We start from the raw sequence: 115,343 nt of genomic DNA, 5'->3' as shown, positions 1-115,343 counted from the left end.
TATACAGCGTTCCTAACATACTGTAGACAATCAATGAGGCTATGCTGGTGACAGCAAAGAAACTGGTACTCGCCAGCTTACGTTGGTCAAAACGTCGCCAGTAGATGAGCATCCCTAATAGGGTGATCAGTGAATACCCTGCCAACACCGTGATTTGCCTATAGATAGCGATATCTACGATAACGATGCAACTGAGCAACAGTAACGAGAAAAACCAGGCAATACGCGTTTTTAACAGCAACATCCCCGCCATAAAGAGCAGCACAATGCCAATCATAAAGCGAGGAATATCCATAGTGTCGAGAAATCCCAGAGCCTGTTGCCAGGAGCTGAAATTTTCCACAAAATCATGAGAATGTTGCAACCCGTGCCACAGGATCGGGCTGAGTATCAAGTACCCAATATGCGCAACCATCAACGCCAGGATAAACGTTGGCGGTACGTATTTTTCTATTGTTCTCACGATTTTCATAACTTTCATCATTTCAACACCATGACTTGGCCGATGACATATTTATAGTGGACTGTGGCTTAACGTGATGCAGGGATCATTCGCCAAGTTGCGTCAGCCAGACGGTACGCCCACCACAGTCCGGATCTTCTGCTACCATTTTGATCACGTTAAACCCCTGTTCCTGCAATAACTGCCGATATTCTTCGGGGGCCAGGCTGGCATGATAAAGGGCCTCGCCTTCGAACGTGCCGATAGCTTCGCCATTGCTGGTGCCGCTGGTAAACATTAATGCAGCCTTGCTCTGGGCATGTCGCCGAAAAATGTTAAACATCTGGCTCTGATCTTCTCGCGTCAGATGGAAAAAACTGTCCCAGGCTATTAACCCATCAAATTTATCCGGTAGCGCCAAACGTCTCATATCGGCCACTGCCCAGCGCTGCTCCGGGAAGCGTCGCAGGCAACGGTCGATCATCGGCTGCGAACTGTCCACACCGGTCACCTGAAAACCCTGGCGGATAAAATAGTCGGCGATCGGCATGCCGTTGCCGCAGCCAATATCCAGGATCCGCCCGTTGTCGGGTAACAGGCTTTGGAACCGCTCCAACCAGGGTTGCTCAAACAGCGTGGTTGACCGCTTCTGCTCAAACGCCTCAGCATGCCGTTGATAAATCCCGATGATATTGTCGGCCATTGAGTGACTCATCAGCGTGACCTCATCAAGATGAATGTTCTTCTTCATCAACCAGACTTTTTGCCCGTTGCTTCATAAACACCACCTCTTTCGGGCTGGACAGGTTGACATTATGGGCGCGCAGGAGCTTCAAAATATTGAACAGCAGATCGCTCTTGGTGGAGCCAACCATGCGTGGGCTGGCAACGTAACCGGTTACGCTGAGGATAATCCCGTCTGGGCCAAGCTGGCTGAAGCGAACGTATGGGGCTGGCGTTTCCAGAATGGATTCGTGTTCATGGTAGGCACTCAGTAACACGTTGCGTACCTGCTCTGGGTCGATATCGGTGGGGAAAGTCAGCGCAACGGTGACCACCCCTTGGGCATTCCCCATGGTGGCGTTACGCACGTTCTGCGAGATTAGCTGAGAGTTAGGCACAATCATGGTCGAGCGATCGCTCAGCTGGATCTCGGTGGCGCGTACATTGATTCGCCGTACATCCCCTTCAACCCCGCCGATACCGATCATATCCCCAACTTTAACCGGGCGCTCCGTTAACAGGATCAGCCCAGAGATAAAGTTCTTCACGATTTCCTGCAGGCCAAAACCGATACCTACCGATAGCGCACTCACGATCCAGGCCAGGTTATTCCACTGGATACCCAACGTCGCCAGCGTGATCAGTATCAGCAGCACATAGCCGACGTTGCTGAACAAGGTAACAAGCGAGGCGCGGATACCGATATCACTGATGGTTTTTGGCAGCAGCTCATGGCTCAACCAACGTTGCGTGACCCGCAGCACATAGATACCGATCGCCAGGCAAACCACCGCATTGAGCAGGTTGCTTGGAACGATATTCAGCCGCTTCAGACCTTCACCGCTCAGGATGGCAACAATCTTTTGCAGTAAGGAGTTTGGCGTGGTGGTGCCAAAGGAGCCATTAATCAGGGCAACAATCATCAACAATATCAAAGAACATTTGGACAACGCCGTGAAGATGACGGTCAGTTGCTCAAGATGGCGATCTTTAAAGTGGAGCGATTTTTTCAGCGCCCGCCCGCTGGCAGTTTGGGGGGAAAAAATGACCGTACAGAAATCGGTAGCAAAGATCACCAGGAAATAGAACGCCATCAGTACCAGTGCCCCCCAAATCAACTGATAGGTCAGGAAGCGAGCGAAAGCCACATAGCCAATCAACAGTGATAACAGGATCACGGTTGCCGATACCACAATAACGATATGGATTATCCCGGCAATCACCGAGCGTTTTTCCAGATGCATCCCCTGCTGCTCTAGCTTATAGCGGATACGGCGTGCCCGAACCGGTATTGCCAACAAGATCAATGCCATCAATGCAGTAGCCAGACCATTACCTAGCACCGTGCTGCCAAGACTGGCACCAATCACGTTATTAACCAGTTCCACGGTGCCAAAAGCCATAGCCAATCCGGCCAATAACGGCGACAGGAAACGCATGCCGCTGGCAATGGCATCATCCATCTGCGCCAGACGCCATGATGGACGGCTCAGCGAAAGGTACGCCCTGCCTAATCCAGCGATCAGCGCGCAGAAAATCCCCAACTGCATAAATCCATCGGCGAAATCCTGGACTTGAGACGTCAGCGGCTGAACACGAGCAAACGCAGAAATAAGCAGATTTAGCGCCAGCGTGGTGGCAAACAACGTGATCAGCACCGTCATTAATGCCATAAAACTGCGGCGCAAGCGGCCATCGGGTAAATAGCGGATACACACCCAGGCAAAAAACTGCTCCACGAAATAGCGCCCTAGAGACCAGCAAGCCGCAGCCAGGATCAGTAACGCTATCGTCCCGTAGCGCCATTCCTCCTGCCAACTGGCATCCAGGGTTTGCTCCAGTTGCTGCTTAAAGTCGTTAAGACGAGCTAAATCCTCAACCTGTGAAGTCGACTCTGGTAACCAGAATTGCGAACTAAGAATACTGCCGGTATTCAACGCCAACTGGGATTTGAAGGCCACACGGCGCAGATCGGTAATTTGTTGCCCTAAGTCGAGCGCCCCCGTTCTGATGGCTTGTGAGCGTTTTACGGCATCGTCCAACTGTTTTTTGGCATTATTGAGCGTATTGCGTTGTTGCACCACACTGGCGGTTTCGGTCATTACCCCAGGTTCGGGCTGCGGGCCAAGCACGTCTAACTGTGCCTGTAACTTCACCTGCATGGGTTGCAGATCGGTGGTCAGCTTTTCTGCGTCCGTAGCTAAGACCTGCGTGGCTTCAAACAGCTTGTTCAACTGACCATCAGAGCTCGCCTTTGAGACCTGCTGTTTAATCGTATCCAGCTGTTTTTGATAATTTTTAAGCGAAGCCGCTATTTCCTGCGGGCTGAGTTCAACCGCAGCAGCACCCTGCTGTGCTGCATTGGCTAACGGCGCCAGCGGTAAGCCGAACAACAAAAAGGTGAACAGGAAAATCTGTAATGACTTGATCATAACGGTGAATGCTCAGCATGGGGTTGGCGATAATCGCAACAGGCGAAACGATGAATATCACTGCGCCTGATCAACAATAAGCGGTGAGTATAATAACAAGCTATTCAGTGAAAAAGCGCATTAATCCTAGAAGGTTAGTAGAAATTTTAGTTAACGCCTCACTAGCCCGTATTTAACCCTCCACAGTGCCCTCTTCATGACCGTTTACTGCTCAAAAAACAAATCGCCACCTGATTGATTTGTGAACAAAGAAATCATTAAATGATCGCATTACAATAATTTATTATTGTTTTACGATAATTTTAAGAGTAAAGTCACGGCGACTTCCACTCAGCAACTTGAGGTTTTTATGACATTAGATCGCCTTACCCGCTTCAGCCAACGTATGGCCACCGTCACATTGTGCTTGTTACTCGCCATGTTGTTGTTTAATGCGTCCTATTGGTTATTCCCAAGCGTCGCCGCCAACGATGGCTACGGATTTCATGTTTCCATCTCAAACGATTTAATCAGCGCCCTGGATGTTGATTTATACCGCTTCCCATGGTGGCAAATTGCTGGTGGCATTATCTTGTCGAGCGTACCGCTGCTGGCACTGGCACTAGGGTTGTATCATTTACGTAAGTTGTTCCAAACCTATGCTCAACGCGCCTATTTTTCAGGCACTGCGGCGCACCATTTGGGAAAAATGGGCCAATATGTCGCCATTTGGACGATTTTAGAGTTATTGTGCCAGCCTATTCTCAGTTATTGGATAACCATGCATGAGCCCGTTGGCCAACGAATGGTGACATTAGGTATCGATACAGGGAATATTGTTGCCCTGTTTCTCGCGGCCTGTATTGCCGTCATTGCACAAATCCTGAAACAGGCCAGCAAGTTGCACTTTGAAAATCAACAGTTCGTGTGAGGTTAGCCCATTATGTCGATCATCGTCCGGCTAGACGTGTTGTTAGCTACACGCAAAGTCAAATCCAAAGACCTGGCCGCCGCGGCTGGCATCACCGAACAAAACCTCTCGCTGTTAAAGCAAGGCAAGGTGAAAGGGATACGTTTTGCTACGCTGGATGCTATCTGCCGCTATCTTGATTGCCAGCCTGGGGACGTGCTGGAACATATTCAGGACCCAGAAATCTACGCAGAAGATGACTGATCGGCTCAGATAGATGACAAAGTAAACGGGCGTAGCATGCCGGTAGAGAGTTGTCAGCAGCCTCAAACGTAACAGGGAGGTTACCTTCCTGTTACGCCTTCTATTGCCAGCCAGTAGCAGAAACCGCAAATCCCCTTTATAATCCGTTCACCTATCAACCAAAAACTATGAAAAGGAGGTCCCCTATGCTGTCGTGTGAATGGTTCAAATTCTCACCTCACCTTGGTGATCGTCGCTGCTCAAGCATTACCGGTATCGTGCTCCGATAACCTAAGCTTGAGCGAAGTTTACTCACATCAAAGTTCTTCCCTCCGGCTTACCGGGTTATCGTCGGCCATTTTTTGACGATAGGCATTTGCATGCCTGTAACCTTGAGTAAGCATCATGACGACATTACTTTCTGCACAATCTGTTGGTATTGATACCGCTTTCGGCCCGCTGCTGGCTGAGGTTTCCTTTAGCCTCAAAAAAGGCGACCGCATCGGTTTAATTGGCCATAACGGCTGTGGCAAAAGCACCCTGCTTAAAATTCTCAGTGGCGATCTGCCTGCCAGCACGGGTACTGTCACCCCATCACACCAATGCCTGATGGCTCGGGTGGAACAACACCTGCCCGAAACCTTGTATCACTGTACCCTGTTGGAAGCAGTGCTCACTGGCCTGGCAGAGGGACAACATCAGCCTGAACGTTGGCAAGGTGAAGTGTTACTCGCCGAACTGGGATTCGACCGGGTGGCATGGGATCTGAAGGCTGGCACCCTGAGCGGTGGCCAGCATACCCGGTTGTTGTTAGCCCGAGCGCTGATCCGCCAACCTGATTTGCTGCTGCTGGATGAACCCAGCAACCATCTGGATCTGCCGACGCTGCTGTGGCTGGAGCAATTCCTCAATAGCTGGAACGGTAGCTTCGTGCTGGTTTCCCACGACGGTCGGTTACTGGACAGCGTAACCAACTGTACCTGGATCCTGCGTGACAAAACGCTTCAGTATTTCCGTTTGCCCTGTTCGCAGGCGCGCCTCGCCCTCCAAGAGCAGGACTTGGCCGATGAGCACCGCCATCAGGCTGAACAAAAGGAAATTGACCGCGTAGAGAAAAGTGCCAAACGCCTGGCTGTCTGGGGCCAGGTCTATGACAACGAAGATCTCTCGCGTAAAGCCAAGCAGATGGAAAAACAGGTGGTTCGATTAAAGGACCAGCAAACCACCTTGAGCTCAGGCAACCAGTGGCGGCTCCGGCTCAGTGGTGAAGCGCTGCCTGCCGATCGACTGCTGGCGTTGGAGCAATTAGCCATTCGCCCTGCTCCTAACGCGCCGGTGCTGTTCAGTCTGGATCATCTCCAGGTAAAAAGTGGCGATCGCATCGCGCTAGTAGGTCGTAACGGCTGTGGTAAGTCTTCATTGCTGCACTTCCTTTGGCAGCAGTACCAGCAAGCAAGCTGCCAAGGGGCGGTTTTTCACCCTCGCGTGCGTATTGGTTATTACGACCAGAGTCTGCAACAGCTCAACGATGAAGATTCGTTAAGCGATGCTCTGAGCCACTTCGCCCCCCTGACCGAAGACCAACGGAAAATGGCGCTGATCGGTGCCGGTTTCCCTTACCTGCGCCATCAACAGAAAGTGTCTACGCTGAGCGGTGGCGAGCGTTCGCGGTTACTGTTTGTTGCGCTTACTCTGGCCAACTACTCACTGTTGCTGCTCGATGAACCGACCAACCATCTGGATATGGAAGGTAAAGAAGAGCTGGCCGCAACGTTGCAACGGTTTGCGGGAGCCGTGCTGCTGGTCACCCACGATCGGACGCTGATGGAGCAAAGCTGTAATCGCTACTGGCTGATAAACGATCGTCAACTGACCGAATGGCACGATCTTTTACCCGTCTACACCATACTGAGTGGTGGCAGTCATTCTGAGCTGGCGGCATCCCCTGAACGTGAACAGGTCGCTGAACCTGCAATATCAAGCAATGAAGATCACCTACTGGCAATGCTGGTTGCTTTGGAGCACAAACTTGAGGAGGATTTAACACGTAAACTCAAGCATCAAAAACCACAGTTGCAGCAGCAATGGCGGCGCGAGATCGAGGAGATTAATAGCAAGCTTGGGTTGATTTAACCCAACTATGGGCGCGACTGGCGTATGAACCAAATTGAGTTTGGTCATCTGCTGGTCGCGCCATCCATGAGTCATTTATCCAGACTCATGGAATGTTAACAAATCACGATGGGGCTGATCATCAACGACATCTTGATGGCAAAATTAAGATAAATCGTTACGTTTCCCTTCCTTCTCGCTTTTAACTAGGAATAAACTCAGAAAGCGCATTGTTATCCAAGAATAAACCCATCCAAATATATTGAGATTATTCTTGATTTTGCTGCTATGCGTTATTTATTGCAATTAAGCTCGTGAGGAAATTATTTTTTATCGACAAATCCATATAGATTGTTAATCAATGTCAGTTTCCCCCCCCTCTGCGCCCATTGTGTAACACCACGACAAAATCAATGTAACACTATGATTTTAAATTAAATTAAACTTTATTCCTTGTTTTTTACCTGAATGTGAATTTATCCATCACCTAAGAGTATCTAATTAAAAAAACAGATCGATAAAATTTCGCATATAACAGCAAAGTTTAATTCCCGTATTTAAAACTTTATGTTACGCTCTATGCTATAACAGTACCAACCTAATAATGGATATCCACATACCCTTCACCTAGGAAGCCACACTTCATGGAGAACTGTACATTGACCAGTGTCAGAGAGTTTATATATAGAAAGCATGACGGAGATATTAAGACTTTCGCACAACTTCACAGAACCAGTGTTTACAAAGTTAATGAGTGGATCCGCCGGGATGCGCACATTATTAACGGAAAAATCTGTATCCCTACCCGACATTCCGCTTAATCCTGTACTTCATCACGGGGCAGAATACTCTTAGTAAAAATTGCAGTCCTGCCCCCCCCTACTGGCATAACTTAGTATCCCCCCCAGAACGTAGGTTTAGAACACTACTGAGTAGTGTTTCTGTCAGCCTGGTGAAGGCACATATCATCACCTAAAGACCCCCGCTCAACGGCAGCTTTTATCCCGTCGTGGCTTTTTGGGACTCAACAGATAATCCACTACTGCATCATCCACACAGCTGTCTATGCCCGTCAACGCCAGCGTATGGCCATCCCCTTCGCGGGTGATCAGCGGGCTTTTAAAACTCGAAGCCATTTCACGGCCGTTACGATATGGCGTAACCGGGTCATAGCGCTGGGAAATGAACAACAACGGCGGGAGAGCATTAGAAAGAACGGGAGCATGCGGTTCCAAATGGCCAGGATATGGCCAGAAATCACAGGTCTCGAGTGGATACTCATGCAACGGTAAGTAATTGGGAAATGAGGCTGCGGTATTGATTTGTTGGCGCTGCCGACGTAACAACTGCTGGTCGGCATCAGGCTTCGCCACATCTGCACAGGTGATCACCATTCGCGCATCATCAGCGTCTGGGGTATAGCTTTCGTCGATAAGATCGGTCACCGCATCATCGGCTTTGCCCTCATCAATTTTACGCAAGGCCGTGGCCAATTCGGGCCAACGTTCCCGCCAGGGCAACAGGTTACGCGTCAGCGTGATCACGTCATCGGCAGAGATTTCATAACCCGACGGAGTAACGAAAGGAGCATCGTGCAATTTGCGCAGCATCCTGTGGTACCGCTGGATCGCCCAGTTAGGTTCGCTGGTTAAAGGGCATGAGCCCTTCTTCTCACAGTCATCGGCAAAACGCAGGAAGCTTTGCTGAAAACCCCGTTCCTGATTGATGCGTTGGCTAAAGTCATCTTCTTTCAGGTTCACTACGCCATCGAGCACCAACGCGCGGGTTTTCTTAGGGAAACGCTCGGCATACAACTCCGCGACCTTGGTACCGTAAGAATACGCCACGGCGGTCAAAGCGGGTTCACCCAATGCCCGGCGAAGGGTATCAAGATCGTTAACGGCTTCGTGGGTGCCTATATGTTGCACCACATCGGCTCCTGTCTGCTTGATGCAGGCCGCCACCCTATCCCGTGCCTGTTGCTCTGCACCGGGAATATCGTTTTCATCGGGCGACGGTGTTTCCTCACTGGCTGTTGGTAGACAGGAAATTTTGGGTGTCGATTGCCCCACACCGCGAGGATCATAGCCAATGATGTCGTAAGATTTTTGCAACCGCCAGGCGGGACCCTGCTCGGCAATTTTTGGATTGAGCCCTGGTGAGCCAGGCCCATCCGCGATGATCACCACACTGCCTTTTTTTGGGCCTACCGCAGGTAACCTCGTGAGAGCCAGCCGAACGGTTTGTGCTGCATTCTGGTCACTCAGTGGCGCTTCGACATAGCCACATTGTAACCCGGCCGGAGGCGGCCCATCGCTGAACCAGTGCTGAAAGGCGGTGCTGTTGCAGGGTTGCCATTGAATGGTACCTGGCACAGTGCCGGATGGTTTGACCAAAGGCTTGGCAGAGGCTGGTAGTTGGACCGCAACGGCCAGCAAAAGGAGAACACGAAACGCAGACATGACGAGTCCTTTCAGCAAACGGTTACTCTGGATTTTAACGTCGATACATTAAACCGCCCGCCAACGGATCATGGAAGGGGTATCGAGGGAACCGTATACCAAACGGCAAGAAAGGTTGATTGAAAAAGAACGCATTTGAAGGAGGATAAAACCGGAACCGACGCGGGTAGCGGCGGCTCCGAGGTTTCCAGAAGGCCAGACCATTTTTACCGACAATAATGGCCTAGTGCTGCCCCCTCAAAACCCTTTAGGACATTTCTATCAGAAACGATAGCCTGCACCAACGGTCCAGGTACCGACTTTAAAATCACCCAGCTTTGAATACTCGTAATGAGCATCAAGAGCGATATTAGGGGTAACGTTAACTTGTAAGCCCGCACCGTAAGCGACGCTGGTCTTGCTTTCGTCTGTGTTAGAAGAGTACCCCAGCATTGAGACATTGGTCGTCGCCTTGCCGTGGCCAAAACCGATTAAACCATAGGCGCTGATATAGTCATTAAAGCGATAGGCTGGGCCAGCAGTCAGTGAGTAATATTTTAAATCACCATCGCCCACTTTGTTACTGCCATAATAGAAGTCATACGACTGCGTGGTATAGGTGAATGAAGTGATAAAGCCTAAATTGTTATCAATTTCATAGCGATACTTGAGGTTAAAACCCTTTGGGTTCTCATTCAGATTGTTGCCATCAATCTTGACGTGGCTCTGAGCGTAACCTAATGAAATGGTGCTTTCACCCGCAGCCTGAACGCCGAAAGACAGCGCCATTGCGCCAGCCAGAAGTACTGATAAATATGTTTTTTGCATGTTAATCTCTTAATCCATGAGTAAATAAAAATCGCTCTGCAATAAAATAATGTGCTAATTGAGCGAATTCGGAATTTAACCATGAAGTTTGTGGGATGTCTCGCTCAACTTCACATAAACATCAATTTCTTTGCAGAAAAATCCATAGCAATAAACGAATCAGCTTGTTTTTCAGGCAACCTGAACACTATTTATCTTGGTTGCAGGAAATTTCTTGCGGGACAGTTCAGTTTGCCCTCTTTCACCCCCTAACAAGACCATCCGCAGAACAACCCCGTGATCTGTAATGTTTAATTTTTAAACGCCCATCACAGCCATAGCATACCCAAGTAAGTTAATACCTAATAAAATCAATTAATTATCCAATTTATCACTCATTAAATGCACAACAAACAACCACAAAACACGACATTCCTGCTGATAAAAATCAACAAGTTACAAGTAATAGTGACTTCATTTTTATGCATATTACATCTCTCCGCATAGTCAAGATTTTCTACTAACCCCCTCGACAGCTACCCTTCTTCTATACTCAAAATTTAGTTAAAGGCTTTCACAAATGTTCGGACGATTTGCCCTGGTACAAACTCGAGTCGATTACTTGGACGTTTTGGCCTCAGAACTGGAAGTGGCCAGCGGTCAAGATAACGTTCCGATCGATCGGTATAACGTTGCTCCAGGAACCCGCGTTATTCTTCTCAATCAGCGGGACGGCAAAATCTATATGGCCCCAGTCAATTGGGGTTACGGCCCTGACTGGTGGCTTGAGATTTAGTTAGAATGTAATATAACTAATTGATTTAGTTTTGAAAAAGAATTTATTTTACAATTGATAGATACGAGTAACCATCAACAGCATTACCGCGAAGAACTGATACAGTTTTTGTAGCACTTCCATGCGCAATTACTTGCAACCTGACGGTCTGACCGTTGAATACTGGAATTGATACTGTGCCCGACAAAAAGATGTTAGAAATACCATCACCTCGTCTGGTTGCTAACAAATATTTTCTATCAGTTGTGACCACAAAAAGTTCACATGGCTGGCCAGATGTAACCCCACCTAAGTAGACTCCACCACTGATGGTCCTCACACCACCAATTCCAGCGGTAAAAATACCCACAGTAGCGTTGAACTCATTGCCGCTATCTGCATCAATTGTCGAGTTGTTAAACCTAACTGTGTAAAAATTATCCGTTCCTGTTACGTTAAGCTGGTCATCGCCGATTCGTGCAGAGATTGAAGAAAAACCATGATCTATAGATTCCCGAGACTTCCGAGGGCTAGTATTATACCAAATGGCAGTGTCTCCACGGTATTGCCCTGGGCGTATGAGGACAGAGCCAGCGCGTCCTGACTCAACCCCTGATATCGTGATAGAGGCGTCTATATCTCCTCTGCGCTGTATTTTTGGATAACCAGATGTATACGCGCTACCCGTGAATAGATTATTTTCATAAACAAGAGAAGACCCATCTGCATCCATGACAATTGCAGGCCCATTGTCATGGCAATCAGTGATAATAAGCCGACCACCACCCACCTTGGTTGCAGTGTCCATGGCCTCAAGGTAACCACCAGAGATGAGAAAGTTCCCTCCCGATATGATAGGAGCACCTAACCAATTTTCAATAGCGCAACCAATTAATGCATTACCCCCTCCCGAACGATGAATTATCGGACTACCGCTGTTTTGTTTTGTTTTATCGCTTCGAATCTCACACCCGAACAGTACATTATAATTCACGTATCCATCAGGGTCGGTATCCCGTCCAAAAACAATACCTGTCATTGTGCGATTAAAATTACATCCGAAAAACCTATTAGACCAAGTGTATGACAGAAGCATTGAAATGGAGCCATCAACGTGAGCACCCTCAGTATCACAGTTATAAGAATTGTTATACTGCGGATATGACTTGCTTGTATCACCACTTTTTCCGTCATAAATCCAGGCAATTTGATCTGGGGCATTAAACCGGAAAGTGATGTTCTCAAATATACTTCCGACACATCCCCGTTCCACTTTTAGTCCGAACGAAACGGTTTCATCCATATCAAACATTGCTCTATGCAAAGCCCTTATTCGTTTCTTTGCAGACACAATAACTTCGCCAAGTGGTACTGGCTCAACAAAAATAATTTCGTCATAGTCAATTAGCAATGAATTTACAATCATACCGTTTTGTTGACTGCTATTAGTAGGGAATACCCCCGCATTTCTATCAGCATATATGGTTCTACCACATGCAGGCCGAGGCTGTAAACTTGGTATTAATGTATACCCATCGGGCGCGGTTGCCTGAGTTCTGAACGTTAAGTTACTTACATCTATCCAAGCATTTGGCCCAAATCCGCCTATAGTATCCGGCGTTGACTCTTTTGGAACAGTTTTTGGGAAAGAACCACTCCAAACAAAATACTCATTTGTTTTCTCCAACTGTAGTGCCTGTTCGGGCGAAGCTAGGGTAAAACCTTTTTCGAACGAGTTTACAGGTATATATCCACCACGGATAATTGCGGTTTCCACGTCTACAGTTTGTAACGCACCTTTAATAATATTCATATAATCCTCAGTATCTCATTACTAAATAGTGAGGTTATAGTAGTTATTGTGGGTCAGATAACATATACATACCTTTTGTCCTGGCCACCACACAACAGATCATTAAAATAATAAGGCCGGGATTTCTCCCGGTCCTGAACTACTTCTTCACATCCTCCGTGCACTCCGTTCCTTCATCGGGCTATAGCCATCGCCGCTCTCCGGTTCCGTAGAACTCACTGGTAGCTCGTCTGCTGGCGCTGGTTCCGGTTCAAACTCCAGCTCTGATTCGTCGCGTGCGGGCATTTCAACTCGCAAGTCTATAAAGCGCCCCTCTGGAATGTCGCTCGGTTTTCTACTGCATGTTTTCTCCAGGCATAAAAAAACCCACCGAAGTGGGTTGTTGGTTAATGTTGTTTCTCGTTAGACGCGCCGCTTGGCTATGGGGTAGATCATTTTAACTACTTGTCGCCCACACACAACCTTAAACATTTCTCAACAATATCAGATTTCTCTAAACACCCATCTCAATTTAGCAGGATAGACTTCGCCTGTTTTAGCATTTACAAGTCTTGCTGCGATTAATTCAGCATTGAACGCCACAATATCCCCTTTGATATCATCTGGACTGTCCAGCGTGGGGGACCGGTCCCTCCCCCCAATAACGAAACTATTGCTTAATCCTGTTACTCTCGCTAAATATTCTATTTTGCATTCTTGCATGCTTAAGGTTGTGGGTAGATCACCGATCACCTCTATATCAGCATCAACGCCAAGCTCGCTATCAGGATTGATTCTATTGTTTCCGAAAACTAAGAGTGCCCCCTTATAACGCAGGCGCTCTACACGAGCAGTAACCCCAAATGCATTGGACCCCACATATTTATCATGGCTAGTGGTAACATTATCACCAACGGGGAATCCATGCCAACCAATAACATTCCTTACGGCACCTTCCCGGGTGCCTTGCATTACAAAATACCCTCTAAGGTTGTAACTTCCTTTTTTATAATTCTCTGTTCCTGCAAACCATCCTTTTTTACTCCATGTATTGTTATAAGGTGCATATGTGACAGAGTGAACAATATATCCTGACAACTCACCATTTTTGCTGCGTTTTGCAATCTCTTTTCTGAGTTGAACTCCGTTTATTGGCTTTCCTGAGAAATCACCTTGTGAAGATATCTCTAATATTTTGTAATTCTCTTTTTCCTCAACACGTTGTTCTGCCTGTTTTTCGCGCTGATACGAAGGATTGTGCGAAGCACACCCGATAAGCGATAGTGATAACAGAGATAAAAAAGTAATTTTTTTCACTTCCATGCCCAAAAAAAATAACAAGTGGTAGCATCCTATCACTACTTGTAACCACCAAGCATCTCAGCGCATCACGATCTTGAAAATTATCTCCGATTCAGCACCGTCCATATCTGCCCGCTTGGTTTAAACTCCCTTGCAATGCCCTTCCTAATCGATGCATCAACAACTTGCTGATAAGCTCTAGCAACTGCGTCATTTTTACGGGCTGCGTTTGCCCCCCTCCTTGTTGATTAATGGTCACAGGCGCATTGACGGTTAACTGTGGATTATCAGAGCTACGTAATCCATAAATTGGCGCAGAGTCGGTAACGGCGTTTCCGACTAACCCCCCAGTGGCATAGCCTGGCATCATGGCATACAGATTATCAACGCCAATACGCTGCGTGGCCACTTTGGGCACCACGAACTCGCCACGATGCACAACACCGGCTGGTTCGTATTTATCTACAGCATTCAAAGACAGCAGGCGCGCTTCTGGGCTTGAGTGGAAAACATCCCCGCCTTCATTTCATGAACTGCGCAGTTTGTCCGCAAGACTGCACAAAAAAGAAAATGGCGAGGAATTCTCTCAGCATTTACTTGGCCATAAATCCGCAGAAATGACGGCCAAGTACCATGATGAACGCAGCGATAAATGGGTGTTTGTGTAGGTTAATTATGACCTAATAGTGACTTATAGTGACCTGTCACTTTTAACATTATGATTTTAAATGTTTTATGCGACCTATCACAGTCATAGGTTAATAAACTTAATACTATCAACTACGATTACTCTAAGGCCGTAGGACGTTTTTGTTCCAGGCCTGGTTGATAACCCATTGAGGGATATCATTTTACGTAAACAGTTAAAGCCGTACGCCACAAGGCTAAGAAAGGTTGATTATGGCACGCACTACCCCCATCGAACGCTACCGCAATATCGGCATCTCGGCGCACATTGATGCCGGCAAAACCACGACGACCGAGCGGATTCTGTTTTACACCGGGGTCAGTCACAAGCTGGGCGAAGTCCACGACGGCGCCGCAACCATGGACTGGATGGCGCAGGAACAGGAGCGCGGGATCACCATTACTTCCGCGGCTACCACCTGCTTCTGGAACGGCATGGAGCATAATTATCCTCAGCACCGGATCAATATCATCGATACCCCCGGGCACGTCGATTTCACCATTGAGGTGGAACGTTCGATGCGCGTGCTGGACGGTGCCGTGATGGTGTATGACTCGGTCGGCGGCGTGCAACCGCAGTCTGAAACCGTGTGGCGTCAGGCTAATAAGTACAAGGTGCCGCGTCTGGCCTTCGTCAACAAAATGGACCGTACTGGCGCAGACTTTTTCCGCGTGCGTAGCATGATGATAGAACGCCTGAAAGCCAATCCGGTGCCGGTGGTGATCCCCATCGGTGCAGAAGACCATTTTGCTGGCGTAGTGGATTTGATCCGCATGCAGGCCATCTTCTGGGATGAAGCAACTCAGGGTATGACCTACCGCTTCGAGGCGATCCCAGCTGAAATGCTCGAGCAGGCCCAAGAGTGGCGCGACAAGATGATTGAAGCTGCAGCGGAAGGCTACGAAGCGCTGATGGACAAATACCTCAATCAGGTCGAATTAACCAATGAGGAGATCGTTCAGGGGCTGCGCGCCCGCACCGTTGCCGGTGAGATCCAGCCAATGCTGTGCGGTTCGGCATTCCGCAACAAAGGTATCCAGCGCATGCTGGACGCGGTGATCGAACTTATGCCCTCTCCGCTGGATGTACCGCCGATGGAAGGCCATGATGAACGCGATAACATTATCACCCGTAAGGCCGATGATAATGAAAAATTCTCCGCGCTGGCATTCAAGCTGATGACCGACCCGTTTGTTGGTCAGTTGACCTTCGTGCGCGTCTATTCCGGCATCGTGGCCAAAGGCGATAGCGTCTATAACCCGGTAAAAGGCAAAAAAGAGCGTATTGGCCGTATCGTGCAGATGCACGCCAACGATCGTAAAGAAGTCGATGAGTTGCACGCCGGGGATATTGCCGCCTGTGTGGGCCTGAAGGATGTGACCACCGGCGATACGCTATGCGATCCCAATGCCATTATCACGCTGGAACGCATGGTGTTTCCGGAGCCGGTTATCGCACAGGCCATCGAGCCAAAAACCAAGGCCGACCAGGAGAAAATGGGGGTTGCGCTGCAACGCCTGACTTCGGAAGATCCTTCGCTGCGCGTACGCACCGATGAAGACTCTGGCCAGACCATCATCTACGGCATGGGTGAATTGCACCTTGAGATCATAGTCGACCGGATGCGGCGCGAGTTTGGCGTTGAAACCAACACCGGCAAACCGCAGGTCTCTTACCGAGAAACCATTCGCCAGAAAGTGACCGACGTAGAAGGCAAATTTGTACGTCAGTCCGGTGGGAAAGGCCAATATGGCCACGTGGTGTTAACGGTGGAACCCAATGAACCCGGTAAGGGTTTTGAGTTCTTTGATGAGATCAAAGGCGGCGTGATCCCCGGTGAATATATTCCCGCAGTGAAAAAAGGCATTCTGGAGGCGCTGAATAATGGCGTGCTGGCGGGTTATCAGATGGTCGATGTCAAAGTGCATCTGACCTTCGGTTCCTACCACGACGTAGACTCCTCGGAGCAGGCTTTCCGTATGGCGGCTATCTTTGGGTTTAAAGAGGCCTGTCGCCTGGCCAGTCCGGTGATCCTGGAGCCGATCATGGCGGTAGAGGTGGAAACGCCTGAGGATTATGCCGGAAACGTGATGGGCGATTTGTCGTCACGACGCGGTATGGTGCAAGGGATGGAGGATATCCCCGGTGGCGGAGGCAAAGAGATCCATGCCAAGGTTCCGCTGTCTGAGATGTTCGGCTATTCCACCACCCTGCGCTCCATGTCGCAAGGCCGTGCCACCTACACCATGGAGTTCAGCCACTACGCAGAGGCTCCGCGCAATGTGGCCGAAGAGATTATCCACCACAGTAAACGTTAATCGATAACGGCTACGGGGAAACCCGTAGCCGCTTTTCTAGCTGGGGCCGCCCCTCATCTGGGATGAAGTCTGGCAACCCACCCACCACTTCTCTACAATGCCAAAGGCGGCGCGCCTCTCAGCTGCGTTGCTTTTAGCATCAATCGAGTAGGAGAAGTGATGGAATCTGAAAATAAGCATATCCGCGTGGTTTTCCCTATGTGGCAAGGGGGTAACAACCCCGCCTACCAGTTTGGTGCCGAACTGCTGGCATGGCTGGCACCGCACACCGACTCTCCTGTTATCCATATTCCTGTGACGCCGCCAGGCGAGCCGCTGGCGATAGAAGATGGCATAACCGGGCGCTCTCAAATCAAACAGCAGCTTGCTAGTGCCGAACAGCTCATTGCAGAACAGTCCCCAGACACCATTGCCGTATTGGGCGGCGACTGTCTTGTCGATCTGGTTCCCTTTGCCTGGCTGAGTGACAAATATCAGGAAGGGTTTGGCATACTCTGGATCGATACTCACCCTGATGTTATGACTCCGGCACAATTCCAACACTCCCATGCCCACGTGCTTGGTGCACTGATGGGAAACGGGGATGCGGATTTGACGTCAAAAGTCAGTACACCCGTTCCAGCATCAAAAATCATGATCACCGGTATTCACGGCACAACCCCTTATGAAACCGAGTTTTTGGCCAAACATTCGATTGCCACTTGCTCGCCTGAACAAGCGGCCAAAAGTACCGACAGCCTGAAAGCGTGGATCCAACGTGAGAACATAACGCATCTGGCCATTCATTTTGATCTGGACGCGCTGGATGAGAGGTCATTTAAATCTCTGCTGTTCCAGAACCCAGATGCGGATGAAAATGCCTTCGAAGGGATCGCTCGTGGAAAAATGACGCTGACGAACGTCGCCAAATGGATCGCCGACGCAGAGCAACTTACCGACATCGTCGGGCTGGGGATCACGGAGTTTTTCCCGTGGGATGCCATCAAACTCAAAGAGTTGTTCAGGAAATTGCCGCTGATCGGTAAATAAGCCGTGAGATGGGCCGCCAGGGGTCCACTATGGCGGCAACGGGCGCACTGCGCAGAGTTTGCTCAATCTCTGCCGCAGTCATCCCCATCAAATAAAAAATGTTTTATCCCCGTTCCTCTAACGCAACGACTACCGGTTCCAGCTTGATGCGCATAGCGTAAATCACCCCGATCATCAAACAGGCAATGCCACATAGCGTCATCAACGGCGGCCAGCTATGACGCAGCATAAAGGTATAGGCCAATCCAGCCAGGATCTCGAATACGATCAGCGGCCCAAGCAGCACCGTCGGTAAACGCTGGCTCGCCTCGTTCCAACACAACGTACCTAGCCAGGAACACAAGACGCCAATAGCAATCATCAACGGGATAAACACCTGCGGCCTTGGGCCAAACGGCAGCGCGAACTGCGGCTGTGTCAGCGCCAATTGTCCGCAAACCAGCACATAACCCACCAACGCCAAAGGTAAGGTCACAATCCCCTGCGCCGTGGCCCAGGTTGTGGGCCGTTTATCCGGGTTATCGCGTAGCCAACGCGCGTTACGCAGAGGGAACCAGGTCCAACACGCCACCGCTAATAGTGCCAACCCCAAGCCGCTGGTATAACGCCAGACATCAATAGGCTCGCTATTGCCTTGCAGTTCCGCAACGTTGACCAGCACCAGCCCCAGCGCAATCACCAGCAAGGCCGGAGTCAATTTTCGCCAGGAGAGACGGCCGTCGTGATGGCCGTAAAACAGATTGGCAGCGACCGATATCACCACCGGTAGCGTGCCGATAATCATGGTCGATACCGGCGCTCCGGTACGTTGGATCGCACTGGCCAGGCACAGGTAATACAGCAGATTGCCAATCGCGGTCAGTTTTAACGCCTCTAGCCAATCTTTAGCCAGCAGTTGACGCAGGCGGCGGCGATCCAGCCAGGCCAGCGGCAGCACGACAAGCCCAAAAGCCAGATAGCGCCCGGTGGATTGCAACGCGGCTGGATAGTCCGGCACCAATACCGGGCCAATAAATATCAGCCCCCACATCAACCCGGCAATCAGGGCAAACAACACACCGACAAACATAGTGACTCCATCATCAACAGCCATTCTCAAGTGGCTTAAGGATAGAGGGACGCGGGGGCAGAATATTGTACCAGGTTGCTGTTTTTAGAATGATGGCACGCTGCTAACTATGCATAGGGTCGAACATGCTCACCCCCTGGCCACGCTTGCCCGCCCATAATGTCTCCATTCTGAGCAGGCGATTGGAACAAAATCTCAGCTGAAGAAACGCTCAGAAGATTCAGTGATCTGATCGATTAAACGATGCTGGCGCAACGCATCTTCAAACGTAGTTGCTTCACTGGAGCCCCTCGCTTTGTCCCGGGCATAGGCCGCGTAGAGATAGGCCACATCCTGTGAACTGGCATCAAGATGAGAAACGGGTAAAAACGCATATTCTGCGGGGACAGCCAGAGGTTCAAATGTCTCAACGCCATTGCGCATTATCGCTATCGCGTTATCATCTTTATTCTCAAAACCACGCGCATTAGTAATACGCAGCACGCCTTCAGTGCCGGTGATATCAATCTGCAGGCCGGTACGATGTTTCTGGCCCCCCTCAAGCTGCACCGAGAACAGCCCACCGTTGGTAAGTGTCCCGATAACCATCACTTCATTCGGGCTGGTATAAGGCACTTTCTCACCGGTTTCCGCAATCGTGGTGACAGGAAACTGGTTTTCAGTAATTGCCGTCAGTTTTTGCGGGAAACCCACACCGTGGAACAACATATCGTGGAAATGGCCGCCGTATATCGACAGTATTTCGGTGAAGTTAGCCGCATCCAGCGCCCATTTTGCAAACTCCGGCATAACCTCACCAAAAGCATCGACACCCACGGACATGCGTACCGCACGGATTTTACCGACGCAGTTTTGTTTTATCAGGTCGTGCCAGAAACGCGAGCTGGGAGAAAAGCGCCGCTGAAGGCCGACAATATGTTTAACCCCCTTTTCACGTGCCAGCGCCAGAATCTCTTCTGATTCTGCTGTGGTGGTGGAAAGAGGCCATTCGCTGTAGACATCCTTTCCAGCCTCAATGACCGCTTTCGCCAGGCGGCCATGTTCAGGCGTCGGTGCCAACACCACAACCAGATCTACATCAGGATTAGCCAGCAGTTCTTCCGGGCTACCATAGGCCTGGCCGATGCCGAACTGAGCGGCATATTTCTCAACCTTTTCTTTATTACGCCCGGCCAGCGCCGTAATCTCAAAATCTTCCAGCGACTGAAGGGCCGGAATATGGCCATACCTTGCCCAACCGCCGGTACCAATAATACCTACGCGAATTTTGCTGCTCATGATGTTTCTCCTGTGTCTGTTTATCAGAACTCTGGGACGGTCTTAGTAAGCCGTCCGTTGGGTCGTGTTATGACGGTAATAATAAGCGGATATCCGCTTGCCATTGATGGGGCTGACTGGCATAACACAAGTGACATATTTGTCAGCAATGATCGGGCAGAAACAAATGATGGAAAAAATGACCGGGCTGGAGGTGTTCATGCACGTGGCACAGACGAGAAGCTTCGTCGCCACCGGGCGGGTAAAAGGTATTTCATCATCCGCGGTCAGCAAGAGCATATCGAGGCTGGAAGAGCGCCTGGGCGTACGCCTTTTCCAGAGAAGTACACGCTCGGTGCGTCTGACATCTGAGGGCGAGGTTTTCCTGGAACGGTGTCACCGAATTTTCAGCGAAATTCAGGCCGCAGAAGATGAGATTTCAGCCATGACCGGTCAACCTCGCGGAAGGCTCCGTGTTGGACTGCCGCTAGCCGGAGGGTTGATGCTGCCGATGATTGCGCAATTTATGGAGCGTCATCCGCAGATTGAGCTTGATCTCGATTTTTCCGACAGATTATCTGATGTCATTGAGGACGGGATGGACGTTGTGATACGAGGGGGAGAACTGAGCGATTCCAGGTTGATATCACGTCGTCTGGGGTCATTCAGACTCTGCATTGTGGGTTCTGCTGAGTACTTCGAGCGAAATGGAGCGCCATCCAGTCCGGATGAACTGTCCGGGCATGCCTGCTTTCACTATCGCTTCCCCAGTTCAGGGAAAGTTGCACAGTGGCCGTTTCAGCATGTAGGGGCAAGAAGTAGCGGAAAGGTCGCTCCCTTGACACTTGTCTGCAGCAGCCTCGACGTTCTGTTGTTTATGGTAAAAGAGGGGCGTGGTGTCGCCTGCTTGCCGGATTATTCGGTAAAAGATGAACTTGCCACCGGGGAACTGAAGACGGTGCTGGACAGCTTTATGGCTCCCGTAACGACCACTTTTCACATGCTCTGGCCCAGTACCCGCCAGATGACGCCAAAGGTACGCGTTTTTGTGGATTACATGGCGGATATTTTTGACAACTTCATGGTCCCCTCCAAGCGATAAGCCGCAGAACATAGTGTAAAAATACCGTTGGCAGCGTACTGGTATTCCGTTTGCCAAGTGTGCCCTTAACGCATCACCTGCTTTTGGTAGCGCGCAGGCGTGACACCGTAACGATTGACCAGGGCTTTGGTGAGATGTGCCTGATCGGTTAACCCCACAGCTACGGCCACCTGGGCCGCAGGCATTCCCCGCCCGAGCATCTGCTTGGCCTTCTCGAGCCGGATCGCCATCAGCATCTGATGTGGGGTGACATGGAATTGCGCTTTGAATTTACGTTGGAAATGATACGGGCTGAGCGAGACCAACGCTGCCAGATCGCTCAATGTGATCGGTGAAGCGAAGTTATCCCGCAGATACTCCTTCACTATCACCATATGATGAGCGGCTTCATTCTGCTGCGGCTGAGCAATACGCACGTGAGGACGGAAAACATCAACGACGGACAGCAGCAGGCTATCGAGCGCCAGCGTGTCCCGGGTTTGCCATAACGCCGCCAGCGTTTGCGAAAGCCGCTTGGCGGCCGCCGCATCATGGTGGATCACGTCGTGGAACCAGCAGCCCTTCTCACCGGAAATCCGCTCCAGCGCCGCAGGCTCCAGATAGATCATCCGATAGTTCCAACCGCCTGCCGTTTCCGCTTCACCGGTATGCAGCTCGTCCGGATTCATCAGCACCAAGGCACCCGGAGCGGCTAAATGTTGTGCCCCACGGTAGCGAAAACGCTCCGCACCGGCTTCCACAGTGCCGATGCCAAACGCATCATGGGAGTGTGGTTCAAATGCATAGCGATCGATATGGGCCTGATAAAGCTCCACGCCCGGCAACTGCGGCAAATGCCGGAACTGGGCGCGATCTTTCTCAAACGGAAACTGTTCTGGCACACCTTGCACTTCCCTGGCTCCTGTTATCTTTTAGGGCGGATTTAAACCGGTACGCGACGGCTGATTTCGACCACCTGATCGCTGGGTAGGTAATAATAATCGGTCACATGCATGCCATTACGCACCATCAGTGCAAAGAGACCACGCTGCCACGCTGGCATCGCGCCACGGCCTTCACGTTTGACAATGGTTTCATGCCCCAGATAGTAGGTTACGTCGTTGAGATTAAAGCCGCACTGCTGCGCTTCCAGATGACGTAACAACTGAGGAATGTTTGGCCGCTCCATAAAACCATAATGAGCGACGCCACGCCAGAAGTCGGGTGCCAGTTCGGTCATGGTTAACCGTTCTTCGTCGGCCACTCGCGGTACGTTTTGCACTTCGATACTCAATGCCAGCAAGTCGGTATGCAGCGAACCATTGCGTTTGACGTGCCATTTCATTACCGGCGGCGTGCCTCCCTGGGAGCGCGTCAGGAAGATCGCCGTGCCCGGTACCCGTGGGATAGCCTTTTGCTCAATCTCCGTCATAAAGGTGGTCACCGGCACCACTTTCTCGTCCAGGGTTTGCGAAGCAGACACCACGCCACGGTGCCAAATCAGCATCACGGCATACACCGCTGCGGCCAGTAACAGCGGCATATAGCCGCCCTCCAACACCTTACTCATGTTGGCAACCAGGAAACTGAGATCGACGACGAAGAAGCCACCTGCCACTATCAGGCTGGTCGCCAGGCTCCATTGCCAGACTTCGCGCATGGCGACAAACAACAACCCCGTAGTCATGATCATGGTCAGGGAAACGGCGATCCCGTAAGCCGCCGCCAGATTATCGGAGGATTTGAAAAACACCGCCAGGAACACCGTTACCGCCATCAATAACCAGTTGATCGCGCCAATGTAGATCTGCCCGTAGCTCTCTTCGGTGGTTTGTTTAACCCGTAAACGTGGTAACCACCCCAGTTGGATGGCCTGACGCGTCATGGAAAACGCACCGCTGATAATGGCCTGGCTGGCGATAATGGTGGCTAGCGTGGCCAAAATAACCAGCGGGATCTGCAGTACGGGTGGGCACAGGCGGAAGAAGATGTTTTGTGTCACATCTGCACCGGACAAGATCAAGGCCGCCTGCCCCGCATAGTTCAGTAGCAGGCTGGGGAAGACGATAGCAAACCAGGCCAGCCAGATAGGCTTTTTACCAAAGTGCCCCATATCGGCATACAGCGCTTCCGCACCGGTCACGCAGAGGAAGACCCCGCCGAGCACCAGAAAGCTGACCATCCCGTTGGAGAACAGAAACTCGACGCCATACATCGGATTGATCGCCATCAGCACCGCTGGGTGTTGGATAATGCCCCAAATGCCCAGCGCAGCAATCACCGCAAACCACAGCGCCATAATCGGCCCGAACACTTTACCGATGCGGGCCGTGCCCAGCGCCTGAATGGCAAACAGACTCACCAGGATCGCCACGGTTGCGGGCAGAATATAAGGCTTGGACTGTGGTAAGACGATGTTCAACCCTTCCAACGCTGAAAGCACCGAAATCGCCGGGGTAATGGCCCCATCGCCGTAGATGAGTGCTGCACCAAACAGCCCGGCAAATACCACCACCGGTCGAGTGCTCTTCTTACTGACCAGCAACGACATCAGCGCCAGGATGCCGCCTTCGCCGTTGTTATCGATACGCATGGCGAAGGTGGCGTATTTTACCGAGGTGACGATCACCAAGGTCCAGAAAATCAGCGACAGCAACCCGAGGATCACCGCTGGTGTTGGTGCATCCCCAGACAGGAACAGCACGGTTTTCAGGGTATACAGCGGGCTGGTACCAATATCGCCAAATACCACACCCAGAGCACCGCCTGCCATCAGCGTCAGGCTGCTCTTGTTACTACCTTCGGCGGACATTGCATCTTCCTTAACTGTTTGATCGGACAAGGTGAGTCTTACGTAACAAGGATAGTGCAAAACAACACAAACAGGTCTATTGCCCTGCCTTCCTTGGCGGGCAACAAATTAAGGCAATGCCTCCAGCGCAGTAAATAAAACCTGGGCAGCCGGAGTCAAACCGGTCATATGTATACAAGCATGCACCATCCCAGGCAAACGCTGGCAATTCACGTTAACGCCTGCTTCTTGCAGTCGCTGCGCATAGCGTTCACCTTCATCCCGCAGCGGATCGTATTCGCATACCAGGATCGTCGCTGGTGGTAAACCTGCCAACGTTGACGCATACCAAGGAGAAGCGTAAGGCTCCCGAGAGTCGGTATCCTGCCCAAGGTAGTTTGCCCAGCACCACCCCATGATCTCTTGTGTCAGGTAGTAACCTTCGCCATAAGCGGCAAAGCTGGGCATCGCCATCTCGCTATCCAATGCAGGGTAAAGCAGGTATTGATGTTCTACTGCAGGCCCTGACCGATCTCTTGCAATCAGAGCGGCCGCAGCCGCCAGGTTCCCCCCCGCACTATCCCCGCCAAGCGCAATTCGCAGAGGGTCAATGCCGATTTGCGCTGCTTGTTCCGAGGCCCAACATAGCACCTGATAAACGTCATGCAACGGCGTCGGGAAAGGGTATTCCGGTGCCAGGCGATAGTCGACAGACAGGATCACTCGCCCAGTGGCATTGGCCAACGCGCGGCAAGGCCCATCGTAAACGTCAAGCGAGCCCAGACACCATCCGCCGCCGTGAGCGAACACCATCGCCGGAAGCGGTATTTTCTCCAGTGCATTAAGGGGAATATAACCGCGCACGGTAATAGTTTGCCCACCGCCAACCAGGATATGGAACTCAATTATTTTCTGGACGGGCTGGAGTGCACCCTGCAAGCGCTGTAACCCAACTGCCGTCTGCGCACGTAGCTCCTCCAATGAAGATGGTGCGGGCGCATCGTCCTGTTGCTGCAAAAATAGCGCGATCTGCTTATCCAACGGCATGGGCTTTACCCTCCTGTAAAAAAGGCAGGATCAGGGCGATAAATTCCTCGTGGCACTCCTCGGTAATGAAATGCCCACAGCCAGGCACCACTTCCCCTTGGAGTTGATGAGCCTTGCCCTGCAAGGTAAGGAATGGCGCATCGCGGGTAGCATGCTCTGCGCCAATCGTCATTACTGACATCGTTAGGGGCATTTTAGCCCGTTGTTGGTTTTGTCGAATGGTCTCCGGTATGGCCCGATAATAATCAAAACCGGCCCGCAAGCTACCAGGCACCGAGTAAGCCGCGATATAGGTTTCTGCGGCAACTCGATCGCGGCGGTAAGACCAGCGGTTGAAAATGTACCCCAGATACTCAGCCTCTCGGCCGGTGGTCAAGGCTTCGGGCAGGTCGGTTAGCTGGTTAAACATAAAATGCCACAGGAAGATGTTGTCCTCGGCGGGAACAAAGATCGGCGGTGCCTCTGCCAAGCCGGGGATCACCGCTTCGGTCAGCACCAGTCTGCTAACCGCATGAGGGTAATCGCTTGCCAACGCATAACCCAACCACATGCCAATATCATGGCCGATCACCGCATAGCGCTGATGCCCCAGTTGCGCCATGACCTGATGGAGTTTTTCGGCAACGCTGCCGGTGTCATAACCGCCGAGGGGTTTGTCCGAGTCTCCAATACCAGGAGGATCTACAGCAATAGCCTGAAAGCCCGCATTAGCTAACGCCTGCATGACGTAACGCCAGGTGTACCAGGTTTGTGGCCAGCCAGGGATCAGCAGCACCGGTTGCCCACTTCCGGCGATGGCGCAGTGAATACGGTGGCCGTTGATTTTAATATAGACGTGTTCGGCCTCGAGCCCATTGGATAATGGCCCGTGAGTCAGCATAGTCATAAGGTGCTCCGGAGGTTAGCGAATGCCCAGCAAGGCGTTGATTTGTTGTTGGTTGACCGGCGCACCGGCAAAGTCATCGAACACTTTATCCGTGATCGGAATAATATGGTTGCGGATAAACGCAGCTCCTTCTTCCGCCCCGGTTTGCGGATGCTTCAGGCAGCATTCCCATTCGAGCGTGGCCCAACCGGCATAATCGTACTGCGTCAGCTTGGAGAAGATGCCTTTAAAGTCTACCTGCCCATCCCCTAATGAACGGAACCGCCCCGCCCGATCCGCCCAGGACTGATAGCCGCCATAAATCCCCTGCCGACCACTTGGATTGAACTCCGCGTCCTTAACGTGAAACATACGGATATGATCTTTATAGATATCAATAAATTCCAGATAGTTGAGCTGTTGCAACACGAAATGGCTGGGATCGAACAGCATTTGGCAGCGTGGATGAGCCGCAACGCGCTGATGGAACATTTCAAAGGTAATGCCATCATGCAGATCTTCGCTGGGGTGGATCTCATAGCACAGGTTGATGCCCTGCTCATCACAGGCGTCGAGCACGGGTAACCACCGTTTGGCCAGCTCATCGAAGGCCGTTTCAATCAGCCCTGCTGGCCGTTGCGGAAATGGAAACAGATAAGGCCAAGCCAACGAACCGGAGAAGGTGCCCATTTCAGTCAGGCCTAAGCGTGCAGAAGCTTTTGCCGCCAGCAGCAGGTTTTCTTTGGCCCAAAGCGTTCGCCCTTGCGGATCGCCACGCAGCCCCTCCGGTACAAAGCTATCGCATAGCGCATCGTAGGCTGGATGCACCGCCATCAGTTGCCCGAAAATATGCGTGGTCAATTCGCTGACCACCAGGCCGTGCTGCGCCAGCATGCCAGTGATGTCATCGCAATAACTTTGACTTTCCGCCGCCGTTTTCACATCAAACAAACGGCTATCCCACGCGGGGATCTGCAAAGCTTTAAAGCCGGTCTCTTTTGCCCAGGCGGCAATCGTTGGCAGGCTGTTGAACGGAGGAACTGCATCACTAAATTGGGCAAGGTGCAGGCTGGGGCCTTTGATCGTTTTCATCGTCTTTCCTATTGTTTGTCGATTGACAAACAATAGGCTTAAATCCAATTATCGGCAAGAGGATTTTGAAATTCGTTGGCGTTATCCGCCATTTAAGCGATCCTGTAGCCCGCAGCAATATCACCGGAGAAGATGACGATGGCAGGCAGACCCAGAGAGTTCGATCGTGAACAGGCCCTATTGCAAGCACGTGACTTATTTTGGCGACAGGGATTTGAAGGCACCTCAATGTCCGACCTGGTGGCCGAACTGGGCATTGCCTCGGCGCGGATCTACAAAGCCTTTGGTTCGAAAGAGCGACTGTTTCGTGAAGCAATAGCACACTACGAAGCCCACGAAGGCGGCTTTGCCGAGCGTGCGTTCGAAGAAAAAGCCAGTGTGCGTGAAGCCATCAAACAAATGCTGAACGACGCGGTTGCCCTCTACAGCCACGGTGATCTTCCCCAAGGATGCATGGTGGTTTCATCTGCGGTCAGCGTCAGTGAAGAAAATCAGGGTGTCAGGCACTGGTTGATGGAACACCGCCAACAGCGCACCCAAGGCATTATCGACAGATTACAGGCTGCGATTGAGGCTGGTGAACTGCCCGCCAACACCGATGCAGAGAGCCTTGGCGATTATTTTGCGGCGTTCCTGCATGGCTTGTCCGTTCAGGCTCGGGATGGCGTGAGCCGTGCCCGGCTGGAAAAAGCGGTGAATGTCGCCCTTACTATGCTCGATCGTTCTCCGGCGTAACGCCTTACCCACACTTTTATTGTGACAAGGTTAAAAAATATTCAACAAACCGGTTGAGTATTGACGTTGACGTTCTATATTTAACCATATGGTTAAATTATCTTCCTCACCGCTGGACGCCATTTTCCACGCACTGGCCGACCCGACAAGGCGCGCCATTCTGCGCACATTGGCCGAAGGCGAACACAGCATCGGTGAACTGGCTGCGCCGTTCGAGATGTCGTTTGCCGGAGCTTCCAAGCATATCAAAGCGCTGGAGCTTGCCGGGCTGGTGCAACGCACCGTGCAGGGAAGAAACCATATCTGCCGGCTCGCTCCCGAGCCAATGGTGCAGGCCATGCAGTGGCTGCAAACCTACGAACATTTCTGGAATGAGCGGCTGGACGCGCTAGAACAAGCGCTGTTGCAGGCCGACTCGCATCCTCCGACGGAGTGAACCCATGAACGACTACGGTATGATTATTGAAACCGGTACGCTGCGGATCCAGCGGCTGCTGCCCGGCCCGCTCAAACGCGTCTGGGCCTACCTGATCGAATCCGATAAACGTGCCAGCTGGCTGGCCGCCGGTGAGATGCCCATGCAGGTCGGGGCCAAGATCGAGCTATTGTTCTGCAATGCCGATTTGGCCGGTGAGGATGAAAAACCGCCGGCAAAATACAAATCCTGTGCCGGTAAAATCGCCCAGATGGGGCATATCACCTGCATTCTGCCACCGCGCCTGGTGAGCTTTACCTGGGCAGAAACAGGGGAAGCCCGCCCTTCTGAAGTCACTATTGAACTGACCGAGCAAGAGGATAAGGTGCTGTTGACTCTTACCCATCGCCGTCTGGCCAACCGCGATACCCTGCTCAGCGTTGCCAGCGGCTGGCATACTCATCTGGATCTTCTGGCCGATCGCCTGCTGGAGCGGACACCAAGCCCGTTCTGGGCCTCAATGAGCCGGTTGGAAGACGAGTACCGGGCCAAACTGTAAGCCAGCGGGATGAGGATTGCGGTTCTCATCCCCGTTACCGCTCAAAGCCGGAAGATGAGAATTTAAAACTCCGACCTGGTGACTGGCGTATAATGCGTTGCACCAATATGATGCCCTTGAAACATGGAGTTACGATGCGTCAACGTATTATTGTTTGCCCGTTAATTGAAAACGATAACGCCTATCTGCTATGCAAAATGGCGGCCCATAAAGGGGTGTTCCCCGGCCAGTGGGCGCTATCCGGCGGCGGGACCGAGCCAGGAGAAACCATCGAGGAGGCGTTGCGTCGTGAAGTAAGTGAAGAACTGGGTAGCGATCTGGTGCTGGACCGCATTCAACCCTGGACGTTTCGCGATGACGTGCGGGTAAAGACCTACGAAGACGGCAGCAAAGAACAAATCTATATGATTTACCTGATTTTTGATTGCCATGCCGCCAACCGCACCATCACGCTTAATGATGAGTTCGAAGAATATGCCTGGGTGCGGAAGGAAGAACTGGCCAGCTACGATCTGAACGAAGCGACCCGATTCACGTTGCGCCAGCGTGGGTTGTTGGAGTAGTGATGCCCCTCACCCTAACCCTCTCCCACAGGGAGAGGGAACCGATCGAGTTCGTTGATTGTCTTGAGTAAAACCGTGCCTTTCTTGTTTTTATTCCCTACTTCCCGAAGCAGCACAACCTCATCAAAAAAACCGGGCAGATCCCTCGCCTACGGGAGAGGATTGGGGTGAAGGGCAATCGAGGACGGATTAGCCTGCAATAGCCCCGGTTCTTCAAATCCCCCCTAACCCGATAAACAACCCGGCAATGGTGGCGCTCATCAGGTTGGACAGCGTCGCCGCCAACAGGGCCCGGAACCCTAACTGGGCAATTTCCGAGGCCCTTTCCGGCACCACCGCACTGAATGCCCCCACAACCACGGCAATCGAACCGAAATTGGCAAAACCGCACAGTGCGAACGAAATCACCGCGATGGTTTTCGGATCGAGTAACATCGCGCTTTCTTTCAGGTAAGGAGAGAAGCTGAGGTAGGCAACAAACTCGTTAATTGCCAGTTTCTGGCCAATCAGCCCCCCTGCCAGATCGGCATGTTCCCAGCTCACGCCCATGATGTAGGCTAACGGAGCAAACAGATAGCCCAGCAGGCTTTGCAGGCTGACGCTTTCAACGCCAAACAGGCCGCCAACGCCCCCGATAATGCCGTTGATCAACGCGATCAGCGCGACGAATGCCATCACTACCGTGGCAACCCCCACCGCAATTTTCAGCCCCAACATCGCACCGTTAGCCGCCGCTTCGATAATGCTGGCGGGCCGTTTATCGCTGAATGACATTTCGCTGAACTCAACGCGGGAAGGCTCCGTCGCCGGGCTGAGCAAACGGGCAAACAGGATCCCCCCTGGGATAGCCATCAGCGAGGCCGCCAGCAGATATTCGATGGGGACGCCCAAACCGGCATAACCGACCAACATCGAACCGGCAATCGAGGCCATACCGCTACAGATCACCGTGAACAGTTCATTGCGGCTCATGTTTTTAACAAACGGCTTCAATACCGCAGGCAGCTCATTTTGCCCCAGGAAAATGGTGGTGACGGCAGCAAAGGACTCCACCTTGCTGATATTCATAAGCCGCTGGAAGACATAGCCAAGGATATTGATCACCCATCTCATTACCCCTAGATAATATAAAATAGAAATCAACGAGGTGATAAAGATGATGGCGGGTAGCACGTGAAAAGCGAACACAAAACCTGCACCATCGAAAAGCTCATTCATTTTCGGCCCAACCAGGCCGCCAAAAATAAATGCGCTCCCCGCATCGCTGTACGAAATCACACGATTGACACCACTGGCAATGGCATTAATTAACCATTTGCCAGCGGGGACATACAGCATAATAGCACCAAGCAATACCTGGAGTAACAATGCCGCACCGACCGTGCGCAAACTTATTTTTCTTTTATTGACGGAAAACACAAAGCCGATTAATAACAGGATCGACATGCCTGCAAGACTGCGCAACAACTCCATAAGGCCCCCTTCTATTTTGTTTATTTCCTTCTTTACTCGGCAAACGGCAATAGCCTGCCGCCTGCCGAGGCAGAAGTGTTTTATCAAGGACAAACGTAGAGTGCTAATTTAAGCGTTAAGCGCAATTTAGCTGATAATGACCCGCGATCTTGGCTGCCAACTCGGCATTATTAAACACCAGCTGAATATTGGCCTGCAGGCTATCGCCGCCGGTCAATTCAGCGACTCTGGCTAGCAGGAATGGCGTACTCTCCTTGCCGGACACACCCTGCTGCACGGACTCCTGAACAGCCTGCTCAATGGCCTGGTTGATCTTCTCTTCAGACATGGCGTACTGCTCTGGGATTGGGTTGGCAATCACCATCCCGCCCTGCAAGCCAGCAGCCCACTTGGCGGCCATTGCCCGCGCGATTTCCTGTGGCGTATCCAGGCGCACGCTAACGGAATAAGGGCTGGTACGGCTGAAGAATGCGGGCAGACTATCGGTGCCATAACCCACCAGAGGCACGCCGTGGGTTTCCAGATATTCGGTGGTCAAACCAAGATCCAGAATCGATTTGGCGCCGGCGCAAATCACCGCCACATTGGTTTGTGCCAATTCCTGTAAATCGGCTGAAATATCAAACGTCTGCTGTGCTCCACGGTGTACACCGCCAATCCCACCGGTGGCGAATACGCTGATCCCGGCCAGTTCGGCAATGATCATGGTAGAAGCCACGGTAGTTGCGCCGTTTTTGCCACTGGCAATCACAAACGGCAAGTCGCGGCGACTCACTTTGGCGACCCGGTGCCCTTCGCGGCCCAGCGTTTCTATCTCATCATGGGATAGCCCCGCCTTCATCCGCCCATTGATCACCGCAATGGTCGCTGGTATCGCCCCGTTGGCACGGATCTTTTCCTCTACTTGTAAGGCGGTTTCAACGTTTTGCGGGTAAGGCATGCCGTGGGAAATAATCGTCGATTCCAACGCCACCACCGGCCGATTTTCGGCCAAGGCTAGCGCCACTTCAGGCGCGATATCCAGATATTGATGAGTGATTAGGCTATTTTGCATGATTGTAATTCCAAAAGTTTTTGAACGCTGCCTTGCGACAGGTTCGGGTTATTGGTGAACTCAGAGGCCAGGGTCATTGCCGAACAGCCCTGGGCAAAACGGATACTGTGATCGAGTGGGAAATCCTCCAGCCAGCAACTCACCAGCCCCGCCATCATGGCATCCCCGGCTCCAGTGACGTTGACGACCTGAGTCGTCAGCGGTGCCGACCAACCGTGCTGGCCGTCCACTTCGCTGAAATACACGCCGTGGCTACCCATACTCAGCGCTAAACGCTGCACGCCTTGCTGGTGGAACCATTGGGCGACTGCCGGTGCATCGCTCGCCTGGGATATTTTCATCCCACTGAGGATTTCTGCCTCAATCCGATTTGGCTTCAACGTATGGATATGCGAGAGCCAGTTTTTGATTTTTGGCGCTTTAAAAGCGGAAACCGTATCGACAAATACCGGTACATTACCGGCATTGCTAAATAACCAGGCCAACGCGTCTTCGGTCAGGTTGCAGTCCAGCACCAATACGCCACTGTGCTGAATTAAATCCTTGGAATGGGACAACAGCGCTGGGGTCAATTTTTCCAGGATGCGCATATCATTGATAGCGACCAGCATTTCACCATTGCCATCCAGCAACGAAACGTAGGTCGAGGTATTTTCACCATGCAGTCGGTGGCAATTATCCACGTTAACGCCCGCCAATTTCGCCTGTTCCAGCAGCGTAGTGCCGTAGAAATCGTCGCCAACCACGGAAACCAGGTGGCATTCGGCACCTAATAACGCAATATTTTGCGATATATTTCGGCCAACGCCTCCCGGGGTACACTTTATTTTCCCTGGGTTGGAGTCTTCATAAACCAGCTGCGTATTGGCATAACCACAAACATCCATATTGACCGAACCAACGGTGACCACATAGCGGTGTTCGGAGAGAATATAGCCTTTACCTTTAATATAGCCTTTATTCATCAAATTCATGATGTGGCCTGCCACACCAGAACGGCTAATACCTAGAATATCGGCGATTTCGTGTTGTTGAATCAACGGGTCCCGCCGAAGGAGTTGCAGTATCTGTTTTTCCCGGTTGGTCATAATTAACACTTGTTTGTTTTTGAACAGGTGTTTGTTTTAAATCGGAACCCGACAACAGTAAAGCGACAACTATCGGAGTTGAGATTATGATCGTAACTTGTCGCTACGCCGTTTTCAGCGGTTAATTTGTGACGTTAATCATATTAACCCAGGCTTAACACGTTTTTTCTTATGGCTTTTCGGCGGGGGCAAAATTTTGTGCTGAAGATAAACTCATTAAAACAATGGGATGGATTTTGCCGTTATTTAAACCAACACGTGTTGGTAACCCTGTTAATTAAAAGGATTAATCTCACTACGGTTAATTTCGGTTGCATAGAAAAACGATCGGCCTCACACAATTCTCTTTCAGGGCATCGATTATAACCATCCGAGAGCAGTCACCTGCCCTCGGAGAGCGTTAAACGGTAGTTACTTATCCTTCAGCCCGCGGTTGATCAGCATCGGTTCAATGCTCGGCTCTTGCCCACGCCATTTAACGTACAGCTTTTCCAGATCCTGACTGTTGCCCTGTGACAACACCTGCTCGCGGAAACGCTGGCCATTCTCTGCCGTTAATCCGCCGTTATCGCTGAACCATTGGAAGGCGTCATCTGCCAACATCTCCGTCCACAGATAGGCGTAATAACCGGCGGCATAGCCGTTGCCCCAGATATGCTGGAAATAGCTGGAGCGATAGCGTGGTGGCACATAGCTGAGGTCGATCTTGTCCTGGCGCAGCGATGCGGCCTCGAACTTGTCCACGTCCTGCTGCGGTTGATCGGCGCCCAGCATGTGCCAATGCATATCCAGCAGCGCGGCGGCCAACAGCTCGGTCATGGCGTAGCCCTTGTTGAACTTGTCGGCCTTGTTGATTTTATCGACCAACACCTGCGGCATCGCCTCACCCGTTTGGTAATGCTTGGCAAAGTGGGCAAATACCTGCGGATCGTTGACCCAGTGCTCGTTAAACTGCGACGGGAACTCGACAAAATCGCGGGCAGTGTTGGTGCCCGACAGGCTTGGGTATTGCTGATCGGCAAACATGCCGTGCAGCGCATGGCCAAACTCGTGGAACATGGTGATCACGTCGTCATAGGACAGCAACGCCGGTTGACCCGCTGCGGGTTTGGTGAAGTTGGAGACGTTGTAAATCACCGGCTTGGTACCGTAGAGTTTGGACTGCTCAACGAAGTTGCTCATCCAGGCGCCGCCGCCCTTGTTGTCACGCTTAAAGAAATCGGTGTAGAACAGCGCCAGAGACTGGCCGTCTTTATCAAATACTTCGTATACCCGCACGTCCGGATGATAAACCGGGATATCTTTGCGCTCTTTAAAGCTGATGCCGTACAGCAAATTGGCGGCGTAGAATACGCCGTTATGCAGCACGTTGTTCATCTCAAAGTAAGGCTTGATCTGTGATTCATCCAGATCGTACTTCTCTTTACGCACCTGTTCGGCATAGAACTGCCAATCCCAGGCGGCCAGCTTAAAACCGCCGTTTTGCCGATCGATCACTGCCTGAATGTCTTTGGCCTCACGCTCAGCCCGGGCCGTGGCGGCAGGCACGATATTACGCATAAACGCCAACGCCGCATCCGGAGTTTTCGCCATCTGATTTTGCAACTTCCAGGCGGCATAGTTCGGGAAGCCCAGCAGTTTGGCCTGCTCGGCACGCACTTTAGCTAACCGCGCCAGGGTTTGGCGGGTATCGTTGGCGTCATTTTTTTCTGCACGGTTGATCGAAGCTTCGAACAACTTTTGACGAGTATCGCGATCTTGCAGGTTTTGCAAATCAGGCTGTTGCGTGGTGTTTTGCAACACCAACAGCCATTGCTTATCCAGCTTACGTTCACTGGCCGCCTGCGCTGCTGCCGCCAACTCACCCTCTGAAAGCCCGGCCAGCAGGGTTTTATCCGTTATCGCCAACGCACCGTTTTTGCTGGCAGCCAGTAATTTATTGGTGAACTGAGTGCTCAACGTCGCCGCTTCCTGGTTTAACGCTTTCAGTTGGGTTTTATCCGCATCCGAAAGATTGGCCCCGGCCAGCACATAGTTCTTGTAGGTAACCTCTACCAGCCGCAGGGACTCGGCGTCCAAGTTGAGGCTATCACGCCGATCGTAAATCGCCTTGATGCGCGCAAACAGTTTGCTGTTCAGCATGATGGCATCGTCTAACGCCGCCAGCTTCGGTGAGGTTTCTTCATCCAGCTTTTGCAGTGCGTCGCTGGTGTTGGCGGAGGTCATCGCGCCGAACACGTTCATGGTGCGCGTCAGCAGGGCGCCACTTTTTTCCAGCGCCACGAAGGTGTTGTCGAACGTCGGCTCAGCCGGGTTATTGGCGATCTTCTCGACTTCTGCCAGTTTCTGCTGGATACCGGCGGCAATGGCCGGCGCATAATCGCTTTCGCTGATGACATCAAAACGCGGGGCCTGGAATGGTAACTGGCTGGCGGCAAAGAACGGGTTTTCTCCCTGCTTATCCTGTTTAACTTCTCCGGCCACTTTCGCCTCCTTTGTCTGGGTATTGGTTTCTCCCAGCGCGGGCGTGCTTAACGCAACGCCGATCGCCAGTACCAGGGTTGATAAACGCATCAAATCGAAACTCCTCCATGTCTTAATGTAGGGACGCTGCGTCCAATTGGATAGAAGCTGTAAATTCAGCAACATAGCCTAGCTTAGGCTCAGATGGTCGTTTGAGCAAAAATAACTGGAAATTTCTCAACAGGCTAGCGGCTGCATACTGCGGGGGGAGAACAAAGAAAAAACGCGGCCAGAAGGCCGCGTTACCATAAGCTGACTTATTTCGCTGTCATTAGAACTGATAAACCAGGCCGACAGCAACCACGTCGTCGGTATTAATACCGGCCGATTTGGTGAAGTCATTTTCATCCAACAGGTTGATTTTATAATCCACATAGGTGGACATGTTTTTGTTGAGGTAATAGGTCGCACCCAAGTCAACAAACTTGACCAGGTTTTCACTGCCGTAGGTATTGCCGTTGGCAGCTTGCCCCAGATTCTTGCCGTTGGTTTGGTTATAACCCACAAATGGACGCAGGCCGAAATCAAACAGGTAGTGTGCATAAGCCTCAAAACTTTGCGCTTTATTGGCGTAGCCATAAGCCTCGCTGTCTGAACTGCCGAAACGCGCTGCATTATAGGACTGGGTAAACATAACGGCCACATAGGTATTGCTGTCGTCATATTTCAGGCCGCCTGAATAACCTTCTGCATGGTCACCACGCCCCATGATGCCGCTATATGCGCCACCGCCATTTTGCTCGCTGGTACGTTTGGAATTAAAGAAGGCACCTGCTGCACTAATGCCGTAGCCAATATCATAGTTCACCGACATACCATAACCATCACCATTCTGACCCAGAACGTCGCGACCATTATTAGTTTCTTCCGCACTGCCGTTTTTACCCTGGTATTGCACAGCAAAATGCAGGCCATCAATCAAACCAAAGAAATCATTGTTACGATAGGTTGCCAGCCCGTTTGAGCGTTGGAACATGAACTGGTCGGCTCCATAGGTGGAACCGTCAAATTCTGGCTGCATGTCGGTATAAGCTGCCACGTCATACAGTACACCATTGTTACGGCCATAATCGAATGAGCCATAATCAACGGCCTTCAGTCCTGCAAAACCATAACGGGTGAAGGCATTGTTTTCGCTTTCCGGGGTGTTGACGTTGACCTGGTATTCCCACGTGCCATAGCCAGTGAGCTGATCGTTAATCTGCGTTTCACCACGCAGACCCATACGTATGTAGGACTGGTCGCCATCAACGCTATTGTTATCAGAGAAATAGTGCAGGCCATCAACTAAACCGTACAAATCCAGTTTATTACCGTCTTTGTTGTAGATTTCAGCGGCGCCTGCGTTGCCAACCATCAGCAAAGCAGGCACCATCAGAGAGAGTACTCGAAGTTTCATCGTGATTATCCTCTATTATTATGTCGTGCTATAGCCACTGCTGTTACGAGCATGATTAGCTCGTGGGTCTATTACCGTTTTAATGGCGGTAATGATATTAATTTATACCGCCATGACTTGAATGCAAGGTCGGCTGGGCGTTTTTTGACTATGAATGAGTGTCTAAGACTGGGCCAAAGTGGCGTAATGGATAAAAGAGGGTTATGTCAGGATGAAAAACATAATTGATGCAACAGGTTGGAATTTTGGCAATTCATTGCCCATGCATCAATTAATAAAACCAATCATTCACGTTGACTTTATATGACTTTATGCTACCCACTCAGTGAGTGTAATAAAACGATTTCAAAACATTGCCAATCATTTCTTTAATAAAGATATCAAATGAAATACGTGAGTTCCGTATCTGCCTTAACTACAAAACCAGTGTCATAAATCTGCTGTTTGGATCAGGCTGATATTCTGCAAACGGTTCGCAATCCACAAAGCCATGCTTGCGGTAAAGTTGATGACAGGCGGCAAATCCCGGCTGTGTCCCCGTTTCCAGGCGGAGACGCGAAATGCCCCGTGCGCGCGCGACTTGCAGGATGTGCAGCAAGAATTGATCCGCCACGCCACGACGTAAAAACGCCTCCGCCGTGCGCATTGATTTCAGCTCGCCATGATCTGCATCCAACATTTTCAACGCACCAATCCCGGCTAATTGATCCCCTTCCCACGCAGACCAAAATGTCACGGCCGGGTCACGAAGTTTTTGAACGTTCAACGCATGGCTGCTCTCTGGGGGAGATTGCTCCAGCATGCCAGAAATATGATAAGCCACTAATGTTTGCACGGCATGATGGGTTAGATCGTCAATTTTGATGGTGAACATACTCGGTTTCCAAAGGTTGATTTTAATTGTTTGCACTATTAAAGCGAACGACCGATTTTTCGTCCAATATCGATTTCTTATGGTGGTAGCAAACCGACAGGCAAGATGGCCAACGCAAGTGTTTACGCTCAGAGCAGGCAGAAAGTTAATTCGGTAAGGCACACCAGGGCCGCATTTTTTCACTTTCCGGCGGTGGTTCAGGCCATCACTTGATTTCTGTCAACAAGGCCTTACCGCCACTCTGTTGTTATTGGGAAACCGAAGCTTTAAATCAAAGGGACTTATGAACGCTATCGCTTGCAAGGCAGTACTGTTTGACCTGGACGGCACCCTGGTGGACTCAGGGGCCTGTATAGAGACATTGTGGGCCGAATGGGCAACCCGGCATCATCTGGATGTAGACTATGTCCTGGCAAATATTCACGGGCGCACCATCGAGGAAACGCTGCGGATCGTCTCCCCTTACTTTGACAATCCACAGTGCGTTGATGAAGTCAAAACGCTCGCCATTGAGGCTCTCAGCCAGGTTGGTGCCATTACCGGTGCCGTTGAGCTGGTGCGCCAGTTGCCGCCGCAATGCTGGGCAATTGTCACCTCCGGCGCCAAGAAAGTGTCGATGCAAAGCATGATCAGCGCAGGCATCCCACGGCCCCACATGATGATCACTTCGGAAGATATCGTGCACGGCAAACCCCATCCAGAACCCTATCTGATGGCGGCAGCCGGATTTGGCCTGCCGGTGCAGAAATGCGTGATTTTTGAAGATGCGATTTCTGGCGTGAACTCCGCCCTTGCCGCCGGTGGGCAAGTGATCGTCATCGGTGACGGCGTGCCGATTTCCTCCCCGCAAATCAAGGCCACCGTGGCCGACCTGAGTAGTTTTAAAGCCGAGTTTATCGACGGTATCATACATTTATCCTGGTAATTACCATACGCGGGCGGACACACGATACATCTAGATGGGCACACTTGCTGTGCCCGCTAATAATCACCCCATTAACTTCTTTTTAACCTCCCTATGATGCGTTATGCTCAAAAATCCGACGTGGTGATTTTTGAAACGGGATTTCTGTTATGCATGCGTATTTACCCAGCTCCAGTTGGGGGCGTCCATGAGTTGGTTCTCCCGCGCTAGCGCGCTCCCCCTGCTGGTTGCCGGGGCGTTCTTTATGGAGAACCTGGACGGCACGGTGATCGTTACCGCAATGCCGCAAATGGCGGCGGCTTTTGGCGTACAGCCGGTAGATATGAACATTGGGGTTTCGGCCTATATTCTTACCCTGACGGTGTTTATCCCCGCCAGCGGCTGGATCGCCAACCGCTTTGGTGCTCGCAATATTTTCACCGCCGCCATCGTTATTTTTACCCTGGCCTCGGTGCTATGCGCCCTCAGTACCACCTTGCCACAGTTTACCGCGGCTCGTATCCTGCAAGGCTTTGGTGGCGCGCTGATGGTGCCGGTTGGCCGCCTGGTGGTGCTGCGCAATACTGCCAAACCCGATTTGATCAACGCCATTGCCACTATCACCTGGCCGGGGTTAGCCGCCCCGGTCCTCGGGCCACCGGTTGGCGGTTTCATCACCACCTACGCTTCCTGGCACTGGATTTTTATCCTCAACGTGCCGCTTGGCCTGTTGGCCCTGTTCTTCGCCTGGCGTTTGATCCCTCATGAACCCGCGCAGAAAGGCGTTCCCTTTGATGGATTGGGTTTTGCACTCACCGGAGTCGCCTGCTTTGGGCTGATGTTTGGGCTGGATCTGATCAACAGCCCGCAACTTTCCTGGCTGGTGCCTCTGTTATGTCTGGCTGCTAGCCTGGCGCTGGGAAGCCTGGCGATACGTCACGCCAAACGCCACGCCTATCCCTTAATGGACCTCTGGGCGATGCGGATAAAAAGTTACGCCGTCACGATTAAAGGCGGCACGCTCTTTCGCATCGCCATCGGTGCCGTGCCGTTCCTGCTGCCCTTGCTGTTCCAAATCGGCTTTGGGCTGAATGCCTTCGATGCGGGGTTACTGGTGCTGGCGGTGTTTGCCGGTAATCTGGTGATGAAGCCATTCACCTCACCTATCCTCTACCGGTTCCGCTTTCGTACCACGCTGGTGGTCAACGGCTTACTCAATGCCGCCACCATTTTTGCCTGCGCGCTGCTAACCCCGCAGACCCCCATCTGGCTGATCTTGACGCTGCTGTTTGTCAGTGGTTTGACACGTTCAATGCAGTTCACCGCGCTGAATACGCTGGCGTTTTCCGAAGTGCCGCAACCCCGCATGAGCGGTGCCAACACGCTGTTCAATATGACCCAGCAGATGGGGAGTGGCCTTGGGATCGCCATCGGCGCACTGGCACTGAGGTTGGCGGAGATGCTGATGCCGCAGCAACAGGGCGTAGTGCCGCTGGCCGACTTCCAACTGGCCTTTATTGTGATTGGCGTGATCGCCCTGGTGGCGGTGCTAGATAGCTTTACGCTGGGCGCAGAGGCGGGCAATGAAATCCGCCAGAGGAAAAGCGCCTCTAAGTCTGAAAAATCTATGGCAACCAAAGTAAGGAGTTAAACGATGCAATACCGTCAACTTGGCCGGTCCGGCCTTAAAGTTTCGGCTCTAAGTTTAGGCACCATGACCTTTGGAGGACAAGGCAAGTTCGCCAAAACCGGCGCGACAGACGTTAACGAGGCGCGCAATCAAATCGCCATGTGTATTGATGCGGGGATCAACCTGTTCGATACCGCCGACGTCTATTCCGCAGGCCAATCGGAGGAAATCCTCGGTCAGGCATTGGACAGTAAACGCCACGAAGTGCTGGTCGCCAGCAAGGCCCGTTTCCCTATGGGCAGTGGCCCGAACGATGCCGGGTTATCACGTCACCACCTGATCCGCGCCTGCGAAGCCAGCCTGAAACGCCTGAATACCGACTATCTCGATCTCTATCAGCTACACGAGTGGGACGGCATCACCCCGGTGGAGGAAACGCTACGGGCGCTTGAGGATCTGGTGAGCAGCGGCAAGGTGCGCTACACCGGTTTGTCCAACTTCTCCGGTTGGCACCTGATGAAACACCTGGGCAGCGCGGAACGGTTGGGATTGGTGCGCCCGGTCAGCCAACAGATCCATTACAGCCTACAGGCGCGCGAAGCGGAATATGAACTGCTGCCTGTTGCTCAGGATCAGGGGCTTGGAGTGTTGGTCTGGAGCCCATTGGCCGGTGGCCTGCTCTCGGGAAAATACCGCCGTAATCAACCCACACCGGAAGGCACGCGCCATCTGGCCAACTGGGGTGAGCCGCCGGTGCGTGATCAAGACGCGCTGTTTGATATTGTTGAGGTGCTGGTGGATATCGCTCATTCCCGCGGTATCTCTGCGGCACAAATCGCGCTGGCCTGGCTGTTGGCTCGCCCAACGATCACTTCGGTGGTCATCGGTGCCCGCAACGCAGAGCAGCTCAAAGATAACCTGCACGCGGCCAACCTGATCCTCAACGAAGAAGAGCTGCAGCGCTTGGAAGAAGTGAGCCGTCCGCCGCTGATTTATCCCTACTGGCACCAAGCCTCAACCGCGCCGGATCGTCTCTCTGCGGCCGACCTTTTGCTCCTTGCCCCTCACCTGGTAAAAAAATAAGTCGCATCTGCCGCTAATCAACGTAATATCGATGATCCGCCCCGTTTTAACGGGAGCGGATTTTTGCCGTTTTAGGCCTGAAAAGCGAGGTAATAATAATGATGCACAGTGACCTTACTCAGTGCCGTGTGAATACCGATCGGTTGTTGATTGCCCCCTTTACCGCAGCAGACGCCGACGATGTTTACCAGGCGATCACCCCTACGCTAACGCGTTTTATGACCTTTGAACCAGAAGAGTCTCCCGAGGCATTTGCCAACGTCTGGGAAGGCTGGCTACCGTTGATCCGTGAAGGTGAAGAAGTCATCTTTGTGGCACGACTGCGTGACAGCAAGCAGTTCGTTGGCATGGGTGGAGTGCATAATCTGCACCAGCAAAAACCGGAGCTCGGGATCTGGGTGAAAGAGAGCCTGCACGGTAACGGCTATGGCCGCGAAATCGTCCATGCCATGGCGAAATGGGCCAGCGAGCGCTACCACCCGCCGTATTTCATTTACCCGGTCGCCGAGCAGAACACGCCAAGCCGCCGCATTGCCGAATCGCTGGGTGGCACCGTGCAAGGCCGCCGCGAGAATATCAAATACGACTGTGTGGTTTACCACGTGCCGGCCATCACCGGTTAAAATTGCAGGGTTAACGCAACCGCGTTAGAGTGGATGCAGGCTAAAAACAGTTAAGGAACAGCAGCATGATTATTTTTGTCACGGGCGCTACCTCCGGTTTTGGTGAAGCTATTGCCCGCAAGTTTATCGGTGAAGGCCATCAGGTGATTGCCACTGGCCGTCGTGTGGAGCGCCTGGAGGCTCTGCAGGCAGAATTAGGTGAGGCGCTGCATATCGTGCGTTTGGATGTCCGCAACCGTGCGGCGATCCAGCAAGCCATCGAAGAGTTACCCGCTGCACTGCGCAACGTCGACGTTCTGGTGAATAACGCTGGTCTGGCGCTGGGCCTGGAGCCTGCGCACAAGGCTAATGCGGACGATTGGGAAACCATGATCGACACCAACACCAAAGGGTTGGTCAACATGACCCGCGCGCTGCTGCCAGCCATGGTAGAACGTAACGTTGGCCATGTGATCAACATCGGCTCCACCGCCGCCAACTGGCCTTATGCCGGTGGTAACGTTTACGGCGCTACCAAGGCCTTCGTTAAACAGTTCAGCCTGGGTCTGCGCGCCGATCTGCACGGCACCCATATACGCGTTACCGATATTGAGCCAGGCATGGTTGGCGGCACCGAGTTCTCCAACGTGCGTTTCAAAGGAGATGACGGCAAGGTAGATAAAACCTATCAAGGGGTAGATGCCCTGACGCCGGATGATGTTGCCGAAGCGGTATTCTGGGTGGCAACGCTACCTGCCCGCGTCAATATCAATACCTTGGAAATGATGCCGGTCAGCCAGTCCTTTGCCGGGCTGAGCATTCATCGCGGTTAATAGTCCTACTCTGTGGCAGGGCACCAGCCCTGCCATTTTGGCTCACGCAGTACGCCAGCCAGAAACGATAATCAGCATCCCCAGCAGTGCCACTCCGGCCCCCAACCAATCCATGGTCGACAACTTCACGCCATCTACTACTCGCAGCCAAAGCAGCGCCGTTGCCACATAGACTCCACCATAAGCGGCATAGACTCGCCCACTGGCAGCAGGATGCAGCGTCAACAACCAGACAAACAGCATCAGGCTGAGGGCCGCAGGCAGCAACAGCCAGGCGCTGGCGTTTTTCTTTAGCCACAGATAAGGCAAGAAACAGCCAATGATTTCGGCCAATGCTGTGGCAAAAAACAATAAAGTGGTTTTTAACATTACCGCTCTTTCTCTCAGTAAATTAAACGAACAAGGCGATGCGCTGGTGCAATATTACAGCACGGTGATATATTTAACCCATGCTATAGCCAGTGTTGCTGGTGGATGCAACACTCACTGATAAGGATGAAACGATGAAATTACTTTCCCTTCCGCGCCTGATGTTACCGGTTGCCATGTTGTTGCTGGCCGGTGCCTGGCAAGCTCCTGCCTTCGCTGCCTCTTGCACCCAGGGCAGCACCTGCGTCACGGTTGACGGCAGCGGCGGCGCAGCCATGAGCAACGAACAGGCTCGTCAAAGCAAAGAGCAGTGGAACGAAACCAAATCGCTGCGCAGCAAGGTCAACACCCGTGTCGAGAAGGAGTTTGACAAGGTTGACCGTGCTATTGATGACGAAGATCGTTGTGATAACAGCTACAACGTCAATGCCTATTGGGAATCGTCAACCCGTAAGTGTCTGGATCGCACCACTGGCCGTCCAGTCACGCAGTAATAGCGAGTAAGGGTAAACTATTCAACCTGATGCTGCTATCCTGACAAAGAACATTCGTCTCAAATAAGGATCCAATGATGAAAAAAGCGCTTGTAGTAGGTGTACTGCTGTTAGCCACCGCGCCGCTGGCCGCTTTTGCCTCATGTGAGAGCATAAAGGCGGATATTGCCCAGAAGATTGTCAATAACGGTGTACCCGAATCCGGCTTCAAGCTGGAGATCGTGCCTAACGATCAGGCGAACCTTGCCGGTGGACAGGTGGTCGGCCACTGTGGCCAAGACACGCAGAAAATCGTCTATACCCGCCTGATTAACGGCGACGAAAGCGGCGACGCGGCGCAAACTGGCACCAGCCAAGACACCCAAGCCCCGCAGTAACCGGCTACAGGGCGCAGTTCGTTACTGCGCCCTTCTTCTTCGTTACGCCTGTTTAACCTCTTCACCTTCGCCCTGTGGCCGATGACGTGCCGGGATCAGCATAGCCGCGCCCAAGGCAAACAGCGATATCAACGCCGAGACCAGGAATACCCAATGCATTGAGGCGGCAACATGCCCAATGAGATCCGCCAGCGCCTCTGGCCGCATGGTGTTGCGAACCTCTGGCTCCATCAGCTGCTGCACCGGATCAACCGTGTGTGGCAGCCGCAAATGCAGGTTGATATTCAACGTGGCCCCCAGAATGGCGGTGCCGATGGCCGAACCGACCATCCTGGTGAATACCGTGCAGGCGGTGGCGATACCGCGAATACTGTAATGTGCCGCATTCTGTACTGAGACCAGGAAGGTGGTGTTGCACAACCCCATACCGACCCCGATGATGAACGCCGCAACCCGCCCCCACAGTAAACCACCTGAAGGCTGTAACAACAGCAGGATAAAGCCCCCGCCCGCCAACAGCAGCGCACCAAGCAGTGCTGTGGTGCGATAAGACGTCAGCAGCATCAAACGCCCACTCAGCATACTGGCCAACGGCCAGCCAATCGACATCAAGGCCAACGTGGTTCCGGCTTCCAGCGGAGTTCCCCCCTTCACGCCCTGAATAAAGGTTGGCAGGAAGGCGCTGATGCCCATCATGGCAGCACCGATCACCACGCCGCCAATATTGCCAGCCACAATCACGCGGTTTTGCCACAGGGCCAATGGGAACAACGGTTCAGGAGCACGGCGCTCCTGACGAATTAACAGGTTGAGCGCCACTAACGCCAACGCCAGCAACGGTATGACCCACCATCCCAGCATTTCCGCCTGCAAGAGTGAAAGCAGCAATGCAGCGACAAAGATCGTCAGCCAAGCCGTTCCCGCCAGATCCAACGCATGTTTGCGCCCCTGTTTGAGGTCTGGCAGGTAGCGCCCCAGGAAATACATCGCCAGCAGGCCAATGGGCAGGTTGACCCAAAATACCAGGGCCCAAGACGTGTGTTGCACGATAAATGCACCCAGTAACGGGCCAAGAATAGCCGAAACACCCCAGACGCTAGAAAGATACCCCATCACTTTTGGCCGTTCGGTGGCGCTGTAAATATCACCGATCACAGTGGTGGCGATCGGCATGATCGCCCCGGCGCCCAGCCCTTGCAGCAGGCGGAAGGCAATCAGCCAATACATATTCGATGAGAAACCGCACAGGACCGACCCCAACAGGAACAGCGTGGCGCCAAAGAAAAAGATCGGTTTCCGGCCGTATAAATCTGCCAGGCGCCCGTAGATCGGGATGGTAATGGCCTGTGCTAGCAAATAGACCGAAAACACCCAGCCCAGCAACGAAAAACCACCCAGATCGCCAATAATCGTCGGCATCGCGGTAGCGACAATGGTCGCTTCAATGGCAGACATGAACATCGCCAGCATGCAGGCAATCAGAATCAACGGCCGATGGGCTACTTGGGCGGTGCTCGCAGAAGTGTTAGTGGTCATCAGTTTAAAATGTGTCCCTATGTCTTTTATTTTCCCCGGATTATAACAGCCAAGGGATATTCTGTAGTTTGTCTGGGGAGGTGGTGCACCAAATTCCCGCAACAACGCACCAATCGAACAAATTGTGACGGCGTCACCTATAAATCGTCACCTAATTGAATAATAAGGTATTTCTTAGAAATGGCCTGTAAGCCTCGCCACGCCTGCCTCATCGTTAAAACCTATCTGAACGATAGCGTACGCCAATGATAGTGATTGATTTTAATCAAGTTGCCAACCGCCCCTGGCCATGACAATCCGATTGCCCAATTTATTACCTCTTTATATGTAGGGTTATCTGGCAGTCAACTCATTGGAGCGAGAACATGATTAAAAAAATTATTCTGGGATGTGCCGTTACCGCCGTCGTCGGCTATTTGGGGACCGTCGGCTATGTCTACCATTACGATCAACAGCGTAACCCCGTCGTTGCCAGCAATCAAATCGATACCCTGTTAACCCGCAATGGCTGCGACTATTGCCACTCCAACTCGGCCAAGCTTCCCTTCTATGCCGAGTTGCCGATCGCCAAACAAATTATGGCGCAGGATATCCTCAGTGGAAATCAGCATTTCAACCTTGATGCTACCCGCACTGCTCTGCAACAAAAAACCGCGGTACCTGAAGTCGATCTGGCCAAGCTGGAAGCCGTGCTGCAAAACCAGGAAATGCCACCGCCAATGTACAAGATGGTCCACTGGGCCGGAAACGTCAGCGACGGCGATCGCAATGAACTACTGAGCTGGGTTCGTCAACAGCGCGAACAGTTCTACACTTTGCCGGATACGCCAGCCGAACTGCGCGGTGCCGCTTTACAGCCGGTGCCAGCCTCGCTACCTACCGATCCGCAGAAAGTGGCGCTGGGCTTCCGGCTGTTCCACGATCCGCGCCTGTCGAAAGATAACAGCATCTCATGTGCCCACTGCCATAAGCTGGGCGAAGGTGGCGTGGATGGCCGCGTCTCATCGTTGGGGGTTGGCGATCAGGTTGGGCCAATCAACGCCCCGACGGTGTTTAATGCGGCCTTCAATATGGCGCAGTTCTGGGATGGCCGAGCAGCAGATTTACAGGCCCAGGCCGGTGGCCCGCCGATGAACCCGATCGAGATGGCCTCTGAGTCCTGGGATGAAATCATCGCTAAATTGGATCAGGACGCCTTGCTGAAGGCCGATTTCCGGCGCGTCTATGCTAACGGCTTCACCGGCGATAACATTACCGACGCCATTGCCGAGTTCGAAAAGACGCTGATCACGCCAGATAGCCCGTTTGACCGTTACCTGAAAGGCGATAATGACGCTCTGACGGCGCAGCAAAAACACGGTTATCAACTGTTCCAGCAAAACAAGTGTGGCACCTGCCACACCGGGGTCAACCTTGGGGGCCAGTCCTATGAGGTGATGGGGCTGAAAGCGGATTACTTTGCCGCTCGCGGTAACCCCACGGAGGCGGACCTTGGGCGTTACAACGTCACTAAAAATGATAACGATCGCCACCGCTTCAAAACCCCTACGTTACGTAACATCGCCCAAACCGCCCCTTACTTCCACGATGGCAACGTGGCTTCGCTGCAGCAGGCAGTCAAGGATATGCTGACCTACCAGGTCGGCGTTGACCTACCAGAAAGCGACATCAAGGATCTGGTTGCGCTATTGGAAGGTATGAGCGGTAAATATCAGCCTGCCACGCCTCCTGGAGGTTAATACTTTGGCCACAACACCAGGGTTCTGATAAAGATTCTCTGGTTTTCAGGTGGGTAGACAAGCACAATGCCCACCTGAACCTCTTATTATTCATCATCTGCCAGCACATGAATCAATTGGTCCCTCTGCACCACTATCGCGCCCTGCTGCGCCATCTGTTTATTGCCATCCTACTCGGCATTTGTGCTGCGCTGGCCGTGTGGTTATTTCACCGCGCCATGTTCGGGCTTGAATGGTTGTTGCTGGATCACGAGGAAGGCAGTTTGGTGGCCGCTGCCGCTGCACTGCCCGGATGGCGGAGAGCGTTGACGCCAGCATTGGGTGGATTGGCCGCCGGCTTTTTGTTGTGGATCTACCAGCGGTACCAACATCAAAAACCCATCGCTCCAACGGATTATATGGAAGCGATCGAAGCCGGTGACGGACGATTGGCCGTTAACGCCAGCCTGATAAAATGCCTGGCCTCGCTGTTGGTGGTTTCCAGCGGCAGCACCATTGGCCGAGAGGGGGCGATGATCCTGCTGGGGGCGTTGGTGGGTTCGGTATTTGCCCAGCGCTTTACCCCGGCAAAAGAATGGAAATTGTGGGTGGCTTGCGCTGCCGCAGCCGGGATGGCTAGCGCCTATCATGCCCCGTTGGCGGGTAGCCTGTTTATCGCAGAGATCCTGTTTGGTTCGTTGATGCTGGCCTCGCTTGGCCCAGTAGTGATTGCCGCCGTGAGCGCGCTGCTGATGACCAATCTGCTGAATGGTGGCCAGGCTCCGCTCTATATCGTGGAGCCGCTTGCTGCACCCTGGCCGGTGCAGTATCTGTTAATGGCTTTGGTGGGCATACTGGCAGGCGTTTGTGGCCCGCTGTTTCTGTGGGCGATGGCGGCCAGCGGCCGGGCATTTCGCTCACTTAACCTCATACCGCCATTACAGCTGGCGCTTGGCGGGCTGATCGTCGGGCTGCTTTCCTTGTTGTATCCAGAAGTCTGGGGAAATGGCTATAGCGTGGTGCAATCTTTGCTCTCGGCACCACCGGGGATGCTGCTGGTCAGTGCGATCCTGATTTGCAAACTGTTAGCCCTGTTGGCCAGTAGTGGATCAGGTGCACCTGGTGGCGTGTTTACGCCGACATTGTTCGTGGGGGCCGCATTGGGCTCGGTGGTGGGCCAGATGTTTGGCCTATGGCCAGAGTTGGGTACCGCAGTGCCCATTTTGCTGGCACTGACCGGTATGGCGACATTGCTGGCTGCCACCACTCATGCGCCAATTATGGCGGCATTAATGGTGTTTGAGATGACCGGGGAATATACCCTGCTGCCAGGCATTCTGTTGGCTTGCGTTATCGCCACTACCATTGCTCGCGGGCTACGCCCACAGTCGGTTTATCACAACGCGTAGCGGTCAACCAGCTGCGAAATGTCCAAATATTGTGCCAGCTCACGTTGTTCCGCGCGTGGCAGATAAGGGATCTCACCCAGCAACGGAGCCGGAATACGCTGCTGCATCGCATCGATAGTTTCTGCATAGTGCGCTAAACCAGGGTTGATACGATTAGCCACCCAGCCCAGCAATGGTAAGCCATCGTTAATAATTGCCTGTGCGGTCAATAGTGCATGGCTGACACAGCCCAGTTTGATCCCGACCACCAGGATAACCGGCAGTTGTTCCTGTACCACCCACTCGGCATAAGGACGGAGATCGTTCATCAATACCCGCCAGCCGCCGCTGCCCTCAACCACTACCGTATCGGCCTTGGCGGCAAGATGGTGCAAACCACGGCTCATCAGGCCGTAATCAATATCCTGGGTTGCATGGGCATGAAAAACCTCATCCAGACAGGTGATCGGATTGATTTCGTCATAGGACAGCGGCAGTGAGGAAGAGGCCTGTAAAACTAAAGCGTCTCGATTGCGGATGCCTTCACTGGTTTCCTGGCAGCGTGCCGCAATGGGCTTATAACCCGCCACTGAGCGACCTTGTGCAGCGAAAGCCTGCAATAAACCGCGGGAAACCACAGTCTTACCTACGTCGGTATCCGTGCCTGTAACAAATAAACGCTTTAACATGAATAGATTGCCTTGAAATGCCTCGTTAACCTAAAAAATCGCCGTAAATCACGGCGAGAGTCGTCCTACGGCAAAAGTCTAGGGGATGCAACTCAACGGGGGCTTGAGGTAGCTCAATCTTTTGGCGGTAAATAATAAGAAACTCTGATAAGGGGCATCAAGGCCAATGGAACGAAAACGTACCCAGGTTTTTGTGGCGCCGAGTGCCCCGTATCGGCATGCACCGGGGATCTCACTACCGTTGTTTTAATGGTCGTTGAACCTAACCCCTATTGTCTTTTTGTCCACCACAGTGGGGAGATTTTCTGGATGAATAACTTTCCCGATGGGGGTATAGCGGTAGGAGGATTCAAATGATGTATAGAACAACACCAACGTTTGCGTGTCGTACAACATGAGATCGCCGGCCTGAATGGTCCCAGGCCATACAGGACTTGAAGGCAACTTATAAGGAAGGTCGGCAAATATCTCATTACCATTCAACTCTTCCATGCCAAGTTGCAATGGTAAAGTATTAACAAATGCTTTAGCCGCTGGATTGTCGTGAAGTTTGACCTCAAATTGTTGGTCATCAATATTCATTTTAACCGTCATCGGGCTCTCCTTAAGGGGCGGGTTAATGATCATGTCGGCATGAGCTGCCAAAGTACAAGCCAGCAGCAGACCCGGTATTAAAGTGCTCTGATATTTCATACGATGGATCCAGAAAGGATTAGCCACACCCGTCAGAATGCGGCTTTGGACATTATTTGAGATTAGTTTTAAAGAACGACGTCAGCTTGGCAAATGGGATCATATCGCTACGGTCATACAGATCGACATGGCCTGCCCCCGGCACTATGTACAACTCTTTCGGCTGTCCGGCACGTTTGTAAGCATCTTCGCTAAATTCTTTCGAATGCGCCCGTTCGCCGGTGATGAACAGCATCGGGCGTGGCGAGATCGTTTCGATATCGTTGAACGGATAGAAGTTCATAAACCTCCCAATGCTGCTCAACATCGGTTTTGTTGTCAGCTCTTCTTTCTCACCCGGTGGCGTATAGCTACCTCGCGGTGTGCGATAGAAGTCGAAGAATTCTCGTTGAATTGCAGGCGTTGAATCATCAATCTGGTTAACGGTACCTGGGATATAAACAATGTCTCCGCCATTAAACTCAACAACTCGTTGTTCTATTGCAGATTTAATGAATGCTTTACGCTGTTCAGGCGTAACGGAATGATGAAGACCATGACGGAAAGCAGCCCCCATGTCATACATACTCACCGTGGCCACGGCCTTCATTCTCGGGTCAATTTTGGCAGCACTGATAACGAAGCTCCCGCTACCACAAATACCCAGAACGCCAATTCTCTCCGGATTAACGTAAGGTTGAGTATTCAGATAATCGACTGCGGCACTGAAATCATCCGCATAAATTTCCGGAGAAATAAGATGGCCAGGTTTTCCTTCACTCTCTCCCCAGAAGGAAAGGTCAATTGCCAACGTCACAAACCCTTGTTCTGCCAGTTTCTGGGCATACAGATTTGAACTTTGTTCTTTTACCGCCCCCATAGGATGGCCAATGACAATCGCCGGGTGTTGAGCATTCTGATCCATGCCTTTCGGCATAAACAGATTACCGACCACATTCATCTGATACTGGTTTTTAAAGGCCACCTTTTGCTGGGTGACCTCATCGCTTTTGTAAAAGTTATCGGCTCCGTTAGACATATCGGCTCCAACTGCCGCAAACGAACTGATTAACAGCCCTAACAGCATGGTAAATTTTCTCATCAGAGAATTCCTCATTGGGTTTGGTGGATATCTTTACGTGACGTCAATAGCGCCAGGGCGGCGGCTATCACTAACAAAATGCCGCTGATGGTGAAGGTGCTTTGATAACCGCTATGGTCAAATGCTAACCCGCCGATTGTGGAGCCTAATGCGATGGACAGTTGCACTATGGCAACCATCAGGCCACCGCCAGCTTCCGCATCCTCCGGCAGTGTTCTGGCGATCCACGTCCACCAACCGGTAGGTGCAGCTGTGGCGATTAAGCCCCATAAACCAAGTAGTGTTGCCACGATCCAAACACTCTGACCAAAAGCGATCAGTGCTCCGGCAATAGCGGCCATCAGCAAAGGGATGGCAATGAGTGTGGGGTAAAAACCTGATGCCAAAAATGCGCTAATCACCAGGGTTCCCATAAAGCCAGCAACTCCGATTGTCAGTAAAATAAGCGACAACGTGGTGATATCTACCTGCGTTACCCTCTCAAGGAACGGACGTAGATAAGTAAACAAAGCAAATTGGCCCATAAAGAATAATCCGCAGGCCGCAAGCCCCATCGCCACAAGCGGGTTAGCCAAAAGACGAAAAACAGTACCGGTAGGCTTATCGCTTTTATCAGCCGTCATTGCAGGCAGGCTGAACCACTGCCAGATAAAAACAATCACTCCGACCGGAACAAGGCAAAAGAATGCGCCTCGCCAACCGATGACCGAGCCCAGATAACTGCCAAGTGGTGCAGCTATAACGGTTGCCAACGCGTTACCACCGTTAAAAATGGCCAGCGCACTTGGAACCTTGTGTTGCGGAACCAGGCGAAGAGCAGTAGCGGCTGATAAGGACCAGAACCCACCAATAGCAATACCAATCAGGGCACGGCCAACCATGTAAATCAGGTAACTGGGTGCTAACGCGAGAATGGCTCCGGAGAGCGCCATCAACGCAGTCATACTCAACAATAATGTCTTGCGATCGAGACCTCCGGCCAATGTGGAAATGGAGAGACTCGTCAGTACCGCAAATACGCCGGAAATAGCGATCCCCTGCCCAACCAGCCCTTCACTGACGCCTAGATCTCCCGATATGGGCGTCAGCAGGCTGACAGGCATAAATTCCGAGGCAATGAGCGCAAAGACGCACAACGTCATGGCGAATACTCCGCTCCAGTACGCGCGTTCTTTATGAGGAGAGAGGCCGTTCGACAATATGGGCATAAATTGCTGCTCCCGAATAATCCCCGGCAGTTTTGAGGCAAACCGTGGCCGAACGCTATTCGCAGGAATAACGTCAGGAAAGTAAAAATGAAAAGAGCAACAGCGTTTATCTGCCATCGCTTAATAATCTCTTGCTGGAAATTTTACACTCAGGGTGCATCATTACTAGCTAATGAATACTTAATATGTTTATAACTGTAGCTTATTAATAACACGGGCCATATCTGATGAAACGCAACCTGAACGACCTGCTCTATTTTGTCACGGTCGCACGTGAAAGCAGCTTTACCCGTGCCGCGGCAAAGTTGGGCGTCACGCAGCCTGCACTCAGCCAGGCGATTTCTGCACTTGAAGATCGTATGCAAATTCGTCTGCTGACGCGCACCACCCGTAGCATATCGCCGACTTCCGCCGGAGAGCGGTTGCTACTGGCTATTGGTAATCGCATCGATGAGATTGAAGCCGAACTGGATATGCTGACCGAGCTGCGCGATAAGCCTGCAGGTACGGTCCGTATCACCTGCGGGCCAAATGTTTTACACAGTACCCTGCTGCCAAAGCTGACCCCGCTGTTGCATGAGTACCCGGATATTAATATCGAGTTCGACGCGAACCATGGTTTTCGCGATATCGTGGCAGATCGTTTTGATGCCGGAGTTCGACTGGGTGACACCATTGATAAAGACATGATAGCGGTCCCCATCGGGCCCAAATTACGTATGGCCGCAGTCGCATCTCCGGGCTATTTTTCACGTTATCCTGTCCCCAACACCCCTCATGAGTTAACGCAACACAGGTGCATCAATCAACGTATGGTCAGGTCTGGAGGGTTGTATATCTGGGATTTTGATCAAGATGAGGGGGATCTTAATGTCCGCGTCAGCGGACAGCTCATTTTCAATACCTCTGAACATATTGTTGCTGCGGCGCTCGCAGGACACGGGATTGCTTTTTTGCCAGAAGAAGAATTTGGAGCACATATTAAAGAAGGTAATCTGGTTCGTGTGCTGGAGCAATGGTGCAAACCCTTCCCTGGCTACTACCTGTATTATCCCAGTCGCAAACAGCCTTCTCCTGCATTCTCGTTGGTCCTTGAAGCTCTTAGGATCGGCCAAAAACGCACCCCCGCCAAGGAGACGCTGGAAGTGTAGCTTTTGGATCCAATCCCAGGCAATTAACGCCGTAGCGTGAAAGACGACCGCTAAATCAACCTTGTAGCAACTTCACCAACAATGAACCGTTATACATGGCTTCTTTCACCAGTGCGGCTCCCGGCATGGTGCCTTGGTTGAAGAACTGGGTGGACTCAACTTGGACATGCTCGCTGTACGCAGGCAAGGATTGCTGACGAATGCAGGAAGCAATCGCCGGATGCAGGATTTCTGCGGCACGGTTCAACGGTGAACCCACCAGGATTTTTTCCGGGTTGAACAGGTTGACCATGATCGCCACGATGCGCCCGACGCTGTGCCCGACGCCAAGAATAATATCTTTGGCTAACTGATCGCCAGCCAAAGCCGCATCGCACAGTGATTCCACGGTCAATGGCGCACCATGCAGCATGGAAGACATCGAACCTCCCAAACGTTGCTGGGCAATTTCCAGCATGTTTTCAATGCTGGCGACCGTTTCCAGGCAACCGTGGTTGCCGCAATAGCAGCGCTTACCGTAAGGATCGACCTGTGTGTGACCAATCTCCACCACGCTGCTGCTGCCCGCATGCAGTACGCGTCCGTTAGTGATCACCCCTGCGCCGACGTTATGATCAATGACAACCTGAATGACGTTGTGGCTGCCACGGGATGCGCCATACAGCGCCTCTGCCATCGTCCAGGCGCAGATATCATGTTGAACATAAACCGGCAGGCCAGTCAGTGCCTCTAGCGCTGGCCCCAACGCCATTTCGTTGACGTCATAAAACGGCATGCGGTGAACAATACCCGCGGCGGTATCAATCATGCCGGGCAGCGTAATGGCGATGGCGGTTAAACGTTCCAGTTTGCTTTGGTGGCGGATAAAGAACTGCTCTACTTCGCTGACGATGCGCTGTAATAAAGGCTCGGCATGTTCGGCTTTTAACGGCAGCAGTTCTTCAACCACCATCTTGCTACTGAGATCGCGCAGCGCCAGGGTAATGGTGCCACGGCTGATGCGTGCAGAGAGGTAATGCCAGGCTTCGGTGTCCAGCACCAGGCCAACGGCCGGCCGGCCACGGCTGCCCACTTCCTGATATTCGGTTTCTTTAACCAGATGCGCTTCGAGCAGCTCACGCACTATCTTGGTGATACTGGCAGGTGCCAGCTGTGCCCGCTTGGATAATTCGATGCGCGAAATCGGCCCCAGCCGATCTATCAGCCGGTAAACTGCCCCTGCATTGGTTTGCTTGATCTGATCAATATGCCCAGGCTGCCCATCAGCAATCACACACCCGCTCCTGCTATTTTTCGCGCTTCTAAATAAAGATTAGAGGCTATGGTGGGGCTTTTGGAATACAGCGTCAACTATTTGATTCGTTATGTGATTAACAGCACAAATTCACCGAGCTTTCCGCCAAGAACGCCTCTTATTTACACAGCTTTGGGCTCGAGCATCAGCGCCATTAACGCCTTGGCCGCTGCCGTTAACGGCCTGCTACGATGGTGCACCAACCAGACCTCGGTCATCGCCTCCGGCTCGGCCAACGGGAGATAGGTCACCCCATCGATCTTCACTCTGCCAAATGACATCGGCAAAATGGAAATCCCTAACCCGGCAGCGACCAGACCGATAATAGTCATCGCTTCCCCCACTTCTTGCGTGATGTAAGGGGCGATACCAGCATTGGCCAGTAAAGCCAGAATTTCGTCGTACAGCGCGGTGCCCACTTCGCGGGAAAAGAACACGAAAGGTTCCTGGGCCAAATCACTGAAACGCAGCGTGCCGGGTGCCTTTAGGGTTAACGGGTGGCCATTTGGCACCACGGCAAGCAAGGGTTCGCGTAATAACAACTGATGCTGCAGCGCATCCGGCAGGCGGGTATTGCGCATCACGCCCAGATCCAGTTCTCCGTTGAGCAGCGGCTCAAGCTGCTGCTTGGTGTTCACCTCACGCATTTTGATATGCACATCCGGTGATAACTGGCGAAAGGCTCGCAAGCTACGGGAAACCACGCTGATAAACGGTGCCGAAGAGGTAAAACCAATCGTCAGTTCACCCAATTCGCCACGCTCCAGGCGCGCCGCCTTCTCTGCTGCCCGGTTGACCTGGGCAAGCACCTGATAGGCTTCTTTCAAGAACATCTCCCCCGCCTGGGTCAGGCTGACGTTACGGTTATTACGCGCCAGCAAACGCGCACCCACCATATCCTCCAGTGCCTGGATCTGTTGGCTAAGGGGCGGCTGGGAAATCCGTAGCCGCTCCGCCGCCCGGCCAAAATGCAGCTCTTCGGCGACGGCCACAAAGTATCGTAAATGTCTGAGCTCGATATTCATACTTTAAACGTCTTAATTAGGATGATTAATATATTAGACAAAAAACTGGCCGCTCCCTATGATTTTGTGACTCAAGACGTATTTTTCATCTCCCGAACCCGGTAAGGAACCGCTGTGACAACCGCTTCGCGTTCTGCGGCCAGTATGCCAAAAACGCTGCCTGCCCCTGACAGTGCCCCAACAACCAAACGCACCACGCTGAATAAACTCCCCTACATCGAACGCGGTACACCGCAGTTTATGCGCGTGACCTTGGCGCTGTTCTCTGCCGGGCTGGCTACCTTTGCGTTGCTGTACTGTGTGCAACCGATCTTGCCGGTGCTTTCGCAAGATTTTGGCATCTCCCCAGCGGAGAGCAGCCTTTCTCTCTCCTTCTCCACTGGGATGTTGGCCATCGGCCTGATGTTTACCGGCCCGCTGTCAGATGCTATCGGCCGCAAGTCGGTGATGGTAGTAGCCCTGCTGTTGGCGGAGATCTGTACGCTAATCTGTGCATTCATGACCAGTTGGCACGGCATCTTGCTGATGCGGGCGCTGATTGGGCTTTCGCTGAGCGGGGTTGCGGCAGTCGGTATGACCTACCTGAGTGAAGAGATCCACCCGAGCTTCGTGGCGTTTTCTATGGGCCTCTATATCAGCGGCAACTCGATCGGTGGGATGAGTGGGCGCCTGGTGACCGGGGTGCTCACCGATTTCTTCTCCTGGCGGATCTCGCTGGCGGTGATTGGGGTGTTCGCCTTGGCGGCGGCCTGCATGTTCTGGCGCATTCTGCCCGCGTCCAAGCACTTCCGCGCCAGTTCATTGCGGCCAAAAACGTTGCTGATTAACTTTAAGCTGCATTGGCACGACAAAGGGCTGCCGCTGCTGTTTGCCGAAGGTTTCCTGCTGATGGGCAGCTTTGTGACGATGTTCAACTACATTGGCTACCGCCTGCTGAGCGATCCTTATCATCTTAGCCAGGCCATTGTGGGCCTGTTGTCAGTGGTGTATCTCACCGGTTCATACAGTTCACCCAAAGCGGGTGCCCTGACCTCCAAATTTGGTCGCGGTCCGGTGCTGCTGGCGTCCATTATCATTATGCTGATCGGGATACTGATCACCGCCCTGGCCCCTGTCACAGTGATCTTTATTGGCATGATGCTGTTCACCGCCGGTTTCTTTGCCGCCCACTCGGTTGCCAGTAGTTGGATTGGCCGCCGCGCACGCCGCGCCAAAGGCCAGGCTTCTTCGCTCTATCTGTTCTGTTATTACGTTGGTTCCAGCGTTGCCGGGACGTTGGGCGGGGTGTTCTGGCATAACTTTGGCTGGAGCGGCGTAGTTGCCTTCATCAGCGTGATGCTGTTGCTGGCCCTGCTGGTTGGCCATTACCTGAAGAAATTGCCGGAAGCGGCGCGTATTTAATATCCCGCTCAGGGAAAACCAAGGGGCGCACATGCTGCGCCCCTTCGGCGCTTATTATGACTGAGAAACGCTACTGTCATGATTTTGCTTAATTGGTTTTACCCGTGCTTTTTCCAACATGCATTTTATGGGGCTGTCGCCAGGCGCCGGGCAGCCTCAACGACAGAAGCTCTCCGTCTGGCATGTTCTTCAGCGCTGTCTGGCCCCGTTAACATACGCGCGACCTGTGGCACTGCAGACCACCATCCGGCCAGAGCCAATATCAGAAAAGCCAGGTGATCGGCGTCAAGGGCCTGGGTAACAACTCCCTGGTGCTGCCCATCGGTCACTGCCTGAACCTTATACCTATAATATTCACGTCGCAGTTCTTCGTCTGGCACCTCTCCGTCGTAAGCTAGCCCTTCCCAGCGCATAAGCCTGCTAAGCTCAGGGTTTTCGAGGTGATAGTCATACGCACGCCCCGCGTAATCACCAATATCTTCGACAGCAAAGGATTGTACAGGCACAGCCAATGCTACCTTGGCTAGTTCATTGCGTAACACGGCTGCGAATAACGCTGGCTTGTCGCCAAAGTAATTGTAAACACGTTCTTTATTTACTCCAGCCTGCTTGGCGATCCGTTCGTGGGTGGTGCCATTCGGGCCAAACTGGGCAAATTCAGCCATCGCTGCTTGCAGAATTTTACGTTTCGTCCCTTCAGTATCCCAGGCCATTTTTTACTCTCTTAACTATCGGTTGTGGTTGTCGCGTAATCATACTATAGTAATTTCCAACTAAAACGTTGGAGTTGTAATTTTACCTGTTAACTGGAGTATGAACTATGAAGAACACCATTCTTATCTGTGGATATGGCCCGGGTATCTCCCACGCAGTTGCCCGCCGCTTTGGCAAGGCAGGTCATCCTGTTGCCCTGATTGCACGCAATGTTGAACGTCTTGCTAAAGCGGAAGCAGAGCTGACGGCCGAAGGTATCAAGGTTCAAGCTTTCTCGGCCGATTTGAGCGACGTTAAGGCGATACAGCATGTCGTCAAGGGTGTCCGTGAGATACTTGGCCCCATAGGTATCCTGCACTGGAACGTCTTTCTCGATATCGAAGGCGACCTGCTATCCACCTCTCCTACGGAGCTGAGCAAGAGTTTCGATCTCCGGGTTGCTGGCTATATCGCTGCGGTACAGGAGAGCCAGGAAGACCTTGCAGTATCGAAAGGCACAGTACTGGTGACCAGCGGCGTCATGGCATTGGATCACCCGCAAATCAATGCATTCGCCGTCAATTATGCTGCGCTGGCCATCAGTGTTGCAGCGCAACGTAAAGCCACCCATATCCTGGCGCATACCCTCGCACCACGTGAAATTCATGTCGGTGAGGTGGTCGTCAATGGTTTCGTTGAGGGAACGCCAGGCGGGATTGGAAAAAGTGATACCGTCGCACCGGCAGACATCGCTGAACAATTCTGGGAATTACACGCAGCACGTCAGGTGCACTCCGTTATGGTTGGAGGAGCCGTTCCGGTATCGGAAACAGGATTCTATGGCTGATTACAACAACACTCTAGATCTGGCGGCTAACCCCGCCAGCAATCACACCCACCAAAGCCCAGCTCATAGCGCGAGTGGACGTGAAGTGACGTTACTGGTCGTAGTGGCGTTGTTGGTGCTGACCCAGCTTTATCTGGCAATCCCTCTACTCACACCTGTCGGTCAATCTTTCAGTTCGGCAACACCAGGCTCAGTCACGTTCGCGCTAGCCAGTTGTTTCAGCCTTGCCTATGCTGGAGGATTCCTGTTCTGGGGGCCGTTATCCGATCAGTATGGTCGTCGGCTAATCATGCTGGTCGGGCTGAGTGTTCTGTCGGTTGCCACACTCGCCTGCGTTTTTGCGCCTTCATTGCCTTGGTTGGCAGGGCTAAGGATGTTGCAGGGGCTCGCTGCATCCAGTTTCGCCCCTGCGGCACTGGCCTATCTTTCCGAAGCGGTATTGCCACGCCATCGGGCAATTGCCATCGGGGCCATGTCTACGTCTTTTCTCGTGGCGGGTATCCTAGGGCAAGTGTTCGCGGCTTGGGTGGCACTACAGTGGGGTTGGATCTGGGTATTTATAGCCACGGGAACTGGCCTGATGGCCGTGTTCCCATTCATTGTGCTACTGATCCAGGAACCCGTCCGCACTGCCGTTGATGGCCACCTGGGCCATCGTTTCATCGCGCTAGGCAAGATTGCCATGCGGCCTGCCATTGTGCTGCTTTCATGCGCGCATATCACACTTCTCCTGTCTTTTGTTGCGATGTATACACTGTTGGGGCCGCATTTGGCTGGGTTGAACCTGGATCCTGACCTGGTTATTGCACTTCGCCTGTCTGGATTGCCAGGTATGTTCATGGCCTTGCTGGTTGGGCCGCTTGCAAACAGATTCGGGATGCCGGGCGTCGCAAGTGTGGGTTACCTGGTTGCGGCCGTCGGCCTCACCCTGGAGGCGATTCTGTCGCAGACGATAATAGGTATTGGCATCGGGAGCCTGCTCTTCGTTACCGGTGTAGCTTTGGCTGTCCCGGCAATGATTAGCCGATTTGGCGATCTGGCCGCACCTGACCGCGCAGCTGGCATGGCACTGAATGGCTTTGTCTTGTTCATCGGTGCCAGTATTGGCCCGCTTATCGTGTCATGGGTACCCGATTTCGTCCCGCTCCTTGCGGGGCTGACGGTGGTGCTTTTACTGGCCAGTATTTGCGTGATGAAAAGCGCATCACTTACCTCATCCCCGAGGAAATCATGAACGCTAAACATTCTTCGCTCACTTCGGTCCTCGCTGTCTGGTGGAACTTCTACCGTTTTGTCCTGGTGCTCCACATCGGTATTGGGCTTACTGCTGGTTTTTCTGCTTTCGGCTTGCAGGCAGCTACTGCCGCAGTTGATCATGAATCAGCCAGCATCCCTGATACTCATCATCTCGCCAGTCAGCGTTCAGTTACTCTGGATGGTAAGGTCGTAGTGCTTAGCCGCTACGAGAGGCGTGACGGTCGGAATGCCGCCCTGGAGGGTGAACACTTTAGTACTGTGATCGCCTCCGATGGAACACTCAAAGGTTTTGCCAACATCTCGCTAGAGCTGGCAGGAAAACCTTTACCATCCCGAGAGCGCTCTGAGCAGATTGCAACAGAATTCCTGCGCAGGGCTGCGCCCGATTTACTGGTCAACATGAAGGTGGCTTCTGTCGCTCCCCACAGTGAACCGGTGCGTATTACACACGCTGGCCGTAGTGAGACCGTTCAGATCACCGGCGTAAAGTTCAAGGCGCGTAATCTTGCTGATGGGAGTTGGTTCTGGGTCATAGTCGGCAGCGATGAGAAACCCATGTTGTTCGAACGAGATTTGCAATGGGCAACGCTACTTGCTCGCCGTAAATCGGAACAATGGCTGCATGACCGGTGGATAAAGGCACAGCTTGCCCAACAGATCGATAAAACAGACCATTGGAGCCTACCATGGACTCATTAACACAAATTGTTCTTGGCAGCAGCGTTGCTGCACTTGTCGTCCCTCCACGCCATCGGCGTATGGCGATACTGGCTGGCGGTATACTCGGGACTTTGCCCGATCTGGACGTGGTTTGGTTTAAATTGTTCAGCCGCGATGTTGTTACAGAAGTGACCTGGCACCGGGGGCCATCGCATTCACTTTTGCTGTTAACGGTGTTGGGAATATTGCTCTGGTTAGTGCTTAAATCCCGCAGCAGCCTAGTGCAAAGCTCCCCGCTGCGGTGGCTATTGGCGATCTGGCTTGCCTTGATAACACATCCTCTGCTGGACGCTTTTACCGTCTACGGTACCCAGTTGTTCTGGCCCATGAATACCCCGCCAGTGATGTGGGCGACAATCTTCATCATTGATCCGTTGTATACCGTACCCTTGTTGACAGGGGTTATTGCTGCCTGGCGGCTAACCTCCCAATCCTCGCAGCAAACGAATGAGCCAGGCCGAGACAGGGCGGCACGCAACTGGCTGGTAGCTGGCTTGCTGGTAAGCTCGTTTTACCTAGCGTGGAGTGTCGGCGCCAAAGCACTGATCGACAGAACGGCATCGCAAAGCCTGGCGGTCCTGAACTTACAGAACGCACCACGTTTTTCAACCCCCCTGCCGTTCAATACCCTGGCATGGCGAGTGATCGTGATGGAACCAAAAGGTTACTGGATCGGTGACCGGTCCCTTGTTGCAGATCGAGAGGCAATGCCATTTACTTTTTACCCAAGCGACAACGTTATACTGGAGCAGTTGATATCCGAGCCGCAGTTGGAACGTCTGCGGTGGTTCACACATGGATTTCTCGCTGCCCATACGCAACAACGAAACGATGGTGAGCTTCGTCTGATCCTTGCCGATCTTCGCATGGGATTAGAACCCGACTATCTTTTCCGTTATGACATTGCTGGCAAAGATGAACATGGCGTTTGGTCCGTCACCCCCGAAATTACCCAATTATCCACATCTGCTAATTTCTTCAACACGCTAAGCTGGGTGTGGAGGCGCATTTTTGACAGTAAAGCAATACCGTGATCAGGGCGCATCGATGGAGCACGGTTCATGCTGGATTAGTATCGTGCTCCTCGCCTCCTCATGCCAGCCGGATTATGCGGGGGATATTTTCCGCTCCTAAGCGGCCCCTACTCTTAGGCTGAAGTTGCCACCCTGGTGATACTGCCCTACAATGTATGTTGTAACTAAAATGCGAGGTGATGATGGATAAGTACAGCCTGATCGGCAGAATGAATGCGCGTTTTAGCGAGCTGGAACAGGCGCTGGCGCAACTCCACCAGCAAATCCAGCCGTTGCGATTGCTGGCCGCAAGGGTATTCAGCCTGCCAGAAATCGAGAAAGGTAAGGAGCATAGCGCCATCGAACAGATCAGCGTGCAGCAGCATGTGGGCCAGGCTGCCCGTGACCTTGCCCTGGAACACTACCAACGGCTGTTTATCCACCACAACCGCCAGCATATCAGCAGCAAGGCGGCGGTAAGATTGCCCGGTGTCATTTGTCTTGAGACCGAACGAGCCGAGTATCTGGCGCTACAGCAGCAGATCGCTCTGATCAACCGGCTGAAGGCGGAGCTGGAACAGATCATTACCGTAGAATCTGGCCTGGCACCTGAGCAACGTTTTGAGTTTGTGCATACCCACCTGCACGGATTGATCACCCTCAGCGCCTATCGCTCCATCACCCTGCTCACCAACCCGGACTCGGTGCGTTTTGGCTGGGCCAACAAGCACATCATCAAGAAGGTGAAGCGCGATGATATCCTGGTGCAGTTGGAGAAAAGCCTGAAAGCCGGGCGCGCCGTTCCGCCCTTCAACCGCGAACAGTGGGCGGAACTGGTCAGCCGTGAAATAGATGACGTCAGCCGCCTGCCGCAGAACGCGACGCTAAAAATAAAACGGCCAGTGAAAGTGCAACCCATAGCGCGCGTATGGTATCAACCGCAGCAAAAGCAGGTGCAACACCCCTGCCCGCTACCGCTGATTGCCTTGTGCCAACCAGAGATGGGTGCACAGGTGCCAAAGATCGGTGAACTGCTCAATTACGACGTGGCGGCGGTAAAACACAAATATAAGCCTGAGGCTAAACCCCTGCGCCTGCTGGTGAAACGCCTGCATCTGTATACCGATATTGAGGGATAATTAACGGACGTAAATCGGTTTATCAGGGTATTTGGTTGAACGGGCACAGCATGTGTGCCCCCGCACGTCAAATCGAGCAGTGAAAGTAATTACTCGTCGTTAAGCTTGTAAACACGCAGCCTATGACCATCGGGATCGGCGGCAACAAAGGTGTAGCCGAAGTCCAGTTCGACCGGAGATTGCACGATAGTTAATCCTTTATCCCGCCACTGTTGATAGAGCGCATCGACCTGTTGCGGTTGTTCGCACATAAAACAGATCTCTGTGCCGCCACCGGTCGCCGCCGGTGCAGGCTCTACGGTATGTTTTGACCACATGCCCAGCTTGAAGCCGTTATTCAAGATAAATAAGGCAAAGGTGGGAGACTGCTCGACAGGTTCGGCTCCCAACAGCTGGCGATAAAATTCGGCGCTTTTTTCTGGGCTATCGACATAAATCATGGTCATGCTTGGGGTAGTCATTACGTTATCCTCTGGATGGGAACCGGCTGGCTCCTGATAACGTCACTCTAGTGCACCCTACTGTCAGTTTATGGCAGTAGGGTCATTGGGCAATGCCCTCACTTTCCCGCCACAGCTTCATCAATGCCCGGCGGCCACGCGGATAACGTAGCTCCAACAGCGTTAAGCGGCCAATACGGTCAAGGCGGAAATGGCGTATCGAGCCACGCAATTCGCACCAGGCCATCAGGATCTGCACCTGTTCAAAGTAGCCCATGGCAAACGGCCACAAGATACGCTCGCTGCCATTACCGGCATAATCCCGATACTCCACCTTGATTTTACGCTCTAAACGGATGGCCTCACGGATCGTCACCAGGGTCTCATCCGCCACATAGGCAGTAGGCACCGGGCCGATCAGCAGCGTATTGGCATCCAGCTCTTCACGCAGTTCCGCAGGCAACACGGCGGCAATTTTTGCCAACGCATTGGTTGCCGCCCCGGCAAGTTGGCTGTCACCCCGGCGTTCCACCCAGCGCATACCCAGAACCAGCGCCTCGATCTCAGTTTGCGAGAACATCAGCGGCGGCAGCATAAATCCCGGCCGTAATACATAACCGATCCCCACTTCACCAACAATATCCGCCCCCTGTTGCTGCAGGGTGGCGATATCACGGTATAACGTGCGCATGCTGATCCCCAGTTCTTCGGCCAGGGAATGCCCGGCGACAGGGTAACGATGGCGGCGCAGGATCTGCATCAGGTCGAGCAGGCGTTGAGTGCGGGACATGGGTTACTCCCGTTGCAACAGTTGTTGAATAAAGTCGGCAAAGGCACGGGCCTTGGCCGAGATGAAGTGCCCACTGGGAAACACCGCCCACAGCGCCAACGGTGGTAACTGCCATTGCGGCAAGACGGCAACCACCTTGCCCTCACGTAATTCACTACGAAACAGCCCTTCACAGGCTACCGTCGCACCAAAACCAGCCACCACCATTTCACGTAAGCATTCGGTAGCACTCACGCGCACCCGGCCCTGCAATCGGACCTGTTGCTGCTGTTGCTCATGGGTGAACAGCCACTCCTCAGCGCCACCAGCACGGTGATGGATCACCATATCATGCTGTAGCAACTCCCGGGGCATTTGGGGCATCCCTGCTCTGGCAAAATACGCCGGGGCCCCAATGACTCGTTGGGTTGCTGAGCCCAATTTGCGGGCGGTAAAAGCAGAGTCGGATAAATCACCAATACGCAAAGCGATATCGATCCCCTCAGCGATCAGCCCTAACTCGCCTTCATCAAGCAGCAGATCCATTGCCAACTCCGGGTTGTCGTGTAGAAACCGGCTCAAGTCCGGCAGTTCAATCAGGCGGGAAAACACCGCAGACGAAGCGACCCGCAGCCGACCGGTCAACACCTCGGCCACGCCTGACACGGCCGATTCGGTTTCTGCGACTTCATGCAAGATGTGTTTGGCCCGCAGATAGAGCTGTTGCCCAGCTTCCGTTGGCCGTAAACCGTGAGTGGAGCGGAGAAGCAAGCGCGTATTCAGCTGTTGTTCCAACCGGACAATCGCCTTGGATACCGCCGGTTGACCAACGTTAAGCCGCCGGGCCGCAACGGAAAACGATCCCGCCTCAAACACGCTGATATAGGTGGCGTAGTCGCCTAGCTTGTCCATTCTGCCATTCCCCGTTGGAATAACCATTAGTGATCACTGCACTCTACCCCCATACAACGACAATAGGCAAACTGGTTGCTGTCCATTCGTTATCTTAAGGAACAACATGAAACTTCAGGATCAGCTCGACGCATTCAAGGCCGCTTTTGAAGCAGGCCAACTGCCCTTCAAGCTTGCGCCCTCGGATCATGAACTCTTGCGTCAGGGTATCGACGAGCTTATCAGTACAGAAATGGCCAACAACGCCTTGTCGGTCGGTGATCGCGCCCCTGAGTTTACTTTGCCGGATACCCAGGGTAACCCAGTCTCTTCCCAGCAATTGCTGGCACAAGGGCCGTTGGTCGTCAGTTTTTATCGGGGAGGATGGTGCCCATACTGCAATATGGACCTCCAGGCACTGCAGGCCGTTCTGCCTGAGTTGCGTAGCCGTGCCAACCTGGTGGCCATCTCGCCACAGTTGCCGGTTAACGGCCAGCAAATGCAGCAAGCGCATGGCTTAACGTTTCCTTTACTGACGGATAGCGGCAATAGCCTGGCAGCACAGTTTGGTTTACGTTTCGCGTTGGCGGATGAACTTGTCGAGCTGTACATCAACAGCTTGGGTATCGACCTGACCAAGCTTAACGACGAAAGTGGTTGGACATTGCCGATGCCTGCCCGCTTCGTTATCGCGCCTGGCGGTGACATCATTTATGCAGAAGTTAACCCGGATTATACCCAGCGTGCGGATCCGTGGGCGTTGGTTTCATTGCTGAAGGGGTGAGCCGCATTGCCAGGCGCTATCACAGCGCCTGGCCTTTGGCGTTATTTCCTCATGCTGCCGACCATCTCCTCTGGCCGCACCCATTCGTCAAACTGCTGCTCGGTCAGATAGCCCAACTTCAGCGCCGAGGCTTTCAGCGTCAATCCTTCCTTGTGGGCCTTTTTGGCGATTTCCGCCGCCTTGTCATAACCGATATGGGTATTCAAGGCGGTAACCAACATCAGCGACTCGTTAAGCAACTGGCCGATGCGTTCGCGGTTTGGTTCAATCCCCACCGCACAGTGCTCATTGAAGCCGCTCATCCCATCTGCCAGCAAACGAATAGATTGCAGATAGTTGTGAATAACCATCGGGCGGAATACGTTCAGCTCAAAGTTACCGGACGCGCCGCCAATATTCACCGCCACGTCGTTGCCCATCACCTGCGCACAGAGCATGGTCATGGCTTCACACTGCGTTGGGTTGACCTTCCCCGGCATGATTGAGCTGCCCGGTTCGTTTTCTGGGATAGAAATTTCACCGATGCCGCAGCGTGGCCCAGAGGCCAGCCAGCGCACATCGTTGGCGATCTTCATCAACGAGGCGGCCAATCCCTTCAAGGCACCGTGGCCATGCACCAGCGCATCGCAGGTTGCCAGGGCTTCGAACTTGTTCGGCGCGGTGACAAAAGGCTGCCCGGTCAGATCTGCCAGCGCCTTTGCCACACGCACCGCGTATTCGGGATGAGTATTCAGCCCGGTCCCCACCGCCGTGCCGCCCAAGGCCAACTCACTGAGATGTGGGATACTGGCTTCGATATGTTTGAGGTTATATTCCAACATCGCCGCCCAGCCGGAGATTTCCTGGCCCAGCGTCAGTGGCGTAGCATCTTGTAGATGGGTGCGACCGATTTTAACGATATCGTGGAAAGCTTCCGCCTTGGCATGCAGCGTGCAGTGCAGCGCTTTCAGCTCAGGGATTAGATGCTCGCGCACCGCGATCACCGCCGCCACATGCATTGCGGTAGGGAAAACGTCGTTGGAACTCTGGCTTTTGTTGACGTCGTCGTTGGGGTGCACCCGCCGCGCTTCACCGCGTTCGCCCCCCAGCAACTCGCTGGCACGGTTGGCCAGCACTTCGTTCATGTTCATATTGGTCTGGGTGCCGGAACCGGTTTGCCAGATCGACAAAGGGAATTCATTGGGGTGCTTGTCCGCCAGCACTTCATCGGCAGCCTGGATAATCGCCTTGCCCCGCTCTGCTGGCAGCAACCCCAGATCCATATTGACGCTGGCTGCCGCACGCTTGGTCATCGCCAACGCATGGATCAGCGCCGGGGGCATTTTTTCTGACGAGATACGGAAATGTTCCAACGAACGCTGAGTCTGCGCGCCCCATAGTTGGTCGGCGGGTACTTCGATGGGGCCCATTGAGTCTTTTTCAATCCGAACGCCTGCCATCACGGTCTCCTTAGCACAATTCCTAAAAATTAAGGGGAAATGCCAACGAGTGATAGCCCGTTGGCGAGCCTCTTCAGTATAGCCAGATAATAACTATTCGCATTAACGTCCAGAGCAAAGAGCATTTTTAGCCATCTTGGCTTGCATGCGCCTGCGCCACATTGTTTACTTAGCGCAATTTTCTTGAGAAAGCAGGGATACGATCATGCAAAAAATGACAAATGCCATCCAAAACTACGCCTGGGGCAGTGTTGATGCGTTAACCAAGCTGTATGGCATTGCCAACCCGACAGGCAAGCCAATGGCCGAACTGTGGATGGGTGCCCACCCTAAAAGCAGCTCACAGGTCGCCGATCAGGCGGGGAACCTACGCTCTCTGCGTGAGGTGATTGATACCGACCAGCCGAAACAGCTGGGTACCGAAGTGGCGCAACGCTTTGGTGAACTGCCGTTCCTGTTTAAGGTGCTGTGTGCCGACCAACCGCTCTCCATCCAGGTCCACCCGAGCAAGAGTGCCGCAGAGGTGGGCTTTGCCAAAGAAAATGCCGCCGGTATTCCGTTTGATGCCGCTGAGCGCAACTATAAGGATCCGAATCACAAGCCGGAGTTGGTGTTTGCCCTGACGCCGTTCCTGGCAATGAATGGCTTCCGCGAACTGGACGATATCGTTGCGCTGTTACAACCGATTTCCGGCGCACATCACGATATCGCTGCTTTCCTGCAACAGCCGGATACTGCCCACCTGGCGACCCTGTTTGCCAGCCTGCTGGGGATGAGCGGTGAGCAAAAAACGCTGGCGCTTGGCGTGCTGAAAGCCGCCTTGAACAACCAGCAGGGGGAGCCTTGGGACACCATCCGCTTTATCGCGCGTTTCTATGCCGACGATAGCGGCCTGTTCTCTCCGCTGCTGTTGAACGTAGTCAAACTGGCACCGGGTGAAGCCATGTTCCTGTATGCCGAGACCCCACATGCCTATCTGAACGGCGTCGCGCTGGAGGTGATGGCAAACTCGGATAACGTGCTGCGCGCAGGTCTGACGCCAAAATTCATCGATATTCCTGAACTGTTGGCCAATCTGCAGTTCCGCCCACAACCAGCGTCGGGCCTGTTGACTCAGCCAGAGCAACGTGGCAAAGAACTGTTCTTCCCGATCCCCGTTGAGGACTTTGCCTTCTCGTTACACGATCTCGATGCCACACCGCAGCCACTGGCGCAAAACAGTGCGGCGATTGTATTCTGCGTAGAAGGTGAAGCAACACTGGAGAAACAGGGCCAACAGGTCATCTTGCAGCCAGGTGAATCCTGCTTTATTGCCGCCTTTGAATCCCCGGTTAACGTCACCGGGAGTGGCCGTATCGCCCGCGTTTATAATCAGTTGTCCTAATTGACGGTAAAATATAGGTAAATAAGTTGCTAAGATGATTAGTTTACCTACACAATAAAACGCCTACGGGCGTTTTTTCGCAGGCCCAATTGGTCGCCCTGCCCTCTACCGGCTTAACAAAGGAATAACAGAACTATGAAAAAATCGTTAGTCGCTGTCAGCGTCATTGTGGTGCTCGGCGCAGCATGGACTGGAGCCTCTTGGTACACCGGCAAGCTTATCGAGCAACGGATGGGGGAAATGGTAGACACAGCAAATAGCCAGTTGAAAACCATACTGCCTAAGGCTGGGGTCAAGATGAGCTATGAAAACTACCAACGCGGGATTTTCAGCAGCCAAGCCCGTTTTGTGCTGCGTGCCGATGGTAGCATCACCACCGACGATGCCCTGCTGAAGTCCGGCGAAGAAGTGGCCTTCATTGAAACCGTCGATCACGGCCCATTCCCGCTGGCCCAGTTGAAAAAATTCAACCTGATCCCAAGCATGGCTTCGGTACATACCGAGCTGGAAAACACGCCAAAAGTCAAAACCCTGTTTGAAATCACCAAAGGTAAGTCGCTGTTCAGCGCCGATTCACGCATTGCCTACAGCGGCGATGTTGCCAGTTCCATCGATGTGATCCCGGTGGAATACCAGAAAGATAAGTCCTCACTGAAATTCAGCGGTGCAAAAATTGACGCGGATGTCGGCAAGGACATGCAAAAAGCTATCCTGGACGCCAGCAGTGACAGCCTGGTGATCAGTGGCCCGAACCAGTCCGGCCAGAACGAACAGATGACGATGCAAGGGCTGACGCTCAAAAGCAACACCCATCTGGGCCAGTACGGTCTGAGCTTGGGTGAGCAAGCGCTGGGCATGAAGCAACTGACCGTGGCTGTCGACGGTAAAGACGCCATGACGATGGAAGGCTTCAACCTGGCCAGCCAGTTCGGCGAGAAAGGCAACAGCCTCGCAGGCCAGTTGGATTACACCATGACAGCGTTAAAAATTCAGGGCACCGATTTTGGCGCGGGTAAACTGCTGCTGAAAATCGACAACCTGGATGCTAAAGGGCTGAAAGAGTTTGCCGATCGTTACAACCAGCAGGCTATGGCCTTGCTGCAACAGGCCGAAACACTGTCGCCAGAAGCCTACCAACAGCAAACGGCTGAGATGCTGGTGCAAAACCTGCCGCTGTTGCTGAAAGGCAACCCAACCATCAGCATCGCACCGCTGAGCTGGAAAAATGCCAAGGGTGAAAGCACCTTTACTCTTAACCTCGATCTGCTGGATCCCGCACAAGCTGGCGCTGCGGCCGAATCACCGGACCAACAGCTTGCCCGCTCGGTCAAGAAAATCGACGCCCAGTTGACTATTCCAGTCGCTATGGCGCAGGAAACCATGGCTCAGGCGGCACAGCTGCAAGGTGCCAGTGCGCAACAAGCACAGCAGCAGGCCGAACAGCAGGTGAAAAGCCTGGCGGCGATGGGCGAGATGTTCAAGATCACCACGCTGAAAGATAACGTGATTGGCAGCAGCTTCAAGTATGCCGATAACCAGATCGAGCTGAACGGCAGCAAAATGTCGCTGCAGGAGTTCGTGGGTATGTTCGGGATGCTGGGCGGCGGTTCCGCACCAGAAGAAGATAGTGCTCCAGAGCCAGATGCTCCGGCACCAGAGCAACCCGCTCTGCAAGGGCAATAAAAACCTTCTGGGGTCAGATGATATCTGGCCCCTTTTTTCTAACCGTAAACCGCATCGCGGATCTGCACGGGATATAAACCGCTCATTCCTTCAATCGCGGTGTTGGTCAACGCTACCACACTCAACTGCGCGACCGGATCGTAAAACCAACTGTGCCCATATACGCCGCCCCACTGCATAGTGCCATTATTCTGCGGCGTTGCTGCCAATGCGGCATCCACCAGCACCGCGCCACCAAAACCAAAGCCCCAACCCGGCCCCTGAATTTCTGCCTGCGCTCCTACATGGGGTTGACGCATCAATGCGGCGGTTTCTGGCTGTAAAACTCCGTCGCCACCATTACGCAGCGTCTCCACCAGGCGCAGCACATCGTCAGCGTCACCAACCATCCCCGCGCCAGCCGAAGGATAAGCGTGGCGGTCAAGCGCTCGCGAAGGCGCAAACTCCACGTCAAAACCAAACTCCTCAGGAAGCCTCAACAGAAAGCCGTCATACATCGCTGCCGGTTGCGGTTCAGCATTGTAATAGGCCGTAGCCAGCTTATCGGCGTTCAACGTATAAAAACCGGTATTCCCGAGCCCTAACGGTTGACCAACCCAGCGCTCGAATAGCTGTGGCAAAGGCATACCAGCCACCTGCTCCAGCACCGCACCCAATACGTCAATTGCCAATGAGTAGCTGAATTCGCTCCCCGGCTCTGCCTGCAATGGTGCCTGCGCCAACCGACGCAGATTTTGCTCCAGCGTTAACGAGGACATCTCCATGCCGTCGTGGATCCCTAACCGCTGGTAGATCCCGCCCTCTGGTTGCTTGAAACGGTAATCAAGCCCGGCGGTGTGGGTTAACAGGTGGCGAATAGCGATCGCTGGCCGACGTCCATCCGGCAACGCCGGAGTAAACCACGGTAGCCAACGGCTAACGGCATCATCCAGACTCAGCAGTTGCTGTTCTATCATACGTAGCGCCGCCAGTGTGGTGTAGGGTTTAGAGACCGAAGATAGCCGGAATTGGCTGTTACGCTGCATGGGTTGCCGCTGCTCGCGATCGGCATAACCGCTGGCACCGGCGTAAATCACCGCCCCCTGTTGAGCCACCAGCACCACGCTACCCACGATCCGCCCTTCGGCGATCGCCTGCTGATTGACTGCCTCTATCCGTTGTGTCAATGCCTGAGCCATAACTGTGATCCTCTTAAGATAATCAGGCCAGTCTACGGTTTTGATCATTAAATTAAATAGGCTAAAATTTAATGAATCATTAAGTTGGAATTATCGATAGATGAGCTCACTACTGCAATTACTGCCGTTTTTCGACGCCGTTGCCAAATTGGGCAGTTTTACCCAGGCGGCCAATCATCTGGGCGTCACACCGCCTGCGGTTTCACAAAATATCCGCGCGCTAGAGGCCCATCTGGGAGTACGCCTGTTCAACCGCACCAGCCGTTCAGTCAGGTTAAGCGATGAAGGGTTGGCATTTTATGAAAAAATCGCCCCCGCTATGGGCCAGATTGAGATCGCGGCAGAAAATGCCAGCAGTCAACGTGGTGAGCCAAGCGGCTTATTACGTATTACCTTGCCGCAGTTGGCCGCGTCGATGCTGGTCATGCCCTATCTGCCGGAGTTCCATGCGCGCTATCCTGAACTTAAGCTGGAGCTGTTTACCGACGATCGTTTTGCCGATCTGGTGCTGGATAATTTTGATGCGGGCATCCGCATGCAGCGCATGTTGCAAAAAGACATGGTGGCCGTCCCTATCGACCAAGGCCAACAACATGTGATCGTGGCTTCTCCGGGCTATCTGGCACAACACGGTCAGCCCGAAACGCCGCAGGAGTTACAGCAGCATGACTGCATGCGCTACCGCTTTCCCGGCAGTGGTAAACTGGAACCCTGGTATTTCAGCAACGGGACTGAGCAGTTGACGCTGGAGGTCAACGGGCGGCTGATCTTCAATGAAAACCAGTTGCTTAAAGACGCGGCGATAGCGGGATTAGGGCTCAGCCAACGCTTTCGGGCTGCCGTACACCAAGAGTTGCAGAGCGGACAACTGCGAGAGGTTCTGCAGGATTTTAGCAACGTCGCGCCGGGGTTCTTTATCTACTTTCCAGCGGGCCGCCATATGCCGCTCAAGCTGCGCGCCTTTATCGATTTTATGCGGGAAAAACGCGAGCGGCAGATCAAGCCGATCCGCGCTTGAGCTTCTGGGTATTGAACGCCTCGGAGGTTGCGAAAGCCGGGCCAAAGTCTTTCATTTTTTTGTTTTCAGCGTGGCTTCAGAATGCGGTTCACTCATGACATTGCTGACTAAGTATCCAGTCTGAAATAGCCCTTAGTGAACCCGGCGAGTAAGCATGCTGCCCGGACAACAGAAATCCACCTTGCTTCCACCAAGGCCACTGCGAGGATAGCTGGTAGTCAAACCATTCGCTCCGCAAAAGCCCATGGGTAGCCTCAGCAACCAGCCTGATGCAGCGAGGTGTTTTGGCCGGGAGTTCTTCGCTCCAGACAGCGATCGTTTCGTGAGGATCGACATTGCGATCATCCGCCCCCATCAGGATCATTACCGGCGTTTGCATCGCTGAAATATCTTTCCTTGCATCGGCCTGTGAGTTTCGACGCTCAAAGTCCTGCCGGGTACAACGAGAAATACAGGGAGATGCGGCTTCCTCCTGCGTAAACTGCCTGTCAAAAGCGGCAGCTTCTCGTGCTTGCGCCTTCACGATATTTTCAGCTGACAGGCCCTCAGATTGCAGACGTTGCCCCGTATAATAAATCCCCTGAGCTCGCCAATTTATCGCCGCGCCCACCAGAATAGCAAAGTCGGTTTTTACCTGTTGACTGGCCTTTGGCACGACCCAGCCCGCCTGAGAAAAGCCAAGAAAACCTATATCGCTGTGCTTAAACTCCGGTTCCTGTTTCAGTCTTCTCAGAGCCGATGCCGCTTCATCTGCGCGATCTGGCAGGGTTTGTGCCAGCCAGTTACCACTACTTGCCCCAACGCCGGGTTTATCCCATGAATAAACTGCGATCCCCTGGGCAACCAGGAACTTCACCAACGGAATATAGCCGCCTTCAGACCAACGATCTTGAGCGCCATCGCCATGTACCAGCAGGATAAGCGGTGGCGATATCTTCCCAGGAGGAAGGATTAATGTACCTTCCAGAACGTCCTGATGATGCTCAAATGTGATAGTTCGTTGGTGATCATCATCGAAAAGTTCAAATTCAGATAACCGAATCAGCAAAAAAACGATCAGGAAGCTCACCATGCAGAAACCAAATATCCCATATCTGTTCACAGCAGCTCCCAAATTAAATCTCATATCGTGTCGGTTATATCAAAAATTTCGCTTTAATTTAATCGGCTTCAGAGCAAGGCTGTTTAGAGACATCTGAGAATTTATATTATTGGGACAACGGCAAGATTAGAGATTTAGCTACGGATCAGGCCGATCCGCGCTTGATCAGCTCTGGGGACAGGATCACATTCTGCGGCGCCAATGAATCATCGCCAATACGTTGCAACAGCCGCAGAGCAGCACTGCGTCCAACCTCACGAGCCGAGCTGGAGATAAAGGTCAGCGGGGGTTCGGTCAGTTCGGCCTCCGGCACATCGCCAAAACCGATCAGCGCCACCTGTTGACCATAAAAGCTGTCCATCCCTTCCGAGCCAATACTACGGCCACTGCGCACAATACCAAAATAGGCACCCAACGCCACCGAGGCCTTATGGCACACCAACGCACTGATATTGGGATACTGACGCAACAGATTTTCGGCAGCTTCAGCCGCCGCCCGTTGATGACAATCGCATTCGACGATCCATTCTGAGCGGAATGGCAGGCCGTATTGCACCAGGGTGGCACAGAATCCCCCCAGACGTTCGGCGCGTGTGAGCGAATCGCTTTGTCCACCAAGGTAGGCGATCTGGCTATGCCCCCGTTTGATCAGAAATTCGGTGGCCATTTTCGCGGCCTGCATATTATCGGGCCGCACCACGTCTACACCTTCCAGCCCATTGGAGCGCGCGGCACACACCAGCGGTACCCCCTGAGCCTCGGCTTTCTCTTTCAGCCCTTTCGCGGTACGTACCCCACCCGCCAACACCATGCCGTCAACGCCATGCTCCAGAAGCATATCAAAACAGCGCATCAGCCCTTTGCCTTCGCGCCCGCTTTGGGTCAGAAACAATACTTTGCCATTGGCTTCCAGTACCTCACTCACCCCGGCGGTCATCTCGGCATAAAACGGTTCGCAGATATCACGCAGGATCAGCCCTACCACCCCCGATTCGCCGCCGCGCAACGTAGCGGCCTGACGGTTACGCACATAGCCAAGCTGCTCGATCGCCTGATTCACACGGGTCATGGTGGTGGGTGAAATACGCCCTTTGCCGCTCAGCACCAGAGAAACGGTGGTCACGGATACGCCTGCCAACTGTGCGACGTCAGTGATAGTGATCTTTTTGATGGTAATAACCTCTGCAATGCCCTATCAGGGCGAGTTTCACCCTGATAGCAAATGGTATACCGAATCTCTCAATGCAGTAAAACGATTTACCCACATAAGCATTGTCACCGCAAAGCACCGTTCATAATTGTGATTAGGGACGCATTTTTACTAGGTAAAACGTTTTATCTTATTTTTACCTAATCGGGTACACACAACATTGCATGCTTTTTCGCCAGGAGTCGTCGGTTATGCCAGCGTCTAAAAAACAAAAAATTACGCTTTGGGAGTTTTTCCAAAGTCTGGGCAAGACATTTATGCTGCCCGTCGCACTGCTTTCATTCTGCGGCATCATGCTGGGGATCGGTAGCTCACTAAGCAGCCGTGACGTGATCACGTTGCTGCCTTTCATTGGTCATCCGGCTTTCCAGATGCTGTTCACCTGGATGAGCAAGATCGGCTCCTTTGCTTTCAGCTTCCTACCGGTGATGTTCGCCATTGCCATTCCTTTGGGCATGGCGCGTGAGAACAAAGGCGTGGCCGCCTTCTCTGGGTTTGTCGGCTTTGCCGTGCTGAACCTGGCGACCAACTTCTACCTGACCACGTCAGGCGTGCTGCCTACCGTCGATCCGCTGGTGCTGAAAGCCAATAACATCCAGAACATCCTGGGCATTCAGTCTATCGATACCGGTATCCTCGGCGCGGTGATCGTCGGGATCATCGTTTATCTGCTGCACGAGCGTTTCAACACCATCCGCCTGCCGGATGCGCTGGCGTTCTTCGGCGGTACTCGTTTTGTCCCAATCGTCACCACCGTGGTACTGGGCCTGTGCGGTCTGATTATCCCGCTGATCTGGCCTTGGTTCGCTGCCGGTATTAACGGGTTGGGCCGTATGATTAACGGTGCAGGCATGTTTGGACCGATGATTTTCGGCTCCGGCGAACGTCTGCTGCTGCCATTCGGGCTGCACCACATTCTGGTCGCTCTGATCCGCTTTACCGAAGCGGGCGGTACGCTGGACGTTTGTGGCCGTGAAGTCAGCGGTGCATTGACCATCTTCCAGGCGCAGCTCTCTTGCCCAACCACTCACGGCTTTGCCGAAAGCGCTACCCGCTTCCTGTCCCAGGGTAAAATGCCTGCCTTCCTAGGTGGCCTGCCGGGTGCGGCGTTAGCCATGTACCACTGTGCCAAGCCGGAGAACCGCCACAAGATCAAAGGGCTGCTGATTTCCGGTGTAGTGGCATGTGTCGTCGGCGGTACCACCGAGCCGATCGAATTCCTGTTCCTGTTTGTGGCTCCGTTCCTGTACCTGATCCACGCGATCCTGACCGGTCTGGGCTTCACTGTGATGGCCTTGCTGGGCGTCACTATCGGTAACACCGACGGCAACATTATCGACTTCGTGGTGTTTGGCATCCTGCACGGCACCGCCACCAAGTGGTATCTGGTGCCGTTGGTGGCCGCCATCTGGTTCGTTGCCTACTATGCGATCTTCCGCTTCGCCATCCAGCGCTGGAACATTAAAACGCCGGGCCGTGAGACGGAAACCACCGCTACACAGAGCGCCCCTGTCGGTGCCGTGGGTAAATCCGGCTATAACGTGCCTGCTATCCTGGCGGCGTTGGGCGGTAAAGAGAATATCGTTTCGCTGGATAACTGCATTACCCGCCTGCGTATGTCGGTTAACGACATGAGCAAGGTGGATGATGCAGTGCTGAAAGCCAACCGGGCTATCGGCGTGGTGCACCTTAATGACCATAACCTGCAAGTGGTTATTGGCCCACAGGTGCAATCGGTGAAAGATGAGTTAGAATCACTGATGGCCAACGCATAACCTTCCCTCCGGGCGCAGCCTGCTGCGCCCTTGTTCGGAGTTTCACATGTTTGATTTTTCTACCCCGGTAGATCGTCACGGTACCTGGTGCACCCAGTGGGACTACATCGCCGACCGGTTTGGTACCGCAGATCTGCTGCCTTTCACCATCTCCGATATGGATTTCGCCACCGCCCCCTGCATTCTTGAAGCCCTGCAAAAGCGCCTGCAACACGGCGTATTGGGATACAGCCGCTGGCAGCATGAAGACTTTCTTGGCGCGGTGCGGCATTGGTATCAACAACGCTTCAATGCCCCTATCGATACGACCAAGGCGGTCTATGGCCCTTCGGTAATTTACATGGTGGCACAACTGGTGCGTATCTGGTCGGCTCCGGGGGAATATGTGGTCACCCATACGCCAGCCTACGATGCGTTCTATAAGGTGATCCTGGGTAATCAGCGCCAGGTGTTACCTTGCCCGCTACACAAAGTGGATAATGATTGGCAATGCGACATGGCTCATCTGGAAGCCCTGCTGGCCCGGCCACAAACTAAGATCCTGCTGTTGTGCAGCCCGCAAAACCCCACCGGCAAGGTGTGGACACAGCAAGAGCTGGAGCAGATGGCAGAGCTGTGCGAACGCCATGACGTGAAGGTGATCAGCGATGAGATCCATATGGATATGGTTTGGGGGGAACATCGTCATACGCCATGGAGCCAGGTGGCCACCACCCCGTGGGCGTTGCTGACCTCCGGCTCTAAAACCTTCAACATTCCGGCGCTCACTGGAGCCTATGGCTTTATCAGCGATGATAGCGCGCGGGATAGCTACGTTCAGGCACTAAAAAGCCGCGATGGATTATCCTCACCTGCGGTGCTGGCGGTGGCAGCCCATATTGCCGCCTATCGCCACGGCGAGCCTTGGCTAGACGCGCTGCGCGACTATCTGCAAGATAACCTGACCTACGTGGCCGAACGGCTCAACCAGGCATTGCCACAGCTAAACTGGCAGCCACCGCAGGCAACCTATCTGGCGTGGATCGATATACGCCCGTTGGGCATTGACGACCGCGAATTGCAGCAGGTGCTGATCGAACGTGAGAAAGTCGCCATCATGCCCGGCTTTACCTATGGCGAAGAGGGCCGTGGTTTCCTGCGCTTGAACGTCGGCTGCCCACGCAGCAAGGTTGAAGCTGGGATGGATAAGCTGATCGCCGCGTTACAATTTGTCCTGGACGCAAAATAGGTTATATCGCCAGGGGCGGAGTGCCCCTGGTTTATGGACTGACTTCACTTCTCCAAGGTGCCGTTCAACGCTACGTATTGCAGCAGCATGATGGTTTTAGCGTCGACAATCACACCCTGATTAATCGAATTTAACGCTTCTGAAAGCGACATCTCCAATACCTCCAGATCCTCACCCTCTTCTTCGATACCCCCTCCGGCAGCCACTTTGCTCCGTGCATCGTATTCTCCGATAAAGAAGTGCAGTTTTTCGGTTACCGAACCCGGACTCATATAGGCGGCAAACACCTTCTGCACGTTTTGCACGAAATAGCCGGTTTCCTCTTCTGCCTCGGCCCGAATGCGATCTTCGGGGGAAGCATTATCCAGCAGGCCTGCGGCGGCCTCTATCAGCATGCCATCGTGACCATTAACGAACACCGGAAAGCGGAACTGGCGCGTCAGCACCACGGTCTGATGCTGGCGATTGAACAGCAAAATGGTGGCTCCATCACCACGGTCGTAAGTTTCACGGCTCTGCCGCTGCCATTGCCCATTACGCCGCAAAAAGTCAAAGGTGGTTTTTTTCAGCACGTACCAATCGTCGGACAACACTTTACTTTCAATAATACGCACTCTGTCTTGGGTGGAAACCATCTGCTCAACCTCGTTGTGGCCGGAAAGAGCGTTGATATTATCGTGCAGTTTCGTGTATTATCAAGATAATTCATGCATAAAAAGAGATGGGGATCCCACATGCTGACCAGCCAACGTAAAAAGATCATTCTTGAAAAACTGGCCCAGGATGGGCAGGTTGTCGCCAAACAGCTGAGTGAGTTTTTTGGGCTTTCCGAAGATACCTTACGGCGAGATCTGCGCGAATTAGACAGCGAGGGGTTGCTACAGCGGGTGCATGGGGGCGCCCTGCCGGTTTCATCCGCCATTGCCACCTTTGCCGAAAGGAATACGCTGGAATCTGCCGCCAAAACCGCCATCGCCAAAGCAGCAGCCGCCATGATTATGCCTGGGCAAGTGGTGATACTGGACGGCGGTACCACCTCTGCTGAACTGGTAAAGCAGCTACCGCGTAATTTGCAGGCCACCATTGTGACCCACAGCCCAAGCGTCGCAGTGGGTTTGGTCGAACACCCCAATATTGAGGTGATCATGATCGGCGGACGGCTCTATAAACACTCTATCGTCTGCGTAGGCGCCGCGGCGGTAGAGGCCATGTCACATATTCGTGCCGATATCTATTTTATGGGGGTCACTGGGGTACATCCCGTTGCAGGGCTGAGCACCGGCGATCTTGAAGAAGCCTATATCAAGCGGGCGTTAGCCGCCCGAGCGGCTGAAACCGTGGTGCTGGCCTCTGCCGCCAAGTTAAATGCCGCCTCACAGTATGCCATTGGTGAACTCACCTTGGCGCAGACGATCGTGGTGGAAGGTGATACCGCTGATGCCTTAATCGAGCCGCTGCAGCAGGCTGGCGTGACCGTAATCAAAGCCTGAGGCTAAACACACATAGCCCAAGGTGACTTAGCTTTACCCTAAACTGCGATCGGCATCGCAGTTTAATGTGACTTGAGTCACTTTTTCATGCAACGATATGGCTATTTTCATTCGTTTGTTTTTATACTGATCTGCACTTTACCTATACAAAAATAATGAGTGCCGCCATGATTGACTCCCGCTTGCCCCTTACCGATATTCACCGTCATTTGGACGGTAACATCCGTGCGCAAACCATTCTTGAGCTGGGGCGCCAGTTCAATCTAGCCCTGCCAGCCAACGAGCTGGCTGCCCTGCTTCCCCATGTGCAAATCACCCATACCGAACCCGATCTGATGAGCTTTTTGCAAAAGCTGGACTGGGGGGTGGCGGTACTGGGCGATCTGGACGCCTGCCGTCGCGTGGCCTATGAAAACGTGGAAGATGCGGCAAACGCGGGGTTGCACTACGCCGAGCTGCGTTTCTCCCCTTACTACATGGCGATGAAGCACCAGCTACCGGTGGCTGGCGTGGTGGAAGCGGTGATTGACGGCATTCGCTCTGGTTGCCGCGACCGCGATATTGACGTGCGCCTGATTGGTATCATGAGCCGCACCTTCGGCGAAGCCGCCTGCCTGCAAGAGCTAGACGCTTTGCTGGCCCACCGCGACGGCATTACCGCGTTGGATCTGGCCGGTGATGAGCTGGGCTTCCCTGGCAGCCTGTTCCTCAACCATTTCAACCGTGCTCGTGACGCAGGCCTGCGCATTACCGTTCATGCCGGTGAAGCGGCTGGCCCAGAAAGCATCTGGCAGGCGATCCGTGAGTTGGGTGCAGAGCGCATCGGCCATGGGGTTAAAGCAGTGGAAGATCCGGCACTGATGGATTACCTGGCGCAGCATGCCATCGGGGTTGAATCGTGCCTGACCTCGAATATACAAACCAGCACCGTGTCTTCACTGGCACAGCACCCGCTGGCCACCTTCCTACGCCACGGCGTGCTGGCCTCAATCAATACCGACGATCCGGCCGTGCAAGGCATCGAGATTGAGCATGAATACCGCGTGGCAGCTCCACAAGCCGGATTAACCCCGCAGGAAATCCGCACCGCGCAGGAAAACGGCCTGAAAATGGCGTTCCTCAGCGAGCAGGAAAAACAGGCGCTACGCGCTAAAGTGCTTGGCTAATCCCCTGTTGCAGACTCAGCGGCCTTGCCCGTTGAGTCTGCTCTCAAGACCTTGCCCTGGCGGTTCTGGATATTCTCATCTCAAAACGCAAAACTCAGTAATCATGAGTGTTCGCTCTATAAGTATCAGACTATAGCCCCAGAATAAAATGTGTTATGGTTTATCTTTGAACTCATCATTTGTCCTCAACAGCATAAACGTCAGAAACGAAAGTTATAAATGGTGTGCATATGGACTTGTACAGATATACGGAAAACTTATCTCTATTTATTGATATTGCCAGAAATGGTTCATTTTCTTCTGTTGCACGCAGGCACGGGGTGAACCCATCCTCGATCATGCGCAAAATAAACAGGCTTGAAGATGTGATGAGGATAAAATTATTTATCCGTTCGCCCCGTGGTCTAATGCTTACCGATGCTGGAGAGGCCTTATATCTTCGATCAATAAAAATCCTTGATGCTCTCTGTGATATGTATAGTGAAATCGGCTCAATGAATACAGGGCTTAAAGGAACTTTACGTGTTAGTTGTTTGCCCACCTTCGCCAAACTTCATATATTCCCATGGCTATCTGAGTTCAAGAAAAACTTCCCTGATATTGATCTTGCGTTGGATTTGACTGAACGGTTGACTAATCCATCGATCGAACGGCTTGATGCCGTCATCAGAATTGGTCCCCTAAAGGACAGCGTACTGTATGCCACTCATATTGCGGACCAGTATTGGATAGCATGTGCAAGCCCGTTTTATCTGCAGAACCATGGTCATCCAAGCGGACTTGATGAACTTGAAGGGGATCATCTACTAGATAAATTTCAGGATCCCTATTCGATATGTTGGCGGAGGGTGATCTATCAGGATCCCGAGAGGAAGCACCATATCTATTTACGCTGCAATGATTTTGACGCACTGCGCATTTCGGCTGTCCATGGATTAGGTATTGCATTCCTTCCTAACTGGGTAGTCGGTAATGATATTAACGCAGGGCGACTCGTGAAAGTCTTTGATGATCCTCAACGGCAGACTCAGGAAATCCACCTATTACGTGCCGAGCCAAAAGTCTCCCCTAGGCTGACGGTGTTTCTTCAGACGCTATGTAAACACCTTGCCAACGAATTGGGGAAACCTTAGACATAATCCTCATATTACCACGAAGGGGGAGATGGCCGCCGGAACAAAGACAGCATCCCTGTGAAGTTGAAGAACATGACGATCAGGGAAGTGATAACGCCAAGCAACGCAATGCCAAACCATCCAAATCGCAGGCTTAGCTCTGCACCTATGTATGTGCCAAAGGCTCCGCCTAGAAAATAGCAAAACATAAAGACAGTATTGAGCCGACTGCGAGCGGTTTCCGACAGTGCCAAAGCACGTAATTGATTGCCAACTAAGCCTGCCCGTCCCCCTACATCTAGAAAAATGACGCTGATGATGAGGGCGGTCAAATAGTGTCCTGACATTACCAGGAGTAAAAAACCGACTATAGTGCAGAGGCTGCCTAAAAAAACAATCGCCTGTGGTGTATACCTGTCCGCTAAATTACCGATAATCGGTGTCATCAGGATCCCTGCAATTCCTGCGAAACCGAAAGCACCAACAATATCACTGCCGAAATGATAAGGAGGACGAGACAGAAGCAAAGCCAGAGCCCCCCATAATGCACTGAAAGATCCAAACATTAAGGCTCCAGACAGACAGGCTTTGCGTAACTCACTCTCTTGCCGGAAATAGGTTAAAAGCGATACGATTAGCTGCCGGTAAGGCATCGGATTTTTTGATGGGCTGTTATGAGGCAGTAGACGATAGATTATCACTATCATTATCACATTGATGGCTGCTGCCACGATATACATGGCACGCCATCCCCAGTGCTCACCAATCACGCCGGAAAGGATGCGAGCAAATAGGACTCCGGCCATCAGTCCACTCATCACTATTCCTACAGCCCGCCCCCGTTGTTCCGGGGGGGCCAACAAAGTCGCCATTGGAATAATTATTTGTGCACCCACTGCGGTCATACCAATAGCGATACTGCTCATCAGCAGTTGTGCAATATCTTGAGCCATAGCGGCGAACAGTGAAGCAACAGCATTAATCCCCAGCAAAAAGCTCAGCAACTTTCGCCGCACAACGCGATCGCCCAAGGGGACAAAAAAGACCAATCCTGCAGCATAGGATAACTGAACAACCATCGCAATTGAGCCTACGGTCTTGGTATTAGCGCTGAATTCCCTGGAAAACAACTCCAGTAACGGTTGGTTATAATAAATATTTGCCACAGACAGCGCACACAAACAGGCTAACGAAAAGTAAACCCTTGTATCTATCATAGTAAATTCACCATTATCATTAACTGCTTCAGTAGAATTAAAATGAGTCTAAAATAGTAAACATCCAGCCTTCATTTTATTTACTGGTGACAATAGTGGAATACCATTAAATCAGATAATGGCTTTGCAGATACCGCAAAGCTCATGCTGAGAAAATAAGAGATTTATCCAAAGCCTGAAATACGTTTGCCCGTTGGAGACGGCACCGTTCCCGATATCCACCAGTGCTAAATCCCCGACCGGACAATTCCATTTAGCCCACAACCCACGGCAGATCAGGGCTGACATGGCAGCACCACCCGGTGACTCTCTTCAATCAGGGTCACAATCTCGGTACGTGGCCCCTCCAACCAGGCTTGGCTGCGGTAAAAGGCCTGCAATACCTGTTCCATTTCCACCATGCCATCAAACCGCCGCAGCAGGTAATAGGCATCGGGATCGTGAAGTGAAACACCGTACTCAAGCACGGTGATCCCTGCGGCCTGATGCAGCGGCACGCTATCATGCTGCATGATGTGGTGAAAACGCTCGCCACTGCCCGCTTGTAAACGATATTGCAAAATTTCGACTACCTTGGTCATGCTGCATCCCTGTTTTTTATTTAGTTACGGCAACTTCGCGCTGCTGGGCTGTTTTACGCGCATAGCGCTGTGCCAGCACCGCACATACCATCAACTGTACCTGATGGAAAATCATCAAGGGTAATACCATTGCCCCAACGGCAGCGGCTGGAAATAGCACGTTGGCCATCGGAATGCCGTTGGCCAGGCTCTTTTTCGAACCGCAAAATACGATAGTGATCTCATCGGCTGTATCAAAGCCCAGCCAACGTGCGGCATAGGTGTTGATAATCAGTACCACCGCCAATAGCACCAGCGACATCACCAGGATCGTCAGCAGCGACCAGCCATCAATGGTGTGCCAAATCCCCTCAACCACCGCAGCGCTGAACGCGGTATAGACCACCAGCAAGATCGAGGAACGATCGGTGAGGTTAATCAGTTTGCGATGGCGATCGATCCATTTGCCAATCAGCGGACGTGCCAGATGGCCAATAACAAACGGCACCATCAGTTGCAGAATAATCGAGCCGATGGCATGCAACACATCAGTATTGCCTCCTTGCGTATGCATCAATGCCCCCACCAGCAGCGGAGACAGGAATACCCCAAGAATGCTGGATGCCGAAGCGCTGCAGATCGCCGCCGCCACGTTCCCTCCAGCTGCGGAGGTGAAAGCGATTGCCGATTGCACCGTGGCAGGCAGAGCACACAGATAGAGGAACCCCAGATAAACGGTGGGCGTCATTAAGCCCGGCACCAGCAGGTTCATCGACAACCCTAGCAGCGGGAAGAGCGCAAAGGTACTGAGAAACACCACCAGGTGCAGCTTCCAGTGGCTCATTCCGGCAACGATCGCCTCACGGGAGAGTTTCGCCCCATGCATGAAGAACAACAGGGCTATTGCGGCGGTGGTTAAATGTTCGAAGAAGGTCTGCCAAATCCCTTCACAGGGCAACAATGAGGCCAACAGCACCACCATCAGCAGTACCAGTAAAAACTTGTCGATACGTAGACGTTGTAACCAGGACATCCTGCAAAATTCCTTGCTATTAATGCGTAAAAAAGGGTTCAGAAGCGCTCTGAACCCTACTGTTATTATTGATATTAGCTGACCGATAGCGCTTTTTGCTGTTTGGCCGACTCAATGCCCAGCTCGATCATTTCCATGACCTGTATCGCCTCGCTGGCCGGAACCGGGTTGGTACCGGCACCGGAAATTGCGTCGCGAATGGCGGCGTAATAGGCCGGGTAATTGCCCGGAATGGACAACAGCGGCTGTTCCGCCAGCATGCCGTCACGTGACAACGTCACCACTCCGTCGCGCATGTCGTAACCCCAGTCGGCCTGCGGCAAACGCTCACCGGCTTTCAGGCGGTCTTCCTGCGGATCCAGACCATATTTGATAAAGCTGCCCTGCGTGCCGTGCACAATGTAACGAGCAGTTTCTGCCGCGGCCAGCACCGTGCCATGCAGCACCACACGCCGATGGCCGTAATTAAGCACCGCATGGAAGTAATCTACCGATTGTGAACCCGGACGTAGCTCGCCGAGATCGACAAACAGCGTTTGTGGCTTGCCAAACAGCTGCAACGCCTGGTCGATCAGATGCGGCCCCAGATCGTACCAAATACCGCTGCCAGCCCCACCTTGCTCACGCCAGCGCTGGCGGACTTCCGGGCGGAAACGATCGAAATGGGATTCAAAATAGACCACTTCTCCTAAAGCGCCGTCTTTCAGCAAGGCTTTTAAGGTCAGGAAATCGCTGTCCCAGCGGCGATTGTGAAACACCGAAAGCAGTTGTCCACTCTGCTCTGCCTGCTGTTGTAGCTGCTGCGCCTGTGACAGTGTCACGGTAAACGGTTTATCCACCACCACATGCTTGCCCGCCGCCATCGCCTGTTGTGCCAATGGGAAGTGGGTATCGTTCGGTGTTGGAATGACAATCAGGTCAATCGAGGGATCGTTAAACAGCGCCTGCGGGTCGCTGACCACCGTCATCATCGGCCAGTCGGCGTGGACTTTACCGGCGTCGCTGCTGGAAACAGCGGCCAACTCCATGCCAGGGGTTCCCGCGATCAGCGGAGCATGAAAGGTCTTGCTGGCGTAACCATAGCCCACCAGGCCAACGCGGATTGTTTCAGACATCTTGTTTCCTCATACAGGGCGATATACGCATCAATTCCAGGCGGTTGAATTGCTACGTCCGTGTAAGTTGGAGTGAGAAACCCGCTCCTGAGTGTTGCCGCGAGAAAAAGATGAAGTAGCGATTGATTCGATTTGACACCATGATGCGGGCTGGAACAAGAGCTAAATGCAGATTGATAACAAACTGGCAATATGGCTAAGCGGGCATGGTATGTGGTAAATCGGGCGCAGCACGCGGCGCCCCCAACAACGGTCCTATCCGCATGCCGATTAACGGGATGCGGCAATCAGTGGCCGATCCCGAGAATGGTTCACCGGGTAGTTGATCTCCAGGCTACGGCGGCGAAAATCGCTGGGGCTGACGCCAACCCGCTTGCGAAACACCCGGGAAAAATAGAGCTGATCGTCATAGCCAACTACCCGGCCAATAGTGGCAATCGACTCCTGAGTGGTTTGCAGCAACAGTTTGGCGCGGATCACCCGCTGATCTTCACGCCAGCGCAGGATATTTATCCCGACCTGGTCACGGAACAGATGTGCCAGCCGCGAAGGCGAAAGACAAACGTGGCGGGCCACTTCATCGATACGCAGCTCCCCTGCCAGATTGCCGGTAATAAACTGGCAGGCCTCAATCACCCGTGGGTCCATAATCTTCTGTGGGCTGAGGGGATCCTCCTCCATCGCGCGGAGCAACAGTCGTTCCAGCAGGTTCATGCCAATTTCTTCGGCAAAACGGCGGCCGGAGCGTTGGGTCTGCTCAATGTTGGCAAACAGCCGGTCAAACTCGGTCAGCAACTGGTTGTTGGGCAAGGTCAGACGCCCTACCTGATGCGCCTTGCTGTGCCATTCCAGCCAGTCGGCCCAATAGGCCCGCGGGCGGAAATAAACCCAGCGGTGATACCAGCAGTCACTATCCGGTGATCGGCCATAGTTATGTGCAGCCTTGGGCGGAAACAGCAGTAGATCGCCGGGGTTACAGTAAAGCGTCTCCTCACCGTCAAACACTTTGCCCTGGCCTTTAATGGTCAGATTGAGGATGTAACCCTTCATGCCGCCGGGGCGGTCGATAAAGAAATCCAGCGGTCCGTCCGCCATAATCGGCGTCAACCCGGCAACCAGGTAGGCGTTAAAGGTGTAACCCGGCAACAACGGGTTCGGTTGGGGTTCCTGAACCATGCGATGATACATCTGGCCTCCAAAAGTGTCGTTTCTTTATCCCAAAACTTGGCAAGATGAGTGGCCTGTTCCCCTCACCCTAACCCTCTCCCACAGGGAGAGGGGACCGATCGAGTTCATTGATTTTTCTGTGTAAAACCTATCTTTCCTCTTACTCCCTACTTTCCGAAGTTGCACGGGCCAACCACGCGCTCCATGCAGCTCCCACTCCCTACGGGAGAGAGCTCATCGATTTTTCTGTGTAAAACCTATCTTTCCTCTTACTCCCTACTTTCCGAAGTTGCACGGGCCAACTACGCGCTCCATGCAGCTCCCACTCCCTGCGGGAGAGAGTTCATTGATTTTTCTGTGTAAAACCTATCTTTCCTCTTACTCCCTACTTTCCGAAGCTGCACGGGCCAACCACGCGCTCCATGCAGCTCCCACTCCCTGCGGGCTGAGGAATCCCCACTAATTTTTTCTTAGTAGTTTCAGAGAATTAGAGCGAGTGTTTTACGATCAATCGGTTCCATTTTGTTCGTAAATTGGCAGTGAGAGAATGACGAACCACTTCTTCCCGTCTGCTTTAGGCTATTTTTTAGTCCTTTTTTGGGCAAAAAAACAGCCTATTTCTCGTCTCAATTTTTCTGGGGATTCCTCAGCCCTGCGGGAGAGAGTTCATTGATTTTTCTGTGTAATACCTATCTTTCCTCTTACTCCCTACTTTCCGAAGTTGCACGGGCCAACCACGCGCTCCATGCAGCTCCCACTCCCTGTGGGAGAGAGTTCATTGATTTTTCTGTGTAAAACCTATTTTTCCTCTTACTCCCTACTTTCCGAAGTTGCACGGGTCAACCACGCGCTCCGTGCAGCTCCCTCTCCCTGAGGGAGAGGGTTGGGGTGAGGGGGAAATAGAGATTGCTGAATAACGACAAAACACTATCGCACCTATAGCAAGTTTACCCATTCGGCAAAATGCTGCTCATAGCAATCGCAAAATTGTGATGGGTCTTCACGCCCTGCTCTTCGCTTGTTGCTTGTAGCGGTCAAAAATCACCGCGGCCAGCAGGATCACACCGCGCACCACATACTGCGAGAACGGTGAGATATTCAGCAGGTTCATGGCGTTCTCCACCGTGCCCAGGATCAGGATCCCAGCGATAACATAGGAAATTTTGCCAATGCCCCCTTTGAGCGAAACGCCCCCCAGCACGCAGGCGGAAATCACGATCAGCTCATAGCCGATGGAGGTCATCGGCTGGCCGCTGGTCATACGCGAAGCCAGAATGATGCCCGCAGCGGCAGATACCAGCCCGGAAAGCACAAAGATGATGATCTTGGTACGCACCACCGGCACCCCAGCCAGCCGAGCCGCCTCCTCGTTACCACCGATAGCCAGAGTATTACGGCCAAAGGTGGTTTTATTGAGCAGGAAACCAAACAGGATCAGGCAGCCAATGGTGATCCAAATCGGTGCAGGCAGCCCCCACCAGTTGGCATAGCCGAGCGCAAAGAAACGCTCGTCTTCGATCCCCACCGCTTTCCCATCGGAAATGATATAGGCCAGGCCGCGGAAGATCTGCATGGTGGCCAAGGTGGTGATCAGCGCGTTAATCTTCAGCCGGGCGATCACAAAACCATTGATCAGCCCAGAGAGCACGCCCAACAGCAAACCGGCAGCCACGCCGATCCACAAGCTCTCCGTCATGTTGATGACCACCGCCGCGGTGACACCCGCACAGGCGATAACCGACGCCACCGACAGGTCAAAATCGCCCGAGGCCAGGCAAAACAGCATGCCGCACGCCACCATACCAGACATGGAGATCGCCAGCCCCAGACCCTTCATATTGATAAAGCTGCCAAAATTCGGCACAAACACGACGCAGGCAACAAACAGCACGGCAAATACCACCAGCATGCCATAGCTGTCCCAGATACGCGCCAACCCAAGGCCGCCGCGGTTTTTCACAGAATTGGTTGTCATGCTCGACATCTCTTGCTCCTTCACAATCAGGCCATCGCCGCTGCAATATCGGGGGTACGTAACATCGCCAGGCTGAGGGCTTTTTCCTCAGTGGCCTCGCTATGGGTCAACTCGCCAGAGATTGCCCCTTCACGCATCACGATGATGCGATCTGCCAGCCCCAGCACTTCGGGCAAATCGCTGGAGGCGAACAGCACCGCAATGCCCTGCTGCGCCAGTTGATAAATCACGTGGTAGATTTCGTGTTTTGCGCCAACGTCAATGCCGCGTGTCGGCTCATCCAGCAGGATCACCTTCATCTCTTCCGACAACCAGCGGCCCAGGATCGCCTTCTGTTGGTTGCCACCGGAGAGGTTCATGATCAGCTGTTCGGCGCTGGGGGTTTTGATATTCAGCGCGCGGATATGGTGATCGGCATTGCTGGTTTCCCAGGCGTTATCGATCAGGCAGCCCGCCTTGATGCTTTTGCGGCGCGCGCTAATGTTGATATTGTCGCGTACCGAGTGCACAGGAATGATGCCGTCGGCCTTACGATCTTCCGGGCACAGCATCACGCCCGCACGGATAGCGTCGATCGGTGAACGAACATCGAGCCGCTTGCCATCCAGCATCAATTGGCCCGCAGTTACCCGCGTAGCGCCAAAAATTCCTTTCATCAATTCGCTACGCCCTGCGCCTACCAAGCCAAACAGGCCAACAATTTCTCCAGCGCGTACGTTAAGGCTGATAGGCGTTTTCACCCCGGTGGCCTGCAAATCGGTAAGCTGCAACCGCATTTCTCCCAGTTCGCGTGGCTGATAGCCATAGACATCACCGAGCTCCCGCCCCACCATCGCTTGCACCAGCACTTCATTGTTCACCTGCTGCATATCGTCGAAGGTGCGTACATAGCGGCCATCCTTAAACACGGTAATGGCATCGCTCAGCGCAAAGATTTCCTCCATACGATGCGAGACATACAGGATCACTCGCCCTTCGGACCGCAACTCGCGGATCACCCGGAACAGTTGCTCAATTTCACGTGCCGACAGCGAACTGGTTGGCTCATCAAACGCAATTACTTTGGCGTTACGCGCCAGGGCCTTGGCAATCTCCACCATCTGCCACTGGCCAATCGACAGATACTTCAACGGGGTATCCGGATCGATGTCCAACCCGAGGTGTTCCAGCTGTAAGCGGGATTCATAACGCAGCAGTTTGCGATCCACCAGGCCGTGTTTGGTCGGCAACTGGCCAAGGTAGATGTTCTCTGCCACGGTCATTTCCGGCACCAGGTGCAGTTCCTGGTAGATAATCGCCACCCCGGCGTTTAACGCGTCGGTGGTATTGGCAAACTGCACCGCTTGCCCCTGGAGGTGGATCTCCCCTTTGCTTGGGGCGTAATTACCGCTGAGAATTTTCAGCAACGTCGATTTCCCGGCGCCGTTTTCCCCCATCAGCGCGTGGATCTGTCCGGCCTGACAGCTGAAACTGATATCATCCAGCGCTTTGACGCCAGGGAAGCTTTTACCGATGCCTTTGAAAGCCAGATAGGGCGTGACGGCAGTCATAGTGCTTTCCTCAATGCTATGCGATAAATGGCCGCCCGCTTGTTGCAGGCGGCTCGCCCCTTACATCAGACCTTTTTTCTGCAGTTCCACCTGGAAGTTGTCGCGGGTGATCAGCACCACGTCAGTCACTTCGGTGAATTTCTCTGGTTCTACGCCTTTCTCTACCCAGTCATGCAGCATCTGAATGCTCTTGTAGCCATGAATATCCGGGCTTGGCAGCAGTGAACCGTAGAAGCCGGTAGCCTGTTTCTTGGAAAGCTCGCTTACCGCGTCAACGCCGTTGATACCAATGCCGATCACGTTAGGCGCTTTAAAGCCCTGGCCTTCGGTGGCTCGCACGCCGCCTAGCACGGTGTTGTCGTTCATCCCGACGATCAGCCAGTTTTTCACTTCCGGATGCTGCACCAGCATCGAGTTGGCGGCATCGAACGCCCCAGGGATATCGTTGGATTTGGTCGGTACCTTGTAGATCTGCTGCTCTGGGAAACCAGCGGTTTTCAATGCGTCCATCGAGCCACCGGTACGGCGGCGTGCAGTGTCCAGTTCATCGGAGGTGATCGCCATTACCCCCGTCTCTGCCACTTTCCAGCCACGCTTGTTCATCTCTTTCCACAGCTCTGCGCCTTGGCGTTCACCTATCTTGGTGGCCGCCATCATCACTAGCGGCACGCTCTCCATCGGTTTGCCTTTGGCGTTAACAAACTGGTCGTCAACCGCGATCACTTTCAGATCGTAGCTGCGCGCCTTGGCGACAATCGCCGAGCCGAGTTTCGGATCTGGGGTGCAGATGACAAACCCCTTGGCCCCGCTGGCTGCCAGGCTGTCGATGGCATTGAGGGTTTTCTCGCCGTCCGGCACGGCAATCTTGATCACTTCAAACCCCAGGTCTTTACCCGCCTTGTCGGCAAATTTCCATTCGGTCTGGAACCAGGGCTCTTCTGGCTGTTTAACCAAAAAACCCAGTTTCATGGTCTCTGCGACAGCTGAATGTGACATAACCGCCGTCAGACCAATCACTGCCAACGCCTTAGTGAATTTATGCATGGTACTCTCCGCTGTTTTGCTTTCATCGGCAGAAAAACCGGGCCACCGTGAAAACGTTATCATTATGAGATCCTGTCACGACAATGGCCTTATATCTCGCTTATTGCCGTCGACTCAGGTAAGACGCAAACAGTTTTAGCCGGTATTTGTTAGTTAAATGTAGAGCGCTATCACATCCCGAGATAACAGCAGATATGTGCATACATTTAGCAAATTTAACCAAGTGATAACTTTTGACCCCCATCACAAAATCACTGTAGCAAGCAGAAAAGTGCATACTTCCAGCCAATGATTCCTCACCTGCCTCCCCGTCCCGCTCCTATCGTTAACCTCAACCTAACAAGTAAGGAGTCCGCATCATGACGGCAGGTGCTATTGCCCTGGGATTAGACTTCGGCAGTGATTCAGTGCGGGTACTGGCTGTCGACTGTCAAAATGGTAACGAACTGGATACCGAGGTGGTCTACTACCCTCGCTGGCAGCGTGGTGACTTTTGTAACGCCGCGCAGAACCAGTTTCGCCACCATCCACTCGACTATATCGAAGCCATGGAACAGGCCGTCGTCGCCGTGGTGCAGCGCATGAGCCAGGAACAGCGGCAGGCCGTGGTCGGGATTGGGGTAGATTCCACCGGATCCACTCCCGCACCGATTGATGAACATGGCGACGTATTGGCGTTGCGGCCGGAGTTTGCCAGCAATCCCAACGCCATGTTTGTGCTGTGGAAAGACCACACCGCCATCGAGGAGGCGGAGGAGATTAACCAACTGTGCCGCCGTGGCGATTTTCCCGATTATTCGCGCTATATCGGCGGCGTTTACTCCTCTGAGTGGTTCTGGGCCAAGATCTTGCACGTTTCACGCCAGGATGAAGCGGTACGCCACGCCGCCGCCTCTTGGGTAGAACTGTGCGATTGGGTGCCGGCGCTGCTTTCTGGCACTACCGCACCGGATCGGTTAAAGCGCGGCCGTTGCAGCGTTGGGCATAAAACGTTATGGCATCCGGACTGGGATGGTTTACCACCTAAAGCCTTCTTTGCGGCCTTGGATCCGTTGCTGGTGGAAGATCTGCCCTATCCGCTGTTTACCGGTTCTTACACTGCCGATCTTCCGGTAGGGACTCTGAGCAAAGAGTGGGCCACACGGCTTGGGTTGTCAGAAAGCGTGGTGCTGTCAGGTGGTGCGTTTGACTGTCACATGGGGGCCGTCGGAGCCGGTGCGCAGCCTTATACGCTGGTGAAGGTGATTGGCACGTCGACCTGCGACATTCTGATCGCCGATCGTGAGCGCGTGGGCGATCGTGCCATCAGCGGCATCTGCGGCCAGGTGGACGGCAGCGTGGTGCCGCAAACCATCGGGATGGAGGCCGGGCAATCCGCTTTTGGCGATATGTACGCCTGGTTCAGCCGCCTGCTGAGCTGGCCACTACGTGAAGCCGCCAAGACGCAACCGCAACTCCAGACACAGCTGCAACAAATCGAGCATGACATGCTGGCCGCCCTGACCGCCGCCTGGGCCAAAAACCCGTCGCTTGACCATCTCCCCGTGGTTTTGGACTGGTTCAATGGCCGCCGCACCCCCTACGCCAACCAGCGCCTGAAAGGAGTGATCACCGATCTCAACCTCGGCACCGATGCGCCCACGCTGTTTGGTGGCTTTATCGCCGCAACGGCTTTTGGCGCTCGTGCCATCATGGAGTGCTTCGAACAGCAGGACATTCCCGTCGATAACGTGTTGGCTTTGGGCGGGATTGCCCGCAAGTCACCGGTGATTATGCAGGTTTGTGCCGATGTGATGGATCGTCCGCTACAGATCGTCGCCTCCGACCAATGCTGTGCACTGGGTGCGGCCATTTTCGCCGCAGTGGCTGCCGGGCACTTCAGCGACGTTCCGCAAGCTCAGCAGCATATGGCTTGCAGTATTGAACGTACTTTGCAGCCCGATCCGGCAAACGTCGCGCGCTACCAACAACTTTATGAACGCTATCAACAGTGGTGCCAAGCCGCAGAGCCGCGCTTTGCCGCAACCACCAAAAATTAATACGCCGGGGCCGACCCCTCGGCTCAATAAAACCTCTAGATCCAGGAGTTTTTGATGAACATCTTTAAGCAACGTGAAGTGTGGTTCGTGATCGGTAGCCAGCATCTCTATGGTCCCAAAACCCTGCAACAGGTGATGGGAAACGCCGAGCAGGTCGTGAACAGCCTGAACCGCGACGCAGGTTTACCTGTGAAGATGGTGCTGAAACCGCTAGTCACCACGCCGGATGAAATCACCACCGTCTGCCGTGATGCCAACTATCACCAGGACTGTGTTGGCATCATCACCTGGCTGCACACCTTCTCACCAGCCAAAATGTGGATTGCCGGCCTGTCGATCCTCGATAAGCCGCTGCTCCAGTTCCATACCCAATTTAATGCCGAGGTTCCCTGGGACAGCATGGATATGGACTTTATGAACCTGAACCAGACCGCCCACGGTGGCCGTGAGTTCGGGTTTATCGGTGCTCGTATGCGCCAGCAGCACAGCGTGATCGCGGGCCACTGGCAAGACAAAAATGCCCAGGAACGTATCGCTCAATGGATGCGTGTTGCCTGTGCCAAACAGGAAAGCCAGCAGCTGAAAGTGGCGCGTTTTGGTGACAACATGCGCCAGGTCGCCGTGACCGATGGCGATAAAGTGGCCGCGCAGATCCAGTTTGGCTACTCCGTGGATGCTTACGGCATCGGCGATTTGGTCAGCGTAATCGATGAAGTGAGCAAGGGCGATATCGATACCCTGGTCGAAGAGTACGAAGCCAGCTATGAGCTGAGCGACGTAGCAAAGGTTAACGGTGCCAAACGTCAGAACCTGATCGATGCCGCGGCTATCGAACTGGGTATGAAACGTTTCCTCGAACAGGGCAAGTTCCACGCCTTCACCACCAATTTTGAAACGCTGCACGGCATGAAGCAGTTGCCAGGTTTAGCGGTACAGCGCCTGATGCAGCAAGGCTACGGCTTTGCCGGTGAGGGCGACTGGAAGACTGCGGCCCTGCTGCGCATTATGAAAGTGATGGGCAGCGGCTTAAACGGCGGCACCTCGTTTATGGAGGATTACACCTACAACTTCCAGCCAGGCAACGATCTGGTGGTGGGTTCCCACATGCTGGAGGTCTGCCCTTCCATCGCCAAAGAACACAAGCCGCTGCTGGATATTCAATATCTGGGCATCGGTGGCAAGGCCGATCCGGCCCGCCTGATCTTCTCTACCCCGGCAGGCCCGGCGGTGAACGCCAGCCTGATCGATATGGGCGATCGTTTCCGCCTGCTGGTCAATCAGGTGGATACCATTGAGCAGCCTAAACCGTTACCTAAACTGCCGGTGGCGCGGGCGATCTGGCGTGCTCAGCCTTCCCTGGCTACGGCGGCGGAAGCCTGGATCCTGGCGGGCGGCGCACACCACACGGTGTTCTCGCAGTCACTGAACGCCGACTACCTGCGCCTGTATGCCGAGATGCACAACATCGAATTCCTGCTGATCGATAACGACACCACCCTGCCAGCGTTCAAGAACGAAATCCGCTGGAATGAAACCTACTACCAAATCAACCGTCGCTAAACGCGCCCGCAAAAACTGCAACCGGTTTCAGAAACCGGTTGCAAACTCATTTCAACTCGACCTAAACTAGACTCAATATTTAACGTATAGAGAGAATAGTTATGTCTGCTTTCCCGAAAGAGTTCCTCTGGGGCGCGGCTAGCGCGGCGTATCAGGTTGAAGGCGCACACGATGCCGACGGCAAAGGCCCATCCATCTGGGATACCTTCTCCCACCTGCCAGGTACCACTTACCAAGGCACAAACGGCGACGTTGCCGTCGATCACTATCACCGCTTCCGTGAGGACGTGGCGCTGATGGCCGAAATGGGGATGCAGAGCTACCGCTTCTCTATCTCCTGGCCGCGCCTGCTGCCACAGGGCCGGGGTACCATCAATGAGGCCGGGGTCAAATTCTACAGCGATCTGATCGATGCCCTGTTGGAACACAACATTGAGCCAATGATCACCTTGTACCACTGGGATCTGCCGCAGGCATTGCAAGATGAAGGCGGTTGGGAAGCACGCAGCACTGCGGAGGCTTTTGAAGAATATGCCCGCCTGTGTTACCAGCGTTACGGCGATCGCGTCAAACTATGGTCCACCTTCAATGAGACCGTGTGCTTTATCGGCTTCGGTTACATCACCGGCGGCCACCCACCAGGCATACAGAGCCCGGCGCGCGCTATCCAGGCCTGCCACCACGTCTTTGTGGCCCACGCCAAAGCGGTGGCTGCATTCCGCACTAGCGGCATTGCCGGCCAAATCGGCTTCGTCAACGTGTTGCAAACCCATACCCCGCTCAGCCAGTCAGCGGAAGACCTGGCGGCCTATCAATTGGCCGAAGGGATCTTTACCCACTGGCTGTACGATCCGGTACTGAAAGGGGAATATCCGGCTGAACTGCTGGCGCAGACTCAGGCACTGTGGGGCGTGCCACAATTCGCACCTGGTGATGAGCAACTGCTGCGCGACAATATCTGTGACTTTATTGGCCTGAACTATTACAAACGTGAAACCATCGCGGCCAATAATCAAGAGTCACATCTGACCATCAACACCACCGGTGAGAAAGGCAGCGGCCACCAGCAGGGTAACGAATTCGGCTTTAAGGGGCTGTTCAAGTTCGTCCGCAACCCGAATGGCGTGTATACCGATTGGGACTGGGAGATTTATCCCCAAGGCCTCACCGAAGGGATCATGAATATCAAGGCGCGTTACGGCGATATCCCTATCTACATCACCGAGAACGGTCTGGGAGCCAAAGATCCGATTATTGATGGTGAAGTGGTGGATGACGATCGTATCGACTATCTGCGCCAGCACATTGGTGCCATTGAAGACGCCATCAAACAGGGCGCCGACGTACGCGGCTACTACCCATGGTCGTTTATCGATCTGCTGAGCTGGCTCAACGGCTTCCAGAAGCAGTACGGCTTTATCTACGTTGACCACAACAAAGATCTGGCACGCCAGCGTAAGAAGAGCTTCTTCTGGTACCAAAAGCTGATCGCCAGCAACGGTGCGGAACGTTAATCACATTCCCATTGTTACTGGACATAATACCGCAACACCCGAGCTTGAGGCAGGTGGGAGTCATTGCAGGTTAGCCGACCGTTGAGCGCAGGGATGCGCGATACGAGCCTCCAGGGATGGATTCACGGCGTGTCGGCGTTCTGTATGACTCTCACCTGTTGCACCATTACCTGCAGCGACCCAACCTGACTAACATTTTTATAGGTTAGGCCAACGAAATCGCCTTCTCCTCGCGCATTGGCACATATTTGAGTAAGCTATGCCGCTTACTTCGTTGCAATACCACTCAGGATCTCGTATGACCCAAGCTGAATATTCGCGCATCGGCGGTTGGCTGCTAGCCCCGATGGCCTATCTGATCGTTACCCTGCTCAGTGCCAGCCTGATGTTGGCCCTGTACGGTATGGCCATTTTTATGCCGGAATCACGCGAGTATCTGAGCACCAATGCTCACGCCTTCTCCACGCAGTGGTATCTATCGGTGATCACTACGCTGGTGATGTGGTGCTTTACGCTGTACCTGCTGTGGCTGTTCTGCCAGCGTTCGCAACGTTTTCCAAAGCTGTTCCTGGTCTGGCTGCTGATCACCGTGCTATTGGCGATCAAAGCGTTCGCCTTTTCTCCCGTGCCCGATGAACTGGCAGTGCGTAGCCTGCTATGGCCGTTGGTGATGGCCGCCCTGCTGGTGCCCTATTTTAAGCGCTCCCAACGCGTGAAAGGCACCTTCACCGAGAAGTAACCACGGCAAGGCACGATTTGATCGCCCTGCCGGATAAATTTTCAGCAAAACAGGCAAAAAAGCGCAATACCCTTGCGATTAGTATGTTGTCGTTACGCCGCCGATTACCGATAATAGGCGGCTTTTATTTTTTTAGGCATTGCAATGACCGAATACCTGCTCTTGTTTGTTGGCACCGTACTGGTGAACAACTTTGTCCTGGTGAAATTCCTGGGCCTGTGCCCCTTTATGGGCGTTTCCAAGAAACTGGAAAGTGCCATCGGCATGGGCATGGCGACCACATTCGTGATGACGCTGGCCTCGGTCTGCGCCTGGCTAATCAACAGCTTTATCCTGATCCCGTTGGATCTGGTTTATCTGCGCACGCTGTCCTTTATTCTGGTGATCGCCGTCGTGGTGCAATTCACCGAAATGGTGGTGCGTAAAACCAGCCCGGCGCTGTATCGCCTGTTGGGGATTTTCCTGCCGCTGATCACCACCAACTGCGCCGTGTTAGGCGTGGCGTTGCTCAACGTCAACCTTGGCTACAACTTCCTGCAGTCTGCGGTTTATGGCTTTAGTGCCGCCGCAGGCTTCTCATTGGTGATGGTGCTGTTTGCCGCCATCCGTGAACGCCTGGCGGTAGCCGATGTGCCCGCGCCGTTTCGCGGTTCCTCCATCGCCTTGATCACTGCTGGCCTGATGTCTCTGGCCTTTATGGGCTTTACCGGGCTGGTGAGATTCTAATGACTGCGTTGTGGATTGCGGTGGCGGCATTAAGCGCTCTGGGGCTGCTGTTTGGCCTGGTGCTAGGCTTTGCCGCGCGCCGCTTTGAAGTCGAAGAAGATCCGGTTGCCGAACAGATCGACGAAATTCTGCCACAGAGCCAGTGTGGCCAATGTGGTTATCCTGGCTGCCGCCCCTATGCCGAAGCGGTTGCCAATGGCGAGATGATCAACAAATGCGCACCGGGTGGCGAGCAGGTGATGCTCAAGCTGACCGAGTTACTGAACGTCGAGCCACAACCGCTGGACGGCGGTGCCGCCGTGGCCGAACCGGTACGTAAAGTCGCCTTTATTGACGAAGCCAACTGCATCGGCTGCACCAAGTGCATTCAGGCCTGCCCGGTCGACGCCATCGTGGGTGCCACCCGCGCCATGCACACGGTCATTACCGATCTCTGTACCGGCTGTGATCTGTGCGTTGCGCCCTGCCCAACCGACTGTATTGAAATGAAACCGGTCGCCACCACGACCGCCAGCTGGAAGTGGGATATGCAAACCATTCCGGTGCAAGTGATCCCCGTGGAGCAACATGTTTAATCTGTTCGCCGCTTTGAAAAAAGATCGGATTTGGGATTTTGACGGTGGCATTCATCCACCCGAAATGAAGACCCAGTCCAGCGGTGTGCCACTGCGCGTGGCTCCCCTACCCGACATTTTTATCGTCCCCTTGCAACAGCATCTCGGGCCAGAGGGTGAGCTGTGCGTCAAAGCCGGTGACCGAGTACTGAAAGGCCAACCGCTGACCTTTGGCCGTGGCCGCACCTTGCCGGTACATGCGCCCACCTCGGGCACCATCCGCGCCATTGAACCTCACGTTACCGCCCACCCTTCAGGGCTGGCGGAACTGTGCGTGATTATTGATCCAGACGGTGAAGATCGCTGGTGCGAACTGACGCCGGTCGCCGATTATCGCCAACTGGACGCGGCAGAGCTGATCCAACGTATTCATCAGGCCGGGATTGCCGGTCTGGGGGGCGCAGGTTTCCCAACGGCCAGTAAACTGCAAGGCGGCCGTGAAGAGGTGGAAACCCTGATCCTCAACGCTGCCGAATGCGAGCCCTATATCACCGCCGACGACCGGCTGATGCAGGAACAGGCCGCTCAGATTATCGAAGGCACCCAGATCCTGCGCCACCTGCTACAACCCAAGGTGACGCTGATCGGCATCGAAGATAACAAACCGGAAGCCATCGCCGCTCTGAAAGCCGCTTTGCGCGGGCAGGATGGGATCGCCCTGCGGGTGGTTCCCACCAAATACCCTTCCGGTGGTGCCAAGCAGTTAACCAAAATTCTGACGGGCAAAGAAGTGCCTCACGGCAAGCGTTCGTCCACCATCGGCGTGCTGATGCAAAACGTGGGCACCGCCTTTGCCATCAAGCGGGCGATTGTCGATGGCGAACCGTTGATTGATCGCGTCGTCACCTTAACCGGTGATGCCATGAGCCAACCGGGCAACGTCTGGGCGCGCCTCGGCACGCCGGTGCAACACCTGCTGGCCTTTGGCGGCTATCAACCACAATCCCCGCAGATGGTGATAATGGGCGGCCCGCTGATGGGCTTTACGCTGCCAACGTTAGACGTGCCGATCGTCAAAATCAGCAACTGCTTGTTGGCCCCGACGGTTGACGAAATGGCAGTACAAGAGCCAGAGCAGTCATGTATCCGCTGTGGGCTATGCGTTGATGCCTGCCCTGCCGGGCTGTTGCCACAGCAGCTTTACTGGTTCAGCCGTGGCGAAGAGCACGAGAAGGCGCGTAAGCACAATCTGTTCGACTGTATCGAATGTGGTGCCTGTGCCTACGTCTGCCCCAGCAATATTCCGCTGGTGCAATATTATCGCCAAGAGAAGGCCGAGATTAACGCGTTGGATCAGGAGGCGGCGCGTACCGCCGAAGCCAAGGCTCGTTATGAAGCCAAGCTGGCCCGCTTAGAGCGTGAGAAATTGGCACGTGAAGAGCGTCATAAAAAGGCCGCGGTGAAACTGACCGACAGCGATCAGGATGCCGTTCAGGCGGCGCTGGCTCGCGTGCGCAGTAAAAACAGTGAGGCTGCTGGCATTGCTATCAGCGGCCAGGAGCCGGATAACAGCGCTGCCATTGCTGCCCGCGAAGCGCGTAAAGCACAGGCTAGAGAGCGCAAGCTCGAGCAAACTAGTGAAATGCCTGCGCCAGCTGCGGTGCAAGATGAAGATCCACGTAAAGCGGCCGTGGCTGCAGCATTGGCACGAGTCAAAGCCAAGAAAGAGGCACAGGCACAAGACGCTGAAAGCGTGGCGGAAACTGTAGCTTCAGAGGATCCGCGTAAGGCTGCGGTAGCGGCGGCATTAGCCCGCGTGAAGGCGAAAAAGGCTGCGCAGCAGGCTGAGCTTTCTCAACCACCAGTTGACGAGGAACCCATCCCTACGGCTGAATCGGAGGATCCACGCAAGGCCGCTGTTGCTGCCGCGCTGGCCCGAGTCAAAGCCAAAAAGGCGGCGCAGCAAGCTGAGCTTTCTCAACCGCAAGTTGACCAGGAACCCATCCCTACGGCTGAATCGGAGGATCCACGCAAGGCCGCTGTTGCCGCCGCGCTGGCCCGAGTCAAGGCAAAAAAGGCCGCACAGCAAGCTGAGCTTTCTCAACCGCAAGTTGACGAGGAACCCATCCCTACGGCTGAACCGGAAGATCCGCGCAAGGCCGCCGTTACTGCTGCACTGGCACGAGTCAAGGCAAAAAAGGCCGCTCAGCAACTAGCGATGGTAGATAAAGAGTAAGCGGTATGGGGTCTTGCTGAATGCAAGACCCCACTTAATCGATAGAAATCAGGTAGGTGTAATTGACATCGATCTGCCGCAGTTTCGCATCCTGGTTCCACGCCTTAGCTTCGATCACCTCCATCTCTACGCTTCCGCGTACTTCATTACGCAGCCCTGGCATCACATGCGAGATCAGGTAAAAGATAAATTTCACGCACTCTTTGGCCGTCCCCTGATGGGTAATAGCGATGTACTCACGCGCTGGCAAGCGAATATCTTCAATCTTGTGACCAGAAAGGATGTCCTTCTTGAATTCCGGCTCCACCGCCATGGTATGCGTGACTGAACACTCGCCTTCGCCACGCTCATTGTCAGAATGGATGCTGTAAACCTTGTGGCACTCCATATTCAGCCCTTTGAAGAAGTCATTAAAGATTTCCCCCTTCATGGCGATACAGGAAGAAATGGCCATCTCTTGGGCAGTATCAAATTCCATCTCACGCGTAAAACCGACCAGGTGCGTATCCGGCAACGTCAACCGTTGAATCTCCGGATAAAAACCGGCCTCATACACGGCTTCGAAGTCAAAGCGCGGCATCAGGCTCTTCACGTCCCATTTATCCATGGTACGGTAGCGGTTTGGCGTAATGCCAAAACGTTGCTTAAACATCCGGGTAAAGGTTTGCTGTGAATCAAAGCCCAATTCATCGGAGATATCGATAATCGTACGATTGCTGATGCGCAGCGCGACCGCCGCGCGGGTAAGAATGCGTGAGCGAATATAGGTGGCGAGCTGGATACCGGTGATACGCTTGAACTTACGCTGCAGGTGCCACTTGGAGTAGCCGGAGATACGCGCAACTTCATCCAGATTGGGCCGCGTCTCAAGATGAATTTCGACCCATTCAATCAGCTCTTCAATAAATAAAATATCTTCATTAGTCATTATTAGATGTTCGCTACTTCAAAAATGCTCAGGATAATAACCTGCGTTAATTATATGAAAGTTGTTATTCCGTGCGCAAAGCAGTCCAAAAATAGCAGCTCGATCATCAGTATGACAACCCATACTGCACGTTTTACATCCAGCCTGGCTTTTTCTCACCGCAAAAGCTGAATATCCTTATGATTAGCACGTATTACCCGGCATATGATTGAGGTAGAATGCAGCGCTGTAATTTCCCCCGGTGCCCGCACCGTGAATGCACTGATTAACATGGCAAAGAAATGGTAGTTATTCTATGAAGTTCAGGCCGGTACAACAGGCAGCCCCCAAGGGCTTACACATCGCCAGCTCTCCGTTTACCCATAACCAGCAAAGCACCAGCCGCATCATGCTTTGGGTTATGCTGGCCTGCATTCCCGGCATGGCCGCACAGGTGTGGTTCTTTGGCTATGGCAACCTTATTCAGACCGCGCTGGCCATGGTGACCGCCCTCGGGGCCGAGGCCGCCATTCTTGCGCTACGTAAACAGCCAGTCAAGACACGGCTGGCAGATAATTCCGCCTTGCTCACTGCGCTGTTGCTGGGCATTAGCCTGCCACCGCTGGCTCCCTGGTGGATGATCGTTATCGGCACCTTCTTCGCCATTGTGATCGCCAAACAGCTATACGGCGGACTGGGGCAAAACCCTTTCAACCCGGCCATGGTGGGTTACGTGGTGCTGCTAATCTCCTTCCCGGTACAGATGACCAGTTGGTTACCGCCGGAAGAGCTGCGCGCAACCGCCCTGACCCTGCCGGATACCCTGCTAGCTATTTTCAGTGGCCACACCGCCCAGGGAGCCACTCTGCACGAATTGCAGATGGGCGTTGATGGCATCAGCCAGGCGACGCCATTAGACGGTTTTAAAACCGGCCTACGCAGCGGCCACTCGGTCGAACAGGTACTCCAGCAACCGCTGTTCGGCGGCACCCTGGCCGGTATCGGCTGGCAGTGGATTAACCTGGGCTTCCTGCTCGGCGGCCTGTTTATGCTGGGTCGTAAGCTGATCCACTGGCAAATCCCGTTCAGCATGTTGGCCGTCATTGCCCTGTGCTCAGGATTAGCCTGGACGTTAGATCCGGCCCATCAGGCTTCCCCACTGATCCACCTGTTTTCCGGGGCCACTATGCTCGGGGCTTTCTTTATAGCCACCGACCCGGTCAGTGCCTCTACCACGCCCAAAGGTCGGCTGATATACGGCGGCCTGGTTGGCTTGCTGGTCTGGCTGATCCGCGTGTATGGCGGTTATCCCGACGGGGTAGCCTTTGCCGTACTGCTGGCCAACATTACCGTGCCTTTGATCGATCACTACACGCAACCACGCGTGTATGGCCACCGTTGAGGAGTCATTATGCTTAATTCCATGAGAAAGCATGGCACCACACTGGCCGTGTTTGCCGCTGTCACCACCGGCCTGACCGCCGTAGTGTATCAGTTAACCAAAACCACCATTGCCCACCAGGCGGCGTTGCAACAAAAAGCGCTGCTGGACCAGGTCGTCCCGCCGGAACATTATGACAACGATATGCAGAGCGAATGCCTGCTGGTCAGCGATCCGGCGTTAGGCAACGGCGCGCCGCACCATCTGTATCTGGCCCGCAAGAATGGTCAACTGGTGGCAGCCGCGTTGGAAACGACCGCGCCAGACGGTTATTCTGGGGCGATCCAACTGCTGGTCGGGGCCGATTTTAACGGCACGGTATTGGGAACCCGCGTGATAGAACATCACGAAACGCCTGGGCTGGGCGACAAAATCGAATTACGTATCACCGACTGGATCACCTTCTTCAGCGGTCAAAAGATCGACGGCCCGGATGATAAACGTTGGGCAGTGAAGAAAGACGGCGGCATGTTTGATCAGTTCACTGGGGCCACCATCACCCCGCGAGCAGTGGTCAACGCCGTGCGTCGTACAGCGTTGTTTATGGAGACGCTGCCGCCTAAACTGGATACCTTGCCTGCCTGCGGAGCCAGCGAATGAGTGAAGCCAAAGAGTTAATCGTACAGGGGTTGTGGAAAAACAACTCTGCGTTAGTGCAATTATTGGGGCTGTGCCCGCTGCTGGCGGTAACGTCAACTGCCACCAACGCCTTGGGGCTTGGGCTGGCCACCACGCTGGTGCTGACCATTACCAACGGTTCTATTTCCGCCCTGCGCCGTTGGATCCCGAGTGAGGTCCGCATTCCGATTTATGTGATGATCATTGCTGCCGCGGTGAGTATCGTGCAAATGCTGATCAACGCCTACGCTTTCGGTTTGTATCAGTCGTTGGGGATTTTTATCCCGCTGATCGTCACCAACTGCATCGTGGTGGGCCGGGCTGAAGCAGTAGCGGCGCGAAAACCGGTAGGACTGGCATTGATCGACGGTATGGCCATCGGTCTTGGTGCCACCAGTGCCATGTTTGTGCTGGGCTCGCTACGCGAGCTGATTGGTAACGGTACGCTATTTGATGGCGCTGACCTGCTGCTGGGCAGTTGGGCCAAGGTGTTGCGCATTGAGATTGTCCATTTCGACACCCCTTTCCTGCTGGCCATGCTGCCACCGGGTGCCTTCATCGGTCTGGGCTTGATGCTGGCAACCAAATATCTGATTGACGAAAAAATGAAGGCGCGTAAAGCCAAGGCTTTGGCAGTTGAACCTAACATGGAACAGGGACACGTAGAGAAAGCGCTATGAATAAAGAGAAACGCCTGGAGATCCTGACCCGCTTGCGGGATAACGACCCGCATCCGACCACCGAACTGGTGTATACCACCCCTTTTGAGCTGTTGATTTCCGTGCTGCTCTCCGCTCAGGCAACCGACGTCAGCGTTAACAAGGCCACGGCCAAGCTCTACCCTGTTGCCAACACGCCAGCGGCCTTGCTGGCGTTAGGGGTAGACGGCGTCAAGGAGTACATCAAAACCATCGGCCTGTTTAACAGCAAAGCCGAGAACGTGATTAAAACCTGCCGTATCCTGCTGGAAAAGCATGAGGGTGAAGTGCCGGAAGATCGCGCTGCACTCGAAGCTCTGCCCGGCGTGGGTCGCAAAACGGCCAATGTGGTGTTGAACACGGCCTTCGGTTGGCCAACCATTGCTGTTGATACTCATATCTTCCGCGTCTGTAACCGCACCCACTTCGCCCCAGGGAAAAACGTGGAGCAGGTAGAGGAAAAGCTGCTGAAAGTGGTTCCCGCCGAGTTTAAAGTCGACTGCCATCACTGGTTTATCCTGCATGGCCGCTATACCTGTATCGCCCGTAAACCGCGCTGCGGTTCATGCATTATCGAAGACCTATGCGAGTTTAAAGAGAAGGTCTATCCGCTTGATTGAGAGTACCGGGCACGGCGATCCGTGTCCGCGACTCTTCCCTCCGGTTTTTTATCAAAAATGTGACGTCGGGCAGCATTAACCTTGGTGGAACCCGGGATTACCCTACAAACTCGCTGTTTCAGATATTTTCAACCGTAAAATTAGTCAAAAATTGTGGTTAACCTCACGTCTTGACGATCACATCTCATTTACAAACCTCACTACCGATCTGTTCATTTTCAGATATTTTGCATAACCCAATTTATGCACAACAAACAAAGGCCTAATCAATCATGAGCATTGATATGGACTGGATATGACTTAAATAGCAGAATATATAACTAAATTAATTCAGGATAGCTTTTAATCAAAACAAAAACTCGGCAAATTTAAAAATGGCAAACGTTAATACTGCATAACATTTGCAACATAGTTGCATAGCGTTGCCTATGTTATATGTAACAGAACATGTCAAAAAGCTTGCCACGTTGACAAAGATAGTGAACATTAACCGCCGGCATTCATCCTATAACAATGCAGAAGGGTGCAGCCCTGCATCACATTCTGCTATTTCCCGTCCTGACAATACGGGTAGTGAAAAAACCAGAGGTACCAGTGTCAACTGCAAACAACAATTCTTCGGAAAACATTAGCCTTAACGCGTTTAAGCAACCTAAGGCCTTCTACCTGATCTTCTCGATTGAACTCTGGGAACGTTTCGGCTACTACGGTCTGCAAGGCATCATGGCGGTCTATCTGGTCAAGATGCTTGGCCTGAGTGAAGCCGACTCGATTACGCTGTTCTCCTCATTCAGCGCGCTGGTGTACGGTTTCGTGGCCATTGGTGGCTGGTTGGGGGATAAAGTTCTTGGCTCCAAGCGGGTGATCGTATTGGGGGCCATTGTGCTGGCCGCCGGCTACGCCATGGTGGCCTATTCTGGCCATGATATCTTCTGGGTTTATCTGGGGATGGCCACCATCGCCGTGGGTAGCGGTCTGTTTAAAGCCAACCCTTCTTCCCTGCTGTCTACCTGCTATGAGAAAGACGATCCACGTTTGGACGGTGCATTTACCATGTACTATATGTCCGTCAACATCGGATCATTCTTCTCCATGCTGGCAACCCCATGGCTAGCGGCCAAATATGGCTGGAGCGTCGCCTTCTCACTGAGCGTGGTGGGGATGCTGATCACCCTTGTCAACTTCATGATGTGCCACGGCTGGGTTAAGCAATACGGTTCAAAACCTGACTTTAAGCCCCTGCAGGTCAAAAAACTGCTGATGGTGATCGTTGGTGTTGTGGCGTTGATCGCCATTTCCAGCTGGTTGCTGCACAACCAGATTATCGCACGCTGGGCACTGGCTATCATCTCTGTGGGTATCGTCATCGTGTTCGCCAAGGAAACCTTCGCCTTACACGGCGCTGCTCGTCGTAAAATGATCGTGGCCTTCCTGCTGATGCTCGAAGCAGTAGTGTTCTTCGTGTTGTACAGCCAGATGCCAACCTCACTGAACTTCTTTGCTATCCACAACGTTGAGCACAATATTCTGGGGATCGCTTTTGAACCAGAGCAGTATCAGGCACTGAACCCGTTCTGGATCATGATGGCCAGCCCTATTCTCGCCGCGCTGTATAACAAGATGGGCGATCGTCTGCCAATGCCGCACAAGTTTGCCTTCGGCATGATCCTGTGTTCCGGTGCATTCCTGGTGCTGCCGTGGGGCGCAAGCTTCGCCAACGACCAAGGCATCGTGTCCGTTAACTGGCTAATCTTGAGCTATGCGCTGCAGAGTATCGGTGAGTTGATGATCTCTGGTCTGGGTCTGGCCATGGTCGCCCAGTTGGTACCACAGCGCCTGATGGGCTTTATCATGGGCTCATGGTTCCTGACCACCGCCGCCGCCGCGTTGATCGCCGGTAAGGTAGCGGGTCTGACTGCCGTCCCAAGCGACATTAACGATGCGCATGCTTCTTTGGCTATCTATAGCCACGTGTTTATGCAGATTGGTATCGCCACGGCAGTGATCGCCGTGCTGATGATGCTGACCGCACCGAAGCTGTATCGCATGACGCTGGATACCGCAGAAGATACGGCAGCAAAAGCGAAAGCTGCTGCTCTCTAATCTCTGCTGTAACCTGACCTCAAAAACGCCGGAGCCTAGCTTCGGCGTTTTTTATGATGCACAGAAAAATTGCGAAACGCTTCGCTATCTGAACAATCGCGTGCATTCAACAGCGAGGGTATTAAGTAGACTGCAGGTGGGTGCTCTGGATCTTTCCGTCTGGAGCATTTGGTAAAGGATGGAAAGAGAAAAGCCCCGGACCGATTTACATCAATCCGAGGCCGATCTCACTCCCTAACAAGGTGAGATTATCCTCTAAAATTCCCGAAATCAAGGGACAAGGAGGTTAAGAATGCCGCAAAAACTGCTGGTTTTATGCCTGATCGTTATCTGTGTGACGCTGATCGCAGTCATCTGGATAACACGTGATTCGCTGTGTGAGTTGCGCGTCAGGCAAGGAACAACGGAAATTGCCGCCATTCTGTCTTGCCTGAAACAGCGGTAAGGCGATCCCACGGATGGGGTTCGCCCCATCCGTAACTTGCTGGGAGGCGATCCGCGAGCACCCTTCTTTGACCTTTCAACATCCTGTCAAATCATCCCACACGCTTTTCCTTATCAATTCCCCGGATGCCAGCATTCGGTATTGCAGTACGTGCACAGAAAAATTGCGAATCGCTTCGCTATCTGAACAATCGCGCGCATTCAACAGCATGGGTATTAAGTAGACTGCAGGTGGGTGCTCTGGATCTTTCCGTCTGGAGCATTTGGTAAAGGATGGAAAGAGAAAAGCCCCGGACCGATTTACATCAATCCGAGGCCGATCTCACTCCTAAGCAAGGTGAGGTTAGCCTCTTAAAATCCCAAAATCAAGGGACAAGGAGGTTAAGAATGCCGCAAAAACTGCTGGTTTTATGCCTGACCGTTATCTGTGTGACGCTGATCGCATTCACCTGGATAACACGTGATTCGCTGTGTGAATTACGCGTCAGGCAAGGAACAACGGAAATTGCCGCCATTCTGTCTTGCCTGAAACAGCGGTAAGGCGATCCCACGGATGGGGTTCGCCCCATCCGTAACTTGCTGGGAGGCGATCCGCGAGCACCCTTTTAGCACGTCAAAATTCACTGCTGCGATTACATCCGGTTTAAACCAGGGGGGTAATGGATCAAGTCGTGAATACGTACCGGCTCTGCGCTGGCATTATGATACGCATGTGGGCAATCCGCTTGGAAACGCATGGCTTCGCCGCTGGCAAGGCTATGCCACTCACCGTTAATCGCCAGTTCAAGTTGGCCACTGATGACAATGACATGTTCAATCACGCCCGGCTCATGAGCCGAGGATTCACTGAGCGCGCCAGGGGCTAAATCGATGACAAACATATCAAAACCCAGTTGGTGGTCGAACGGGAAAAGCGGCACCACACGCATGTCGGCATTGTCTTGATTGAAGATTGGCAACTCGCCATAACGATGCAACATAGCCGCCGGCTGCAACGGCGCCGTTTCCAGAAAGGCAGAGAAAGCCACGTTAAACCCGGTAGCAATTTTCCATAAGGTCGCCACCGTTGGACTGGACTCGCCCCGTTCGATCTGCCCCAGCATCGCCTTGCTGACGCCGGTATTTTCGGCAGCCTGATTAAGGCTCCAACCGCGTTGCGTACGTAATGACTTCATCGTTTGCGCCAAATGGCTGGCAAGATCCTGCATAGCTATTCTCCTGAAAAACCTGCGGCGATTATAGCCCCTTGTGCGCTATAACGCACGATGCTATGCTCCGTCAATTCGACCGTTATAACGCACAATACTCGGGAGCGGTTATGCGTCCTGCACTCTCATTACGTGATATCTCCTTTTCTGCAATCGTTGCCGGTTTTGTCGCCGTGCTGGTAGGCTATACCAGTTCTGCAGCGATTATCTTCCAGGCCGCTGCTGCTGCGGGGGCAAGCCCGATACAAATTGGCGGCTGGCTGAGCATGCTTGGTCTAGGTATGGGTATCACTTCGTTGGGGCTCTCGCTCTATTACCGTACGCCAATCCTCACCGCCTGGTCGACGCCTGGTGCCGCGTTGCTGGTCACCAGCTTGCCCGGTACCCCGCTCAATGAGGCCATCGGGGTATTTATTTTCGCCAGTGGGCTAATCCTGCTGTGTGGCGTCACCGGCCTGTTTGCCAGGTTGATGAATCATATCCCGCAGGCCATATCGGCAGCGATGCTGGCCGGAATATTGCTCCGCTTCGGGTTGGATGCCTTCGCTTCCTTGCAGATCAATTTTTCACTCAGCGCCGGTATGTGCCTGGTGTATCTGTTCACCCGCCGCTATCTGCCGCGTTACGGAATCGTTCTGACATTGCTGGTCGGGCTGATCATCGCGGCGTTACAGGGTAACATTCATTTCACCCAACAAACGCTGTCCTTCGCCAAGCCAGAATTTATCGCTCCGCACTTCACGCTGTCGACGTTGCTGGGCATAGGTATTCCTTTCTTTGTCGTGACGATGGCCTCACAGAACGCGCCAGGCATCGCCACTCTCAAGGCTGGCGGGTATGACGTCCCCACTTCTCCCTTAATCAGTTGGACGGCCCTGACGGCTTTGGTGCTGGCCCCCTTTGGCGGCTTCACGGTGTGTATTGCGGCCATCACCGCCGCCATCTGTATGGGGCCTGACGTACATCCCGATCCCAAGCGCCGTTATATGGCTGCCGTGGCCGCCGGTGGCTTTTATCTGTTAGCGGGGGTGTTCGGCGGTACCATTGGCATGCTGTTCAGCGCGCTGCCGGTAACCTTGATCCATACCATCGCCGGGCTGGCGTTATTAGGCACCATTGCCGGTAGTCTGCAACGCGCGCTCCAGGATGATAAACAACGGGACGCTGCGGTGATCACCTTTCTGATCACCGCTTCCGGGCTGACTTTGCTAAACGTGGGGGCTGCGTTCTGGGGGTTGATTGGCGGCGTGCTGGCTTACGCTATTTTCTCATTACCACTGCGCAAAACACCTTGAATCCCGCTATTGGCTCTCAACAATTGGTAGGATAAATCCGCTATCACCTTGCGGCAGCGCGATACCCAAGGCACGCGCTGCCAGTTCTGCTACACGAAAATCGATATCCGCTTGCTCACCATCTTCCAAAAACCAGGCCGCAGAAAGCCCCGCCCAGGCCAGGATCCACTGCAGCAGACGGTAACGTTCCAAGCCAGCCAGCGAGCAAACCTGCTCAACGCGACGATGGAAGATATCGGGATCGGTGGCGACACCGTAATTGGGGTTGCAGAAGATATTGGCGTAATCAAATCCACGCTCGCCATACAGACGCTTGGGATCGATCACTAGCCAGCCGCGTTCGGCAAAATCCAGCACGTTGTCATGGTGAATATCCCCATGCAACACCCCTTGATCCCGTGGGCTGGTCAACAGTTCCGCCGCAGCGGTGGCGCTCAAGCGCAGCATGCCTCCGTGAGCCTGCGCTGCGGGCCATAGGGCATTAAACCACTGGTGCAAGGGGATCAGTTCGGGGTAAGGTTCATCTCGTGGCGCATGCAATCGGGCAATGACCTGGCACAGAATAGAGGTTGCCCGTTGGTCTTCACCGTTGCGTACCAGCTGCGCTAATGATAAAGGCCCCATAGCCCTTTCCAGCAAAATGCCGTCATCATGCCATGCCAGCACCCGCGCAGCGCCCTCTCCACGCCACCAGCACATCAGTTGGCCGCCAAATTTTTCTTCCTGTTCGCGGGCAATTTTCAGCATTGCGGGCATCATTTGATAGCGCACCGGCATCAACAGGCTGCTATGGGTTTCAAACGCTGGCCCGTCTGGCTCAAGTTGCCAACGTTGCAGATAAGGAATAAATGCCTGGTTGATCACCCTTATGCACCCTTCTTGCGTGAACGACTGCCTGGGATGATAGTATTACCAGGCAGCATCCTGCAAAACTTTCGGCTGCGCGCGCTGATGAGTGCGTGCTCTTGGTCATCTCGTGGGGTCATCATGTCATTACTCAAACGTACCAACTATGCAAAATTACCTAAGCCGGGTGGGCCCTATGTGCACGCGGTACGCCACGCCGATACACTGTACGTCTCTGGCCTGACCGCCTTTGCCACCGAAGCCCAGGGTCAAGCGGTACAAGACCAGGCTCGCGCCATACTGGAACAACTGGCGGCCGTGGCTGCCAGCGAGGGCACCAATCTTAAATCGCTGATCAAGATCACCGTTTTTCTGACCGAGATAGCCGACCTGGCGGCCATCCGTGACGTCCTGTTCGACTATCTGGACGGTGCGCTCCCTGCCAGTTCTCTGGTTGCCGTCAGCGCCCTGTTTTCGCCAGATCTCAACGTCGAGATAGAAGCCATTTTGGCACTGTAAATCAGGGGGCGCTATAATGCGCCCTCATCCAGTTCACAAGGCCCAATCTTAAACCAGGCCTTGGCGATTTTCCCTTGCTCAATCTCATAGATGGCAATGATGTCCATCTTCCCGCGCCCCTGCGGAAAATTGCGCGTGACCACCTCTTGGTCGATCACCAAATTCTCCACCACCATACGTTTGATACGCTCACCGTAAAGGCTAGGCTCTTGGAAGCGGGCAATATGACGTTCACGAATTTCACCTTTACCACGGGCAAGCAGCGTATCCGGATGCTGATAATACAGCGCATCGTCCGCCCAACAGGCCATAAAGGCGTCGATATCACGGGCATTGTAGGCATCAAGCTGCTGTTGCACGATCTCTTCTGGGCGTACTGTTTTGCTGTTCATCGTAATCCCCTGCATAACGTTGAATCCGAGGTTAAAGCTCGACGATTTTATCAACCTGATGGTGAAACACGTAAGGATCGGAGATCAGCGCGAAGGCTTCATCATCCGGATAAGTTACCGCAACCTGATAGGCTTCACCGGCGAAACATTTGATGGCCTCAAGCGAGGTCCAATAAGTTGCCAGAAAGAAATGTGCATAGTCTCCCTGCACCTCTTGCCTGACAAAAGCCCCACGGTTGCCCGCAATCTCTTTAGCATGCTTGACGCCTGTGACATGCAAATGATCGGCAAATCCTTGCCGATGTTGTAGCGGCACGCAGCCGTGCCAGGTTCTGACAATCATCGCCATCCACTGAATATAAAATCGAAAATAATGAATAAATAACCTATCACGTTTTTGGCCGATTTCAATCCGTCAGCGCATGATTTTTAAACCGATGTAGAAAGTGACATAACAGCCCTTATCCGCTATGACGCTGTCGGGAATAATCTGCTAATTTAGCAACTGGACTGATTGATGATGAGTGACTATGCAGCAAAAGCCGGTTTTGCATGAAGCCAGACAGTTGAAACGCCTTAATGCCGCAACGCGGCGGCAGTCGCACATGTATAAGTGGATTGCCCTGGTGGCGGCGCTGGATGCATTGTTGGTGTTTTATTATGACCGGGATATGCGTAATGTTTCATTTTCAACTCTGGTGGCCCTGGTTTGCGGCTATCTATGGATCCGCGATCGCAATAAAGCGCGCGGCTATCGGCGCGAGTACGACAACAAATACGGCAACTCTCGCAACGGGTAATCCCTCCACATTTCCTGCCTATTGATAAGGATCGATTTGTGCATTCTCCAACTGTCTCCCCAGAGCTGCTACACCCCTTCTCTCCGTTTCAGGCATTAGCGCAAGCGTTGCTGCCGCTGACGCTAGAGGGTGATGATGGCTCGCATGATGTGGCCCACCTGCACCGCGTTTGGAAAAATAGTCGCCAAATCAGTCAGGATGAAGGAGGAGACCAGCAAATTCTGTGTGCCGCCGTATTGCTGCATGACTGCGTTGCGGTAGAGAAAAACTCCCCTCAGCGCCATCTGGCCTCCCGCATGGCGGCAGAAAAAGCCGGCATCGCGCTGGCAACCCTTGGTTGGTCAAATGAGAATATCAACAAGACTGCGCACGCGATCGAGGCCCACAGCTTTTCTGCCGCTATTGCGCCGCAAACGCTGGAGGCCAAAATCCTGCAGGATGCCGACAGGCTGGATGCGATTGGCATGATCGGCGTTGCCCGCTGCTTCTACATCGGTGGCCGCATGCGTAGCGCCCTATATGATGCCGCCGACCCGCTGGCGCAACAGCGCCAGTATGATGACAAGCGATTCACTCTGGATCACTTCGAAACCAAGCTGTTCAAACTACAGGAAGGGTTTCAGACTGCGGCAGGCCGAAGGATGGCGGCATTACGCACCGAACGCATGCGCCGCTTTCTCAGCGAACTGCTGGAAGAAGTTTGATAACTACAGAGCAATATCTTTGCCATAAATGCTGTACACTGAAAGTCAACTTCACAACACAGGTTGCCAAAATGAAGAGACTAACGCTGAAAGAGATGACAGAAAGCGAACAACGTGAAGTAAAGACCGATCTGGACAGAGCAAGCAAAAACCTCGAGCGCCAGTTGACCAACTCCGAACATAATAGAATTAAAGACGAAGCCATCGATCGCATTATGGCCGCACGTGAAAAGATTGCCAAAGCGACCCGCGCAGAACGCAAAGCCAACCGGGCACAGCCAACAGGTGCCACCTTCAGTTGGACTGCCTCCATCAGCACGCGCCCACATCGTTGATCACAGACCCCGCTTTAGCGGGGTCTCTGTTTGATAAGCCAGACTCATCTGCACCCAACTATTATTAATATCCCTATTATCATCTGGTTATCCATTGACAGCTGACCGTGACCTGTCCACTATCGGATAACATTCACAGGTTATGAGATCGCCATGTCCCCTTTCATCCAACAGGCCACACCGCAGCAAACCGCGTTGACCGTGGGTGAAGCTTTGGCGCTTACTTCGAAGAAACAGCCGCTCATTTGACCGGGGCGCGCTGTCCCGTCAGATGAGCTGACTGGATGGTGTGCAACGCGATACTCCTCTCTGGTTTTTCATCTGACTCCTAGTCGGTCACGCAGCAGGAGTTTTACATGGCTTCATTTTCCGGTATTTGGGTAGCACTGGTTACCCCATTCAATCATGACGAAGTTGATTTCCCGGCAGTCAAAAGGCTGGCTCAGCATCTGATCGCCAAAGGCGTCGCTGGCGTGGTGGTCTGCGGTTCGACCGGCGAAGCCGCGGCTCTGAGCAAAGAAGAACAGTTGGCGGTGCTGGATGCCGTTCTCGAGGTGGTGCCAGCCCACCAGGTGGTCATGGGCCTATCCGGGAATAACATGGCTAGCACCTTGCAGATGCAGCAGGCCATCAACCAGCGCGATATCGCCGGTGTGCTGATCCCCGCCCCATATTATATTCGCCCTTCGCAGACGGGCCTGGTGGAGTATTTTACCCGCCTTGCCGATGCCTCTCGCGTCCCAGTGATTTTGTATAACGTGCCTTATCGCACCGGAGCAACTTTTGAGTTGGCAACGCTGAGGCAACTCGCCCGCCACCCGCAAATCAAGGCGATCAAAGATTGTGGCGGCTGCCCCGAGGCTACCATGTCGCTGATCCACGACGGCGAGATCGACGTGCTGACCGGCGAAGACCCTCTGATCCTAACCACGCTGTGCCTGGGGGGTAGTGGCGCAATTTCCGCTGCGGCACACCTGCACCCGGAACGCTTTGTTGCTCTGGTTGAACAAGTCGCGCAAGGCGATCTGGCCGCCGCACGCAGCAATTTCTATACCCTGCTGCCGATGATCCAACAAATGTTCAGCTACCCGAACCCAGGCCCGGTTAAAGCGGCACTATCTCAGCAAGGGCTGATAAAAAACGAGCTTCGCTCCCCAATGCAAACCGCGCCACAGGCATTGCAACAGCAAATCGCCGATTTACTGGCGCAGATGCCAGCACTCACTCTGGCGAAGTAATAAAATATTGTTGGCAAAACCGCTGTAATTTTTCTGGCCTAGGACTAGGATGGGAGGTTAAACCTGCCTGTCCTTCATCACCATCAAGGAGTTTTCGATGAAATTGTTCTATAAAGCTGGCGCCTGTTCCCTGTCCCCTCACATCGTATTACGTGAGGCCGGGTTGGATTTCACCGCAGAGAAAGTCGATTTAGCTCACAAGAAAACCGAAAGTGGTGCCGACTATCTGGCGATCAACCCGAAGGGGCAAGTCCCGGCGTTGGTACTTGACGATGGCAGCCTGCTGACCGAAGGCGTGGCGATTGTGCAATACCTGGCGGATCGCGTACCGGATCGTAACCTGATCCCAGCCGCTGGCACACTTTCTCGCTATCATGCGATCGAATGGCTGAACTACGTGGCCACCGAGTTGCACAAAGGCTTCAGCCCACTGTTTAACCCGAAGACGCCG

General features: G+C 53.2%; 109 protein-coding genes (2 of these 109 running past the window's edge). 58 read left to right on the top strand and 51 right to left on the bottom strand.

Annotated elements, in window-relative coordinates; genetic code table 11:
- The 3 genes from kch to IMQ33_RS05070 form a co-directional block, all read right to left on the bottom strand.
- A protein-coding gene (gene kch, locus IMQ33_RS05080; RefSeq protein ID WP_196062577.1) for a voltage-gated potassium channel protein crosses the window boundary here: on the bottom strand, window positions 1-472 show its beginning. It extends 701 nt beyond the left edge of the window; only the first 472 of its 1,173 coding nucleotides appear in the window; it begins with the start codon at window positions 470-472; its stop codon lies off the left edge, out of view.
- A 76-nt stretch (window positions 473-548) separates the two neighbouring features.
- Window positions 549-1,157 carry a class I SAM-dependent methyltransferase gene (locus IMQ33_RS05075; RefSeq protein WP_196062576.1) on the bottom strand — a complete coding sequence of 203 codons (609 nt, stop codon included), beginning with the start codon at window positions 1,155-1,157 and terminating at the stop codon, window positions 549-551.
- A 13-nt stretch (window positions 1,158-1,170) separates the two neighbouring features.
- Window positions 1,171-3,597, bottom strand: coding sequence for a DUF3772 domain-containing protein (locus tag IMQ33_RS05070; RefSeq protein WP_161741048.1), 2,427 nt, complete (start codon window positions 3,595-3,597; stop codon window positions 1,171-1,173).
- A gap of 349 nt (window positions 3,598-3,946) precedes the next feature.
- Between IMQ33_RS05070 and IMQ33_RS05065 the strand changes: the two genes are divergently transcribed.
- The 3 genes from IMQ33_RS05065 (at window position 3,947) to IMQ33_RS05055 (ending at window position 6,862) form a co-directional block, all read left to right on the top strand.
- The gene (locus IMQ33_RS05065) at window positions 3,947-4,507 is read left to right on the top strand and encodes a DUF2975 domain-containing protein (RefSeq protein ID WP_065686199.1); all 561 of its coding nucleotides are present in this window, start codon (window positions 3,947-3,949) and stop codon (window positions 4,505-4,507) included.
- Window positions 4,508-4,519: 12 nt separating this feature from the next.
- Window positions 4,520-4,750, top strand: a complete 231-nt coding sequence (locus IMQ33_RS05060; RefSeq protein ID WP_065686198.1) for a helix-turn-helix transcriptional regulator — start codon at window positions 4,520-4,522, stop codon at window positions 4,748-4,750.
- 384 nt (window positions 4,751-5,134) lie between these two features.
- Window positions 5,135-6,862, top strand: a complete 1,728-nt coding sequence (locus IMQ33_RS05055) for an ABC-F family ATP-binding cassette domain-containing protein (protein WP_196062566.1) — start codon at window positions 5,135-5,137, stop codon at window positions 6,860-6,862.
- A 965-nt stretch (window positions 6,863-7,827) separates the two neighbouring features.
- Here the strand turns inward: IMQ33_RS05055 and IMQ33_RS05050 are convergent.
- Together IMQ33_RS05050 and IMQ33_RS05045 are read right to left on the bottom strand one after the other, a co-directional pair.
- Window positions 7,828-9,303, bottom strand: coding sequence for an alpha/beta hydrolase (locus IMQ33_RS05050; RefSeq protein WP_196062565.1), 1,476 nt, complete (start codon window positions 9,301-9,303; stop codon window positions 7,828-7,830).
- 261 nt (window positions 9,304-9,564) lie between these two features.
- A complete protein-coding gene (locus IMQ33_RS05045; protein ID WP_065686195.1) occupies window positions 9,565-10,110 on the bottom strand; it encodes an Ail/Lom family outer membrane beta-barrel protein in 546 nt (181 codons plus the stop codon).
- Between the two features lie 559 nt (window positions 10,111-10,669).
- Here IMQ33_RS05045 and IMQ33_RS26355 point away from each other — a divergent pair.
- A complete protein-coding gene (locus tag IMQ33_RS26355; RefSeq protein ID WP_370572742.1) occupies window positions 10,670-10,885 on the top strand; it encodes an SOS response-associated peptidase family protein in 216 nt (71 codons plus the stop codon).
- Between the two features lie 43 nt (window positions 10,886-10,928).
- Here the strand turns inward: IMQ33_RS26355 and IMQ33_RS05040 are convergent, their stop codons facing one another.
- The 3 genes from IMQ33_RS05040 to IMQ33_RS05030 all read right to left on the bottom strand — a co-directional run bounded on the left by IMQ33_RS05040 (window position 10,929) and on the right by IMQ33_RS05030 (window position 14,433).
- Window positions 10,929-12,677: a hypothetical protein gene (locus tag IMQ33_RS05040; RefSeq protein ID WP_173409329.1), complete on the bottom strand. Its 1,749-nt coding sequence runs from the start codon at window positions 12,675-12,677 to the stop codon at window positions 10,929-10,931.
- A 483-nt stretch (window positions 12,678-13,160) separates the two neighbouring features.
- On the bottom strand, window positions 13,161-13,997 hold the full coding sequence (locus IMQ33_RS05035; protein WP_139102440.1) for a hypothetical protein: 837 nt from the start codon (window positions 13,995-13,997) through the stop codon (window positions 13,161-13,163).
- Window positions 13,998-14,070: 73 nt separating this feature from the next.
- Window positions 14,071-14,433 carry a hypothetical protein gene (locus IMQ33_RS05030; RefSeq protein WP_196062579.1) on the bottom strand — a complete coding sequence of 121 codons (363 nt, stop codon included), beginning with the start codon at window positions 14,431-14,433 and terminating at the stop codon, window positions 14,071-14,073.
- Between IMQ33_RS05030 and IMQ33_RS05025 the strand changes: the two genes are divergently transcribed.
- The 3 genes from IMQ33_RS05025 to IMQ33_RS05015 all read left to right on the top strand — a co-directional run bounded on the left by IMQ33_RS05025 (window position 14,327) and on the right by IMQ33_RS05015 (window position 17,993).
- Entirely contained in the window at window positions 14,327-14,626 is a 300-nt protein-coding gene (locus IMQ33_RS05025; protein WP_083196447.1) for a tyrosine-type recombinase/integrase, read from the top strand. The two genes, IMQ33_RS05030 and IMQ33_RS05025, sit on opposite strands and share 107 nt — an antisense overlap.
- Window positions 14,627-14,858: 232 nt before the next feature.
- On the top strand, window positions 14,859-16,964 hold the full coding sequence (fusA, locus tag IMQ33_RS05020; protein ID WP_196062564.1) for an elongation factor G: 2,106 nt from the start codon (window positions 14,859-14,861) through the stop codon (window positions 16,962-16,964).
- Window positions 16,965-17,123: 159 nt separating this feature from the next.
- The gene (locus IMQ33_RS05015; RefSeq protein ID WP_065686191.1) at window positions 17,124-17,993 is read left to right on the top strand and encodes an arginase family protein; all 870 of its coding nucleotides are present in this window, start codon (window positions 17,124-17,126) and stop codon (window positions 17,991-17,993) included.
- 103 nt (window positions 17,994-18,096) lie between these two features.
- Here IMQ33_RS05015 and IMQ33_RS05010 read toward each other — a convergent pair whose 3' ends face one another.
- Together IMQ33_RS05010 and IMQ33_RS05005 are read right to left on the bottom strand one after the other, a co-directional pair.
- A complete protein-coding gene (locus IMQ33_RS05010) occupies window positions 18,097-19,062 on the bottom strand; it encodes a DMT family transporter (protein WP_065686190.1) in 966 nt (321 codons plus the stop codon).
- Between the two features lie 195 nt (window positions 19,063-19,257).
- A complete protein-coding gene (locus tag IMQ33_RS05005) occupies window positions 19,258-20,340 on the bottom strand; it encodes a Gfo/Idh/MocA family protein (RefSeq protein WP_196062563.1) in 1,083 nt (360 codons plus the stop codon).
- A gap of 166 nt (window positions 20,341-20,506) precedes the next feature.
- Here IMQ33_RS05005 and IMQ33_RS05000 point away from each other — a divergent pair, with 166 nt between their 5' ends.
- Window positions 20,507-21,421 carry a LysR substrate-binding domain-containing protein gene (locus tag IMQ33_RS05000; protein WP_310795456.1) on the top strand — a complete coding sequence of 305 codons (915 nt, stop codon included), beginning with the start codon at window positions 20,507-20,509 and terminating at the stop codon, window positions 21,419-21,421.
- Between the two features lie 65 nt (window positions 21,422-21,486).
- On the opposite strand, the gene IMQ33_RS04995 is transcribed toward IMQ33_RS05000, so the two are convergent.
- The 5 genes from IMQ33_RS04995 to IMQ33_RS04975 all read right to left on the bottom strand — a co-directional run bounded on the left by IMQ33_RS04995 (window position 21,487) and on the right by IMQ33_RS04975 (window position 27,195).
- Window positions 21,487-22,311: an AraC family transcriptional regulator gene (locus IMQ33_RS04995; protein ID WP_196062562.1), complete on the bottom strand. Its 825-nt coding sequence runs from the start codon at window positions 22,309-22,311 to the stop codon at window positions 21,487-21,489.
- A 32-nt stretch (window positions 22,312-22,343) separates the two neighbouring features.
- Window positions 22,344-24,212: a potassium transporter Kup gene (locus IMQ33_RS04990; protein WP_196062561.1), complete on the bottom strand. Its 1,869-nt coding sequence runs from the start codon at window positions 24,210-24,212 to the stop codon at window positions 22,344-22,346.
- A 108-nt stretch (window positions 24,213-24,320) separates the two neighbouring features.
- Window positions 24,321-25,238, bottom strand: a complete 918-nt coding sequence (locus IMQ33_RS04985) for an alpha/beta hydrolase (protein ID WP_065686185.1) — start codon at window positions 25,236-25,238, stop codon at window positions 24,321-24,323.
- Entirely contained in the window at window positions 25,225-26,124 is a 900-nt protein-coding gene (locus IMQ33_RS04980) for an alpha/beta fold hydrolase (protein ID WP_065686184.1), read from the bottom strand. Before IMQ33_RS04980 ends, IMQ33_RS04985 begins: the two co-directional genes overlap by 14 nt.
- Before the next feature lie 15 nt (window positions 26,125-26,139).
- Entirely contained in the window at window positions 26,140-27,195 is a 1,056-nt protein-coding gene (locus IMQ33_RS04975) for a sugar phosphate isomerase/epimerase (protein ID WP_186528933.1), read from the bottom strand.
- 138 nt (window positions 27,196-27,333) lie between these two features.
- Here IMQ33_RS04975 and IMQ33_RS04970 point away from each other — a divergent pair, with 138 nt between their 5' ends.
- From IMQ33_RS04970 to nudI, 4 genes are all read left to right on the top strand, one after another.
- A complete protein-coding gene (locus IMQ33_RS04970) occupies window positions 27,334-27,930 on the top strand; it encodes a TetR/AcrR family transcriptional regulator (protein ID WP_173409334.1) in 597 nt (198 codons plus the stop codon).
- 88 nt (window positions 27,931-28,018) lie between these two features.
- The gene (locus tag IMQ33_RS04965) at window positions 28,019-28,366 is read left to right on the top strand and encodes a helix-turn-helix transcriptional regulator (protein WP_021178010.1); all 348 of its coding nucleotides are present in this window, start codon (window positions 28,019-28,021) and stop codon (window positions 28,364-28,366) included.
- A 4-nt stretch (window positions 28,367-28,370) separates the two neighbouring features.
- Window positions 28,371-28,904: an SRPBCC family protein gene (locus tag IMQ33_RS04960; protein WP_024531294.1), complete on the top strand. Its 534-nt coding sequence runs from the start codon at window positions 28,371-28,373 to the stop codon at window positions 28,902-28,904.
- Window positions 28,905-29,038: 134 nt separating this feature from the next.
- On the top strand, window positions 29,039-29,467 hold the full coding sequence (gene nudI, locus IMQ33_RS04955) for a nucleoside triphosphatase NudI (protein WP_065686180.1): 429 nt from the start codon (window positions 29,039-29,041) through the stop codon (window positions 29,465-29,467).
- Window positions 29,468-29,680: 213 nt separating this feature from the next.
- Here nudI and IMQ33_RS04950 read toward each other — a convergent pair whose 3' ends face one another.
- The 6 genes from IMQ33_RS04950 to IMQ33_RS04925 form a co-directional block, all read right to left on the bottom strand.
- Window positions 29,681-30,940 carry a NupC/NupG family nucleoside CNT transporter gene (locus IMQ33_RS04950; RefSeq protein ID WP_196062560.1) on the bottom strand — a complete coding sequence of 420 codons (1,260 nt, stop codon included), beginning with the start codon at window positions 30,938-30,940 and terminating at the stop codon, window positions 29,681-29,683.
- Window positions 30,941-31,055: 115 nt separating this feature from the next.
- On the bottom strand, window positions 31,056-31,994 hold the full coding sequence (locus IMQ33_RS04945; RefSeq protein WP_196062559.1) for a pseudouridine-5'-phosphate glycosidase: 939 nt from the start codon (window positions 31,992-31,994) through the stop codon (window positions 31,056-31,058).
- Window positions 31,979-33,082 carry a PfkB family carbohydrate kinase gene (locus tag IMQ33_RS04940; protein ID WP_065686177.1) on the bottom strand — a complete coding sequence of 368 codons (1,104 nt, stop codon included), beginning with the start codon at window positions 33,080-33,082 and terminating at the stop codon, window positions 31,979-31,981. Before IMQ33_RS04940 ends, IMQ33_RS04945 begins: the two co-directional genes overlap by 16 nt.
- A gap of 411 nt (window positions 33,083-33,493) precedes the next feature.
- A complete protein-coding gene (gene dcp / locus IMQ33_RS04935; RefSeq protein ID WP_196062558.1) occupies window positions 33,494-35,656 on the bottom strand; it encodes a peptidyl-dipeptidase Dcp in 2,163 nt (720 codons plus the stop codon).
- 220 nt (window positions 35,657-35,876) lie between these two features.
- The gene (ompC, locus tag IMQ33_RS04930; RefSeq protein ID WP_065686175.1) at window positions 35,877-37,004 is read right to left on the bottom strand and encodes a porin OmpC; all 1,128 of its coding nucleotides are present in this window, start codon (window positions 37,002-37,004) and stop codon (window positions 35,877-35,879) included.
- A 415-nt stretch (window positions 37,005-37,419) separates the two neighbouring features.
- On the bottom strand, window positions 37,420-37,878 hold the full coding sequence (locus tag IMQ33_RS04925) for a GNAT family N-acetyltransferase (RefSeq protein ID WP_196062557.1): 459 nt from the start codon (window positions 37,876-37,878) through the stop codon (window positions 37,420-37,422).
- A 283-nt stretch (window positions 37,879-38,161) separates the two neighbouring features.
- Here IMQ33_RS04925 and IMQ33_RS04920 point away from each other — a divergent pair, with 283 nt between their 5' ends.
- The 5 genes from IMQ33_RS04920 to ydfG all read left to right on the top strand — a co-directional run bounded on the left by IMQ33_RS04920 (window position 38,162) and on the right by ydfG (window position 42,930).
- Window positions 38,162-38,803 (top strand): HAD-IA family hydrolase, encoded by a 642-nt coding sequence (locus tag IMQ33_RS04920; RefSeq protein ID WP_065686173.1) that lies wholly within the window; start codon window positions 38,162-38,164, stop codon window positions 38,801-38,803.
- A 187-nt stretch (window positions 38,804-38,990) separates the two neighbouring features.
- Window positions 38,991-40,433, top strand: a complete 1,443-nt coding sequence (locus IMQ33_RS04915) for an MFS transporter (RefSeq protein ID WP_196062556.1) — start codon at window positions 38,991-38,993, stop codon at window positions 40,431-40,433.
- A gap of 3 nt (window positions 40,434-40,436) precedes the next feature.
- Window positions 40,437-41,495, top strand: a complete 1,059-nt coding sequence (locus tag IMQ33_RS04910; protein ID WP_196062555.1) for an aldo/keto reductase — start codon at window positions 40,437-40,439, stop codon at window positions 41,493-41,495.
- Between the two features lie 98 nt (window positions 41,496-41,593).
- Window positions 41,594-42,118: a GNAT family N-acetyltransferase gene (locus tag IMQ33_RS04905; RefSeq protein ID WP_021804471.1), complete on the top strand. Its 525-nt coding sequence runs from the start codon at window positions 41,594-41,596 to the stop codon at window positions 42,116-42,118.
- Window positions 42,119-42,183: 65 nt separating this feature from the next.
- Window positions 42,184-42,930: a bifunctional NADP-dependent 3-hydroxy acid dehydrogenase/3-hydroxypropionate dehydrogenase YdfG gene (ydfG, locus tag IMQ33_RS04900; protein ID WP_021178016.1), complete on the top strand. Its 747-nt coding sequence runs from the start codon at window positions 42,184-42,186 to the stop codon at window positions 42,928-42,930.
- A gap of 42 nt (window positions 42,931-42,972) precedes the next feature.
- On the opposite strand, the gene IMQ33_RS04895 is transcribed toward ydfG, so the two are convergent.
- The gene (locus tag IMQ33_RS04895) at window positions 42,973-43,299 is read right to left on the bottom strand and encodes a YnfA family protein (protein ID WP_065686170.1); all 327 of its coding nucleotides are present in this window, start codon (window positions 43,297-43,299) and stop codon (window positions 42,973-42,975) included.
- Window positions 43,300-43,433: 134 nt separating this feature from the next.
- Here IMQ33_RS04895 and IMQ33_RS04890 point away from each other — a divergent pair, with 134 nt between their 5' ends.
- Complete coding sequence (locus IMQ33_RS04890; RefSeq protein WP_024486637.1) at window positions 43,434-43,793, top strand: DUF1283 family protein; 360 nt, start codon at window positions 43,434-43,436, stop codon at window positions 43,791-43,793.
- A 77-nt stretch (window positions 43,794-43,870) separates the two neighbouring features.
- Window positions 43,871-44,170: a DUF1161 domain-containing protein gene (locus tag IMQ33_RS04885; protein WP_098931184.1), complete on the top strand. Its 300-nt coding sequence runs from the start codon at window positions 43,871-43,873 to the stop codon at window positions 44,168-44,170.
- A gap of 42 nt (window positions 44,171-44,212) precedes the next feature.
- On the opposite strand, the gene IMQ33_RS04880 is transcribed toward IMQ33_RS04885, so the two are convergent.
- A complete protein-coding gene (locus IMQ33_RS04880; protein ID WP_196062554.1) occupies window positions 44,213-45,706 on the bottom strand; it encodes an MDR family MFS transporter in 1,494 nt (497 codons plus the stop codon).
- A gap of 368 nt (window positions 45,707-46,074) precedes the next feature.
- Here IMQ33_RS04880 and IMQ33_RS04875 point away from each other — a divergent pair, with 368 nt between their 5' ends.
- A complete protein-coding gene (locus IMQ33_RS04875; RefSeq protein ID WP_370572750.1) occupies window positions 46,075-47,445 on the top strand; it encodes a cytochrome-c peroxidase in 1,371 nt (456 codons plus the stop codon).
- Window positions 47,446-47,552: 107 nt separating this feature from the next.
- Entirely contained in the window at window positions 47,553-48,833 is a 1,281-nt protein-coding gene (gene clcB / locus IMQ33_RS04870; protein ID WP_021178022.1) for a voltage-gated ClC-type chloride channel ClcB, read from the top strand.
- Here clcB and bioD read toward each other — a convergent pair.
- From bioD to IMQ33_RS04850, 4 genes are all read right to left on the bottom strand, one after another.
- Window positions 48,821-49,501 (bottom strand): dethiobiotin synthase, encoded by a 681-nt coding sequence (gene bioD / locus IMQ33_RS04865; RefSeq protein ID WP_196062553.1) that lies wholly within the window; start codon window positions 49,499-49,501, stop codon window positions 48,821-48,823. The two genes, clcB and bioD, sit on opposite strands and share 13 nt — an antisense overlap.
- Before the next feature lie 246 nt (window positions 49,502-49,747).
- The gene (locus tag IMQ33_RS04860) at window positions 49,748-50,194 is read right to left on the bottom strand and encodes a cyclophilin-like fold protein (RefSeq protein ID WP_196062552.1); all 447 of its coding nucleotides are present in this window, start codon (window positions 50,192-50,194) and stop codon (window positions 49,748-49,750) included.
- Window positions 50,195-50,246: 52 nt separating this feature from the next.
- The gene (locus IMQ33_RS04855) at window positions 50,247-51,275 is read right to left on the bottom strand and encodes an alpha/beta hydrolase (RefSeq protein ID WP_196062551.1); all 1,029 of its coding nucleotides are present in this window, start codon (window positions 51,273-51,275) and stop codon (window positions 50,247-50,249) included.
- 11 nt (window positions 51,276-51,286) lie between these two features.
- Entirely contained in the window at window positions 51,287-52,483 is a 1,197-nt protein-coding gene (locus IMQ33_RS04850; RefSeq protein WP_196062575.1) for an MFS transporter, read from the bottom strand.
- Between the two features lie 227 nt (window positions 52,484-52,710).
- Between IMQ33_RS04850 and IMQ33_RS04845 the strand changes: the two genes are divergently transcribed.
- The gene (locus IMQ33_RS04845; protein WP_196062550.1) at window positions 52,711-53,634 is read left to right on the top strand and encodes a LysR family transcriptional regulator; all 924 of its coding nucleotides are present in this window, start codon (window positions 52,711-52,713) and stop codon (window positions 53,632-53,634) included.
- A 55-nt stretch (window positions 53,635-53,689) separates the two neighbouring features.
- Here the strand turns inward: IMQ33_RS04845 and IMQ33_RS04840 are convergent, their stop codons facing one another.
- On the bottom strand, window positions 53,690-54,907 hold the full coding sequence (locus tag IMQ33_RS04840) for an ROK family transcriptional regulator (protein WP_065686161.1): 1,218 nt from the start codon (window positions 54,905-54,907) through the stop codon (window positions 53,690-53,692).
- A 143-nt stretch (window positions 54,908-55,050) separates the two neighbouring features.
- Entirely contained in the window at window positions 55,051-55,953 is a 903-nt protein-coding gene (locus tag IMQ33_RS04835; protein WP_065686160.1) for a LysR family transcriptional regulator, read from the bottom strand.
- A gap of 144 nt (window positions 55,954-56,097) precedes the next feature.
- On the opposite strand from IMQ33_RS04835, the gene IMQ33_RS04830 reads away from it, so the two are divergent.
- On the top strand, window positions 56,098-57,354 hold the full coding sequence (locus IMQ33_RS04830) for an MFS transporter (protein ID WP_196062574.1): 1,257 nt from the start codon (window positions 56,098-56,100) through the stop codon (window positions 57,352-57,354).
- A gap of 125 nt (window positions 57,355-57,479) precedes the next feature.
- Here the strand turns inward: IMQ33_RS04830 and IMQ33_RS04825 are convergent, their stop codons facing one another.
- The gene (locus tag IMQ33_RS04825; protein ID WP_196062549.1) at window positions 57,480-58,067 is read right to left on the bottom strand and encodes a TetR family transcriptional regulator; all 588 of its coding nucleotides are present in this window, start codon (window positions 58,065-58,067) and stop codon (window positions 57,480-57,482) included.
- A gap of 107 nt (window positions 58,068-58,174) precedes the next feature.
- Between IMQ33_RS04825 and IMQ33_RS04820 the strand changes: the two genes are divergently transcribed.
- From IMQ33_RS04820 to tus, 5 genes are all read left to right on the top strand, one after another.
- Entirely contained in the window at window positions 58,175-58,894 is a 720-nt protein-coding gene (locus IMQ33_RS04820; RefSeq protein WP_098931193.1) for an SDR family oxidoreductase, read from the top strand.
- Entirely contained in the window at window positions 58,887-60,128 is a 1,242-nt protein-coding gene (locus tag IMQ33_RS04815) for an MFS transporter (protein WP_230326789.1), read from the top strand. Before IMQ33_RS04820 ends, IMQ33_RS04815 begins: the two co-directional genes overlap by 8 nt.
- A complete protein-coding gene (locus tag IMQ33_RS26080) occupies window positions 60,125-60,850 on the top strand; it encodes a hypothetical protein (RefSeq protein ID WP_230326788.1) in 726 nt (241 codons plus the stop codon). The genes IMQ33_RS04815 and IMQ33_RS26080 overlap by 4 nt, the downstream gene beginning before the upstream one ends.
- Complete coding sequence (locus IMQ33_RS04805) at window positions 60,838-61,905, top strand: metal-dependent hydrolase (protein ID WP_186528917.1); 1,068 nt, start codon at window positions 60,838-60,840, stop codon at window positions 61,903-61,905. The genes IMQ33_RS26080 and IMQ33_RS04805 overlap by 13 nt, the downstream gene beginning before the upstream one ends.
- Before the next feature lie 182 nt (window positions 61,906-62,087).
- Window positions 62,088-63,023, top strand: coding sequence for a DNA replication terminus site-binding protein (gene tus, locus IMQ33_RS04800; RefSeq protein WP_065686223.1), 936 nt, complete (start codon window positions 62,088-62,090; stop codon window positions 63,021-63,023).
- Between the two features lie 89 nt (window positions 63,024-63,112).
- On the opposite strand, the gene IMQ33_RS04795 is transcribed toward tus, so the two are convergent.
- The 3 genes from IMQ33_RS04795 to IMQ33_RS04785 form a co-directional block, all read right to left on the bottom strand.
- Window positions 63,113-63,484: a VOC family protein gene (locus IMQ33_RS04795; protein WP_173409344.1), complete on the bottom strand. Its 372-nt coding sequence runs from the start codon at window positions 63,482-63,484 to the stop codon at window positions 63,113-63,115.
- Window positions 63,485-63,566: 82 nt separating this feature from the next.
- A complete protein-coding gene (locus IMQ33_RS04790; protein WP_024530509.1) occupies window positions 63,567-64,253 on the bottom strand; it encodes a YafY family protein in 687 nt (228 codons plus the stop codon).
- Window positions 64,254-64,256: 3 nt separating this feature from the next.
- Window positions 64,257-65,144, bottom strand: a complete 888-nt coding sequence (locus IMQ33_RS04785) for a LysR family transcriptional regulator (protein ID WP_196062548.1) — start codon at window positions 65,142-65,144, stop codon at window positions 64,257-64,259.
- A gap of 106 nt (window positions 65,145-65,250) precedes the next feature.
- Between IMQ33_RS04785 and IMQ33_RS04780 the strand changes: the two genes are divergently transcribed.
- On the top strand, window positions 65,251-65,907 hold the full coding sequence (locus tag IMQ33_RS04780) for a peroxiredoxin-like family protein (RefSeq protein ID WP_196062547.1): 657 nt from the start codon (window positions 65,251-65,253) through the stop codon (window positions 65,905-65,907).
- A 41-nt stretch (window positions 65,908-65,948) separates the two neighbouring features.
- Here IMQ33_RS04780 and fumC read toward each other — a convergent pair whose 3' ends face one another.
- Window positions 65,949-67,346 (bottom strand): class II fumarate hydratase, encoded by a 1,398-nt coding sequence (fumC, locus tag IMQ33_RS04775; RefSeq protein WP_196062546.1) that lies wholly within the window; start codon window positions 67,344-67,346, stop codon window positions 65,949-65,951.
- 205 nt (window positions 67,347-67,551) lie between these two features.
- Between fumC and manA the strand changes: the two genes are divergently transcribed.
- Together manA and IMQ33_RS04765 are read left to right on the top strand one after the other, a co-directional pair.
- A complete protein-coding gene (gene manA, locus IMQ33_RS04770) occupies window positions 67,552-68,730 on the top strand; it encodes a mannose-6-phosphate isomerase (RefSeq protein WP_196062545.1) in 1,179 nt (392 codons plus the stop codon).
- A 135-nt stretch (window positions 68,731-68,865) separates the two neighbouring features.
- The gene (locus IMQ33_RS04765; RefSeq protein WP_196062544.1) at window positions 68,866-70,413 is read left to right on the top strand and encodes a YdgA family protein; all 1,548 of its coding nucleotides are present in this window, start codon (window positions 68,866-68,868) and stop codon (window positions 70,411-70,413) included.
- A gap of 38 nt (window positions 70,414-70,451) precedes the next feature.
- Here the strand turns inward: IMQ33_RS04765 and IMQ33_RS04760 are convergent, their stop codons facing one another.
- Window positions 70,452-71,591 (bottom strand): serine hydrolase, encoded by a 1,140-nt coding sequence (locus IMQ33_RS04760; protein ID WP_230326787.1) that lies wholly within the window; start codon window positions 71,589-71,591, stop codon window positions 70,452-70,454.
- A 100-nt stretch (window positions 71,592-71,691) separates the two neighbouring features.
- Between IMQ33_RS04760 and IMQ33_RS04755 the strand changes: the two genes are divergently transcribed.
- The gene (locus IMQ33_RS04755) at window positions 71,692-72,609 is read left to right on the top strand and encodes a LysR family transcriptional regulator (protein WP_098931208.1); all 918 of its coding nucleotides are present in this window, start codon (window positions 71,692-71,694) and stop codon (window positions 72,607-72,609) included.
- Between the two features lie 88 nt (window positions 72,610-72,697).
- Here the strand turns inward: IMQ33_RS04755 and IMQ33_RS04750 are convergent, their stop codons facing one another.
- Both IMQ33_RS04750 and IMQ33_RS04745 read right to left on the bottom strand, forming a co-directional pair.
- A complete protein-coding gene (locus IMQ33_RS04750) occupies window positions 72,698-73,711 on the bottom strand; it encodes an alpha/beta hydrolase family protein (protein ID WP_370572724.1) in 1,014 nt (337 codons plus the stop codon).
- 145 nt (window positions 73,712-73,856) lie between these two features.
- Entirely contained in the window at window positions 73,857-74,888 is a 1,032-nt protein-coding gene (locus IMQ33_RS04745; protein ID WP_046808213.1) for a Mal regulon transcriptional regulator MalI, read from the bottom strand.
- 224 nt (window positions 74,889-75,112) lie between these two features.
- Here IMQ33_RS04745 and malX point away from each other — a divergent pair, with 224 nt between their 5' ends.
- Together malX and IMQ33_RS04735 are read left to right on the top strand one after the other, a co-directional pair.
- Entirely contained in the window at window positions 75,113-76,696 is a 1,584-nt protein-coding gene (malX, locus tag IMQ33_RS04740; RefSeq protein ID WP_196062543.1) for a maltose/glucose-specific PTS transporter subunit IIBC, read from the top strand.
- 46 nt (window positions 76,697-76,742) lie between these two features.
- Window positions 76,743-77,924: a MalY/PatB family protein gene (locus IMQ33_RS04735; RefSeq protein WP_186579652.1), complete on the top strand. Its 1,182-nt coding sequence runs from the start codon at window positions 76,743-76,745 to the stop codon at window positions 77,922-77,924.
- A gap of 44 nt (window positions 77,925-77,968) precedes the next feature.
- On the opposite strand, the gene IMQ33_RS04730 is transcribed toward IMQ33_RS04735, so the two are convergent.
- Window positions 77,969-78,559, bottom strand: a complete 591-nt coding sequence (locus IMQ33_RS04730; protein WP_098931211.1) for an NUDIX domain-containing protein — start codon at window positions 78,557-78,559, stop codon at window positions 77,969-77,971.
- Between the two features lie 99 nt (window positions 78,560-78,658).
- On the opposite strand from IMQ33_RS04730, the gene IMQ33_RS04725 reads away from it, so the two are divergent.
- The 3 genes from IMQ33_RS04725 (at window position 78,659) to IMQ33_RS04715 (ending at window position 81,713) form a co-directional block, all read left to right on the top strand.
- Window positions 78,659-79,414: a DeoR/GlpR family DNA-binding transcription regulator gene (locus tag IMQ33_RS04725; RefSeq protein ID WP_065686145.1), complete on the top strand. Its 756-nt coding sequence runs from the start codon at window positions 78,659-78,661 to the stop codon at window positions 79,412-79,414.
- Window positions 79,415-79,581: 167 nt separating this feature from the next.
- Window positions 79,582-80,580 carry an adenosine deaminase gene (add, locus tag IMQ33_RS04720; RefSeq protein WP_065686144.1) on the top strand — a complete coding sequence of 333 codons (999 nt, stop codon included), beginning with the start codon at window positions 79,582-79,584 and terminating at the stop codon, window positions 80,578-80,580.
- 230 nt (window positions 80,581-80,810) lie between these two features.
- Window positions 80,811-81,713, top strand: coding sequence for a LysR family transcriptional regulator (locus IMQ33_RS04715; protein WP_196062542.1), 903 nt, complete (start codon window positions 80,811-80,813; stop codon window positions 81,711-81,713).
- A 14-nt stretch (window positions 81,714-81,727) separates the two neighbouring features.
- Here IMQ33_RS04715 and IMQ33_RS04710 read toward each other — a convergent pair whose 3' ends face one another.
- The 8 genes from IMQ33_RS04710 to IMQ33_RS04675 form a co-directional block, all read right to left on the bottom strand.
- Window positions 81,728-82,912, bottom strand: coding sequence for an MFS transporter (locus IMQ33_RS04710; protein WP_196062541.1), 1,185 nt, complete (start codon window positions 82,910-82,912; stop codon window positions 81,728-81,730).
- A gap of 275 nt (window positions 82,913-83,187) precedes the next feature.
- Entirely contained in the window at window positions 83,188-83,493 is a 306-nt protein-coding gene (locus tag IMQ33_RS04705) for an NIPSNAP family protein (RefSeq protein WP_173409351.1), read from the bottom strand.
- Between the two features lie 16 nt (window positions 83,494-83,509).
- Window positions 83,510-84,505 (bottom strand): bile acid:sodium symporter family protein, encoded by a 996-nt coding sequence (locus tag IMQ33_RS04700; protein ID WP_059200737.1) that lies wholly within the window; start codon window positions 84,503-84,505, stop codon window positions 83,510-83,512.
- A 74-nt stretch (window positions 84,506-84,579) separates the two neighbouring features.
- The gene (locus tag IMQ33_RS04695; protein WP_196062540.1) at window positions 84,580-85,620 is read right to left on the bottom strand and encodes an oxidoreductase; all 1,041 of its coding nucleotides are present in this window, start codon (window positions 85,618-85,620) and stop codon (window positions 84,580-84,582) included.
- A gap of 270 nt (window positions 85,621-85,890) precedes the next feature.
- Window positions 85,891-86,808 carry an arabinose operon transcriptional regulator AraC gene (gene araC, locus IMQ33_RS04690; RefSeq protein WP_161712543.1) on the bottom strand — a complete coding sequence of 306 codons (918 nt, stop codon included), beginning with the start codon at window positions 86,806-86,808 and terminating at the stop codon, window positions 85,891-85,893.
- 979 nt (window positions 86,809-87,787) lie between these two features.
- Window positions 87,788-88,771, bottom strand: coding sequence for an L-arabinose ABC transporter permease AraH (gene araH, locus IMQ33_RS04685; protein WP_024486688.1), 984 nt, complete (start codon window positions 88,769-88,771; stop codon window positions 87,788-87,790).
- 17 nt (window positions 88,772-88,788) lie between these two features.
- Window positions 88,789-90,312, bottom strand: coding sequence for an L-arabinose ABC transporter ATP-binding protein AraG (gene araG, locus IMQ33_RS04680; RefSeq protein ID WP_196062539.1), 1,524 nt, complete (start codon window positions 90,310-90,312; stop codon window positions 88,789-88,791).
- Between the two features lie 60 nt (window positions 90,313-90,372).
- Window positions 90,373-91,356, bottom strand: coding sequence for an arabinose ABC transporter substrate-binding protein (locus IMQ33_RS04675; protein WP_024486690.1), 984 nt, complete (start codon window positions 91,354-91,356; stop codon window positions 90,373-90,375).
- A gap of 359 nt (window positions 91,357-91,715) precedes the next feature.
- On the opposite strand from IMQ33_RS04675, the gene IMQ33_RS04670 reads away from it, so the two are divergent.
- From IMQ33_RS04670 to rsxC, 7 genes are all read left to right on the top strand, one after another.
- Window positions 91,716-93,395, top strand: coding sequence for a ribulokinase (locus IMQ33_RS04670; RefSeq protein WP_174332901.1), 1,680 nt, complete (start codon window positions 91,716-91,718; stop codon window positions 93,393-93,395).
- Between the two features lie 54 nt (window positions 93,396-93,449).
- On the top strand, window positions 93,450-94,955 hold the full coding sequence (gene araA, locus IMQ33_RS04665) for an L-arabinose isomerase (RefSeq protein ID WP_196062538.1): 1,506 nt from the start codon (window positions 93,450-93,452) through the stop codon (window positions 94,953-94,955).
- Between the two features lie 101 nt (window positions 94,956-95,056).
- The gene (locus IMQ33_RS04660; RefSeq protein ID WP_196062537.1) at window positions 95,057-96,469 is read left to right on the top strand and encodes a glycoside hydrolase family 1 protein; all 1,413 of its coding nucleotides are present in this window, start codon (window positions 95,057-95,059) and stop codon (window positions 96,467-96,469) included.
- Window positions 96,470-96,767: 298 nt separating this feature from the next.
- Window positions 96,768-97,208, top strand: a complete 441-nt coding sequence (locus IMQ33_RS04655) for a DUF2569 domain-containing protein (protein ID WP_121606747.1) — start codon at window positions 96,768-96,770, stop codon at window positions 97,206-97,208.
- Window positions 97,209-97,352: 144 nt separating this feature from the next.
- Window positions 97,353-97,934 carry an electron transport complex subunit RsxA gene (gene rsxA, locus IMQ33_RS04650; protein WP_021178056.1) on the top strand — a complete coding sequence of 194 codons (582 nt, stop codon included), beginning with the start codon at window positions 97,353-97,355 and terminating at the stop codon, window positions 97,932-97,934.
- On the top strand, window positions 97,934-98,509 hold the full coding sequence (gene rsxB / locus IMQ33_RS04645) for an electron transport complex subunit RsxB (RefSeq protein ID WP_196062536.1): 576 nt from the start codon (window positions 97,934-97,936) through the stop codon (window positions 98,507-98,509). The genes rsxA and rsxB overlap by 1 nt, the downstream gene beginning before the upstream one ends.
- Window positions 98,502-100,724: an electron transport complex subunit RsxC gene (gene rsxC, locus IMQ33_RS04640; RefSeq protein WP_196062535.1), complete on the top strand. Its 2,223-nt coding sequence runs from the start codon at window positions 98,502-98,504 to the stop codon at window positions 100,722-100,724. The genes rsxB and rsxC overlap by 8 nt, the downstream gene beginning before the upstream one ends.
- 34 nt (window positions 100,725-100,758) lie before the next feature.
- On the opposite strand, the gene IMQ33_RS04635 is transcribed toward rsxC, so the two are convergent.
- The gene (locus IMQ33_RS04635) at window positions 100,759-101,652 is read right to left on the bottom strand and encodes a helix-turn-helix domain-containing protein (protein ID WP_121606745.1); all 894 of its coding nucleotides are present in this window, start codon (window positions 101,650-101,652) and stop codon (window positions 100,759-100,761) included.
- 295 nt (window positions 101,653-101,947) lie between these two features.
- On the opposite strand from IMQ33_RS04635, the gene rsxD reads away from it, so the two are divergent.
- The 7 genes from rsxD to IMQ33_RS04600 all read left to right on the top strand — a co-directional run bounded on the left by rsxD (window position 101,948) and on the right by IMQ33_RS04600 (window position 108,095).
- Window positions 101,948-103,033 (top strand): electron transport complex subunit RsxD, encoded by a 1,086-nt coding sequence (gene rsxD, locus IMQ33_RS04630; RefSeq protein ID WP_141132151.1) that lies wholly within the window; start codon window positions 101,948-101,950, stop codon window positions 103,031-103,033.
- A 9-nt stretch (window positions 103,034-103,042) separates the two neighbouring features.
- Window positions 103,043-103,672, top strand: a complete 630-nt coding sequence (gene rsxG / locus IMQ33_RS04625; RefSeq protein ID WP_196062534.1) for an electron transport complex subunit RsxG — start codon at window positions 103,043-103,045, stop codon at window positions 103,670-103,672.
- A complete protein-coding gene (locus IMQ33_RS04620; RefSeq protein WP_024486620.1) occupies window positions 103,669-104,370 on the top strand; it encodes an electron transport complex subunit E in 702 nt (233 codons plus the stop codon). Before rsxG ends, IMQ33_RS04620 begins: the two co-directional genes overlap by 4 nt.
- Complete coding sequence (gene nth / locus IMQ33_RS04615) at window positions 104,367-105,008, top strand: endonuclease III (RefSeq protein WP_121606743.1); 642 nt, start codon at window positions 104,367-104,369, stop codon at window positions 105,006-105,008. Before IMQ33_RS04620 ends, nth begins: the two co-directional genes overlap by 4 nt.
- Before the next feature lie 594 nt (window positions 105,009-105,602).
- Window positions 105,603-107,111 (top strand): dipeptide/tripeptide permease DtpA, encoded by a 1,509-nt coding sequence (gene dtpA / locus IMQ33_RS04610; protein WP_024486618.1) that lies wholly within the window; start codon window positions 105,603-105,605, stop codon window positions 107,109-107,111.
- 292 nt (window positions 107,112-107,403) lie between these two features.
- A complete protein-coding gene (locus tag IMQ33_RS04605; protein WP_080660769.1) occupies window positions 107,404-107,556 on the top strand; it encodes a Hok/Gef family protein in 153 nt (50 codons plus the stop codon).
- 386 nt (window positions 107,557-107,942) lie between these two features.
- The gene (locus tag IMQ33_RS04600) at window positions 107,943-108,095 is read left to right on the top strand and encodes a Hok/Gef family protein (protein WP_196062533.1); all 153 of its coding nucleotides are present in this window, start codon (window positions 107,943-107,945) and stop codon (window positions 108,093-108,095) included.
- Window positions 108,096-108,187: 92 nt separating this feature from the next.
- Here the strand turns inward: IMQ33_RS04600 and IMQ33_RS04595 are convergent, their stop codons facing one another.
- On the bottom strand, window positions 108,188-108,763 hold the full coding sequence (locus tag IMQ33_RS04595) for a helix-turn-helix domain-containing protein (protein ID WP_196062532.1): 576 nt from the start codon (window positions 108,761-108,763) through the stop codon (window positions 108,188-108,190).
- 110 nt (window positions 108,764-108,873) lie between these two features.
- Between IMQ33_RS04595 and IMQ33_RS04590 the strand changes: the two genes are divergently transcribed.
- The gene (locus tag IMQ33_RS04590) at window positions 108,874-110,058 is read left to right on the top strand and encodes a benzoate/H(+) symporter BenE family transporter (RefSeq protein ID WP_196062531.1); all 1,185 of its coding nucleotides are present in this window, start codon (window positions 108,874-108,876) and stop codon (window positions 110,056-110,058) included.
- A 6-nt stretch (window positions 110,059-110,064) separates the two neighbouring features.
- Here IMQ33_RS04590 and IMQ33_RS04585 read toward each other — a convergent pair whose 3' ends face one another.
- Window positions 110,065-110,919, bottom strand: coding sequence for an aminoglycoside phosphotransferase family protein (locus IMQ33_RS04585; protein ID WP_098931973.1), 855 nt, complete (start codon window positions 110,917-110,919; stop codon window positions 110,065-110,067).
- A gap of 126 nt (window positions 110,920-111,045) precedes the next feature.
- Between IMQ33_RS04585 and IMQ33_RS04580 the strand changes: the two genes are divergently transcribed.
- On the top strand, window positions 111,046-111,423 hold the full coding sequence (locus IMQ33_RS04580; protein ID WP_098931222.1) for a RidA family protein: 378 nt from the start codon (window positions 111,046-111,048) through the stop codon (window positions 111,421-111,423).
- Between the two features lie 11 nt (window positions 111,424-111,434).
- Here the strand turns inward: IMQ33_RS04580 and IMQ33_RS04575 are convergent, their stop codons facing one another.
- Window positions 111,435-111,815 carry a nuclear transport factor 2 family protein gene (locus IMQ33_RS04575; RefSeq protein ID WP_065686128.1) on the bottom strand — a complete coding sequence of 127 codons (381 nt, stop codon included), beginning with the start codon at window positions 111,813-111,815 and terminating at the stop codon, window positions 111,435-111,437.
- A gap of 31 nt (window positions 111,816-111,846) precedes the next feature.
- Window positions 111,847-112,158: a hypothetical protein gene (locus IMQ33_RS04570; RefSeq protein ID WP_065686127.1), complete on the bottom strand. Its 312-nt coding sequence runs from the start codon at window positions 112,156-112,158 to the stop codon at window positions 111,847-111,849.
- 187 nt (window positions 112,159-112,345) lie between these two features.
- Between IMQ33_RS04570 and IMQ33_RS04565 the strand changes: the two genes are divergently transcribed.
- From IMQ33_RS04565 to gstA, 5 genes are all read left to right on the top strand, one after another.
- A complete protein-coding gene (locus tag IMQ33_RS04565) occupies window positions 112,346-112,615 on the top strand; it encodes a hypothetical protein (RefSeq protein WP_065686126.1) in 270 nt (89 codons plus the stop codon).
- Window positions 112,616-112,653: 38 nt separating this feature from the next.
- Complete coding sequence (locus tag IMQ33_RS04560) at window positions 112,654-113,319, top strand: HD domain-containing protein (RefSeq protein WP_161712558.1); 666 nt, start codon at window positions 112,654-112,656, stop codon at window positions 113,317-113,319.
- Window positions 113,320-113,390: 71 nt separating this feature from the next.
- The gene (locus IMQ33_RS04555; protein WP_024486509.1) at window positions 113,391-113,654 is read left to right on the top strand and encodes a DUF3811 domain-containing protein; all 264 of its coding nucleotides are present in this window, start codon (window positions 113,391-113,393) and stop codon (window positions 113,652-113,654) included.
- Between the two features lie 356 nt (window positions 113,655-114,010).
- Window positions 114,011-114,892 carry a 4-hydroxy-tetrahydrodipicolinate synthase gene (dapA, locus tag IMQ33_RS04550; RefSeq protein ID WP_196062530.1) on the top strand — a complete coding sequence of 294 codons (882 nt, stop codon included), beginning with the start codon at window positions 114,011-114,013 and terminating at the stop codon, window positions 114,890-114,892.
- A gap of 97 nt (window positions 114,893-114,989) precedes the next feature.
- Window positions 114,990-115,343 carry the 5' portion of a glutathione transferase GstA gene (gene gstA / locus IMQ33_RS04545; RefSeq protein WP_021178076.1) on the top strand. 249 nt of this gene lie beyond the right edge of the window, so the window shows 354 of its 603 coding nt (coding positions 1-354); the start codon lies at window positions 114,990-114,992; its stop codon lies off the right edge, out of view.

This window comes from Serratia sp. Res13-Sevr-LER1-36-b (genome assembly GCF_015673035.1).
GTDB lineage: Bacteria > Pseudomonadota > Gammaproteobacteria > Enterobacterales > Enterobacteriaceae > Chania > Chania fonticola_C.
The sequence above is the reverse complement of the archived record's forward strand: the minus strand, read 5'-3'. Positions and strand labels throughout refer to the sequence as shown.

Excerpts from the sequence above, each read along its gene's own strand:
- IMQ33_RS05005 (WP_196062563.1), bottom strand. The coding sequence starts at position 20,340 with ATGAGCAGCAAAATTCGCGTAGGTATTATTGGTACCGGCGGTTGGGCA.
- IMQ33_RS04940 (WP_065686177.1), bottom strand. The coding sequence starts at position 33,082 with ATGACCAACCGGGAAAAACAGATACTGCAACTCCTTCGGCGGGACCCG.
- IMQ33_RS04965 (WP_021178010.1), top strand. The coding sequence starts at position 28,019 with ATGGTTAAATTATCTTCCTCACCGCTGGACGCCATTTTCCACGCACTG.
- IMQ33_RS04910 (WP_196062555.1), top strand. The coding sequence starts at position 40,437 with ATGCAATACCGTCAACTTGGCCGGTCCGGCCTTAAAGTTTCGGCTCTA.
- dcp (WP_196062558.1), bottom strand. The coding sequence starts at position 35,656 with ATGCGTTTATCAACCCTGGTACTGGCGATCGGCGTTGCGTTAAGCACG.
- IMQ33_RS04925 (WP_196062557.1), bottom strand. The coding sequence starts at position 37,878 with ATGTTCACCATCAAAATTGACGATCTAACCCATCATGCCGTGCAAACA.
- manA (WP_196062545.1), top strand. The coding sequence starts at position 67,552 with ATGCAAAAAATGACAAATGCCATCCAAAACTACGCCTGGGGCAGTGTT.
- IMQ33_RS04760 (WP_230326787.1), bottom strand. The coding sequence starts at position 71,591 with ATGGCTCAGGCATTGACACAACGGATAGAGGCAGTCAATCAGCAGGCG.
- IMQ33_RS04885 (WP_098931184.1), top strand. The coding sequence starts at position 43,871 with ATGAAAAAAGCGCTTGTAGTAGGTGTACTGCTGTTAGCCACCGCGCCG.
- rsxA (WP_021178056.1), top strand. The coding sequence starts at position 97,353 with ATGACCGAATACCTGCTCTTGTTTGTTGGCACCGTACTGGTGAACAAC.
- IMQ33_RS04555 (WP_024486509.1), top strand. The coding sequence starts at position 113,391 with ATGAAGAGACTAACGCTGAAAGAGATGACAGAAAGCGAACAACGTGAA.
- IMQ33_RS04835 (WP_065686160.1), bottom strand. The coding sequence starts at position 55,953 with ATGAATATCGAGCTCAGACATTTACGATACTTTGTGGCCGTCGCCGAA.
- IMQ33_RS04735 (WP_186579652.1), top strand. The coding sequence starts at position 76,743 with ATGTTTGATTTTTCTACCCCGGTAGATCGTCACGGTACCTGGTGCACC.
- nudI (WP_065686180.1), top strand. The coding sequence starts at position 29,039 with ATGCGTCAACGTATTATTGTTTGCCCGTTAATTGAAAACGATAACGCC.
- IMQ33_RS04605 (WP_080660769.1), top strand. The coding sequence starts at position 107,404 with ATGCCGCAAAAACTGCTGGTTTTATGCCTGATCGTTATCTGTGTGACG.
- IMQ33_RS04715 (WP_196062542.1), top strand. The coding sequence starts at position 80,811 with ATGGACTTGTACAGATATACGGAAAACTTATCTCTATTTATTGATATT.
- IMQ33_RS04655 (WP_121606747.1), top strand. The coding sequence starts at position 96,768 with ATGACCCAAGCTGAATATTCGCGCATCGGCGGTTGGCTGCTAGCCCCG.
- IMQ33_RS04660 (WP_196062537.1), top strand. The coding sequence starts at position 95,057 with ATGTCTGCTTTCCCGAAAGAGTTCCTCTGGGGCGCGGCTAGCGCGGCG.
- IMQ33_RS04730 (WP_098931211.1), bottom strand. The coding sequence starts at position 78,559 with ATGGTTTCCACCCAAGACAGAGTGCGTATTATTGAAAGTAAAGTGTTG.
- IMQ33_RS04765 (WP_196062544.1), top strand. The coding sequence starts at position 68,866 with ATGAAAAAATCGTTAGTCGCTGTCAGCGTCATTGTGGTGCTCGGCGCA.
- IMQ33_RS04670 (WP_174332901.1), top strand. The coding sequence starts at position 91,716 with ATGACGGCAGGTGCTATTGCCCTGGGATTAGACTTCGGCAGTGATTCA.
- IMQ33_RS04830 (WP_196062574.1), top strand. The coding sequence starts at position 56,098 with ATGCCAAAAACGCTGCCTGCCCCTGACAGTGCCCCAACAACCAAACGC.
- IMQ33_RS05025 (WP_083196447.1), top strand. The coding sequence starts at position 14,327 with ATGGCATACAGATTATCAACGCCAATACGCTGCGTGGCCACTTTGGGC.
- ompC (WP_065686175.1), bottom strand. The coding sequence starts at position 37,004 with ATGAAACTTCGAGTACTCTCTCTGATGGTGCCTGCTTTGCTGATGGTT.
- IMQ33_RS05055 (WP_196062566.1), top strand. The coding sequence starts at position 5,135 with ATGACGACATTACTTTCTGCACAATCTGTTGGTATTGATACCGCTTTC.
- IMQ33_RS04905 (WP_021804471.1), top strand. The coding sequence starts at position 41,594 with ATGATGCACAGTGACCTTACTCAGTGCCGTGTGAATACCGATCGGTTG.
- IMQ33_RS04820 (WP_098931193.1), top strand. The coding sequence starts at position 58,175 with ATGAAGAACACCATTCTTATCTGTGGATATGGCCCGGGTATCTCCCAC.
- IMQ33_RS26080 (WP_230326788.1), top strand. The coding sequence starts at position 60,125 with ATGAACGCTAAACATTCTTCGCTCACTTCGGTCCTCGCTGTCTGGTGG.
- malX (WP_196062543.1), top strand. The coding sequence starts at position 75,113 with ATGCCAGCGTCTAAAAAACAAAAAATTACGCTTTGGGAGTTTTTCCAA.
- tus (WP_065686223.1), top strand. The coding sequence starts at position 62,088 with ATGGATAAGTACAGCCTGATCGGCAGAATGAATGCGCGTTTTAGCGAG.
- rsxB (WP_196062536.1), top strand. The coding sequence starts at position 97,934 with ATGACTGCGTTGTGGATTGCGGTGGCGGCATTAAGCGCTCTGGGGCTG.
- IMQ33_RS04975 (WP_186528933.1), bottom strand. The coding sequence starts at position 27,195 with ATGAAAACGATCAAAGGCCCCAGCCTGCACCTTGCCCAATTTAGTGAT.
- IMQ33_RS05075 (WP_196062576.1), bottom strand. The coding sequence starts at position 1,157 with ATGAGTCACTCAATGGCCGACAATATCATCGGGATTTATCAACGGCAT.
- IMQ33_RS04860 (WP_196062552.1), bottom strand. The coding sequence starts at position 50,194 with ATGAAATATCAGAGCACTTTAATACCGGGTCTGCTGCTGGCTTGTACT.
- IMQ33_RS04575 (WP_065686128.1), bottom strand. The coding sequence starts at position 111,815 with ATGAACAGCAAAACAGTACGCCCAGAAGAGATCGTGCAACAGCAGCTT.
- IMQ33_RS04675 (WP_024486690.1), bottom strand. The coding sequence starts at position 91,356 with ATGCATAAATTCACTAAGGCGTTGGCAGTGATTGGTCTGACGGCGGTT.
- IMQ33_RS05045 (WP_065686195.1), bottom strand. The coding sequence starts at position 10,110 with ATGCAAAAAACATATTTATCAGTACTTCTGGCTGGCGCAATGGCGCTG.
- nth (WP_121606743.1), top strand. The coding sequence starts at position 104,367 with ATGAATAAAGAGAAACGCCTGGAGATCCTGACCCGCTTGCGGGATAAC.
- fumC (WP_196062546.1), bottom strand. The coding sequence starts at position 67,346 with ATGGCAGGCGTTCGGATTGAAAAAGACTCAATGGGCCCCATCGAAGTA.
- IMQ33_RS04780 (WP_196062547.1), top strand. The coding sequence starts at position 65,251 with ATGAAACTTCAGGATCAGCTCGACGCATTCAAGGCCGCTTTTGAAGCA.
- araH (WP_024486688.1), bottom strand. The coding sequence starts at position 88,771 with ATGTCGAGCATGACAACCAATTCTGTGAAAAACCGCGGCGGCCTTGGG.
- IMQ33_RS04815 (WP_230326789.1), top strand. The coding sequence starts at position 58,887 with ATGGCTGATTACAACAACACTCTAGATCTGGCGGCTAACCCCGCCAGC.
- add (WP_065686144.1), top strand. The coding sequence starts at position 79,582 with ATGATTGACTCCCGCTTGCCCCTTACCGATATTCACCGTCATTTGGAC.
- IMQ33_RS04580 (WP_098931222.1), top strand. The coding sequence starts at position 111,046 with ATGTCATTACTCAAACGTACCAACTATGCAAAATTACCTAAGCCGGGT.
- IMQ33_RS04980 (WP_065686184.1), bottom strand. The coding sequence starts at position 26,124 with ATGACTATGCTGACTCACGGGCCATTATCCAATGGGCTCGAGGCCGAA.
- IMQ33_RS04795 (WP_173409344.1), bottom strand. The coding sequence starts at position 63,484 with ATGACTACCCCAAGCATGACCATGATTTATGTCGATAGCCCAGAAAAA.
- IMQ33_RS04790 (WP_024530509.1), bottom strand. The coding sequence starts at position 64,253 with ATGTCCCGCACTCAACGCCTGCTCGACCTGATGCAGATCCTGCGCCGC.
- IMQ33_RS04570 (WP_065686127.1), bottom strand. The coding sequence starts at position 112,158 with ATGATTGTCAGAACCTGGCACGGCTGCGTGCCGCTACAACATCGGCAA.
- IMQ33_RS04950 (WP_196062560.1), bottom strand. The coding sequence starts at position 30,940 with ATGGAGTTGTTGCGCAGTCTTGCAGGCATGTCGATCCTGTTATTAATC.
- dapA (WP_196062530.1), top strand. The coding sequence starts at position 114,011 with ATGGCTTCATTTTCCGGTATTTGGGTAGCACTGGTTACCCCATTCAAT.
- IMQ33_RS05050 (WP_196062565.1), bottom strand. The coding sequence starts at position 9,303 with ATGTCTGCGTTTCGTGTTCTCCTTTTGCTGGCCGTTGCGGTCCAACTA.
- araC (WP_161712543.1), bottom strand. The coding sequence starts at position 86,808 with ATGTATCATCGCATGGTTCAGGAACCCCAACCGAACCCGTTGTTGCCG.
- IMQ33_RS04850 (WP_196062575.1), bottom strand. The coding sequence starts at position 52,483 with ATGCCCATATTGTCGAACGGCCTCTCTCCTCATAAAGAACGCGCGTAC.
- IMQ33_RS04700 (WP_059200737.1), bottom strand. The coding sequence starts at position 84,505 with ATGTCCTGGTTACAACGTCTACGTATCGACAAGTTTTTACTGGTACTG.
- IMQ33_RS04705 (WP_173409351.1), bottom strand. The coding sequence starts at position 83,493 with ATGACCAAGGTAGTCGAAATTTTGCAATATCGTTTACAAGCGGGCAGT.
- IMQ33_RS04695 (WP_196062540.1), bottom strand. The coding sequence starts at position 85,620 with ATGTCTGAAACAATCCGCGTTGGCCTGGTGGGCTATGGTTACGCCAGC.
- IMQ33_RS04710 (WP_196062541.1), bottom strand. The coding sequence starts at position 82,912 with ATGATAGATACAAGGGTTTACTTTTCGTTAGCCTGTTTGTGTGCGCTG.
- IMQ33_RS04880 (WP_196062554.1), bottom strand. The coding sequence starts at position 45,706 with ATGACCACTAACACTTCTGCGAGCACCGCCCAAGTAGCCCATCGGCCG.
- IMQ33_RS04985 (WP_065686185.1), bottom strand. The coding sequence starts at position 25,238 with ATGCCGTTGGATAAGCAGATCGCGCTATTTTTGCAGCAACAGGACGAT.
- IMQ33_RS04990 (WP_196062561.1), bottom strand. The coding sequence starts at position 24,212 with ATGTCCGCCGAAGGTAGTAACAAGAGCAGCCTGACGCTGATGGCAGGC.
- araA (WP_196062538.1), top strand. The coding sequence starts at position 93,450 with ATGAACATCTTTAAGCAACGTGAAGTGTGGTTCGTGATCGGTAGCCAG.
- clcB (WP_021178022.1), top strand. The coding sequence starts at position 47,553 with ATGAATCAATTGGTCCCTCTGCACCACTATCGCGCCCTGCTGCGCCAT.
- IMQ33_RS04920 (WP_065686173.1), top strand. The coding sequence starts at position 38,162 with ATGAACGCTATCGCTTGCAAGGCAGTACTGTTTGACCTGGACGGCACC.
- IMQ33_RS04725 (WP_065686145.1), top strand. The coding sequence starts at position 78,659 with ATGCTGACCAGCCAACGTAAAAAGATCATTCTTGAAAAACTGGCCCAG.
- IMQ33_RS04945 (WP_196062559.1), bottom strand. The coding sequence starts at position 31,994 with ATGCAAAATAGCCTAATCACTCATCAATATCTGGATATCGCGCCTGAA.
- IMQ33_RS04845 (WP_196062550.1), top strand. The coding sequence starts at position 52,711 with ATGAAACGCAACCTGAACGACCTGCTCTATTTTGTCACGGTCGCACGT.
- bioD (WP_196062553.1), bottom strand. The coding sequence starts at position 49,501 with ATGTTAAAGCGTTTATTTGTTACAGGCACGGATACCGACGTAGGTAAG.
- IMQ33_RS05070 (WP_161741048.1), bottom strand. The coding sequence starts at position 3,597 with ATGATCAAGTCATTACAGATTTTCCTGTTCACCTTTTTGTTGTTCGGC.
- IMQ33_RS04915 (WP_196062556.1), top strand. The coding sequence starts at position 38,991 with ATGAGTTGGTTCTCCCGCGCTAGCGCGCTCCCCCTGCTGGTTGCCGGG.
- fusA (WP_196062564.1), top strand. The coding sequence starts at position 14,859 with ATGGCACGCACTACCCCCATCGAACGCTACCGCAATATCGGCATCTCG.
- IMQ33_RS04960 (WP_024531294.1), top strand. The coding sequence starts at position 28,371 with ATGAACGACTACGGTATGATTATTGAAACCGGTACGCTGCGGATCCAG.
- IMQ33_RS05040 (WP_173409329.1), bottom strand. The coding sequence starts at position 12,677 with ATGAATATTATTAAAGGTGCGTTACAAACTGTAGACGTGGAAACCGCA.
- IMQ33_RS04595 (WP_196062532.1), bottom strand. The coding sequence starts at position 108,763 with ATGCAGGATCTTGCCAGCCATTTGGCGCAAACGATGAAGTCATTACGT.
- IMQ33_RS04755 (WP_098931208.1), top strand. The coding sequence starts at position 71,692 with ATGAGCTCACTACTGCAATTACTGCCGTTTTTCGACGCCGTTGCCAAA.
- IMQ33_RS05015 (WP_065686191.1), top strand. The coding sequence starts at position 17,124 with ATGGAATCTGAAAATAAGCATATCCGCGTGGTTTTCCCTATGTGGCAA.
- IMQ33_RS04855 (WP_196062551.1), bottom strand. The coding sequence starts at position 51,275 with ATGAGAAAATTTACCATGCTGTTAGGGCTGTTAATCAGTTCGTTTGCG.
- IMQ33_RS04785 (WP_196062548.1), bottom strand. The coding sequence starts at position 65,144 with ATGGACAAGCTAGGCGACTACGCCACCTATATCAGCGTGTTTGAGGCG.
- IMQ33_RS04635 (WP_121606745.1), bottom strand. The coding sequence starts at position 101,652 with ATGACTAATGAAGATATTTTATTTATTGAAGAGCTGATTGAATGGGTC.
- IMQ33_RS04825 (WP_196062549.1), bottom strand. The coding sequence starts at position 58,067 with ATGGCCTGGGATACTGAAGGGACGAAACGTAAAATTCTGCAAGCAGCG.
- IMQ33_RS05060 (WP_065686198.1), top strand. The coding sequence starts at position 4,520 with ATGTCGATCATCGTCCGGCTAGACGTGTTGTTAGCTACACGCAAAGTC.
- IMQ33_RS04590 (WP_196062531.1), top strand. The coding sequence starts at position 108,874 with ATGCGTCCTGCACTCTCATTACGTGATATCTCCTTTTCTGCAATCGTT.
- IMQ33_RS26355 (WP_370572742.1), top strand. The coding sequence starts at position 10,670 with ATGTTCGGACGATTTGCCCTGGTACAAACTCGAGTCGATTACTTGGAC.
- IMQ33_RS04805 (WP_186528917.1), top strand. The coding sequence starts at position 60,838 with ATGGACTCATTAACACAAATTGTTCTTGGCAGCAGCGTTGCTGCACTT.
- IMQ33_RS04565 (WP_065686126.1), top strand. The coding sequence starts at position 112,346 with ATGCAGCAAAAGCCGGTTTTGCATGAAGCCAGACAGTTGAAACGCCTT.
- IMQ33_RS05010 (WP_065686190.1), bottom strand. The coding sequence starts at position 19,062 with ATGTTTGTCGGTGTGTTGTTTGCCCTGATTGCCGGGTTGATGTGGGGG.
- IMQ33_RS04600 (WP_196062533.1), top strand. The coding sequence starts at position 107,943 with ATGCCGCAAAAACTGCTGGTTTTATGCCTGACCGTTATCTGTGTGACG.
- IMQ33_RS05065 (WP_065686199.1), top strand. The coding sequence starts at position 3,947 with ATGACATTAGATCGCCTTACCCGCTTCAGCCAACGTATGGCCACCGTC.
- rsxG (WP_196062534.1), top strand. The coding sequence starts at position 103,043 with ATGCTTAATTCCATGAGAAAGCATGGCACCACACTGGCCGTGTTTGCC.
- IMQ33_RS05000 (WP_310795456.1), top strand. The coding sequence starts at position 20,507 with ATGATGGAAAAAATGACCGGGCTGGAGGTGTTCATGCACGTGGCACAG.
- ydfG (WP_021178016.1), top strand. The coding sequence starts at position 42,184 with ATGATTATTTTTGTCACGGGCGCTACCTCCGGTTTTGGTGAAGCTATT.
- IMQ33_RS04890 (WP_024486637.1), top strand. The coding sequence starts at position 43,434 with ATGAAATTACTTTCCCTTCCGCGCCTGATGTTACCGGTTGCCATGTTG.
- rsxD (WP_141132151.1), top strand. The coding sequence starts at position 101,948 with ATGAAGTTCAGGCCGGTACAACAGGCAGCCCCCAAGGGCTTACACATC.
- IMQ33_RS04970 (WP_173409334.1), top strand. The coding sequence starts at position 27,334 with ATGGCAGGCAGACCCAGAGAGTTCGATCGTGAACAGGCCCTATTGCAA.
- araG (WP_196062539.1), bottom strand. The coding sequence starts at position 90,312 with ATGACTGCCGTCACGCCCTATCTGGCTTTCAAAGGCATCGGTAAAAGC.
- IMQ33_RS04895 (WP_065686170.1), bottom strand. The coding sequence starts at position 43,299 with ATGTTAAAAACCACTTTATTGTTTTTTGCCACAGCATTGGCCGAAATC.
- IMQ33_RS04620 (WP_024486620.1), top strand. The coding sequence starts at position 103,669 with ATGAGTGAAGCCAAAGAGTTAATCGTACAGGGGTTGTGGAAAAACAAC.
- rsxC (WP_196062535.1), top strand. The coding sequence starts at position 98,502 with ATGTTTAATCTGTTCGCCGCTTTGAAAAAAGATCGGATTTGGGATTTT.